Source organism: Aeromicrobium phragmitis, assembly GCF_003674095.1.
GTDB lineage: Bacteria > Actinomycetota > Actinomycetes > Propionibacteriales > Nocardioidaceae > Aeromicrobium > Aeromicrobium phragmitis.
In genome coordinates this window covers 228,372-311,205 of sequence record NZ_RDBF01000004.1, presented here as the reverse complement: position 1 = coordinate 311,205, position 82,834 = coordinate 228,372, and the positions used below count along the sequence as shown (strand labels likewise).

84 protein-coding genes and 1 tRNA gene are annotated in these 82,834 nt (G+C 70.0%); 31 read left to right on the top strand and 54 right to left on the bottom strand.

The features are described from left to right. On the top strand, nt 1-791 hold a 791-nt coding region (locus D9V41_RS07960; protein WP_133434140.1), incomplete at its 5' end, for an HNH endonuclease signature motif containing protein. A 236-nt stretch (nt 792-1,027) separates the two neighbouring features. Here the strand turns inward: D9V41_RS07960 and D9V41_RS07955 are convergent. The 5 genes from D9V41_RS07955 to D9V41_RS07935 form a co-directional block, all read right to left on the bottom strand. Continuing rightward, on the bottom strand, nt 1,028-2,521 hold the full coding sequence (locus D9V41_RS07955) for an aldehyde dehydrogenase family protein (protein ID WP_121794005.1): 1,494 nt from the start codon (nt 2,519-2,521) through the stop codon (nt 1,028-1,030). 1 nt (nt 2,522) lies between these two features. Beyond that, nucleotides 2,523-4,118: a GMC family oxidoreductase gene (locus D9V41_RS07950; protein WP_121794004.1), complete on the bottom strand. Its 1,596-nt coding sequence runs from the start codon at nt 4,116-4,118 to the stop codon at nt 2,523-2,525. A 66-nt stretch (nt 4,119-4,184) separates the two neighbouring features. After that, complete coding sequence (locus D9V41_RS07945) at nt 4,185-5,291, bottom strand: NAD(P)/FAD-dependent oxidoreductase (RefSeq protein WP_121794003.1); 1,107 nt, start codon at nt 5,289-5,291, stop codon at nt 4,185-4,187. A 15-nt stretch (nt 5,292-5,306) separates the two neighbouring features. Further along, the gene (gene menD / locus D9V41_RS07940; protein ID WP_121794002.1) at nt 5,307-6,854 is read right to left on the bottom strand and encodes a 2-succinyl-5-enolpyruvyl-6-hydroxy-3-cyclohexene-1-carboxylate synthase; all 1,548 of its coding nucleotides are present in this window, start codon (nt 6,852-6,854) and stop codon (nt 5,307-5,309) included. Beyond that, entirely contained in the window at nt 6,851-7,798 is a 948-nt protein-coding gene (locus tag D9V41_RS07935; RefSeq protein WP_121794001.1) for an o-succinylbenzoate synthase, read from the bottom strand. Before D9V41_RS07935 ends, menD begins: the two co-directional genes overlap by 4 nt. Before the next feature lie 37 nt (nt 7,799-7,835). On the opposite strand from D9V41_RS07935, the gene D9V41_RS07930 reads away from it, so the two are divergent. Further along, the gene (locus D9V41_RS07930; RefSeq protein WP_121794000.1) at nt 7,836-8,498 is read left to right on the top strand and encodes an SDR family oxidoreductase; all 663 of its coding nucleotides are present in this window, start codon (nt 7,836-7,838) and stop codon (nt 8,496-8,498) included. A gap of 7 nt (nt 8,499-8,505) precedes the next feature. Here D9V41_RS07930 and D9V41_RS07925 read toward each other — a convergent pair whose 3' ends face one another. Together D9V41_RS07925 and D9V41_RS07920 are read right to left on the bottom strand one after the other, a co-directional pair. Continuing rightward, complete coding sequence (locus D9V41_RS07925; protein WP_121793999.1) at nt 8,506-9,936, bottom strand: MDR family MFS transporter; 1,431 nt, start codon at nt 9,934-9,936, stop codon at nt 8,506-8,508. A gap of 112 nt (nt 9,937-10,048) precedes the next feature. Next, nucleotides 10,049-11,056, bottom strand: coding sequence for an AMP-binding protein (locus D9V41_RS07920; RefSeq protein WP_121794034.1), 1,008 nt, complete (start codon nt 11,054-11,056; stop codon nt 10,049-10,051). Between the two features lie 37 nt (nt 11,057-11,093). On the opposite strand from D9V41_RS07920, the gene D9V41_RS07915 reads away from it, so the two are divergent. Next, nucleotides 11,094-11,981, top strand: a complete 888-nt coding sequence (locus D9V41_RS07915; RefSeq protein ID WP_121793998.1) for a 1,4-dihydroxy-2-naphthoate polyprenyltransferase — start codon at nt 11,094-11,096, stop codon at nt 11,979-11,981. Here the strand turns inward: D9V41_RS07915 and cds1 are convergent. Together cds1 and D9V41_RS07905 are read right to left on the bottom strand one after the other, a co-directional pair. Continuing rightward, nucleotides 11,978-13,066, bottom strand: a complete 1,089-nt coding sequence (gene cds1, locus D9V41_RS07910) for an L-cysteine desulfhydrase Cds1 (protein ID WP_121793997.1) — start codon at nt 13,064-13,066, stop codon at nt 11,978-11,980. The two genes, D9V41_RS07915 and cds1, sit on opposite strands and share 4 nt — an antisense overlap. Next, on the bottom strand, nt 13,047-13,313 hold the full coding sequence (locus tag D9V41_RS07905) for a DUF4229 domain-containing protein (RefSeq protein WP_121793996.1): 267 nt from the start codon (nt 13,311-13,313) through the stop codon (nt 13,047-13,049). Before D9V41_RS07905 ends, cds1 begins: the two co-directional genes overlap by 20 nt. A gap of 37 nt (nt 13,314-13,350) precedes the next feature. Between D9V41_RS07905 and D9V41_RS07900 the strand changes: the two genes are divergently transcribed. Beyond that, nucleotides 13,351-13,611 (top strand): PLD nuclease N-terminal domain-containing protein, encoded by a 261-nt coding sequence (locus D9V41_RS07900; RefSeq protein ID WP_121793995.1) that lies wholly within the window; start codon nt 13,351-13,353, stop codon nt 13,609-13,611. Between the two features lie 16 nt (nt 13,612-13,627). Here the strand turns inward: D9V41_RS07900 and ccsB are convergent, their stop codons facing one another. The 6 genes from ccsB to hemL are packed head-to-tail and all read right to left on the bottom strand — an operon-like array spanning nt 13,628 to nt 19,450. Continuing rightward, nucleotides 13,628-14,560 (bottom strand): c-type cytochrome biogenesis protein CcsB, encoded by a 933-nt coding sequence (gene ccsB / locus D9V41_RS07895; RefSeq protein ID WP_121793994.1) that lies wholly within the window; start codon nt 14,558-14,560, stop codon nt 13,628-13,630. After that, entirely contained in the window at nt 14,557-16,143 is a 1,587-nt protein-coding gene (resB, locus tag D9V41_RS07890) for a cytochrome c biogenesis protein ResB (protein ID WP_166375955.1), read from the bottom strand. Before resB ends, ccsB begins: the two co-directional genes overlap by 4 nt. Then, complete coding sequence (locus D9V41_RS07885) at nt 16,140-16,859, bottom strand: cytochrome c biogenesis CcdA family protein (protein ID WP_121794033.1); 720 nt, start codon at nt 16,857-16,859, stop codon at nt 16,140-16,142. The genes resB and D9V41_RS07885 overlap by 4 nt, the downstream gene beginning before the upstream one ends. A 23-nt stretch (nt 16,860-16,882) precedes the next feature. After that, nucleotides 16,883-17,443: a TlpA family protein disulfide reductase gene (locus tag D9V41_RS07880; protein WP_166375954.1), complete on the bottom strand. Its 561-nt coding sequence runs from the start codon at nt 17,441-17,443 to the stop codon at nt 16,883-16,885. An 11-nt stretch (nt 17,444-17,454) separates the two neighbouring features. Next, the gene (locus D9V41_RS07875; RefSeq protein ID WP_121794032.1) at nt 17,455-18,105 is read right to left on the bottom strand and encodes a histidine phosphatase family protein; all 651 of its coding nucleotides are present in this window, start codon (nt 18,103-18,105) and stop codon (nt 17,455-17,457) included. A gap of 19 nt (nt 18,106-18,124) precedes the next feature. Next, on the bottom strand, nt 18,125-19,450 hold the full coding sequence (gene hemL / locus D9V41_RS07870) for a glutamate-1-semialdehyde 2,1-aminomutase (RefSeq protein WP_121793991.1): 1,326 nt from the start codon (nt 19,448-19,450) through the stop codon (nt 18,125-18,127). A gap of 132 nt (nt 19,451-19,582) precedes the next feature. Between hemL and D9V41_RS18315 the strand changes: the two genes are divergently transcribed. Both D9V41_RS18315 and D9V41_RS07860 read left to right on the top strand, forming a co-directional pair. Beyond that, nucleotides 19,583-20,902, top strand: a complete 1,320-nt coding sequence (locus D9V41_RS18315; RefSeq protein ID WP_133434139.1) for a lytic transglycosylase domain-containing protein — start codon at nt 19,583-19,585, stop codon at nt 20,900-20,902. Nucleotides 20,903-21,297: 395 nt separating this feature from the next. Then, nucleotides 21,298-22,452, top strand: coding sequence for an HNH endonuclease signature motif containing protein (locus D9V41_RS07860; RefSeq protein ID WP_121793989.1), 1,155 nt, complete (start codon nt 21,298-21,300; stop codon nt 22,450-22,452). A gap of 16 nt (nt 22,453-22,468) precedes the next feature. Here the strand turns inward: D9V41_RS07860 and hemB are convergent, their stop codons facing one another. The 7 genes from hemB to D9V41_RS07825 form a co-directional block, all read right to left on the bottom strand. Continuing rightward, complete coding sequence (gene hemB, locus D9V41_RS07855; RefSeq protein WP_121793988.1) at nt 22,469-23,440, bottom strand: porphobilinogen synthase; 972 nt, start codon at nt 23,438-23,440, stop codon at nt 22,469-22,471. After that, the gene (gene cobA, locus D9V41_RS07850) at nt 23,440-25,038 is read right to left on the bottom strand and encodes a uroporphyrinogen-III C-methyltransferase (protein ID WP_121794031.1); all 1,599 of its coding nucleotides are present in this window, start codon (nt 25,036-25,038) and stop codon (nt 23,440-23,442) included. The genes hemB and cobA overlap by 1 nt, the downstream gene beginning before the upstream one ends. Before the next feature lie 47 nt (nt 25,039-25,085). Further along, complete coding sequence (gene hemC, locus D9V41_RS07845; RefSeq protein ID WP_121793987.1) at nt 25,086-26,012, bottom strand: hydroxymethylbilane synthase; 927 nt, start codon at nt 26,010-26,012, stop codon at nt 25,086-25,088. After that, the gene (locus tag D9V41_RS07840; protein ID WP_121793986.1) at nt 26,009-27,307 is read right to left on the bottom strand and encodes a glutamyl-tRNA reductase; all 1,299 of its coding nucleotides are present in this window, start codon (nt 27,305-27,307) and stop codon (nt 26,009-26,011) included. The genes hemC and D9V41_RS07840 overlap by 4 nt, the downstream gene beginning before the upstream one ends. Beyond that, nucleotides 27,304-28,005 (bottom strand): redox-sensing transcriptional repressor Rex, encoded by a 702-nt coding sequence (locus D9V41_RS07835; protein ID WP_243697195.1) that lies wholly within the window; start codon nt 28,003-28,005, stop codon nt 27,304-27,306. Before D9V41_RS07835 ends, D9V41_RS07840 begins: the two co-directional genes overlap by 4 nt. Before the next feature lie 113 nt (nt 28,006-28,118). Continuing rightward, entirely contained in the window at nt 28,119-28,382 is a 264-nt protein-coding gene (locus D9V41_RS07830; protein ID WP_121793985.1) for a glutaredoxin family protein, read from the bottom strand. Further along, nucleotides 28,379-29,947: an AMP-binding protein gene (locus D9V41_RS07825; protein ID WP_243697194.1), complete on the bottom strand. Its 1,569-nt coding sequence runs from the start codon at nt 29,945-29,947 to the stop codon at nt 28,379-28,381. The genes D9V41_RS07830 and D9V41_RS07825 overlap by 4 nt, the downstream gene beginning before the upstream one ends. Nucleotides 29,948-30,005: 58 nt before the next feature. Between D9V41_RS07825 and D9V41_RS07820 the strand changes: the two genes are divergently transcribed. The 3 genes from D9V41_RS07820 to D9V41_RS07810 are packed head-to-tail and all read left to right on the top strand — an operon-like array spanning nt 30,006 to nt 32,794. Then, complete coding sequence (locus D9V41_RS07820; RefSeq protein WP_121793983.1) at nt 30,006-30,893, top strand: HAD family hydrolase; 888 nt, start codon at nt 30,006-30,008, stop codon at nt 30,891-30,893. 50 nt (nt 30,894-30,943) lie between these two features. Continuing rightward, the gene (locus D9V41_RS07815) at nt 30,944-31,639 is read left to right on the top strand and encodes a sigma-70 family RNA polymerase sigma factor (RefSeq protein WP_166375940.1); all 696 of its coding nucleotides are present in this window, start codon (nt 30,944-30,946) and stop codon (nt 31,637-31,639) included. Between the two features lie 54 nt (nt 31,640-31,693). Continuing rightward, entirely contained in the window at nt 31,694-32,794 is a 1,101-nt protein-coding gene (locus D9V41_RS07810) for a DUF5667 domain-containing protein (protein WP_121793981.1), read from the top strand. A gap of 4 nt (nt 32,795-32,798) precedes the next feature. Here the strand turns inward: D9V41_RS07810 and D9V41_RS07805 are convergent, their stop codons facing one another. The 4 genes from D9V41_RS07805 to D9V41_RS07790 all read right to left on the bottom strand — a co-directional run bounded on the left by D9V41_RS07805 (nt 32,799) and on the right by D9V41_RS07790 (nt 35,289). Beyond that, the gene (locus tag D9V41_RS07805) at nt 32,799-33,953 is read right to left on the bottom strand and encodes a lysophospholipid acyltransferase family protein (protein WP_121793980.1); all 1,155 of its coding nucleotides are present in this window, start codon (nt 33,951-33,953) and stop codon (nt 32,799-32,801) included. Continuing rightward, nucleotides 33,950-34,927, bottom strand: coding sequence for an NAD-dependent epimerase/dehydratase family protein (locus D9V41_RS07800; RefSeq protein ID WP_121793979.1), 978 nt, complete (start codon nt 34,925-34,927; stop codon nt 33,950-33,952). Before D9V41_RS07800 ends, D9V41_RS07805 begins: the two co-directional genes overlap by 4 nt. 6 nt (nt 34,928-34,933) lie before the next feature. Then, nucleotides 34,934-35,035, bottom strand: coding sequence for a 30S ribosomal protein bS22 (locus tag D9V41_RS07795; protein ID WP_019143756.1), 102 nt, complete (start codon nt 35,033-35,035; stop codon nt 34,934-34,936). A 68-nt stretch (nt 35,036-35,103) separates the two neighbouring features. After that, the gene (locus tag D9V41_RS07790) at nt 35,104-35,289 is read right to left on the bottom strand and encodes a helix-turn-helix domain-containing protein (RefSeq protein ID WP_121793978.1); all 186 of its coding nucleotides are present in this window, start codon (nt 35,287-35,289) and stop codon (nt 35,104-35,106) included. A gap of 192 nt (nt 35,290-35,481) precedes the next feature. Between D9V41_RS07790 and D9V41_RS07785 the strand changes: the two genes are divergently transcribed. Together D9V41_RS07785 and D9V41_RS07780 are read left to right on the top strand one after the other, a co-directional pair. After that, nucleotides 35,482-35,901, top strand: coding sequence for a ChaB family protein (locus D9V41_RS07785; RefSeq protein WP_121793977.1), 420 nt, complete (start codon nt 35,482-35,484; stop codon nt 35,899-35,901). A gap of 20 nt (nt 35,902-35,921) precedes the next feature. Beyond that, nucleotides 35,922-36,263 (top strand): DUF3140 domain-containing protein, encoded by a 342-nt coding sequence (locus D9V41_RS07780; RefSeq protein WP_121793976.1) that lies wholly within the window; start codon nt 35,922-35,924, stop codon nt 36,261-36,263. A gap of 4 nt (nt 36,264-36,267) precedes the next feature. On the opposite strand, the gene D9V41_RS07775 is transcribed toward D9V41_RS07780, so the two are convergent. Both D9V41_RS07775 and proC read right to left on the bottom strand, forming a co-directional pair. Then, complete coding sequence (locus D9V41_RS07775; RefSeq protein ID WP_121793975.1) at nt 36,268-37,449, bottom strand: acetoin utilization protein AcuC; 1,182 nt, start codon at nt 37,447-37,449, stop codon at nt 36,268-36,270. Continuing rightward, nucleotides 37,446-38,255 carry a pyrroline-5-carboxylate reductase gene (gene proC / locus D9V41_RS07770; RefSeq protein WP_121793974.1) on the bottom strand — a complete coding sequence of 270 codons (810 nt, stop codon included), beginning with the start codon at nt 38,253-38,255 and terminating at the stop codon, nt 37,446-37,448. Before proC ends, D9V41_RS07775 begins: the two co-directional genes overlap by 4 nt. 22 nt (nt 38,256-38,277) lie before the next feature. Here proC and D9V41_RS07765 point away from each other — a divergent pair, with 22 nt between their 5' ends. Continuing rightward, entirely contained in the window at nt 38,278-39,237 is a 960-nt protein-coding gene (locus D9V41_RS07765) for a bile acid:sodium symporter family protein (protein WP_121793973.1), read from the top strand. Here D9V41_RS07765 and D9V41_RS07760 read toward each other — a convergent pair. Together D9V41_RS07760 and D9V41_RS07755 are read right to left on the bottom strand one after the other, a co-directional pair. Continuing rightward, on the bottom strand, nt 39,213-40,016 hold the full coding sequence (locus tag D9V41_RS07760; RefSeq protein WP_121793972.1) for a sugar phosphate isomerase/epimerase family protein: 804 nt from the start codon (nt 40,014-40,016) through the stop codon (nt 39,213-39,215). The genes D9V41_RS07765 and D9V41_RS07760 overlap by 25 nt on opposite strands. Nucleotides 40,017-40,056: 40 nt before the next feature. Further along, nucleotides 40,057-40,968 (bottom strand): Ppx/GppA family phosphatase, encoded by a 912-nt coding sequence (locus tag D9V41_RS07755; RefSeq protein WP_121793971.1) that lies wholly within the window; start codon nt 40,966-40,968, stop codon nt 40,057-40,059. Nucleotides 40,969-41,009: 41 nt separating this feature from the next. On the opposite strand from D9V41_RS07755, the gene D9V41_RS07750 reads away from it, so the two are divergent. From D9V41_RS07750 to disA, 5 genes are all read left to right on the top strand, one after another. After that, entirely contained in the window at nt 41,010-41,753 is a 744-nt protein-coding gene (locus tag D9V41_RS07750) for a DUF3109 family protein (protein ID WP_121793970.1), read from the top strand. A gap of 47 nt (nt 41,754-41,800) precedes the next feature. Next, entirely contained in the window at nt 41,801-42,439 is a 639-nt protein-coding gene (locus D9V41_RS07745; RefSeq protein WP_121793969.1) for a VOC family protein, read from the top strand. Between the two features lie 627 nt (nt 42,440-43,066). Continuing rightward, the gene (locus D9V41_RS17560; RefSeq protein WP_133434138.1) at nt 43,067-43,513 is read left to right on the top strand and encodes a hypothetical protein; all 447 of its coding nucleotides are present in this window, start codon (nt 43,067-43,069) and stop codon (nt 43,511-43,513) included. A 54-nt stretch (nt 43,514-43,567) separates the two neighbouring features. Then, nucleotides 43,568-44,929, top strand: coding sequence for a DNA repair protein RadA (gene radA, locus D9V41_RS07735; protein ID WP_121793967.1), 1,362 nt, complete (start codon nt 43,568-43,570; stop codon nt 44,927-44,929). A gap of 9 nt (nt 44,930-44,938) precedes the next feature. Continuing rightward, nucleotides 44,939-46,006, top strand: a complete 1,068-nt coding sequence (disA, locus tag D9V41_RS07730; RefSeq protein WP_481725498.1) for a DNA integrity scanning diadenylate cyclase DisA — start codon at nt 44,939-44,941, stop codon at nt 46,004-46,006. On the opposite strand, the gene D9V41_RS07725 is transcribed toward disA, so the two are convergent. Together D9V41_RS07725 and D9V41_RS07720 are read right to left on the bottom strand one after the other, a co-directional pair. Next, nucleotides 45,997-46,497, bottom strand: a complete 501-nt coding sequence (locus D9V41_RS07725; protein ID WP_121793965.1) for a chloramphenicol phosphotransferase CPT family protein — start codon at nt 46,495-46,497, stop codon at nt 45,997-45,999. The genes disA and D9V41_RS07725 overlap by 10 nt on opposite strands. Continuing rightward, entirely contained in the window at nt 46,494-47,231 is a 738-nt protein-coding gene (locus tag D9V41_RS07720) for a hypothetical protein (protein ID WP_133434137.1), read from the bottom strand. Before D9V41_RS07720 ends, D9V41_RS07725 begins: the two co-directional genes overlap by 4 nt. 46 nt (nt 47,232-47,277) lie before the next feature. Between D9V41_RS07720 and D9V41_RS07715 the strand changes: the two genes are divergently transcribed. Beyond that, nucleotides 47,278-48,171, top strand: coding sequence for an HhH-GPD family protein (locus tag D9V41_RS07715; RefSeq protein WP_121793963.1), 894 nt, complete (start codon nt 47,278-47,280; stop codon nt 48,169-48,171). Between the two features lie 28 nt (nt 48,172-48,199). Here the strand turns inward: D9V41_RS07715 and D9V41_RS07710 are convergent, their stop codons facing one another. Together D9V41_RS07710 and lysS are read right to left on the bottom strand one after the other, a co-directional pair. Then, the gene (locus tag D9V41_RS07710) at nt 48,200-50,716 is read right to left on the bottom strand and encodes an ATP-dependent Clp protease ATP-binding subunit (protein WP_121793962.1); all 2,517 of its coding nucleotides are present in this window, start codon (nt 50,714-50,716) and stop codon (nt 48,200-48,202) included. Between the two features lie 133 nt (nt 50,717-50,849). Then, the gene (gene lysS, locus D9V41_RS07705) at nt 50,850-52,307 is read right to left on the bottom strand and encodes a lysine--tRNA ligase (protein ID WP_424922794.1); all 1,458 of its coding nucleotides are present in this window, start codon (nt 52,305-52,307) and stop codon (nt 50,850-50,852) included. A 144-nt stretch (nt 52,308-52,451) separates the two neighbouring features. On the opposite strand from lysS, the gene D9V41_RS07700 reads away from it, so the two are divergent. From D9V41_RS07700 to D9V41_RS07690, 3 genes are read left to right on the top strand one after another with little or no spacing between them, the layout of a single operon-like run. After that, nucleotides 52,452-53,012 (top strand): TetR/AcrR family transcriptional regulator, encoded by a 561-nt coding sequence (locus D9V41_RS07700; RefSeq protein ID WP_243697193.1) that lies wholly within the window; start codon nt 52,452-52,454, stop codon nt 53,010-53,012. After that, nucleotides 53,005-53,727: an ABC transporter ATP-binding protein gene (locus D9V41_RS07695; RefSeq protein WP_121793960.1), complete on the top strand. Its 723-nt coding sequence runs from the start codon at nt 53,005-53,007 to the stop codon at nt 53,725-53,727. Before D9V41_RS07700 ends, D9V41_RS07695 begins: the two co-directional genes overlap by 8 nt. Continuing rightward, the gene (locus tag D9V41_RS07690; protein ID WP_121793959.1) at nt 53,724-54,491 is read left to right on the top strand and encodes an ABC transporter permease; all 768 of its coding nucleotides are present in this window, start codon (nt 53,724-53,726) and stop codon (nt 54,489-54,491) included. The genes D9V41_RS07695 and D9V41_RS07690 overlap by 4 nt, the downstream gene beginning before the upstream one ends. A 3-nt stretch (nt 54,492-54,494) precedes the next feature. On the opposite strand, the gene D9V41_RS07685 is transcribed toward D9V41_RS07690, so the two are convergent. Together D9V41_RS07685 and D9V41_RS07680 are read right to left on the bottom strand one after the other, a co-directional pair. Next, entirely contained in the window at nt 54,495-55,901 is a 1,407-nt protein-coding gene (locus D9V41_RS07685; protein ID WP_243697192.1) for a pyridoxal phosphate-dependent decarboxylase family protein, read from the bottom strand. Beyond that, nucleotides 55,888-57,225, bottom strand: coding sequence for an MFS transporter (locus D9V41_RS07680; protein ID WP_121793958.1), 1,338 nt, complete (start codon nt 57,223-57,225; stop codon nt 55,888-55,890). Before D9V41_RS07680 ends, D9V41_RS07685 begins: the two co-directional genes overlap by 14 nt. Nucleotides 57,226-57,380: 155 nt before the next feature. Between D9V41_RS07680 and D9V41_RS07675 the strand changes: the two genes are divergently transcribed. Continuing rightward, the gene (locus D9V41_RS07675; RefSeq protein ID WP_121793957.1) at nt 57,381-58,154 is read left to right on the top strand and encodes a glycerophosphodiester phosphodiesterase; all 774 of its coding nucleotides are present in this window, start codon (nt 57,381-57,383) and stop codon (nt 58,152-58,154) included. 19 nt (nt 58,155-58,173) lie between these two features. Here D9V41_RS07675 and D9V41_RS07670 read toward each other — a convergent pair whose 3' ends face one another. Further along, nucleotides 58,174-58,446 carry a CBU_0592 family membrane protein gene (locus tag D9V41_RS07670; protein ID WP_133434136.1) on the bottom strand — a complete coding sequence of 91 codons (273 nt, stop codon included), beginning with the start codon at nt 58,444-58,446 and terminating at the stop codon, nt 58,174-58,176. A 122-nt stretch (nt 58,447-58,568) separates the two neighbouring features. Between D9V41_RS07670 and D9V41_RS07665 the strand changes: the two genes are divergently transcribed. From D9V41_RS07665 to D9V41_RS07635, 7 genes are all read left to right on the top strand, one after another. Beyond that, nucleotides 58,569-59,501, top strand: a complete 933-nt coding sequence (locus tag D9V41_RS07665) for a LysR family transcriptional regulator (protein WP_121793955.1) — start codon at nt 58,569-58,571, stop codon at nt 59,499-59,501. Nucleotides 59,502-59,597: 96 nt separating this feature from the next. Then, nucleotides 59,598-61,148, top strand: coding sequence for an ABC transporter substrate-binding protein (locus tag D9V41_RS07660; RefSeq protein ID WP_121793954.1), 1,551 nt, complete (start codon nt 59,598-59,600; stop codon nt 61,146-61,148). Between the two features lie 3 nt (nt 61,149-61,151). Continuing rightward, a complete protein-coding gene (locus D9V41_RS07655) occupies nt 61,152-62,153 on the top strand; it encodes an ABC transporter permease (protein ID WP_121793953.1) in 1,002 nt (333 codons plus the stop codon). After that, a complete protein-coding gene (locus D9V41_RS07650) occupies nt 62,150-62,995 on the top strand; it encodes an ABC transporter permease (RefSeq protein ID WP_121793952.1) in 846 nt (281 codons plus the stop codon). Before D9V41_RS07655 ends, D9V41_RS07650 begins: the two co-directional genes overlap by 4 nt. Continuing rightward, nucleotides 62,995-64,713, top strand: coding sequence for a dipeptide ABC transporter ATP-binding protein (locus D9V41_RS07645; RefSeq protein ID WP_121793951.1), 1,719 nt, complete (start codon nt 62,995-62,997; stop codon nt 64,711-64,713). Before D9V41_RS07650 ends, D9V41_RS07645 begins: the two co-directional genes overlap by 1 nt. Continuing rightward, on the top strand, nt 64,710-66,704 hold the full coding sequence (locus D9V41_RS07640; RefSeq protein ID WP_121793950.1) for a CocE/NonD family hydrolase: 1,995 nt from the start codon (nt 64,710-64,712) through the stop codon (nt 66,702-66,704). The genes D9V41_RS07645 and D9V41_RS07640 overlap by 4 nt, the downstream gene beginning before the upstream one ends. Beyond that, nucleotides 66,701-67,303 carry a TetR/AcrR family transcriptional regulator gene (locus D9V41_RS07635; RefSeq protein ID WP_121793949.1) on the top strand — a complete coding sequence of 201 codons (603 nt, stop codon included), beginning with the start codon at nt 66,701-66,703 and terminating at the stop codon, nt 67,301-67,303. Before D9V41_RS07640 ends, D9V41_RS07635 begins: the two co-directional genes overlap by 4 nt. Here D9V41_RS07635 and D9V41_RS07630 read toward each other — a convergent pair. The 6 genes from D9V41_RS07630 to D9V41_RS07605 all read right to left on the bottom strand — a co-directional run bounded on the left by D9V41_RS07630 (nt 67,300) and on the right by D9V41_RS07605 (nt 71,330). Then, nucleotides 67,300-67,881 (bottom strand): 1-acyl-sn-glycerol-3-phosphate acyltransferase, encoded by a 582-nt coding sequence (locus D9V41_RS07630; RefSeq protein WP_121793948.1) that lies wholly within the window; start codon nt 67,879-67,881, stop codon nt 67,300-67,302. The genes D9V41_RS07635 and D9V41_RS07630 overlap by 4 nt on opposite strands. A 59-nt stretch (nt 67,882-67,940) precedes the next feature. Then, nucleotides 67,941-68,738 (bottom strand): type III pantothenate kinase, encoded by a 798-nt coding sequence (locus tag D9V41_RS07625; RefSeq protein ID WP_121793947.1) that lies wholly within the window; start codon nt 68,736-68,738, stop codon nt 67,941-67,943. Between the two features lies 1 nt (nt 68,739). After that, nucleotides 68,740-69,171, bottom strand: a complete 432-nt coding sequence (panD, locus tag D9V41_RS07620; RefSeq protein WP_121793946.1) for an aspartate 1-decarboxylase — start codon at nt 69,169-69,171, stop codon at nt 68,740-68,742. 2 nt (nt 69,172-69,173) lie between these two features. Beyond that, nucleotides 69,174-70,010, bottom strand: coding sequence for a pantoate--beta-alanine ligase (gene panC, locus D9V41_RS07615; protein ID WP_121793945.1), 837 nt, complete (start codon nt 70,008-70,010; stop codon nt 69,174-69,176). Beyond that, the gene (locus D9V41_RS07610; protein ID WP_279432333.1) at nt 70,007-70,870 is read right to left on the bottom strand and encodes a Rossmann-like and DUF2520 domain-containing protein; all 864 of its coding nucleotides are present in this window, start codon (nt 70,868-70,870) and stop codon (nt 70,007-70,009) included. Before D9V41_RS07610 ends, panC begins: the two co-directional genes overlap by 4 nt. 85 nt (nt 70,871-70,955) lie before the next feature. Then, nucleotides 70,956-71,330, bottom strand: a complete 375-nt coding sequence (locus D9V41_RS07605; protein ID WP_121793943.1) for a MerR family transcriptional regulator — start codon at nt 71,328-71,330, stop codon at nt 70,956-70,958. 63 nt (nt 71,331-71,393) lie between these two features. Here D9V41_RS07605 and D9V41_RS07600 point away from each other — a divergent pair, with 63 nt between their 5' ends. Both D9V41_RS07600 and D9V41_RS07595 read left to right on the top strand, forming a co-directional pair. Next, on the top strand, nt 71,394-72,902 hold the full coding sequence (locus tag D9V41_RS07600) for a SulP family inorganic anion transporter (protein ID WP_208006778.1): 1,509 nt from the start codon (nt 71,394-71,396) through the stop codon (nt 72,900-72,902). A gap of 97 nt (nt 72,903-72,999) precedes the next feature. Then, nucleotides 73,000-73,075 (top strand) — tRNA-Lys (locus D9V41_RS07595). Nucleotides 73,076-73,298: 223 nt separating this feature from the next. On the opposite strand, the gene D9V41_RS07590 is transcribed toward D9V41_RS07595, so the two are convergent. Genes D9V41_RS07590 through D9V41_RS17750 form a run of 11 tightly spaced genes read right to left on the bottom strand, consistent with a single transcriptional unit; the run spans nt 73,299 to nt 82,785 of the window. Next, on the bottom strand, nt 73,299-73,667 hold the full coding sequence (locus D9V41_RS07590) for a cupredoxin domain-containing protein (RefSeq protein ID WP_121793941.1): 369 nt from the start codon (nt 73,665-73,667) through the stop codon (nt 73,299-73,301). Continuing rightward, nucleotides 73,664-74,599, bottom strand: a complete 936-nt coding sequence (locus tag D9V41_RS07585) for a cytochrome c-type biogenesis protein CcmH (protein WP_121793940.1) — start codon at nt 74,597-74,599, stop codon at nt 73,664-73,666. Before D9V41_RS07585 ends, D9V41_RS07590 begins: the two co-directional genes overlap by 4 nt. Then, nucleotides 74,596-75,090: a TlpA family protein disulfide reductase gene (locus D9V41_RS07580; RefSeq protein ID WP_121793939.1), complete on the bottom strand. Its 495-nt coding sequence runs from the start codon at nt 75,088-75,090 to the stop codon at nt 74,596-74,598. Before D9V41_RS07580 ends, D9V41_RS07585 begins: the two co-directional genes overlap by 4 nt. After that, nucleotides 75,087-77,015 carry a heme lyase CcmF/NrfE family subunit gene (locus D9V41_RS07575; RefSeq protein ID WP_121793938.1) on the bottom strand — a complete coding sequence of 643 codons (1,929 nt, stop codon included), beginning with the start codon at nt 77,013-77,015 and terminating at the stop codon, nt 75,087-75,089. The genes D9V41_RS07580 and D9V41_RS07575 overlap by 4 nt, the downstream gene beginning before the upstream one ends. Beyond that, nucleotides 77,012-77,386: a cytochrome c maturation protein CcmE gene (locus D9V41_RS07570; RefSeq protein ID WP_166375952.1), complete on the bottom strand. Its 375-nt coding sequence runs from the start codon at nt 77,384-77,386 to the stop codon at nt 77,012-77,014. Before D9V41_RS07570 ends, D9V41_RS07575 begins: the two co-directional genes overlap by 4 nt. 29 nt (nt 77,387-77,415) lie before the next feature. Next, nucleotides 77,416-78,138 (bottom strand): cytochrome c biogenesis protein CcsA, encoded by a 723-nt coding sequence (gene ccsA, locus D9V41_RS07565; protein ID WP_166375951.1) that lies wholly within the window; start codon nt 78,136-78,138, stop codon nt 77,416-77,418. After that, nucleotides 78,135-78,518 carry a c-type cytochrome gene (locus D9V41_RS07560; protein ID WP_121793935.1) on the bottom strand — a complete coding sequence of 128 codons (384 nt, stop codon included), beginning with the start codon at nt 78,516-78,518 and terminating at the stop codon, nt 78,135-78,137. Before D9V41_RS07560 ends, ccsA begins: the two co-directional genes overlap by 4 nt. Continuing rightward, nucleotides 78,515-78,931, bottom strand: coding sequence for a hypothetical protein (locus tag D9V41_RS07555; protein ID WP_121793934.1), 417 nt, complete (start codon nt 78,929-78,931; stop codon nt 78,515-78,517). Before D9V41_RS07555 ends, D9V41_RS07560 begins: the two co-directional genes overlap by 4 nt. Further along, complete coding sequence (locus tag D9V41_RS07550) at nt 78,931-81,447, bottom strand: cytochrome c oxidase subunit I (RefSeq protein WP_121793933.1); 2,517 nt, start codon at nt 81,445-81,447, stop codon at nt 78,931-78,933. Before D9V41_RS07550 ends, D9V41_RS07555 begins: the two co-directional genes overlap by 1 nt. Before the next feature lie 4 nt (nt 81,448-81,451). Continuing rightward, nucleotides 81,452-82,486, bottom strand: coding sequence for a cytochrome c oxidase subunit II (gene coxB / locus D9V41_RS07545; protein ID WP_121793932.1), 1,035 nt, complete (start codon nt 82,484-82,486; stop codon nt 81,452-81,454). After that, nucleotides 82,483-82,785, bottom strand: a complete 303-nt coding sequence (locus D9V41_RS17750; protein WP_166375950.1) for a cupredoxin domain-containing protein — start codon at nt 82,783-82,785, stop codon at nt 82,483-82,485. Before D9V41_RS17750 ends, coxB begins: the two co-directional genes overlap by 4 nt. Nucleotides 82,786-82,834 lie beyond the last annotated feature (49 nt).

Genomic DNA, 82,834 nt, shown 5'->3' with positions numbered 1-82,834 from the left:
AGCTCGACCGCCAAGTCGTCTCCTACGCTGCCACGCACACCACCGGCGAACTACGCCAGTGGATGCGGCGGTTCATCGCCCGGGTCGAACCCGACGAAGTCGAGAAGCGGTATGAGGACATCGTGGCCGAACGCTCAGTCACGATCCACCATGATGAGGACGGCACCGGAAGCCTGTATGCCGAGAATCTCCCGTCGTATGTGTTGGCGGGGATCGATCAGCGGCTCGACCACGCTGCCAAGACCGCCACCGAGGACGACCGGACGCTCGCGCAGCGTCGGGCGGACGTGTTCGTGGACGCGCTCGACCACATCGACCCGAACAACGAGCCCGCCCGGACGCCGAACCTCGCGATCGGGGTCATGGTTCCTGCGTCCACGCTCGCGGGAGTGGATGATCAGCCGGCGGTCAGCGCCGACCGGGACTGGGTGATTCCGGCGAACGTGCTGCGTGATCTCGCTCTGAGTGGGAACCCGTTCTGGTACCGGCTCCTCGTCGACGAGAAGGACGACGTCCTCTCCGTCACCTACGAAGGACGGTACCCACCCGAGCATCTACGGAACGCCATCCGCTACCGCGACGGCACCTGCCGATACCCCGGATGCAGCACCAAAGCCACCAACTGCGACCTCGACCACCGAGAACCGCTACCGGACGGCCCCACATCAGGTGAGAACCTCTGGGCGTTGTGTCGCCACCACCACAAGCTCAAGACCTTCGGCCACGCCGAACCCATCCGCCTCGGCAACCGCTGGGGATGGAGAATCCGCGCCACCCTGCTGAGGGATTAGCGCGGTGCGTCCGGCGTGGTCTCGATTCCGGGCTACTCGACCACCTACCGACCGGGTGGTCGAGTAGGGAGGCCGGCCGCGGCCGAGCGTATCGAGACCACCATGCGCGACGTGGTCTCGATGCGCCCTCCGCAGAGCTCCGGGCTACTCGACCACCTACGAACTTGCCCCTCGTTCCGGATCCTGAGTAGCCGCGAGGAACGAGCGGCGTATCGAAGGGCGGGCTGCTCGATCACCTACGAGCGGCGCGGCGGCAGCGTGCTCTTGCCGCCGTACAGGACGGTGAGAAGCTTGGCGAACATCCCCTCGGTCTTCTGGTTCCGGGTGAATGTGGTGAGCGCCAACGGCGGCTTCATCCGCTGCACCGTCACGGACTTGGGATACGTGAACTCGCGCAGGCCGTCGGGGCCGTGGATGCGCCCGAAGCCCGAGTCTCCGATCCCACCGAAGGGCAGGCCCGGCACCGCCGCGAACGAGATGACCGAGTTGACCGAGGTCATGCCCGAGCGAATGTCCCGGGCGATGCGCTCGGCGTTCTTGCGCCCGAACACCGCTCCCGCCAACCCGTACGAAGTCGCGTTGGTGCGTGCGACGGCTTCCTCCATGCTCGCGACCGGATTCACCACGAGCGTCGGACCGAACGTCTCCTCGGTCACGGCGACCGAGTCCTCCGGGACGTGGGTGAGGATGGTCGGCTGCACGTAGCGGTCGTCGACCGCACCGGCACCACCCACGACGGCTCGACCACCGCGAGCGATCGCGTCGTCGATGTGGCGACGGATGATCTCGAGCTGCGAGGGCATCGTCGCGGGCCCGTACGCGGCGCCGTCGTCGTAGCCGGGTCGCAGCTCCCGAGCGCGCTGCACCAGCTCCGCCAGGAACGGCTCGAAGACCTTCTCATGAACGTACACGCGCTCAGTGCCGATGCACGTCTGTCCGGCGTTCGACATGCCCGACCACAGTGCCGCATCCGCCGCAGCGGCGAGATCGGCGTCGACGTCCACGATCAACGCATCCTTGCCGCCCGCTTCGATCACCACGGGCGTCAGCGTCTCGGCGCACGCTGCCATGACCTTCTTACCGGTGGCGGCGGAGCCCGTGAAGGCGAGCTTGTCGACGCCGGACGTGCAGAGGGCGTGGCCGGTCTCGCCGAATCCGGTCACCAGCTGCAGCACCGGCGCACCCTCCAGGACCTCCGTGAACGTGTCGACGACCCACTGCCCCACGGTGGGCGTGAACTCACTCGGCTTGAACACCACCGCGTTGCCGGCGGCCAGCGCGTACGCGATCGACCCCATCGGCGTGAAGACCGGGTAGTTCCACGGGCCGATGACGCCCACCACCCCGAGCGGCCGGTACTCGACCGACGAGACCTGATTCGACATCAACAGTCCCGACGAGACCTTCTGCCGCCCGAGGATCTTGCTGGCGTTCTTCGCGACCCAGTCGATGTGGTCGATGGCGATCCCGATCTCCAGCAGCGCATCGCCGTGCGGTTTGCCGGTCTCCCGATGGACGAGGTCGGCGATCTGCTCGATCCGCCGGGTGATGACGCTGCGCCACCGCAGCAGGAACTCCTTGCGCCCCTCGAAGCCGATCTCGGCCCACCACGCGGATGCGTGTCGCGCCCGGGCCACCGCCTCCGCGACGTCGTCCGCCGTGTGGACCGGATGGGTCGCGACGACATCACCCGTGGCGGGATTGAGGGAGTCGAACTTCTCGGCGTTCATGTCAGGCTCCTTCAGCGATGAGATCGGCGGCCTTCTCGGCGATCATGACGGTCGGGGCGTTGGTGTTGCCGCGGACGACCCGCGGCATGACGGAAGCATCCACGACGCGCAGCCCCTGCACGCCGTAGACGCGCAGCTCCGGATCGACGACGCTGCCCTCGGTCGTGCCCATCGCGCAGGTCGACGTGGGGTGGTAGAGCGTCTGCGCCAAACGCTCGATGACGTCGACGAGTTGCTCGTCGCTCGGCTCCCGCACGGCCGGTTCGAACGGGGTGCGCAGGTACGACGCGAGCGCGCCCTGCCAGGCGATGTCGAGGACCCGGCGGAATCCGGCCACCATCGCGTCGAGATCACGTCGGTCGTCGAAGTACTGCGGATCGATGTGCGGGTGCCACCGCGGGTCGGCCGAACGAAGCCGCAGCTGACCGCGGCTGTGCACGTCCACGAGGGTGGGCGCGATGGTGACCATGCGTCGCACCGGCTCGTGGACGCCGTTGTGATAGAAGCCCGTGGGCGCGACGTGGATCTGGATGTCCGGGGCGCTCAGGTCGTCGCGCGTAGCGAAGAACGCACCGGCCTCGCCGATGTTCGACACCAGCGGTCCCGTACGCGTCGCCTGCCACCGCGCGAGGTTGCCGAGCGTCTGCGCCTCGGCGAGGTCGCTCGTGCCGTGGGTTTCGACGAGTGTCCCCGCGACGGGATGGTCCTGGAGACCCTGCCCGACACCCGGCGAGTCGACCCGCACCTCGATGCCGTGCTCGCGCAGGTGCGCTCCGGGGCCGATCCCCGACAGCATGAGCAACTGGGGGCTGTTGACCGCTCCCCCGCTGAGGACGACCTCAGCCTCGGCTCGGGCGCGCTCGGTCACTCCGCCGCGGGCGTATTCGACGCCGGTCGCGCGCGGCTCGCCGTCGCCCTCGAGCAGGATGCGAGTGACAAAGGCCTCGGTGCGCACCGTGAGATTGGGACGCGACCGGGCCGGTCGGATGTACGCGTCGGCGACCGACCAGCGACGTCCGCGGTACTGCGTGACCTGGTAGAGGCCCGCGCCCTCCTGAGTGGCCCCGTTGAAGTCGTCGTTGCGCTTGAGCCCCGCGGCAACGGCGGACTCGACGAAGGCGTGGCTGAGGTCGTGGGTGAACCGGCGGTCCTCGACGCGCAGCGGTCCGTCCGTGCCGTGGAAGGGGCCGGCAAGCCGGGTGTTGCCCTCGGAGCGGATGAAGTAGGGCAGGACGTCGTCGTAGCCCCAGCCTTCGGCCCCGTACTCGTCGCGCCAGGCGTCGTAGTCGTCTCGATGCCCGCGGATGTAGATCATCGCGTTCATCGAGGAGCATCCGCCCAGCGCCTTCATGCGCGGCCAGTCCGCGCGCCGCCCGGCGAGGTGCTTTTGCGGCACGGTCCAGTAGTTCCAGTCCCAACGTGTCTTGAACAGCGACGAGAAGCCCGCGGGAATGCGGATCATGTCGTCATCGTCCTCGGGGCCGGCCTCCAGGAGGAGCACCCGTACCTGCGGGTTCTCGGTGAGACGCGCCGCGAGCACGCCCCCGGCGCTTCCTGCTCCGATGATGATGTAGTCGAAGGTGTCGACGTCGGCCATGGTCGCTCCTCACTGTGACGACGCTGGCCCCAACCTAGACGGCTGTGATCCGTGACACAACCACTGTCACGATGCCGCAGCCTCACCGAGTCGGCTTTCAGGGCGGAGCAGCGCCGGGACGGAACCGTCGAGCACGGTGGACGCGAGATCACGTCCGAGGGCGGGCGCGTGCTTGAAGAGGTTGTGCCCGGCGATGAACGTCACGTCATCGGCCGTCCACACCGCGACCCCGTCGTCCCCCCACGGCAGCCGCGTCACCCAGCAATGCACGTAGTCGAGCGGCTCCGGATCGAGCCCGGGTAGGGCTCTGCCGACGTAGGCGACGACGCGCTGCACATGCTCGGCGAGACCCTCGGGCGCGAACATGGTGCCGTCCTCGCCCACGGGGACGTCGGCGGCCAGTCCCACGCCGTACCGGCTCCGATCCTCCGCGGCCGCGGCGTAGACGCCGGCCTCACCGAAGACGCCGCTGCTGTCCTGGAGGGTCGCGAGGCTGTTCACGTGGCCGCGCGGCCGGAACGAAACCCGCACGTGAGCACCGGACTCCACCGGTAGCGAGAGGCCGAGCCCGCGGGCGAGGGCGAGGGTACCCCGGCCGGCGCACACCACGACCGCGTCGTGATGCCGCAGGTGAGTTCCGGTGCGCACCTCGACGTCCTGCGGCCCGAGCTGGCGCACCGAGAGCACGTGGTCGTGGACGAGCGCGTCGCCCAATCCCGCGCTCAACAGGGCGATCGCCGCCTGCGTCGCGATGGAACCGCCGGTGGCGTCGAGCATGGCCGGTCCGTCGTACTCGCTGAGCACCGGCAGGCGCTCGCGGAGTTCGTCGCCGTCGACGAGGCGCGCGTCCACGCCCGGGTGTTCGTCGAGCAGCGCGTAGTGATCGGCCACCTTGGGACCGATCGCGAGGGCACCGTCCGGCGCGATGAGCTCGTGGTCGAGCAGTTCACCCCACTCGCGCCAGATGCCCCTCGCCGTCACGGCGTAGTCCACGAGCCGCGGATCCGCGTGGGCGTGCCGGAAGATGCGCGACTGCCCTGCCGATTGGCCCTGACCGGGCTGCCCGGTCTCGTAGACGGTGACCGTCGCACCCCGGCGCTGAAGTTCGAACGCGGTGGCGAGGCCGAGGATCCCGGCGCCGACGACGGCGATGTCCGAAGTGGGGGAAGCCATGCGTCGACGGTAGCGCTACACCGCGCTGCGTGCGGCCCGAGTACACGCTTCGGCCAGTGCACGCCGGTCGTGCCGCGGCACCGGCACCTCGATCACGGCGATTCCCTCGCTCGGCTCCGCGAGCGCGGCGGCGAGGTCGGCCGGCGCCACCCGGCGGTGCGGCACGCGGTAGCCGGCGCACAGGGCCGCGAGATCGGCTCCGGTCGGCGTCGCGTACACCCGCTCGAACGCGTCGGCGTACTCCGGCGCCCCTTGCTCCAGGGTCGCGAAGATGCTGCCGCCGTCGTCCGAGGCCACCACGATGGTCAGGTCTGCGCGAGGCTCATCGGGGCCGATGAGAAGCCCGTTGCTGCCGTGCAGGAAGGTCAGGTCGCCGAGGTAGGCCAGGGCCCGGCGCTCGGGACGAGCGAGCGCGGCGCCGATCGCCGACGCCGGCACGCCGTCGATCCCCGCGAGGCCGCGGTTCGCGAGAATCTGTCGCGACGCCGAGCCCGGACGGGCGACGAGGTCGAGGTCGCGCACCGGGTTCGACGAACCGACGTACAGCAGCCCGTCGTGGCCGAGCGCGTCCCACACGGCTCGGGCGACCTCGAACACCGGGGCGTCGGGGAGTGCGGCGAGCACGCGCTCGTCGGCGTCCTTCCACCGGCTCAGCCAGGCGCGATCGTCTCCCGGAGCGACCGTGACAGCGTCGGCGAACCGCACGTTGTCGCCGGCCGGCCCGGGGAACGTCCTCTGGTCCCCCACGTGCACGATCTCGACATCGGACCGGCTGAGCAGCCGGGTGACCGGCCGCGACAACGTCGCGTGACCGAACGAGACGACCCGCTCGATCCCGTCGGCCAGCTGGGGCTGCCCGAGCAGCAGCCGGTAGGCCGTGAGGGCGTGGTCTCCCCACCGCGCACCCGAGCTCGGATCGGCCAACACCGGCCAGCCGGCGCGTTCTGCCAGGCGCGTTGCCTCCGGCCCGGCGGCGTCCCCCGCAATCACGACGGTGCGCGGCCCGGCCGAGAGCTCGGTGATCGCCCGCGGCGCCACGGGCGCCTTCGTGGGGATCGGCTCGAACGTCCACACCGTCGGTTCCACGAGCGGCTCGTCGAGTTCGAGATTGACGTGGGCGGGCCCGCCCGACCAGACCCGCACGAGATCGTCGAGACCGTCGGCGTACGGCACCCGCGGAAAGATGGCGCGCTGGTCCGTCGTCTGGTTGGCGCCCGTTCCGCGTAGCCGACCCGGCCGGTCCGCCGTGACCGCCAGCACGGGCACCTGGGCATGCAGCGCCTCGAGCAGCGCCGGGTGAAGGTTGGCGACGGCGGTCCCCGACGTCGTGACCACCGGAACGGGACGCCCGGAGGCCTTGGCGAGCCCGAGGGCCAGGAAGGCGCCCTCCCGTTCGTCGACGCGAACGTGCAGCCGCAGGATGCGTCGGGTATCGGCGGCGTGGAGCGCCAGCGCGAGTGGTCCCGAGCGGGACCCGGGCGAGAGCACGACGTCGGTGACACCGCGGCCGAGGAGAAGCCCGACCAACCGCTGAGCCACATCGACGGCGCGCTGCTCGCTCATTCCGCGAGCTCTTCTCGCACTGCCTCGAGTCGCGTCTGCCACCGTTCTTCGATCTCGGGCGGGGCCGCCACCCGCGCGAAGGCTCTCTCGTCGAGCTGCGGCCGGATGACCGGGAGGTAGCCGTCGATCGGCCGCAGCGGTTCGGTCACGACATCGGCGGCCAGCAACGACGTCGTGGCGAGACCGCATGCGAACGGGAGGTCGGGGAGCGCGGCTGCGAGCGCGACACCCGCGGCCAGTCCGATCGACGTCTCGACGGCGCTCGACACCACGACCGGCATGTCGATCTGCTCGGCGATGCGGAAGCAGGCGTGGATGCCGCCCAACGGCTGCACTTTGAGCACCGCGATGTCGGCGGCGTGAAGATCGCGGACGCGGAACGGATCGCCGGACCGCCGGATGCACTCGTCGGCGGCGACCCGCACGTCGACCTTCTTGCGCACCTCGGCCAGCTCCTTGGCGCTGGCGCACGGCTGCTCCACGTACTCCAGCCCCTGGGCCACCTTGTCGAGCTTGCGAATGGCCTTGACCGCCTCGCCGATCTCCCATGCGCCGTTGGCGTCGATGCGCAACTGCCCGCCGAGCGGCAGGGCGTCGCGAACCGCTTCGACGCGAGCGATGTCGTCGGCGAGCGTCTGCCCGCGCTCGGCCACCTTGACCTTGGCGGTGCGGCAGGTGCTGCCGAGCACGATCCGCGCGGCGTGTTCTGGGTCCACGGCGGGCACGGTGACGTTCACGGGCACGCGGTCGCGCACGCGATCAGGCCACGGCCGGTTGGCCGAATCGAGCGCGGCCTGATACCAGGGAACGCACTCGGTGGCGCTGTAGTCGAGGAAGGGGCTGAACTCTGCCCAGCCCACGTCGCCGCGCACGACCATGCCCTCGCGACGGTTGACGCCGCGAAAGCGCGTCGGCATGTCGATGGCGAAGGTCCGAAACTGCACCCGACGACTGTAGCGACTTGCCGCTACCGTGAAAGACATGGCTGCCATTGCGATCGTCGGGGGACACGGCAAGGTCTCCCGTCACCTCATCCCGCTCCTCGTCGACGCCGGTCACCTGCCGGTCGCCCTCATCCGCGACCCGCAGCAGGCCGAAGACCTCACACCGCTGGGCGCGAAGACCCGCCTGCTCGATATCGAGAACTCCGATGCCGGTGATTTCGCCGCGGCATTCGAGGGTTGCACCGCCGTCGTGTTCGCCGCCGGAGGCGGTCCCGACGGCAATATCGAGCGCAAGCGCACGGTGGACCTGGAGGGCTCGCTCAAGTCGATCGCCGCCGCCGAGCAGGCCGGTATCGAGCGCTTCGTCCAGGTGTCGGCGATCGGCGTCGACCAGGACCCGCCGGGCGATGCGGGCGAGGTCTGGACCGCCTACGTGCGCGCCAAGCGCGACGCCGACGTCGCGCTGCGCGAGAGCTCGCTGCGCTGGACCATCATCCGCCCCGGCGGCCTCACCGACGATGAACCGACGGGCAAGGTGACCCTTGCACCTGAGGTCGAACGCGGTGAGATCCCCCGTGCCGATGTCGCCGCCGTGATCGCCTCGGTCATCGATGACAACCGCACGTCCGGCAAGCAGTGGGAAGTCGTGGGCGGAGAGACTCCGATCGCTCAGGCGGTGACGGCAGCGGTCACCGCCTGAGCGCGGCTCAGACCTGCTCGTGCGCCGGCCGGCGCACGAACAGGCACACCGCGATGAGGACGAACGACAGGATCCCGGCCACCATGAACGCGGCGCGGACGCCGTCGACGATCCCCTCGGGATCGGATACGCCGCCGCTCGAGCGGCGCGCGACCACGGTCATCAGCGAGACGAGGACGGCCGTGCCTGCCGCGCCCGCCACCTGCTGGAAGGTGCCGAGCGTCGCCGAGCCGTGGGAGTACAGGCGGGCGGGCACCGAGCCGAGACCGCTCGTCATGACCGGCGTGAACGTCGCGGCCAGCCCGACGCTGATGCCGATATTGGACAGCACGAGCCACCATGCGGGCGTATCGGTGTCGACCATCGCGAGCATCCAGATGCCGGCCGAGACGAGCAGCGTGCCGGGCAACGTGATCGGCCGGGGGCCGTAGGCGTCGTACAGCCGTCCGACGACGGGGCCGGCGAGACCCATGAGAATGCCGCCGGGCAGCGTCACGAGACCGGTCTCGGCCGCGCCGAATCCGAGCACCTGCTGCGCGAAGTACGGCACGAGGATGAGGGTGCCCATGAGCATGCCGAAACCGACCGCGAGCGCGATCATCGCGAGCGTGAACTGGCGCGCGCCGAAGACCCGCAGGTCGAGCAGGGCACGGTCCTCGCGCTGAAGCGCGATCTGACGGATCAGGAAGGTGACCAGGGCGAGGCCACCGGCAACGAACGGCACCCACAGCGGCACGCCGCTGCCGCCGGCCGACTTGCCGATCGAGGAGAGGCCGTAGACGACACCACCGAAGCCGACCACGGCCAGCGGCACCGAGAGCAGGTCGACGCGGTTGTTCGACCGCTCGCCCACCTCGACCACGTACTTGACGCCCAGCACGAGAGCGAGCACGGCGATGGGGGCGACGAGACCGAAGATCCAGCGCCAGCCGAAGTGGTCGAGGATCAGCCCGGAGACGGTGGGACCGAGCGCCGGAGCGACCGAGATCACGATGGTGATATTGCCCATCATCACGCCGCGCCGCTCGGGCGGAACGATGGTGAGGATCGTCGTCATGAGCAGCGGCATCATGATCGCGGTACCCGAGGCCTGGATGACCCGCGCGGTCAGCAGCACGCCGAAGCCGGGCGCGAGGAAGGCGAGGATCGTGCCCGCGGTGAACAGGCTCATCGCGAGGACGAACAGCTGACGTGTGGGGATCCGTTCGATGAGGAATCCGGTGAGCGGGATGATGACGCCCATCGTCAACAGGAAGGCCGTCGTGAGCCACTGGCCCACGCTCGGCTCGACGCCGAGGTCCTCCTGCAGCACCGGAATGGCCACGCTCATGACGGTCTCGTTGAGGATCACCACGAAGCTCGCGACGAGCAGCACCCCGATGAGGATGACGTGCTCACGCGCCAGCTTGGTCGGAGCCGTGGTGGCGGGAGCAGACATGACAGGACTCACCTCATGAGAGCGAAAACGGAGAATGGCCGCCCGAACTGGCCGGCCTGCCCACGATATCGGGTGGCACCGACAGATCCATCCGTCGAGCCTGGGAGATCGGTCACGCGGCGAGGCGCCGCAGCTCCAGTCGGTCGACCTTCCCCCCGGGTAGCAGCGGCAGCTCGTCGAGGATGAGGAGCTGACGCGGTGCCCACGCTCGCGGATGCCCCGCGGCCGCCACGGCGTCGCGCACGGACGGCAGGTCGGTCCGCCCCACCACTGCTGCGACGACCCGGGTGCCCCATTCCTCGTCGGGCACACCGACCACGGCGACGTCCTGAATGCCCGGTGCGGCGCGCACCGCCTCCTCGACGGCCGGCAACGGCACGTTCACCCCGCCGGAGACGACCACGTCGTCGGCGCGGCCGAGCACGCGGAGCCGGCCGTCGGCGCCGATCTCCCCGAGGTCGGAGGTACGGAACCACTCCCCCGTCCGCCGCTCGTGGCCGTACCCGTCGAAGAGCACCGGCCCGGCCAGCTCGACGAGGCCGCCTTCGCCGATCCGCATGCGCACCCCGTCGAGCGGCACTCCGTCGTAGACACAGCCGCCGCTGGTCTCGCTCATGCCGTACGTACGGACGACGGTGATGTCCAGCTCGCGCGCACGCTCCAGCAGAACGGCCGGGGCCGCGGCGCCGCCGAGCAGGATCGCATCGAGATCGGCGAGGGCAGGGGCGGCGTCGGAGGCCAGCAGCCGGAACAGCTGGGTGGGGACGAAGGAGGCGTACGTGCGGCCGCCGGTCATGGCCGCGACCGCGTCAGGGATCGAGGAATGGTCCTCGGCGAACACCGGCTGCTCTCCGGCGAGGATCGAGCGCACCAGCACCTGGAGACCGCCCACGGCGGTGGGCGGCAGGGCGCTGATCCACTGGCCGGGGCCGCCGAGTCGTTCGAGGGCGGCCTGCGCCGAGGCCAGGACGGCGTCGCGGGACAGCACGACGTCCTTGGGCTGACCCGTGCTTCCGGACGTGCGCACCACCAGCGGCGCGCCACCCTCCGCGACCCACTGCTCGAGCAGCGCGTGGATCTCCCGGGGGGTGCCGGTGACGGGGCGCAGGGAGGGTTGCATCGTCGGCCAGCCTAGTGACAGTGGCAGACTCGACCGGGTGAGCACCCCGAGCACGACGCGGCTGTGGATCGAGGGAGCGCGACCGCGCACCCTGCCTGCCGCCGTCGCCCCCGTCTTGGCCGGAACCGGAGCCGCGGTCTATGCCGGAGGCTTCGTGGGGTGGAAGGCGCTCCTCGCGCTCGGTCTGAGCCTGTCGCTGCAGATCGGCGTCAACTACGCGAACGACTACTCCGACGGCATCCGCGGCACCGACGCCGACCGCGTCGGCCCGCTGCGTCTCGTCGGCTCCGGCCTGGTGTCCCCCGGCAAGGTCAGAGCCGCGGCTCTGGGTTTCCTCGCCCTCGGCGCCCTGTTCGGCCTCGTGCTGGCGGCGACCACCTCCTGGTGGCTGCTGCTGGTCGGCGCGGCCGCGATCCTCGCCGCGTGGACGTACACGGGCGGACCGAATCCGTACGGTTACCGGGCGCTGGGTGAGGTCAGCGTGTTCGTGTTCTTCGGGCTCGTCGCGGTCATGGGCACCACGTTCGTGCAGACCGAGAGCATCACCCGGCCGAGCGTGGCAGCGGCCATCGGCGTCGGCGCGCTCGCCTGCGCGATCCTCGTCGCCAACAACCTCCGCGACATCCCGACCGACACCGAGTCCGGCAAGCGCACGCTCGCCGTGGTCCTCGGGGACCGCGGCTCGCGCCGCTTCTACGTGGTCCTCGTGCAGCTCGCGTTGATCGCCGCGATCGTGTGCGCCGCGCTGACGACGTGGTGGGCCCTCCTCGCGCTCGTCGCGGCGCCGCTCGCGGTGCGCGCGGTCCGCGTGATCGGCTCCGGCGCCACCGGACGCGAGCTGATCCCGGTGCTGCGCGACTCGGGACTTCTCGAGCTGGTCTACGCCGCCGGGCTCACGGCCGGGCTGGTCGTCGGCGCGCTCTAGGGGCGCGGCGGCACGAGCTCGCCGGTGTCCTCGTAGCGCTGGAGGGCGTCGGCGTACGGCGCGATGTCGATGCCTTGCGCCGCGAGCCAGGCGTCGTCGAAGTACGTGCGGGCATAACGCTCGCCGCCGTCGCAGAGCAGTGTGACGATCGAACCCTCTTGACCGTCCTGACGCATCGACCCGGCCATCTGCAGCGCTGCCCAGACGTTGGTTCCCGTCGAGCCGCCGACGAGGCGCCCCAGCTTCGCGGACACCCATCGCATCGTCGCGATGGACGCCGCGTCCGGGACGCGGAGCATGTCGTCGACGACTCCGCCGACGAAGGACGGCTCGACACGCATCCGGCCGATGCCCTCGATGCGTCCGGGGACGCGCGTGACCACGTCCGACGAGTCGGTGTCCCAGCCGTCGTAGAAGGCGGAGTTCTCCGGGTCGGCGACGAGCAGCCGGGTCGCGTGCCGGCGATACCGGATGAACCGCCCGATCGTGGCGGACGTGCCGCCCGTACCCGCACTCACCACGATCCACGTCGGGATCGGGTGCGGCTCCGCGGCCATCTGGGCGAAGATCGATTCGGCGATGTTGTTGTTGCCGCGCCAGTCCGTCGCCCGCTCGGCGTACGTGAACTGGTCCATGTAGTGGCCACCGCACTCGCGGGCGAGACGCCGCGCCTCGTCGTACACCGTGGCCGGGTCGTCCACGAGGTGGCAGCGTCCGCCTTCGAACTCGATGAGCGCGATCTTCTCCGGGCTCGTCGATGCCGGCATCACCGCGACGAACGGCACCCCGATGAGCCGGGCGAAGTGGGCCTCACTGACCGCCGTCGAGCCACTGGACGCCTCGATGACGGTCGTGCCGGGCCTCAGCCAGCCGTTGCACAGCGCGTAGAGGAACAACGAGCGGGCGAGCCGGTGCTTGAGGCTGCCCGTCGGATGGACGGACTCGTCCTTGAGGTAGAGGTCCACGCCGGGCGTCGCGATGTCGAAGGTGTGCAGGTGCGTGTCCGCGCTGCGGTTGGCGTCGGCTTCGACCCGTCCGATCGCGTCGTCGATCCAGGCGCGAAGTTCAGTCGACGTCTTCGGCACGCCGGGACTCCTCGAGGCGCTGGTTGATCGACGTCGCGCGGTCCTGGAGCTTGAGCGCGAGACGCTCACGCAGCGGAGCCAGCGCGATGACCGAGATGATCGAGGAGATCACCAGCGCGAAGAGCAACACCCACAGGTTGAGCAACACGACCCCGTCGAACAGCAGGCCGGCCACGAGCCAGGTGGCGAGATAGCAGCTGAGGAAGACGCCGAGCCGGGCGAAGGTGTAGAGCCAGAAAACCTTCATAGCCGAACTCTACGGGGCGGGCAGTAATGTCGACGGTATGGGCAAGGCGCTTCTGATCGTGGTGTGGGTCGTCCTCGTCGTCTACGCGTTGTTCGACGTCATCGCCGCCCCCAAGGAGCGCGTCCGGCACCTGCCGAAGCTCGCGTGGATCGCCCTGATCCTGGTCGTCCCGTACGGTGGCGCTCTGCTGTGGATCTTCTTCGGACAGGTCCGCCAGCGCCCTTCGGGACCGCGCAACACGTGGCGCCCCGGTCCCCGCGGCCCGGACGACGACCCGGACTACCTCCGCGGCCTGTGACCGCCGGCCGCGCCGCTCACTTGGCGTAGGAGTGGAGGCCGGCGCCGAAGAGGTTCACGCCGTAGTAGCTGAACAAGAAGGTCGCGAAACCGATGAGGCAGAAGACCGCGGCGCGACGGCCCTTCCAGCCGGCCGTGGCGCGCGCGTGGAGATAGCCCGCGTAAACGACCCAGGTGATGAACGCCCACACCTCTTTGGGGTCCCAGCCCCAGTAGCGCCCCCAGGCGTAGTGGGCCCAGATCGGCCCCGCGATGAGGGAGCCGAACGTCCACAGCGGGAACGCGGCGGCGTTGACGCGGTAGGCGATCTTGTCCATCAACGCCGAGGCCGGGAAGCGCCGCAGCACCGGCCCGACGGTGCCGCGCTCCTCGGCCCGCGAGCGGATGAGGTAGAGCACCGAGGCGGCCGCGCCCACAAGGAAGAGACCGCCGGCGAGCATGACGGCGGCGACGTGGATGACGAGCCAGTACGAATGCAGCGCGGGCACCAGCGGACCGGCCGGGACGTACGTCGAGATCGACATGCCGAGGACGACGAGACCGAAGCCGGACACGATGCCGCCGAGCCACTGCACCCCGTTCGTGCGGACGAGCACGAGGTACACGACCAGCGCGATCATGGTGCCCGCGAGGCCGAACTCGTACATGTTGCCCCACGGCACGCGCTGGGCCGCGAGCCCGCGCGTCACGACGCTGGCGACGAGGATGACGGCCGCGAGGCCGGTCAGCAGCACGCCGATCCGCGAGAGTCGCTCGGTGGCAGGCTCGGCCGGAGCGTCGGCGGCGAGGGTGACGTCCTGCCCGTCGGCTCCCACCAGGGCGCGCTCGCTCGCCTCGACCTTGCGGGCCAGCGCCCACTCGGCGACGTGCGCGAGGAACGCGAGGGCGAGGACACACGTGGCCGACACCATCGCGTAGTTCGAGAACTGGGCGTACTGCTCGAGACTCATGCTCGGCTCTCCTCCGGCGTGCTGTCGCCCAGCTCCATGCGGAGCTGGGCCAGGAAGTCGTCGATCTCCTCGGGGAGTTCGTCGCGCGGGACCCGATCGAGTGCGGCGACCTCTACCACTGTAGGCGAGCCGTCCTCGCCCGACCGGGCCCGGATCCAGGTCCGGCGGGGCCGCACCATGAGCGAGGCGATGAGGCCGAGGACGCCCAGGCTCACGCCGACCAGCGGCAGCGTCATCGCGGGCGTCTGGGCGACCTGGAGCCGGGCGAACCGCTTGAGGTCAACGAACTCGATCGATCCGCCCCCGGGAAGCTCCTGCACCTGTCCGGGGCTGAGGCTGATGTTGAACGGCTCGCCGTTCTCGTCGGTGACCGGCGTCATCTGGTCCTTCTCCAGGACGTAGACCGACTGCGGAACCCCGTCGTCCAGGCCGAGGTCGCCGGTCCACATCCGCAGGCCGACGAGCGGATTGACCGCGCCGGGGTAGATGGACGTGGACGGCGCTCCATCCCCGGTGGAGACCGCCGTGGGCAGGAAGAAGCCCTGGAAGCCGATCTGCTCGGGCTGGGCGTCCGGGACCTTGACGACGCCCTGCGACTCGTACGAGCCGTCGGTGGGCAAGAACACCACGGCGTCCTCGAAGACCACGGCGCCCGTGCTGTCGGTGACCCGCAGGACCGGCGCGTACCCCTGGCCGACCAGGAACACGCTGCCGCCGTCGAGGGACAACGGGTGGTTGACGTAGATCTCGTACTGCTCCGGGTCCTCACCGGGGCGCTCGGTGTAGGTGACATCGGCCTGGAACAGCTTGGGCGCACCGCGCTGCGGACCCTCCGGCTGGAACTCCGCGATCATCCGGTCCACGCGGAAGCTGAACGGCGGCAGGTCCTCGGCGTCGAACAGGGGGCCGGACGAAAACTCGTTGTACTGGCTCAGCGTGTTGGAGAAGCCCCCGCCCTCGGTCACGATGACGGCACCGCGATAACCCCACAACGAGCCGACCGCGACACCCACCAGCACCACGACGATGCTGACGTGGAACACGAGGTTGCCGAACTCGCGCAGATACCCCTTCTCGGCGCGCAACTCGGTGGTCCCGCTGCCGTCGTCGACGACGTCGATACGGGCCCGCCCGAGGGCGCGGCGGCCCGCCTGCATGACCTCCTCAACCGAGGCCGAGATCTCGAAGCTGCCCGACGCGGGCATGCGCGAGAAGTTGCGCGGGGCCCGCGGCGGACGCGCGCGCAGCGCCCTGGCGTAGACCGTCATGCGGGGCACGATGCAGCCGACGAGGGAGACCATCAGCAGCAGGTAGATCGCGCTGAACCACGGCGACGAGTACACCGAGAAGAAGCCGAGAGCGTCGAGGATAGGCGCCGCGGTGGGATGGTCGATGAAGAAGAGCTCGACCGCTCGCTCGTCCACCCCGCGCTGCGGGATGAACGAGCCCGGGACGGCCGCCACCGCCAGCAGAAGCAGCAGGAACAGCGCCGTGCGCATCGACGTCAGCTGCCGCCACATCCAGCGCAGGAACTCGCGCGACGAGAGCTCGGAGGCTCGTCGCTCGCGGGTCGGCGCACTCATACGGCCACCTCGAATCCGGCGGCCCATTGCTGCAGCTGCATCACCAGTTCGTTCCACACGCCACTGACCATCAGCAGACCGGTCACGATGAGCAACGCACCTCCCGCGATCGAGACGGCGCGCTGATGGCGCTTGACGAATTCCAGCGCCCCCATGAACCGCGCGAAGAACAACGCGGCGAGCACGAACGGGATGCCGAGGCCGAGACCGTAGACGAGAGTCAGCAGCGCACCTCGCGACGCGGTGCCCTCGTTGCCGGCGAGGATCAGCACGGCCGAGAGCGTCGGGCCGAGGCAGGGCGTCCACCCGACCCCGAAGACCACACCCAGCAGGGGCGCCGCGACGAGGCCCACGGCCGGCGCGCGTCTGATGCGCCACTCTCGCCGCAGCCCGGGGATCAGGCCGAGGAACGCCAGCCCGAGCACGATCAGCAGAGCCCCGGCGACGATCGTCAAGGTGTCGCCGTACGGCCGCAAGCGCTGCCCCGCGGCACCGAACAGGGCACCGCCGGCCACGAAGACCAGCGTGAAGCCGAGCACGAACAGCAGAGCACCGAGAGCGAGCCGGCCGCGCTTGCCGCTGCGCAGGTCCTGGACACCGACGCCCGAGACATACGAGAGGTAGCCGGGCAGGAGGGGCAGCACGCAGGGAGAGAAGAAGGAGACGAGTCCGGCGAAGGCCGCCACGGGGATCGCCACGGCGAGCGATCCGGACATCACCGCGCCGCCGAACCCGTCGGTCACTGGGTGCTCTTCCGGACGTACTCGATGAGCTCGGCGAGCGTGCTCGCATCGAGCTCGGGATCGAGGATGCGTGCGGCGACGCGCCCCTTCTCGTCGAGGATCCACGTGGTGGGCACGGCCTGCGAGGGCAGCGCGTCGGCGAAAGCGAGCTGGTTCTCCCCCGCGTCGTCGACGATGCTCGGGTAGGTGATGCCGATCTTGTCGTTGAAGGCCTTGGCCGCCGCCGGCGTGTCTCGCGTCAGGAGGCCGAGGAACTGCACGTTCTTGTCGGCGTACTGCTCGGAGACCTCCTTGAGCATCGGCATCTCCTTGCGGCACGGCGGACACCACGAACCCCAGAGGTTCACCACGATCGTCTGGCCGGAGAAGTCGGCGGTGGAGATCTCCTCGCCGTCGAGGTCGACGCCGGTCAGTTCCGGCACCTTCTCCCGGTCGGACGGGTCGAGCGTCGTGATGGTGCCGTCGCCGCTGATGTAGCCGTCGGTTCCACCGTCCTCGATGCCCGTGCAGGCGGCGGTGAGCACGACCAGGAGCGCCGCGACGATCGCGGCCCTCACACCACGACGCATCAGGCGCCTCCCACGAACTTTCCGCGCAGGGCATCGGGGATGAGGTGTCCGGCGGGCTCGCTGTAGCTCAGCGACACGAACCGGTCGTCCTCGAAGACCAGGGACGTCACGCTCGCAAGGGAGCACTCGCGCTTGCGCGGATCGTGCGCGAACCGGGCACGTTCGTACGCACGCCGCGCGATCCAGATCGGCAACTGGTGAGAGACGATGACGGCCTCGTGTCCACGGGCGGCGTCGCGCGCGTCGTTGATCGCGAGTTCCATCCGCGTGGCGATCTGTCGGTACGGCTCGCCCCAGGACGGTCGGAACGGGTTCCAGAGCAGCAGCCAGTTGGCCGGGCGGTGCAACGCTCCTGCGCCGACACCGAAGGTCTTGCCCTCGAACTTGTTGGACGCCTCGATGACGCGCTCATCGTCGTGGATCGCGAGCTTGAGGATGTCCGCGAGCGGCTGCGCGGTCTCCTGCGCGCGCTCCAAGGGAGAGGCGACGAGGTGCGTGATGTCGCGCTCCTTGAAGGCCTCGGCCACCGTCGCGGCCATCTCCTGCCCCAGCTCGGAGAGGTTGTATCCCGCGAGACGGCCGTAGAGGACTCCGGCGGGGTTGTGCACCTCGCCGTGGCGCATGAGGTGAACGGTCGTCCTGGTGCTCATCGGGTCCCTCGGTTCGCGGTCACGGACGGCCATCGACGGCACGAGCGGCGGCCGCCGCAGCCGTCGGCAGGGCCGCAGCCAGTGTAGACAGGGCCTCCTCGTCGTGAGCCGCCGAGACGAACCAGGTCTCGAAGGCACTCGGCGGGAGGTAGACGCCCTGGTCGAGCATCGACGTGAAGAACGCCGCGAAGGCGGCGGTGTCCTGACGCTGCGCGCCGGCGAAGTCGGTCACGGCGTCCTCGACGCCCCACATGACGCTGAACATCGTTCCGGCGGCCTGGATCTGGTGGGTGACGCCTGCCGCGGTGAGCGCGTCCGAGACCAGCCGGCGGACCTCGTGCGAGGTGGCGAGCAGGTTCTCGTACAGCTCGGGGGTGGCGAGCTCGAGTGTCGTGAGGCCGGCGGTCGTCGCGACGGGGTTCCCCGACAACGTTCCGGCCTGGTAGACCGGCCCGGCGGGAGCGAGTTGCTCCATGATCTCGCGCCGCCCGCCGAACGCCGCCGCCGGGAACCCGCCGCCCATGACCTTGCCGAAGGTCACGAGATCGGGCGCCCAGCCCTCCACCTTGCCGTCGAGTTCCCAGTGTCCGGAACGCGCGGCACGGAAGCCGGTCATGACCTCGTCACTGATCAGCAGGGCTCCGTGCTCGTGCGCGATCCGCGACAGGGCGGCGTTGAATCCGGGCAGGGGCGGGACGAGACCCATGTTGCCCGGGGCGGCTTCGGTGATGATGCAGGCGATGTCCTGGCCGTACTCGGCGAACGCGGCCTCGACGGCGGCGACGTCGTTGTACGGCAGCACGATGGTGTCCGCCGTGACATGGGCCGGCACACCCGGGGTTCCCGGGATACCGAGGGTGACGATGCCCGAGCCGGCCTCGGCGAGGAGCGCATCGACGTGACCGTGATAGCACCCGGCGAACTTCACGACGCGGTCACGACCGGTGAACCCGCGTGCGAGACGGAGAGCGGACATCGTCGCCTCGGTGCCCGAGGACACGAGGCGCACCTCCTCGGCGGATGTGCGGTCGACGATGGCCTCGGCGAGGCGCACCTCCGGTTCGGCCGGCGTGCCGAACGAGGTGCCGCGGGAGACGGCCTGCTGCACGGCGTCGATGACAGCGGGGTGCGCGTGGCCGAGCAGCATCGGGCCCCAGGAGCCGACGAAGTCGACGTAGCGGTTGCCGTCGACGTCGGTGAGCCAGGCTCCTTCGCCTTGCTCCATGAATCGGGGAGTCCCCCCGACGGCCTTGAACGCCCGGACGGGCGAGTTCACCCCACCAGGGGAAACACGTCGTGCGCGGTCGAAGAGTGCTGCGGATCGCTCGGTGGACACGCCCCCCATTGTCCCGACCGAGGAAACCGGACGCGCCGCACCCCGTAACCTCTCCGCGTCCGGATCGTTGAGTGGTACATCACAGCAACTTCCGGTTACGGTGTGAGAAGGATCGCATGCCACCGGGGAGGGAGAACCACAGTGAGCAACACTTGGCGTTCGTTACCGCGCTGGCAGCGCGTCGCTGCCGCCGTGCCGGCCACTTTGCTGATCGGCGCTACGGCGGTGGCCGTCACCGGCCCGGGCCTCGCCAGCGCGGACGGCGAGTACGGCCCCATTCCGAAGGTGCCTGACACCGCCTTCGAGGAGCCTGCCAGCGTCGAGAAGGCTCCCGCCGGCATCGACCCCAAGGCCGGCGCCGAAGGCACGCTCGCGTCACTGGACTCCGACGGCATCCCGCAGGTCGCGCACAACGCCTACCGTCGCGCCGCCGGACTCCTCGGTCAGGCCGACAAGGCCTGCAACCTGCCGTGGCACCTCGTCGCCGCCATCGGCCGTGTCGAGTCCGATCACGGTCGGGTCAACGGCAACTCCCTCGATTCGGACGGCAACGCCAAGCCCGGTATCTACGGTGTCCCGCTCAACGGCAAGAACGGGGTCGCCCTCATCCGCGACACCGATCAGGGGACCCTCGACAAGGACACCGAGTACGACCGCGCTGTCGGCCCCATGCAGTTCATCCCCACGACCTGGAAGTCCGTCGGCATCGACGCGGACCAGAACGGCGAGAAGAACCCGCAGAACATCCACGACGCCGCCACGGCAGCCGCGATCTACCTCTGCGCGGGCGACGGCGACCTCTCCGCGCGCGATGACGCCGCAGCTGCGGTCAAGCGCTACAACAACTCCGACGAGTACGTCGAGCTCGTGCTGAAGATCTCCGACGCGTACAGCAAGGGCAACTTCACCACGATGCCGACGGGCAGCTCGCGCTCCTCGATCCTCACCAGCTACGAGCGCGATCAGACCATGACCCCGGCCGAGCGCGCCAAGGCCGCCGAGCAGGCGCGTCAGCGCGCCGAGCAGCAGCAGGGCGGCGGTGGCGACGCCGGCGGACCGGCCGCTCCGACTCCCGGCCAGCAGCCCGGCAAGACCCCCGGCGGCTCCGGCGGCGGTGGCGGCGGCACGGGCGGTAGCGGCGGCGACGGCGGAACCCCCGGCGGCGGTGGCGACGGCACGCCGGGCGGTGGCGGCGGCGCGATCCCACCGACCTCCGACGGCAAGCTCCTCGGCGGCGCCACCGGACCGGTCACGGGCGGGCTCGAAGATGCTACCGGTGGAATTCCTGTCGTCGGTGATGTCGTGGGCGGAGTCGGCGACGCGGTGGACACCGTTGTCGCCGTCATCGACCACGCGCTTGCCAGGCTCCTATGCGCTCCAGCCGGCTTGGGCGGCAAGTATCACGAGTGCGTGAACTTCCTCGTCGGCAAGCCCATCGGCACCCCCGCGCCCATCCGCTAACGCGACCGGGATCGAGGCGGGTTCGTAGGTGGTCGAGTAGCGGCGAGCTCTGCGAGACGCGTATCGAGACCACGTCACGCCACGTGGTCTCGATACGGCCTCCGCAGAGCTCCGGCCTACTCGACCACCTACGACCGGTTTAGGTGGTCGAGTAGCGGCGAGGAACGAGGGCAATGGAGCCGTGGCAGTGAGGGCGTAGCCGCCACGGAGCGAGACCGCACCTTACGCAACATGGTCTCGATACGTCGGTCGCTGAGCGACCTCCTACTCGACCACCTACGACCGGTTTAGGTGGTCGAGTAGCAGCGAGCTCTGCGAGCCGCGTATCGAGACCATCTATTGAGCGTTGTGAACAAGGGCCGAAAAGTGTCGGTGGCCTTCTCTAGATTGGGAGCATGATCGGGGAAACGAGCGACCAGCGACTCACCTTCATGGGTGACCTGCAGGTCGAGCGTGCCCGTACCGAGCACCGGATCTGGTCGTCGATGCTCGACTTCCTCGATACCGAAAAGGCTCGGATCGAGCGGGACGTTGAGCCGCGGCAGCAGGACCTCGCGTTTGCGGCGGTGCGGTCGGTGGTCGCCCAGGCGAACGGCTGGTCCGAGCATCAGGTCGCGAGCCGCATCCACGAAGCCGAGACCGCTCGGGATAGCCTCCCCACCGTGTGGGCGGCGTTCGGTGACGGCGAGTTGGATGCGGCGCGGGTATCGATCATCGCAGCCGGCGCCTGGAAACTCACCGAGGAACGGTCGGTGGCCAAACTTGACCGACAAGTCGTCGCCTACGCCGCGACGCACACCACCGGCGAACTGCGCCAGTGGATGCGGCGGTTCATCGCCCGGGTCGAACCCGACGAGACCGAGAAGCGGTATGAGGAGATCGTCGCCGAACGGTCCGTGACCATTCACCATGATGAGGACGGCACCGGCAGCCTGTATGCCGAGAACCTGCCGTCGTATGTGTTGGCGGGGATCGATCAGCGGCTCGACCACGCCGCCAAAGCACTCACCGACGACGACCGCACCATGCATCAGCGCCGCGCCGATCTGTTCGTCGACGCACTCGACCGCATCGACCCGGACAACGAGCCGGCACGCACCCCGAATCTCGCGATCGGTGTCATGGTTCCCGCGTCCACGCTCGCCGGAGTCGATGATCAGCCCGCGATCAGCGCGAATCGCGACTGGTTCATCCCCGCCAGCGTGCTCCGCATGCTCGCCACCAGCGGCAACCCGTTCTGGTACCGACTTCTCGTCGACGAGAAGGACGATGTTCTCGCCGCCAGCTACCGCGGATACTCACCACCCGAGCATCTACGGAACGCCATCCGCTACCGCGACGGAACCTGCCGATACCCCGGATGCACCACCAAAGCCACCAACTGCGACCTCGACCACCGAGAACCCTGGCCGAACGGCCAAACCTGCGCCGACAACCTCTGGGCACTATGCCGAACCCACCACAAGCTCAAAACCTTCGACCACGCCGTCCCCATCGAGCACGACGACGGCTGGGCGTGGGACGTCGGCGGCACCATCCTGACCGAATAGCCCGGTCAGGACGGGCTCAGTGCAGACGCTTCGCGATCTCCGCTGCCCAGTAGGTCAGCACGATGTCCGCGCCCGCACGGCGGATCGAGAGCACCGACTCGTCGATCGCCCGTTCGCGGTCGATCCAGCCTTGCGCCGCGGCGGCCTCGACCATCGAGTACTCGCCGGAGACGTTGTACGCCGCGACGGGCACGTCGGCCTCGCGGCGCACCTCGGCGATGAGATCGAGATAGGACAACGCCGGCTTGACCATGACGATGTCGGCACCCTCGGCGAGATCGAGCAGCACCTCGCGAACGGCCTCCCGCGCGTTCGCCGGGTCCTGCTGGTACGTACGGCGATCACCCTGCAGGGACGAGTCCACCGCCTCCCGAAACGGACCGTAGAAGGCCGAGGCGTACTTGGCGGCGTACGCCAGGATCACCGTGTCCGTGTGGCCGGCGGCGTCCAGCTCGGCGCGGATGCGCCCGACCTGGCCGTCCATCATCCCGCTCGGGCCCACCACGTGCGCACCGGCTTCCGCCTGGACGACGCCCATCTGCGCGTAGATGTCGAGCGTCGCGTCGTTGTCCACGCGACCCTGGCCGTCGAGCACACCGCAATGGCCGTGATCGGTGAACTCATCGAGACACAGGTCGGCCATCACCACGGTGGCGTCCCCGACCTCGGATCGCGCGTCGGCGATCGCGAGGTTGAGGATGCCGTTCGGGTCGACGGCACCGGAACCGACGGCGTCCTTGTGCTCGGGCACCCCGAACAGCATGACGCCACCGAGCCCCAGCTCGGCCGCCTCGGCGTAGGCCCGGCGGGCGGAGTCGCGCGTGTGCTGCACGACCCCGGGCATGCTGGCGATGGGTCGCGGTTCCGCGAGACCCTCGGCGACGAACATCGGCAGCACGAGCTGCGATGGATCGAGCCGCGTCTCGCGAACCAGCGAACGCATCGCGGGGGTGGCCCGCAACCGCCGTGGACGGTCGACCGGGAACATCAGCTCTTGCGGCGCTTGGTGCGCTGCGAGGGCTTGGTCACCGGCTCACCGGCCTCGATGAGTGCATCGCGGCGGCGCGCACCGAACTCGGCGAGCGCGTCGGCGAGCACCTCGACCGACGGCTTGTCCGCGAGAACGTCGACCCGCAGGCCGTGCTCCTCGGCGGTCTTGGCCGTCGCCGGGCCGATGCAGGCGATGATCGTCGACTGGTGCGGCTTGCCGGCGATGCCCACGAGGTTGCGGACGGTCGAGCTCGACGTGAACATGACGGCGTCGAACTTGCCCGTCTTGATCGCCTCGCGGGTGGGTGCCGGCGGCGGCGCGGCCCGGACGGTGCGGTAGGCCGTCACGTCGTCGACCTCCCAACCGAGCTCGACGAGCCCGGCCACGAGGGTCTCCGTCGCGATGTCCGCCCGCGGCAGGAACACGCGGTTGATCGGGTCCAGGAGCTCGTCGTAGGGCGGCCAGTCCTCGAGCAGACCGCGAGCCGACTGCTCACCGCTCGGCACGAGGTCGGCGCGGATGCCCCACTGCGAGATGGCCTCGGCGGTCTTCTCGCCGACCGCGGCGATCTTCAGGCCGGAGAAGGCGCGAGCGTCGAGGCCGTACTCCTCGAACTTCTCCCGCACGGCCTTGACCGCGTTGACGCTCGTGAACGCGATCCACTCGTAGCGACCCTCGACGAGACCGCGAACGGCCTTGTCCATCTGCTGCGGGTTGCGCGGCGGCTCGACCGAGATCGTCGGGACTTCCTCGGACACGGCGCCGTAACCGCGCAGCCGCTGGGCGAGTCCGGCGGACTGCTCCTTGGTGCGCGGAACCAGGATGCGCCAGCCGTACAGCGGCTTGGTCTCGAACCACGAGAGCGCCTCGCGCATGGCGACCACTTCGCCGACGACGGTGATCGCCGGGGACGTCATCTTGGCCGCCTTCGCGTCGGCAGCGATGTCCTTGAGGGTCGAGACGACCGTCGTCTGCTCCGTGGTGGTGCCGACCCGGGTCATCGCGACCTGGGTGTCCTCGGAGCGGCCGGCGGCGACGAGGCCCTTCGCGACCTCGCCGATGCGGCCGACCGCGGAGAGCAGCACGAGCGTGTCGTCGCCGGCGTGGTCGTTCCAGTCGATGACGCCGTCGCCGACGCTCACCACGGTGAACTCACGGTGCTGGCGGTTGGTCAGCGGGACACCGGCGTACGCGGGCACGGCGGAGACCGACGAGACGCCCGGGATGATCTCGAAGCGGATACCCGCCTTGCTGCACGCGAGCGCCTCCTCGGGGCCGGTGGAGTAGGTGAACGGATCGCCGACCATGAGCCGGACCACGTGCTTGCCGTTCTTGGCGTGCTTGACGACGAGCTTGGACCGAGCGGCGTGGGAGAGCTCGGTGCCGTCCTCGGCGCGGCCGGCGTCGACGATCTCGGCGTCGGTGGTGACGAGCTGAGCTTGTTCGGGGGTCTCGACGATGACGACGTCGGCCGTTGCGAGCAGCTCGGTGGCCCGCACCGTCAGCAGACTGGCGTCGCCCGGGCCGGCGCCGACGAAGCTCACCTGGCCGAGGGCCGGCGTCGGAGTCGTCGCGGGCGTCACGGGCGCATCCATGGCGGTGGTGGTGGTCACGGTGTTCCTTTTCTCGTTCTGCCTGGTCTTCATCGGGCGGTCGTACTGGCGTGCACCAGCTCGTCGGCCCCTTCGGCGAGCATCTCGGCAGCGAGACGCTCCCCGATCGCCATGGCCTCGTCGGGCGAGCCGCTGGCGGACAAGCGGATGGACGGTGCTCCGGAGATCTCCCCGACGACGGCCCGGAGCCACAGCTCCTCGCCGTCGTTGACGATCTCCGCGAGCGCTCCCACAGGAGCACTGCAGCCGGCCTCGAGGGTCGCGAGGAGGCTGCGCTCGGCGGTCACGGCGGCCCGGGTGGCGGGATCGTCGAGCACGGCGAGCAGGCGAATGGTCGCGTCGTCGTCGACGCGGCACTCACAAGCCAGGGCCCCCTGCCCCGGCGCTGGAAGCATCTGGATCGGGTCGATCGCCTCGGTGACGACGTCGACCCGGCCGAGTCGGGACAGTCCGGCCCGGGCGAGCACGACCGCGTCCAGCTCGCCGGACGTGACCTTGCCGAGCCGGGTATCGACATTGCCCCGCAGCGGGACCGTCTCGACGCCGAGTCCGAGGGCGTTGAGTTGGCTCACCCGGCGCGGCGAGCCGGTGCCGATGCGAGCACCGGACGGCAGTTCCCCGAGGGTGAGACCGTCACGGGCGACGAGGGCGTCGCGCGGGTCCTCGCGCACGGGGATCGCGGCGAGCGCGAGGCGGGGATCCGGCGCGGTCGGGAGGTCCTTGAGCGAGTGCACCGCGAGATCGACCTCACCGGCCGCGAGGGCCTCACGCACGGCGGCGACGAACACACCCTGACCGCCGAACGTGGTCAGCGGTGCCGACGAACGGTCGCCGAGCGTGCTGATGGTGACCAGTTCGACCTCGACACCGGTCTCGGCGCGCAGCCGATCGGCGATGTGCGAGGACTGGGTGACGGCGAGTTCGCTGCCACGAGTCCCCAGCCGCAGCGTCGTCATGTGGTCTCACCTCCGACCGTCGTCACGGCCGAGACCGCGCCGGGATCCAGGGCGAAGAGGTCGGCCAGCGCATCGGCGTAGGTGAGCCCCTCGGGCCCGTCGACGAGCTGCTTGACCCGCACGGTCGGGGCGTGGATGAGCTTCTCGGCGACGCGCCGCAGCGCCTGCCGGATCTCCTTGCGAGCGGCGTCGTCGACCGCCGCGCCGAGGCGGGCCTCGAGCCGCTCGGCCTCCGCGCTCACCACGTCGGTGGCCATGCTGCGCAGCGCGACCACGGTGGGCGTGACCTTGGACGCCGTCTTGGCGGCCAGGAAGCTGCGGACCTCGTCCTCGACGATGTCCTGCACCTGACGGACGTCGTCGGCGAGCTCGGCGTTGGCGGCCTGGCGCTTGAGGACGTCGAGGTCGACGACCGTGACGCCGGGCAGGTCACGCACCTGCGGGGCGACGTCACGCGGGAGGGCGAGGTCGATGACGGTCAGCGAGCGGCCCTGCGTGGCACGCTCGACCCGCTCGGTATCGAACACGACGCCGGTGGCACCCGTGCAGGTGATGAGGACGTCGGCGCCGGCGAGTTCGACGTCGAGGGACTCCCAGCGCACGGCACTGACGCCGAACGCGGCCACCAGCTCGAAGGCGCGCTGGAACGTGCGGTTGGCGACCCAGATCCGCTGCGGATCCACGCCCCGCTCGATGAGCGTGCGGACGGCGAGGCTCGACATGGTGCCGGCGCCGGCGACCAGGAAACGGGTCTCGGCGTCGGCCACGATGTCGCCGGCTGCTTCGAAGCCCGCGGTGACGATCGACGGCGCGAGCCGGTCGATGCCGGTCTCCGCGTGGCCCCGCTTGCCGATGCGCAGCGCCTGCTGGAACAGGGCGTTGAGGGCCGATCCCACGGTCGACTCGGCCTGCGCCTGCTGGAGCGCATCACGCACCTGGCCGAGGATCTGGCTTTCGCCGAGGATCATCGAGTCCATCCCGGAGGCGACGCCGAACAGGTGGGCGACGGCCGCCTCGTCGTAGTGGACGTAGACGTTGCGCACGAGTTCGTCGCGACCGAGACCGGCGTGCTCGGCGAGCAGGCGCGAGACCTCGTCGACGGCGCCGTGGAAACGCTCGGCCTCGACATAGATCTCGACGCGGTTGCACGTGGAGATCACCACCGACTCACTGACGTAGTCGTTCTCCAGCACCCGATGCGACAGCTTGACACCGGCATCGGTATCGAGCGAGACCCGCTCCAGCAGGTCGACCGGGGCGGACTTGTGCGACATCCCGACGACGAGGACGCTCATCCGGACACCGCCTCCTCTCGTGGCGAGCTCTTGCGCTGCTCGTGATACGCCAGGATCTGCAGTTCGGCGGCGACGTCGACCTGGCGGACGTCGACACCGTCAGGCACCCGCAACGCGACGGGTGCGAAATTCAGGATGCTCGTGACTCCGGCGGCGACGAGCCGATCGGCGACCTCCTGAGCCGCGTGGGTGGGCGTGGCCAGGATCGCGATGGACACCGCGCGGTCGCGAATGATCGCGTCGAGCTCGTCGGCCGATTCGATCGCGAGGCCGTCGACGACCCGCTCCCCCACCCGCTCTGGATCGGCATCGACCACCGCGACGATGCGGCTGCCGCGCGACGCGAAGCCCGGATACGCGGCGAGGGCCTTCCCGAGGTGGCCGGCACCGATCAGCACCACGTTCCACTCCTGCGTCTGCCCGATGGCCTGAGCGATCTCCGCCTGCAGGTGGGCAACGTCGTATCCGACGCCGCGGGTGCCGTGGGATCCCAGATGCGACAAGTCCTTGCGCACGTTGGCTGAGGAGACTCCGGTGGCTTCGGCGAGCTGATCGGACGAACAGGTCGCCGATCCGGTCGCCCGCAGCTGCGTGAGTGCCCGCAGATAGAGCGGGAGACGAGCGACGGTGGCGTTGGGGAGGCCACGGTCGGTCGTCGAGGCACCCGTCAGCCGGGTACTACGCGGAAGTAATGTCACAGTTCTCCTGCGCCGAACGACCGGGATTTGCCCTGTCAGGACTGTCAGAAGGCGCTAGAACAGTCTACGAGCTGGTGAAGGCGTTCACAAAATCGAGAACGGCGTCCGCACCGTCAGCCACGTTCCAGCGCCGCACGGAGCCGGGCCGGATCGACCCGCCAGAAATCGTGCTGACGGCCGTCGACGAAGGTGACCGGGACCTGCTCGGAGAAGCGTTCACGCAGCTGCGGGTCGGTGTCGATGTCGACCCGGACCCAGTCGTCACCGGTGGCCGCGACGACCTCGGCGACGATGTGTTCGGCCGCCTCGCACAGGTGGCAGCCCTCACGCGTGTAGAGGACGACGCGGGCATCATCGGCATGAGCGGGAACGGTCACGAGCCACTCCTTGCGGTGTCCTCGGGGCTGAGCCCCAACTCCTCGCCACGAACGAGGGCGCGGAGCCGTCCCTTCGCCACCTTGCCCGTGGGCGAGTGCGGCAAGCCCGCCACCACGACGATCCGCGACGGCACCTTGAAGCGCGCGAGGTTCTCCCGGCAGGCGGCGTCGATCCGCTCGATGAGCTCGTCCTCGTCGGGAGCATCGTCGGTGGCGACGACGAACGCGACGACCGCCTCGCCGGTGCGTTCGTCGGGCATGCCGACCACGGCGACCTGCTCCACGCCGGGCACGTGAGCCACCACCTCCTCGACCTCGGAGGGGTAGACGTTGAATCCGGACACCAGGACCAGCTCGCGCAGCCGGTCGACGAGCGCGAGCGCCCCGTGCTCGTCGAGGATGCCGAGGTCGCCGGTGCCGAACCAGCCGTCCGCGTCCGGGCCCTCGTCGCCGTCAGGCCAGTATCCCGAGAAGAGGTTGTCACCGCGGATCCAGATCTGCGCCGGGTCACCGGGGGCTGCCGGCTTGCCCAGCGCGTCGCGCAGTTCGAGTTCGACTCCCGGAACCGGCCAGCCGACGCTGTACGGGTGGCGGGGGACGTCGGGGCGCACGAGGGTGGCGGTGACGACCGGACTCGCCTCGGTGAGGCCGTATCCCTGCTGCACACGGTGGCCGGTGGCACGCGCGAAGTCCTCGGCGAGGTCGGGATCCAGCGGGGAGGCCCCGGACAGCACGAGTCGGACGCCGGCGAGTGCCTCGCGGGCACCGTCGCGGCCGGCCCACGCGGCGATGACGGGAGGGGCGATCGGCACCACGGTGATGCCGCGGGCTTCGATGAGGGTCAGGACGGCATCGGGGTCGAAGCCCTCGATGAGCACCACCGTCGCTCTCATCCGCAATGCCTGTCCGAGGACCGCGTTGAGCCCGTACACGTGGAACAGCGGCAGGAGCCCGAGCACCAGGTCGCCGGAGCCGATGACCGCGGGTTCGACCCGGGCCACCTGCTCGATATTGGCCACGAGGGCGCGGTGGGTCAGCTGCGCGCCACGCGGCAGGCCGGTGGCTCCCGAGGTGTAGAGCACGACCGCGAGCGATTCGGGGTCGGCGGGCGCCACGGGGGTCTGCGAGGAGGCACGCTGCAGAAGGTCGGCGAACCGCAGCTCGCCGTCGTCGGGCGCCGCCCGGTGCACCACGACGAGCGCTCCCCTGGTGTCGCTGGCGCGCACCTGCGCGATCGAGTCGGCGTCGGCGACGATCAGCTTGGGCTGACAGTCCGCGACCACGCGGCTCAGCTCACGGGAGGTCGCGCGGGGATTGAGCGGGACGGCGACCATACCGCCGCGCAGGACGGCCAAGTACGCGACGGCCACGTCGATGCCGTTGGTCATCACGAGCGCCACGCGGTGGCCGGCGACGAGGCCGTGCCCCAGCAACGTCTGCGCCACGCGATCGACCCAGTGGTCGAGCTCCGCCCAGGTGAGTTCGCGGTCCGTGCGCGGCTCGATCAGCGCGACGCCATCGGGCTCGTCGCGGGCGGCATCCCGGAGGTAATCGCTCAGGTTCACGGGCACACCTCGAGTCAACCACACGGAGGGTCTCGACCGGACCGATACGCTGTGCTGCATGTCACCGGGAGGACCACGTCGCCCGCCGCGCAACCTGCAATCGCGGTCCTTCCTGGCCGGACAGGCGGCGGCTGCCTCCGCCGAGGTCGAGCTGGCCCTCCAGCCCGCGGCCGACCGAGGAACGGCCGCGTTCTTCGACGTCGACAACACGGTCATGCAGGGCGCGTCGATCTTCCATCTCGCCCGTGGTCTGCATCGGCGCGAGTTCTTCAGCGGCGGTGATCTGTGGGGACTGCTCTGGAAGCAGCTCTACTTCCAGTACCTCGGCGGGGAACGTCCCGATCACATCGCCGACGCCCGAAGCTCCGCGTTGGCGTTCGTCCGCGGTCACCGTGTCGAGGAGTTGCGAGCCATCGGTGAGGAGGTCTTCGACGAGTACATGGCGCACCGGATCTGGCCCGGCACGCGCGCGCTCACGCAGTGGCACCTCGACCGCGGCCAGCGGGTGTGGCTCATCACCGCCGCGCCGATCGAGATCGCCGAGGTCATCGCCCGCCGGCTCGGGCTCACCGGCGCGCTCGGCACCGTGGCCGAGTCGGTCGACGGCGTCTACACCGGCCGACTCGTCGGCGAGCTCCTCCACGGCGAGGGCAAGGCGATCGCGGTGCGTGAGCTCGCCGAACGCGAAGGTCTCGACCTGACGCGCTGCTACGCGTACTCCGACTCCGGCAACGACCTGCCGATGCTCTCGCTCGTCGGTCATCCGTGCGCGATCAACCCCGACGCCCGGTTGCGCGCTCACGCGAAAGCCGAAGGATGGCTGATCCGCGACTATCGGACGGGACGTCGGCTCACCATCGCCGCCTCGCGGTTGGCGCTCGCCGGACTCGCGGCCTGGGGTGCCGCGGCTTTCGCCCGGAAGATCCTGCGCGACCGCTGTTTGTGACATCGGGCACGTCACGAAGTACAGTCAGGGGCAGTTGCGGGAGGGAAAACGTGACGGTCGCGCATCTTTCAGGGTTCGCCGCATCGAACGCGGCGCCCTTCGACGTGCGCGCACTGTGGATCGCCCTCTCCGAGATCAGCACCCCGGCCGGTGGCGGCCGCCGCGCTACCGCAGACCCCGATCCCGAGGAGAGCGATCGGGTGCGGGCCCTCGTCGAGCTCGCTCGCACCGGCGACGCCGAGGCCTTCGGTCAGCTGTACGACATCTACGTCGGCGGCGTCTACCGCTTCATCTACTACCGGGTGGGGTCGCGCCAGCTGGCCGAGGACCTCACGAGCGACACGTTCATCCGCGCCCTGGGCGCGGTGGGGCGATTCACCTGGCAGGGCAAGGACTTCGGCGCGTGGCTGACCACCATCGCCCGCAACCTCATCACCGACCACCACAAGTCCGCCCGGTCGCGTCTGGAGGTCACCTCGGACACCATTCCCGACCGCGGCCTGACCACGGCCAGCTCGGAGTCCGAGGCGTTGTCGGGCCTGGACGACCGTGTGCTGTACGAAGCGATCCAGGCACTCGCTCCCGAGCAGCGCGACTGCGTCGTCATGCGGTTCATGTCGGGCATGTCCGTCGCGCAGACCGCCGCGGCGCTCGGCCGCAGCGAAGGGGCGGTCAAGCAACTTCAGCTCCGCGCGCTGCGCAACCTCGCCGCTCATCTGCCCGAGGAGATGCGCCCCGGACCGTAACCTGCCCCGCCCGTCATCGTTGTTCAGTGCAGACCGTCGAAAGGGACTCCCACCGTGTTCGCCCGCCGCCACCGCGTCGCCCAGGCCTTCGAAAACGCCTGGACGTCTCGTCGTCGTACCGACGACGCGCGCGTGCGCGAGCTGGTGGCGACCGCCGAGCTGCTGACCCGCTCCGCAACCGCCGAACCCGATCCGGCGTTCCAACAGGAACTGCGCACCCGGCTGCTCACCGCAGCGCCGAGCACGATGGTCGCGGGAGCGCCGGATCGCACGGCGCTGCTCCCGGCGACACCGCCTCGACGTCGCGGTCGGGTCGCCGCCGTGCTCGCCGCCGCAGCCCTCGCGATCGTCGGCTCGGTGGGCGCGAGCGCCAACGCCGTGCCCGGCGACATCCTCTACCCGGTCAAGCTCGGCACCGAGAACGTCGAGCGCACCCTCGCCCGCAGCGACGACGCGCGCGGCCGCGTCGTGCTCGAGCAGGCCACGACCCGCCTCGCCGAGGCTGAAGTCCTGAGCAGTCAGGACGCGAGCAATGCCCGCACCCGCATCAGCTCGGCGCTCGACTCCTTCTCCGAGGACGCCCTCGAAGGCTCCGCCCTGCTGCTCGGCAACCCGAACGGGCCCGTCGACGAACAGCACGCCCAGGAGGTCGCCGACTTCGCCGACGACTCCGCCGCCCGGCTCTCGGCTCTCCTCGAACGCCTGGCGCCCGCCGACCGGGTGAGCGCCGAGCGCGCCGTACAGGCGCTGGCGAGCCTCGGCGTCGATCTTCAGACGGCGTGCCCGCAGTGCGCCCGCGATTCGCAACGCGTGGCACAGACGGTCGATCAGCTGCTCACCGACGTGCAGCGCACGCTCGTCGAGGAGCCCGCTGCCCCGATCCCCGATCCTTCGGCCCCGCCCACTCCGAACGCCCCGGTCCCCACCCCCGGTGACCAGCCGCCCGAGGGCCAGCTCGACACCGAGGCGCCATCGGCCCCCGCTCTTCCCGCACCGGCCGAGCCCGACAAGGGCAAGCCGGTCATTGCCCTGCCCGAGCCGTCGATGCCGACGTCGCTCGGCGATGTCGTCTCCCCGGTCGTCGGCATCGTGCTCGGCGACGACCGTCAGGTCGGTCTGGTGCCGAGCCTGCTCGGCGTCCTCGGGCTGCGCTGACCGCTCACACGAACGGGTTGCCGCGCTCGACGAGGAGCGAGTACAGCGTCTGCTGGATGGTCTCGCGCACCTGGTCGGTGACGTTGAACAGCAGCATCGGGTCGTCCGCCGCTTCGGCCGGGTACGCGTCCGTGCGGATCGGTTCGCCGAACTCGATGATCCACTTGCTCGGCAGGGGCACCATGCCGAGCGGGCCCAGCCACGGGAAGAACGGCGTGATCGGCAGGTACGGCAGCCCGAGGAGCCGGGCCAGCGAGGGAACGTTGCCGATCAGCGGATAACTCTCCTCGGCACCCACGAGCGAGACCGGGATGATGGGCACTTGCGCGCGCATGGCGGCGGAGACGAAGCCGCCCCGCCCGAACCGCTGGAGCTTGTAGCGCTCGCTGTACGGCTTGCCGACTCCCTTGAAGCCCTCCGGCCATACTCCGGCGAGTTCGCCGCGCTGGAGCAGACGCTCGGCGTCCTCGGCGCACGCGAGGGTCGCTCCGAGCTTGCGGGCCATCTGGCTCACGAAGGGCAGCGCGAACACCAGGTCGGCGGCCAGCGGACGCAGCGCGCGGTGGGCGTGCCGACGCACCGCGTACCCGGTGATGAGACCGTCGAGCGGGATCGTGCCCGAGTGGTTACCGACGAGCAGGGCTCCGCCCTCGACGGGGATGTTCTCGACGCCCCGGACCTGAAGCCTGAACCACGTCTCGGCGAGCGGTTCGATGACGTGCTCGAGAAGGGCGACGACCTCGGGGTCGTACCCGAAGTCGTCGACGGCGTAGTCGCCGGACATCCGGTGCCGCAGGCCGGCGGCGATGCGCGCCAGCCGGTCCTCCCAGTCGTCACCGAGCAGGCGCCGTGCTCCGCCCAGCAGACCCTCGAGCAGATCGTCGAGGCCCGGTTCCTCCTGATCGTCGGCTCCGGTGGCGGCGCGTCGGGCGCGCGACGCCCGGGCGGCCTCTTCAGCGGCAGCAGCAGCGGCGGTGGCGTCGTCCTCGGTGACGGCGCGCAGTCGGGGCGAATCGGGAGCGGTGGCCGCCTTGCGGCGGGTCGACCGGCGAGACGTACCCGAGCCCGCGAGAGAGCGAGCAGCGGCCGACGGCGACGTGGAGCGGTTGCCGCGGCCGGGCTTGCCCGCCGAGCCGATCGTGCGTAGGTCGTCGTTCACCGCGGCACCCCCAGATGCAGTAGACCGGGCCGCAGTGCCGCCGCGAAGGACTCGAAGGTCTCACGCGTGCTGTGCCGCGGCTCGTAACCGAAGATGTGCCGCAGCGCCGAGGTGTCGACGACACGGCCGTAGGTCAGCAGGCGATGCAGATCCGGGCTGATCTCGGTGCCCATGATCCGGGCGAACCGGGCGAACGCCGCGCCCAGCGCGACCGGCGGCAGCGGCGCGACGGGACGTCCGAGGAGCCGCGCGCACTGCGAGAGGAGCATGACGCCGTCGCCGGCCACGTTGAACGTGCCGGGACGGTCATGAGCGGCGGCGAGCCGAACGACCTCCATCGCATCGGCCAGGTGCAGGAACTGCAGGCGCGGGTCGTAGCCCAGCACGCTCGGGAGAACCGGGCCGCGGAAGTACGCCGCCAGCGGGGCTGTCGAACGCGGCGACAGGATCTGGGCCATCCGCAGCGTCGTGACGAGGACGTCGGGCCGGCGGCGGGCGAAGCCGCGGACGTACCCCTCGACCTCGACGACGTCCTTGGGATAGCCGCCCCGCGTGCCGCCGCGGGCGGTGCCGGACTCGGTCCAGACGGCCGGGTCGCGCGGGGAGGTGCCGTAGACGGCGGTGGACGAACCCACGACCAGCTTGCGGAGCGTCTCACTGCGCTGGCAGGCCGCCAGCACCTGCATCGTGCCGATGACGTTGAGCTCTTTGGTCGATTTGAATCGACTCGAGGCGGGCGCGACGCCCAGATGGACCACGGTGTCGACGTCCTCGACGGCGAGGACCTTGCCGATGACCGGGGTACGGATGTCCGCCCGGATGAACTTGACCTTGCCGAGCTCGTGCGTGGGCAACGTGGTGTCGACACCGACGACCTTCTCGATGCCGACCTCGACGCCGCGGTCGGCGATCAGCCGGGCCGTCCGAGCCACCGCACCATCGGCGACACCCGTGACGAGGACGACCCTGCTCATCGCGACTTACTTACCCAGGCGGCGGCGCTGCACTCGCGTGCGCTTGAGCATCTTGCGGTGCTTCTTCTTCGACATGCGCTTGCGGCGCTTCTTGATGACAGAACCCACGGATTCACCTTCGGTCACGACGGAGACAGGACGATCGCTCCAGGATACGACGCAAGGCGATGCCTGGCTCATCCGGCCTGATAGAAGGACTTCTCCAGATAGTCGCTCAGCGCCTGCTCGCTCACCCGGAACGACCGTCCGACCCGGACGGCCTCCAGCTCACCGGAGTGCACGAGCCGGTACACGGTCATCTTGGACACGCGCATCCGCTCGGCGACCTCAGCCACGGTGAGGAAGTCGGGTTCTTTCGCCATCGGTGGTCACCAACCTTCGGGGGGACACGCGCGCTCTCCGGCTTCCCCACCGGAGAGTCCGCGCGTGCTTGCCCTTGAGCCTAGTGGGTGCTGATGCCTGAGTGAAAGGTGTGAGCCGAACTCGTCCACCCAGCGAGCGGCTCGAGAGGCGTCGTCGGGGCGGCGCGGCGATGATGGGGACAGGAGGTCGATATGCCGAAGACGACACGCGCGGGCAAGGCCCGCCGCGACGAACTCCCCTCGACCCTGCAGCGTTCCGATGCCAAGGCCCAGCGGACCTTCGCTGCGGCACACGACTCGGCGATGCAGGAGTACGGCGACGAGGAACGTGCGTACCGCGTTGCGTATGCCGCTCTGAAGCACACGCATGAGAAGGTCGGCGACCGCTGGCAGCCCAAGGAGGAGAGCGGGCCGTCGGACCGGCAGGCCGAGGGCGGCTACGACACCGACCGGGAGACCGCGGACGGCGTGAACGCGAACGCCTCGAAACAGCACCTCTACGAGCTCGCCCGGCAGTTGGACGTGCCGGGACGGTCCCGGATGACCAAGGACGAGCTCGTCGAAGCCGTCCGCAAGGCCAACGCCCGAGAAACCCGCCGCGCGCGGGAGTGACGAGAGGAAGGAGATCACCGATGGCAGAGACCGACGTGAGCGACGAACTCTGGCAGCAGTTCCACGACGTGGTGAACATGACCTCGCGCGAGCTGCGCGACTGGTTGGCGACCGACGCCGCCGGGACGGACACCGAGACGCTTCCCGATCAGGCGGGCGATGATGTGTCGCGGACCGTCCTGGAGATCCTGGGCAAACGGCGCACCGACCTCACGACGCACGATGCCGACGTCATGCAGCGCGTCGTCGACGAGGTGACCGCCGAACGCGGCGCCGAGCCCGAACCGACCGCGGGCGATGCGGCCTGGCGCCACCGGCTGATGTCGCTCGGCCACGACCCCCTCAAGGACGCGACGGCCTGAGCGGTCAGAGGGTCGGGTCGAGACCGTTGAGGGGGAAGGCCTCGGTCCGCGTGGCGTGGATCGACCGGTCCAGCCAGCTCGCCGGGTCGTAGCCTTCCTCCCACGGCCGGAACCGAGCACGCCGGCCGTCGGTCATGCGCCGCGGCGCCGGTTGACCGCGCAGACGTTCGACGTCGGCACGCCACCGGTCGGGAGTGGGCGTCTCGGGGTCGAGCGGACGGCCCGCGACGATCGAGAGCAGGTGCGCCCAGGCGCGCGGAACGACGTCGACCACGGCGTAACCGCCACCGCCGGTCGCGATCCACTTGCCGCCGGTCAGCTCCTCGGCGAGGTCGCGGACCGCGAGGTAGGACGCGCGCTGTCCGTCCACGCTCAGCATGAGGTTGGTGAGCGGGTCGTCCATGTGCGAGTCGCAGCCGTGCTGGCTGACGATGATGTCGGGCTCGAACTCGCGGATCAGCGGCGGCACCACCGCGTGGAAGGCCCGCAGCCACCCCGCGTCCGACGTGCCCGGCGGGAGCGGGACGTTGACCGCCGATCCTTCGGCGCCCTTGGCACCGACCTCCGTGGAGTAGCCCGTGCCCGGGAACAGCGTCTGGGGCGACTCGTGCAGCGAGACCGTGAGGACGCGGGGATCGTGGTAGAACATCGCCTGCACGCCGTCGCCGTGGTGGGCGTCGACGTCGATGTAGGCGATCTTCTGGGCGCCGTTGTCGAGGAGCCAGCGGATCGCCATCGCAAGATCGTTGTAGATGCAGAAGCCGCTCGCCCGGCCGGGCATGGCGTGATGCAGCCCGCCGCTGACGTTGATGGCGCGGGACCGCTCCCCCGTCCAGACGAGCCGTGCCGCTTCGACACTCGCGCCGGCGATCAGCGAACTCGCCTCGTGCATGCCGCCGAACACCGGGTTGTCGTCGCCGCCGAGCCCGATCGAGAGATCGGCGTGGGTCGGATGCTTACTGAGGTTGAGGACCCGCTCGATGTACTGAGGCGTGTGCACGAGCGCGAGGTCGTCCTCCGTGCAGGGTCGGGCACCGACGATGTCGAGCTGGTCCAGCACGCCCAGTTCCCGCGCGAGTTGCATGGTCAGCTTCACGCGGACCGGTGCCATGGGGTGCGACGGCCCGAAGTCGTAATCGGTCAGGTGCTCGTCGAAGACGACGCAGGCCCGGCCCTGGTCGCTCATCCGGCCAGCTCCCGGGCTCGGGCGGCGGCCGCGGCGACACCCGCCCTCAGCGCGGCAGCAGCGCCCTGCTCGTCGAACGTCGTCGTGGCGGCGTGTGTCGTGCCGTTGGGTGAGGTGACGCGTCGGCGCAGTTCCTCGGGAGATTCCTGGGACCCGGCCAGCAGCGCCGCCGCCCCGACGAGGGTCTGTTCGGTGAGCTCGCGAGCCGTCTGAGGGTCGAGGCCCGCGGCGACGCCACCGTCGATCATCGCTTCGGCCAGGTAGAAGAGGTACGCGGGGCCGGAGCCCGAGACCGCGGTGACCGCGTCCTGCTGTGATTCGTCGACGACCGCGACCCGGCCTGCGGTGCTCAGCAGCTCGACGACGAGATCGAGCTGCTCGGCGCTGACGCTGCTCCCGGCCGAGACGCCGAACATCCCCTGGCCGATCACCGCCGGCGTGTTGGGCATCGCCCGCACCACGGCCACGCCGTCATGCAAAGCGGTCTCGATCGACCCGGTCGTGATCCCGGCGGCGACGGAGACGACCACAGCGTCCGAGCGCACGGCATCGGCGATCTGCTGGACCGCGTCGGCGACGTGGTGCGGTTTGACGGCGAGGATGACCACGGTGGCGCCGGCCACCGCCCGTGCCGAGTCCGCGCTCTCGATGCCGTACCGCTCGGTGAGCTCGGCGGCGCGCTCGGCTTGCGGCTCGCTCACCGTCAGCTGCTCGACTCCCGCCGACCGCAGCGCGGCGATGAGCGTTTCGCCCATCACGCCACCGCCGATCACCGCGACCTGCAATCCGGAGGTGAGAGTGCTCATGCCCTGAGACTAGTCTCACCCCGTGCGCCTTCGGCTCGACCCCTTCATCGTCGCCCTGCTCACGGTCGCCCTCACCGGCGTACTGTTCCCGGCCCAGGGTCGCGCCCTCGACGCCGTCCAGACCGTGTCGTTGGCGGTCATCGCCGGGCTCTTCTTCCTCTACGGGGCTCGACTCTCGACCACGGAGGCGCTAGCAGGCGCCGCCCGATGGCGCGTCCACATCGTCATCGTGACGATCACGTTCGTCCTGTTCCCCGCGCTCGGACTCGCGGTCGAGTGGGTTGCCGCCGCCTGGTGGTCCGCTCCGCTCGCCTCGGGGCTGCTGCTGTTGTGCCTCGTGCCCTCGACGGTGCAGGGATCGGTGGCGTTCACCGGCATCGCCGGTGGGGACCGCGCGGTGGCCGTGGTCGCGGCATCGTTGTCGAACCTGCTCGGCGTCGTCATCACGCCGCTGCTGGTGGCGGTGCTGATGGGCGGCGACTCTCACGTGACGTTCGGCTCGGTCGCCCGCATCGTCGGGCTGCTACTGGTCCCGTTCCTGCTCGCCCAGATCCTGCGGCGCTGGTGGGTCGGCGGTTTCGTCGCCCGGCACCACACCCTCCTGAAGGGCTACGACCGCGGGAGCATCCTCTTCGTCGTCTACGTGGCGTTCTCCAGCGGAACCAACGCCGGCGTGTGGTCGGCCGTGAGCTGGGTGGACGGCGCGGTCCTGCTGGCGATCGTCGCGGCGCTGCTGATCCTCGGCCTGGGAGTCGCGGCACTGCTGGCCCGGCCGTACGAACGGCCGCAACGGATCGCCATCCTCTTCTGCGGTTCCAACAAGTCCCTCGCGTCCGGCCTTCCGATGGCGACCGTGCTCCTGCCACCGGATCAGGTGGCCCTGCTGATCCTGCCGCTCATGGCCTACCACCAGTTGCAGCTCATCACCTGCACGCTGCTGGCGAACCGGATCGCCCGTCAGGACGGCAACGCCACGGCGTGAAGCCGGGCGTACGCGAGCGCCTCCAGCAGGTCGTTCTCCCGGGCATCGCCGTCGGCGGCCTTCCGCGTGCTGATCTCGACCACCACCTGACCGTCGAAGCCGGCTTCCGCGAGCTCCTCGAGGAACTCGGCGCACGGCTGGGTCCCGCGCCCGGGCACGAGATGTTCGTCCTTGCCCGACCCGGTGCCGTCGGCGAGGTGGATGTGGCGCAGCCGCGGTCCGAGGTCGCGCGCCATGGCGACGGGGTCGGCGTGCGCGGTCGCGGTGTGGGAGAGATCGAGGGTGACGTGCGCGTAGTCGTACGGGGTCGGGTCCCAGTCGGGGGCGTACGCCTGGAACTCTCGCTTGCCGCTGCGCCACGGGTACATGTTCTCGACGGCGAAGTCGAGGCCCTCGTACTGCTCCTCCAGCGCGGCGATCCCCTCCACGAAGCCGCGGGCGTAGTCGCGTTGCCATCGGAACGGCGGATGGACGACGACCACCTCGGCGCCCAACTCGAGGGCCATCTCCGCGCTGCGGTGCAGCTTGCCCCACGGCTCGAGGCCCCAGATGCGTTGCGTGAGCAGGAGACAGGGCGCGTGAACGGACCCGACCCGGATGCCGTGGGTCTCCGAGAGCACTCGCACCGCGTTGATGTCGGTGCTGATCTCGTCGATGCCCACCATGACCTCCACCGCGTCATATCCCAGACGCGCCGCGGCGTCGAAGCCGGCGGCGGTGGAGTCGGGGTAGACCGACGATGTCGAGAGCGACACCGTGATCGGCGGGGTGTCCTTCACTTCACCCAGATTAGTCCGAAGCCGGTGAGCCGTCGGCCGGTCACAAGTGGTCCAGATACTCGATGAGCACGCCCTCGCGCAGCGCCCAGGGACAGATCTCCAGCTCCTCGACGCCGAACAGGTCCATCGTGGCCTCCGCGACCACCGCGCCGGCCCGCATCTGATGGGCGCGGTCGGTGGACACCCCCGGCATCGCCGCGATCTCCTCGGTCGAGCAGGTCGCCAGGTCATCGACGAGCCGGGTGAGTTGACGGCGTTCCAGCGTGCGGCGGACGTACGGTCCTTCCGTCGACGGGGCCGCTCCGCACATGCGGGCGAGGGAACGGAACGTCTTGCTCGTGGCGACGGCTCGGTCGAACGCCCCGCCCCGCAGCAGAGGGCCCGCGGCCTGACCGATCTCGCGGCGCACGGCGAGGCGGAGATCGGGGACGGAGACGCCCTGGTCGAGCCGTTCGCGGGTGAGCCGCCCGGCTCCCAGCGGCAGCGACGAGACGACCTCGGGCTGTTCGTCGGTGCCGGCTGCGAGTTCGAGCGATCCGCCGCCGATGTCGAAGACGCCCAGCCGCCCCGACGACCACCCGAACCACCGACGTACCGCGAGGAAGGTCAAGCGCGCCTCGTCCTCGCCGGGCAGCACCTGGAGGTCCAGGTGGGTCGCCTCGTTGACCGCGGCGATGACCGCGTCGGCGTTCACCGCGTCGCGGACGGCGGAGGTGGCGAAGGCGAGCACCGTGTCGCACCCCTTCTCCGCGGCCTCGTCGGTGGCCGAGACCGCGTACTTGACGAGCCGGGCGATGCCTTCGTCGCTCACCCGCTGCTCGGTATCGAGGTGCTCGGCGAGCCGCAGGGGCTCCTTGAACGAGTGAGCAGGCACCGGCGGGCCGCCCCGGAAGGCGTCGACGATGAGCAGATGCCCCGTGTTGGAGCCGATGTCGAGGACACCCATGCGCATACCCCGTAGTCTCGCACCCTTCGCGCACCTACAGTGGAGCGATGCCGGAGATCGACTTGGGCTTTCCCCGCTCGTTCGTCGAGTTCGCCAATCCCGACGACCCGTCGGAGCGGTTCCGCTGCGACCTGACCTGGCTCACGTCGCGATGGACGTGCATCTTCGGTCAGGGCTGTCCCGGCATCGATTCGGCCTCGCCCGACGCGGGCTGCTGTGCGCTCGGTGCGCACTTCAGCGACGACGAGGACGTCGCCCGTGTCGCGGCCTTCGTCGAGCGCCTCGACCCGACCGAGTGGGAACTGCACGACGAAGGACACGCCCGGGGCTGGACCGAGACCGACGACGAGGGCGAGGTGAAGACGAGGGTCGTCGACGGCGCCTGCATCTTCCACAACTCGGCCGGCTTTCGTGGCGGGTACGGGTGCGCCCTGCACGCCCATGCCCTCGCGACCGGCCTCGAACCGCTCGAGACCAAACCCGACGTGTGCTGGCAGCTGCCGTTGCGCCGCCAGTTCCGCGAGGTCGATGCGGGCGACGGCGAGGTCTACACCGAGGTCACGATCGCCGAGTACACCCGGGCGGGATGGGGCCCGGGCGGTGCGCACCTGGACTGGTACTGCTCGTCGAACACCGAGGCCCACGTCGGCCGCGATCCGGTGTACGTGTCCTACCGGGCAGAACTCGTCGCGCTCATGGGCGAGGCGGGGTACGACGCTCTGCGCGGGCACTGCGAGCGGTTCGAGGCGGCCGGTCGCCCGCAGCCTCACCTCGCCGACCCCATCGGCTGAAGCCACCCGGGTCTCCGGCGCTGGTCGCGCGCCAGTAACAATGCCGTATGCATCTGGACCACGTGATCTTCGCGGTCGGCCCGAGCGGCCTCGCCCAGACGACCGCCGAGCTGAGCGAGCGCCTCGGCGCCCCGTTCCTCGACGGCGGCGTGCACCCGAGGTTCGGGACGCGCAACATGATCTTGCCGCTCGCCAACCGTCAGTACCTCGAGGTCGTCGAGGTGCTCGAACACCCCGCCGCCGAGAAGGCCGCGTTCGGCCAGGCGGTTCGCGCGCGCTCGGAGATGGGCGGCGGCTGGCTCGGCTGGTGCATCGCCGTCGACGACATCACCCCCGTCGAGCGCCGGATCGGCCGTCACGCCGTGCCGGGCAACCGCCATCGTCCCGACGGGTTCAATCTTGAGTGGGTGCAGATCGGCACCAGCTCGATGAAGGCCGACCCGCAGCTGCCTCAGGTCCTGCAGTGGCTGATCGACTCCGACGAGCACCCCTCGCAGATGGCCCCGACCGACATCGCGCTGGTGGCGCTGGAGATCGCCGGCAGCCCCGAGCGAGTGTCCGACTGGCTCGGGGAGGGCGCGATCAAGACTCTCGAGCAGATCGAGGTCCGGTGGGTCGCCCCGAACGCACTCCCCGGCATCACCGTGGCGGAGTTCTCCACACCGCAGGGTCTCGTCCGCCTCTGAGCGAGCGACCGAGCTTGGCCGCTCGGATGACTCGTCGGAGGATCTGCTAGAGCGCCGGTCTCGTGCACCAGCCTTGACGACCCAAAAGCCTGAGAAGGCGGACACAAGATCCCCGAAGCCTGATTTCCGCATTGCGCTTGACAACCAAGAAGTGGAAAGTTCATGCTCATTTCACGTCATTTGGAGGTCACGATGCAGCGTCAATTGACAGTGATCGCTTTATCAGCGTTTGCGCTCGGCGTCAGCTCCGGAATTGCTCACGCGGGAGTTGCCAACGGTTCCTGGGGTAATTTTAGTCACGGATACGCTTATCAGGGTCGTTCCACCATCATCACGAACCCCGGCACGGCATCTTCGCAGACATTCACAGCACGAGCCTCCGGAACTGCCGCCGCTGGTTACATGGGCGGCAGCCCCCGGATGTACCGATCGTCAGGGTCACTCGTTTGCACCGCGGGCTGGCGATACAACGCCTCGGCCACGTCAATTATGGACGTACGTGGATGTAATAGGAGTGGGAGCGGCTCTTGGTACACCTACGGTCAGGTACGAGGATTTAATGGCTCCTCCTATGCAACCTACACACCTCCTCGGTCTCCCAACCAGAACTCGTGAAAGGAGCGGTCCATGAGGACACTCACGAATCCATCGCGGACCAGCACCGCTCTGCTCCTTGCAGCCGGACTTGCCCTAGGAGGGTTCTTCGCCGGCTCGAGTGTCGCCGGCGCGGGATCTGCGGGCGAAGCCGGGCCGGAGTCCAGCAGCTCGGTACCCACATTCGCCGTCAACGATCGAGGACAGACATACGGTTCGGAGTTCGGCGTGCCCTTCGAGGACCGACCAGATCTCATTCAAGCCGAGGGGACCGACGGGACCGAGGGATACGTCTCGCGAGAACTCCTCGACGAAGTGACCGGGGCTGACGTCGCCAATCCGCAGGAAGCGATCGAATATCAGGAAGCCCAACGGCGTGCTACGACGAACGAGGTCACCGTCCCCCTCCTAGCTCGCGACGGAGTCACGGTGGTCGGCGAGTTCGCGATCGACATGAACCCGGTGGTCACCGAACGTTGACGTCGACCTCGTGCGCCTCTGAGCTGTGTCGGTCCAGGCGCCTAGGCTGACGCCATGGCCAAACTGACCAAGCCCGCGTACGCCTGCGCCGAGTGCGGCTGGACCACGAGCAAGTGGGTCGGCCGCTGCGGCGAGTGCCAGGCGTGGGGCACGGTCGACGTCGCCGGAGGCAGCTCCCGCACGGCCCGCACCAGCGCTGCGCCCGTCGCGGCCCCCGCCGTGCCGATCACCGAGATCGGTGTCGAATCGGCGTCGGCCACCGGCTCGGGTATCGCCGAACTCGACCGCGTCCTCGGCGGCGGCGTCGTCCCCGGCGCGGTGATGCTGATGGCCGGCGAGCCGGGTGTCGGCAAGTCGACCCTGCTCCTGGAGGTCGCCGCGCGCTGGGCCCGCGCCGGACGTCGCACCCTGTACGTGTCCGGCGAGGAATCGGCCGCCCAGGTGCGCCTGCGCGCCGAGCGCACCGGCGCGCTGCACGACGAGCTCTTCCTCGCCGCCGAGACCGACCTCGGCGCCCTGCTCACTCACATCGACGAGGTCAAGCCCAGTCTGCTGATCGTCGATTCGGTGCAGACCATCGGCTCGGCCGATATCGAGGGCGTGCCCGGCGGGGTCACGCAGGTGCGCGAGGTCGCCACGACCGTCATCGGCCGGGCCAAGGCTGAGAGCATCGCGACGCTCCTCGTCGGCCACGTCACCAAGGACGGCTCGGTCGCCGGTCCCCGTGTGCTCGAGCACCTCGTCGACGTGGTCCTGCAGTTCGAGGGTGACCGCACTTCGCGGCTCCGGCTGCTGCGCGCGGTCAAGAACCGCTTCGGGCCGGTCGACGAGATCGGCTGCTTCGATCTGGTCGATCACGGCATCGTCGAGGTGCCCGACCCCACGGGCCTGTTCGTCACCCGCCACGAGCGGCCGGTGTCCGGCACCTGCATCACCGTGACGATGGAGGGCCGGCGCCCCCTGCTCGCCGAGGTCCAGGCGCTCACGGTCGATGCCACGACACCGTCGCCCCGGCGCACCTCCAGCGGGCTGGATTCCTCGCGCATCGCGATGGTGCTCGCCGTGCTGACCAAACACGCACGCCTGCCGCTCGGCAAGTTCGACGTCTACACCGCCTCGGTGGGCGGAGCCCGGCTGCACGAACCGGCCGTCGATCTCGCGGCCGCGCTCGCGATGTACTCCGCGATCTCCGACGCCCCGCTCCCGGCTCAACTCGTCGCCGTCGGCGAGGTCGGCCTGGCCGGCGAGGTGCGTCCGGTCAGCAACGCCGCCGCCCGGCTGCGTGAGGCGGCCCGGATCGGTTTCACCCACGCCATCGTGCCCGCGGGCACCGAGGGACTCGATGCCGTCCGCGGTCAGCTGACGATCGTCGACGTTCCGCATATCTCTGCCGCTATCGCCGCGACCCGCCGGTAGGCTGTGCCCGTGGCTCTGTCCAGCGACCTGCGCAGCGCCCTCGCCTCCGTCGCCCCGGGCACGGCACTGCGCGAGGGTCTCGAGCGCATCCTCCGCGGCCGCACCGGCGCGCTCGTCGTCGTGGGCATGGACCGCGAGGTCGAAGCCATCTCCACCGGCGGCTTCGTGCTCGATGTGCCGTTCACCGCGACCGGGCTGCGCGAACTGGCCAAGATGGACGGTGCGATCATCGTCGACGCCACCGCCTCGCGCATCCTCCGCGCCGGCGTGCACCTGATGCCTGATGCCACGATCGCGACCGAGGAGACCGGCACCCGGCACCGCACGGCCGACCGCGTCGCCCGGCAGACCGGCTTCCCGGTCATCTCGGTCTCGGCCTCGATGCACATCATCGCCTTGTACCTCGGCGAGACGCGCTACGTCTTGGAGGGCACGGCCACCGTCATCAGCCGCGCCAACCAGGCGCTGCAGACCCTCGAGCGGTACCGCACCCGGCTCGACGAGGTGTCCGATGCGCTGTCCGCGCTCGAGATCGAGGACCTGGTGACGGTGCGCGACGTCGCCGCCGTGGCGCAGCGCATGGAGATGGTCACCCGGATCGCCAACGAGATCGACGGATTCGTGCTGGAACTCGGTACCGACGGCCGGCTGCTGGCGCTGCAGCTCGATGAGCTCGTCGGCGGCGTCGAGGCCGAGCGCGCTCTGGTGATCCGCGACTACTTGCCGCAGACCCGGCGCAAGCTCACTCCCGATGACGTCCTGGCCGACCTCGCCGCCGTCACGGCGAGCGATCTCGTCGACCTCGGTACGGTCGCCACCGCGCTGCGGATCGGCGACGCCGACAGCCTCGACGCGGCGCTCTCGCCTCGTGGCTACCGCCTGCTCGCCCGCATCCCGCGGTTGCCCAATACCGTCGTCGAGCGGCTCATCGCGCATTTCGGCTCCCTGCAGCGGCTGCTCGCCGCGAGCCTCGACGACCTCCAGGCGGTCGAGGGCGTGGGCGACCTGCGCGCTCGCGGCGTCCGCGAGGGTCTGTCCCGCCTCGCGGAGTCCAGCATCCTGGAACGTTACGTCTGAGCGCCGTCGCGCCGCTGCCACGCGTCGACGAGGAGACGCGCGTTGTCCTCGGGCGGCCGGGTGCCGTCGAGATCGAGGTGATAGTCGCGGAAGCCGTGGACCGTCTCGAGGTCGCGCCGCGCGTCCCCCACGCGCCGATCGCCCCGCGCCCGTTCGCGCTGCTCCAGCACCGCGAGCGGCGCGTGCAGGCCGACCCAGAACACGTCGATGCCCTGCAGTGCCGTGGTCAGGTCGGCGAATCCCTGAGGCGTCTCGACGATGTAGTCCGAGATGACGTCCACGCCCTGTTCGCTGAACACTCGGTAGGTGCGGTGGAACGCGGCGAAGAACGCGTCACGCACCTCGTGCCAGCCGGGCGGCAGAGCATCGCGGAAGTACAGATCGGCGCTGTGGTACAGGAAGGGCGACGGAAGGACCTGCTGCGCCGCGCGGCACAGGGTGCTCTTGCCGGCGCTCGACGCGCCGTGGACCAGGATCAGCCGGCCGGTCACGGAGCGGGGGGCTGCTCGGGCTGCGGCTCACCCTCCGGCTGCGGCTCACCTTCCGGCTGCGGCTCACCTTCCGGCTGCGGCTCGCCCTCGCCCTCGGGCTCCGGCTCTGGGCGCGGTTCGGCGAGGCGGAAGGTGGCCTCACCCGGTTCGCCGCCGAGAGTCCCGAGCTGAATCGTGTATTCCCCTGCGTTGGCGAAACCTTCGCCGTCGCTGCAGGTGGCACCCGACCCACGGCCGCTCCACTCGACGGAGGCCTGGGTGGCCCATCCCTCGGGAACGGCGATCGGCTCGGAGACGAACGGTTGGCGGCATACCGTCGAGTCGTAGACGGGAGTGCCGCCGCTGGAGATGACGACGAGCAGTTGAGCGTCCTCCGGCGACAGCACACATCCGGAACCGTCGACGGTCGAGACCAGCAGCTCGACGGTCACCGCCTCCCCGGAGTGCTGGCCGTCGGCCACCGCCGGCATGATCCGGATGTTCTCGGGCGCACAGGTGCCCTCGGCGGCCGGGAGCGCCACCGGCACGAGATCCGTCGGCTCGGGTGACGGTTCGGGCGAAGGGCTCGGGGACGCCGTCGCCGCTGACGTCGGCGTCGCGGCGCCGGCTGGCTCGTCGCGATCGTTGACCCACCCCACGATCTGGAGAACGAGCCAGACAAGGCCGATCAGCAGCGCCAGGAGGAGCAGACGGCGCCGCCAGTAGATCTCTGCGGGCAAGGGTCCTCGGGGCACGGTCACACGCTACCGATTCTGCCTGGCGTGAGAGGATCGACGCGCCATGGACCCACAGCTGAGCTCTCTGCACGACGACGTCCTGGCCTGGTTCGCCGAGCACCGACGCGACCTGCCGTGGCGTGGACGCGACGGCGGACGTCCGGACCCGTGGGCCGTCATGGTCTCGGAGTTCATGCTCCAGCAGACCCCGGTCGCGCGCGTGCTTCCGGTGTTCGAGGCGTGGATGGAGGTGTGGCCCGCCGCGGCCGATTTGGCCGCGGCGACGACGGGTGACGCGGTCCGCGCCTGGGGCCGGCTCGGGTATCCACGGCGCGCGCTGCGGCTGCACGCCGCCGCCACGGCCATCGTCCACCAGCACGCTGGGCGGGTGCCGGACACCTACGAGGCGCTGCTCGAGCTTCCCGGGGTCGGCGACTACACGGCGGCCGCGATCGCCTCGTTCGCTTACGGCCGCCGCATGCTCGTGCTCGACACCAACGTCCGGCGCGTCTTCAGCCGCGTGGTCCGCGGCCAGCAGTATCCGCCGCGTTCCGTCACCTCCGAGGAGCGCCGACTCGGCCAGGAACTGATGCCGGTCGAAGGGGCCGACGTGTGGGCTGCGGCGACGATGGAACTCGGCGCCCTCGTCTGCACGGCCCGCGCACCGCGCTGTGATGCGTGCCCGATCGTCGATCGGTGCGCCTGGCGCGCCGCCGGCTACCCGCAGGGCGAGCAGCCCAAGGGGCAGACGTGGCACGGCACCGACCGTCAAGTCCGCGGCCGGCTGCTGGCGGTGTTGCGCGAATCCCCCGAGCCCGTGCTCAAGGGGGCGCTCGACGCGGTATGGGACGACGCCGGGCAACGGGACCGCTGCCTGGCCGGTCTCCTCGACGACGGCCTCGTGGAGCTCGTCGCGGACGACGTCTTCGCGTTGCCCGGACACGACGAAGGGCGGTGACCCTCAGGTCACCGCCCTTCGTTCAGGATCACTCCTCGGAGCCGCCCGTACCGGCCTCGACGGCCGGTCGCACGCCCTCGAGCTCAAGGTCGGCCTTGTCGGTGCCGGTGAAGGTGAAGCGGGCGTCGGCGCCCTCTCCCTCCACGTCGACCAGGACGATCTGACCGGCCCGCAGCTCGCCGTAGAGCAGCTTCTCGGCGAGAGCGTCCTCGATCTCGCGCTGCACGGTGCGACGCAGCGGGCGCGCACCGAGCACCGGGTCGAAGCCGCGCTCGGCCAGCTTCTCCTTGGCGGCCGTGGTGAGCTCGACGCTCATGTCCTTCTCGGACAGGCGCTCCTCCAGGGCACCGACCATCATGTCCACCATCTGCAGGATCTCGTCCTGTGTCAGCGGCGGGAACACGATGACCTCGTCGACGCGGTTGAGGAACTCCGGACGGAAGTGCTGCTTGAGCTCCGTCGCGACGCGCTCCTTCATCTTCTCGTACGTACCCGCGGTGTCGCCGGCCTGAGCGAAGCCCAGGTTGACGCCCTTGGAGATCTCCCGCGCACCGAGGTTGGTGGTCATGATGATCACGGCGTTCTTGAAGTTGATGACGCGACCCTGACCGTCGGTGAGGTGACCTTCCTCGAGGATCTGCAACAGCGAGTTGAAGATGTCGGGGTGGGCCTTCTCGATCTCGTCGAAGAGCACGACGCTGAACGGCTTGCGGCGCACCTTCTCGGTGAGCTGACCGCCCTCGTCGTAGCCGACGTAACCCGGAGGCGAGCCGAAGAGCCGCGAGACGGTGTGCTTCTCGCTGAACTCGCTCATGTCGAGCTGGATCAGCGCGTCGTCGTCGCCGAACAGGAAGTTGGCGAGCGCCTTGGACAGCCACGTCTTACCGACACCGGACGGACCGGCGAAGATGAACGAACCGCCGGGGCGCTTCGGGTCCTTCAGGCCGGCACGGGTACGACGGATCGCCCGGGACAGTGCCTTGATGGCCTCGTCCTGACCGATGACCCGCTTGTGCAGCTCCTCCTCCATGTGGAGCAGTCGCGTGGACTCCTCCTCGCTGAGCTGGCCCACGGGAATGCCGGTCGCCTTGGCGAGGACCTCGGCGATGAGGTGCTCGTCGACGATCGCGACGGAGTCGAGGTCGCCGGACTTCCAGGCACGCTCACGCTCCGCCTTGGCGTGGATGAGCTTCTTCTCCTCGTCGCGCAAGCTGGCGGCGAGCTCGAAGTCCTGGGCGTCGATCGCGCCCTCCTTGCGGCGGCGGACGTCGGCGATCTTCTCGTCGAACTCCTTGAACTCCGGCGGCGTGGCCGAGCGACGGATGCGCAGGCGCGCGCCGGCCTCGTCGATGAGGTCGATCGCCTTGTCCGGCAGGAAACGGTCCGAGACGTAACGGTCGGCCATCGTCGCCGCCGCCGACAGCGCGTCATCGGTGATCGACACGCGGTGGTGTGCCTCGTAACGGTCGCGCAGGCCCTTGAGGATCTCGACGGTGTCGGTGACCGAGGGCTCGTTGACCATGACCGGCTGGAAGCGGCGGTTGAGCGCCGCGTCCTTCTCGAAGTGCTTGCGGTACTCGTCGAGCGTCGTGGCGCCGATGGTCTGCAGCTCGCCGCGAGCCAGCATCGGCTTGAGGATGCTGGCGGCGTCGATCGCGCCCTCGGCGGCACCCGCACCCACGAGGGTGTGGATCTCGTCGATGAACAAGATGATGTCGCCGCGCGTACGGATCTCCTTGAGCACCTTCTTGAGGCGCTCCTCGAAGTCACCGCGATACCGCGACCCGGCCACGAGAGCGCCGAGGTCGAGCGTGTAGATCTGCTTGTCCTTCAGCGTCTCCGGCACGTCGCCGCGGATGATGTCCTGTGCCAGCGACTCGACGACGGCGGTCTTGCCGACGCCGGGCTCGCCCACGAGCACCGGGTTGTTCTTGGTACGGCGGCTGAGCGTCTGCATGACGCGCTCGGCCTCGTCGTCGCGACCGATGACGGGATCGAGCTTGCCTTCGCGGGCCGCCTGGGTGAGGTTGCGGCCGAACTGGTCCAGCACGGCCGACGACGCCGGAGCGGGCTCGGACGCAGTGCCGGCCGCCTCGGACTCCTTGCCCTGGAACCCGCTGACCAGCTGGATGACCTGCTGGCGCACGCGGTTGAGATCGGCGCCCAGCTTGACGAGCACCTGGGCTGCGACGCCCTCACCCTCGCGGATGAGGCCGAGCAGGATGTGCTCGGTGCCGATGTAGGTGTGGCCGAGCTGCAGGGCCTCGCGGAGGCTGAGCTCGAGCACCTTCTTGGCGCGCGGTGTGAACGGAATGTGACCGCTCGGTGCCTGCTGGCCCTGGCCGATCATGTCCTCGACCTGACCACGGACGGCATCGAGCGAGATGTCCAGGCTCTCCAGGGCCTTGGCAGCGACGCCTTCGCCCTCGTGGATGAGGCCGAGCAGGATGTGCTCGGTCCCGATGTAGTTGTGGCTGAGCATGCGCGCTTCTTCCTGCGCGAGCACCACGACACGTCGGGCCCGGTCGGTGAATCTCTCGAACATGGCGTCCCCTCTGCTGGACTGTTCGTACAAGTCTAGTCGCCGGGCGATGGACCCGGCTCGGTTGTCCAGACGCTTAACTCAACTGTCACACCCTCCCAGGTGTTCCGCTGTTCGCCCTGAGCGGAATCGGCCGCTACTCGCGCCGCGAGATCGGGAAGAGGATGGCCTCGCGGATGCCGATGCCCTGCAACAGCATGACGAGCCGGTCGACCCCGAGCCCCATGCCGCCGGCGGGCGGCATGCCGAACTCGAGCGCGCGCAGGAAGTCCTCGTCGACGTCCATCGCCTCGGGATCACCGGCGGCGGCGAGGCGCGCCTGCTCCTCGAGGCGCTCGCGCTGGATGACGGGGTCGTTCAGCTCCGAGTACGCGGGTGAGAGCTCGACCCCGTTGATGATGAGGTCCCACGCCTCCACGAGGCCCGGTACGGAGCGATGCCGCTTGGCCAGCGGGCGCACGGACTCGGGGTAGTCGCACACGAACGTGGGCTGGATGAGGGTGTGCTCGACGAGCTTCTCGAACAGCTCCAGCAGCACCTCGCCGGCGCCCCAGTGGTCCTGCAGGGCGACGTCGTGCCGCTCGGCGAGTGCGACGAGGTCCTCCTCGGTCGTCGTCGGGGTAACGTCGGCTCCCGTGGCCTCCGCGACGAGCTCGTGGATCGTGGCCCGGCGCCAGGGGGCCTCGAGGTCGATCGTTCCGCCGTCGCGCGCGGGGACGACGGTCTTACCGACAGCGCGGGCGGCGTTGACGACGAGGTCGCGGGTGAGCTCGGCCATCGTGTCGTAGCTGCCGTACGCCTCGTAGGCCTCGAGCATCATGAACTCGGGGTTGTGGGTGTTGTCGACGCCCTCGTTCCGGAAGGTCTTGCCGATCTCGTAGACCTTGTCGATGCCGCCGACGAGCGCGCGCTTGAGGTGCAGCTCGAGCGCGATGCGCAGGAGCGCGTCCTCGTCGAAGGCGTTGACGTGGGTGTCGAACGGACGCGCCGCGGCGCCGCCGTTGGTGTGCTGCAGGACCGGCGTCTCGACCTCGATGTACCCGCGATCGTCCAGCGTGGCACGGAGGGACTTGAGGACGGCGGCCTTGACCCGGACGTTCTCGCGCGCCTCCGGCCGCACGATGAGGTCGACGTACCGCATCCGCGAGCGGGCCTCGTCCGAGAGCGGCTTGTGCTCGACCGGGAGCGGGCGCACCGTCTTGGCGGCCAGGCGCCACGATGTGGCCATGACCGACAGCTCACCGCGCCGGCTGGTGATCACCTCGCCGGTGACTTGCAGGTGGTCACCGATGTCGACGAGCTGCTTGAACTCGCCGAGCCGCTCCTCGCCGACCTCCGCCAGCGAGAGCATCGCCTGGATCTCGGTGCCGTCGCCCTCGCGCAGCCGGACGAAGCACAGCTTGCCGGTGTTGCGCAGGAAGATGACGCGACCGGCGATCGCCGCGGTGACGCCGGTGTGGTGGTCGGGGCCGAGTCCCTCGGCGTCGTAGGACTCGACGATCTCGCGGATGGTGTGGGTCCGCTCGACGGTCACCGGGTAGGGGTCCTCGCCCGCGTCGAGGATGCGCTGCCGCTTCTCACGACGGACCCGCATCTGCTCGGGAAGGTCGTCCTCGGTCTCGGGGCTCTGCGGCACGTCGGTCACGAGGCCCCATCCTACGGAAGGAACGGGTGCTGCTCGCCGGGTGCGGCCACCCCCGACATCCGCAACCGAATGTTAGTGACTAACATTGGACGCGTGACCCCGATACGCAAGGCCGAGCGGACTCGCGAGCGTCTGGCCGAGCACGCCCTCGACCTCTTCGAGACGCAGGGGTACGAGGCCACCACCGTGGCCCAGATCGCCGCCGCAGCAGGCGTGACGGAGATGACGTTCTTCCGCCATTTCCGCACCAAGGAGGCGGTCGTCCTGACCGATCCCTACGACCCGGTGATCGCCGCCGGCATCCGGCGCCGCCCGCTCGACGAACCGCCCTTGCACCGCGCGGTGCGCGGCCTGCGCGAGACGTTCGCGCAGCTTCCCGAACCCGACGTGGACATGGTGCGGCGGCGGGTCCGGTTGATCGCCCGCACTCCCGTCCTGCGCGCGGCCGTCACGCGGCACAACGACGTCACCGAGAGCGCGATCGCCGATGCGCTCGCCGGGCCCGAGGAGGACGCCCTCGCCGCTCGCGTGAGCGCCGCGGTGGTACTCGCCGCCCTGACGGTGGGTCTGTACGCCTGGGCGGAGCACGCCGAGGGCAGCCTCGGGGAGTTCATCGAGCGCGCTCTCGCCGTGCTGGAGCCGGACCATGCCTGACCGGTTGAGCGTCGACGACGCGCGGTACGACTTCGGCGCGGGGGCGGGCCTTTTCGGCGCGAGTCTCACCGTCGCACCCGGGGAGATCCATGCGGTGGTCGGCTTGAACGGTTCGGGCAAGACGACGCTCATGAGGGCGGTCGTCGAGATGATCCGGCTGACCTCGGGCCGCGTGCGGGTCGACGGCGTCGACGTGACGTCACTTCGCGCGCGGGATTGGGCACGCGTCGGTCACGTCATCGAACAGCCCTTCGCCTATCCCGAACACACCGTGCGCGCGAACCTCGAGATGGCGGCCCTCCTGCACGGCGTCGGCGACGAGCTCACCGCGACGGTCGACCGGGCCTTGGGCGAACTGGGCATCGAGAAGTTCGCCGGGGTCCTCGCGCGCCGCCTCTCCCTCGGGAACCGGCAGCGTCTCGGCATCGCAGCCGCGCTTCAGCACCGACCCACGCTGATCATGCTCGACGAACCCACCAACGCCCTCGATCCGGCAGGCGTGATCCTCGTGCGGGAGGCCTTGCTGCGGCACGCCGCGCGAGGCGCCGGGATCCTCGTGTCCAGCCACCATCTCGACGAAGTCGCCCGCGTCGCGCACCGGATCTCGGTGTTCAACCGCGGCCGGGTCGTCGGTGCTCTCGACCCGAGCGGCCGCGACCTCGAACGCACCTTCTTTCGGATCGTGCACGCGGACGACGAGAGCAGGACGTCATGAGCGGCATCGGTTCGGCCCTGCGGGTGGAGTTCCGCAAGAGCCTGGCGTCCCCGGTGCTACGCGCCATCACAGTGTTCGTGGTCGTCGGCATCGCCCTGCTCAGCGGTGCGCTGGTGTCTGCCGCGCTCGCAGGGAACGCCCAGGTCACGGCGCAACTCGGGCACCTCGCGGGCACGACAGGATGGCCCTTGCTGACCGGCCTGGTCGCGCAAGTCACCGCCGCCGGCGGCCTGCTCGCGTTCGGCGTCGCACTGAGCTGGATGTTCGGCCGCGAATTCGCCGAGGGGACGATCGCCGGCCTGTTCGGCCTGCCGGTCACGCGGGCCTCGATCGCTGCGGCCAAGCTCCTCGTCTACGCGGGCTGGGTGGTCGGCGTGTCCGCGGGGCTCGTCATCCTCGTCGCCGGCGCGGGGATGGCGCTCGGCCTCGGCACCGTCGACGCCGGGGTGATCGAGAGCCTCGCTCGCCAGTTCATCCTCACCGTGCTCAGCGGCCTTCTGGCCGTTCCCGCCGCGTGGGCCGCGACACTCGGTCGCGGTTATCTTCCGGGCGTCGCGGGCACCATCGGCCTCCTCGCGCTCGCACAGATCGCGGTCGTCGCCGATACGAGAGTCGCGGCCTGGTTGCCGATCGCGGCACCAGCACTCTGGGCGCTCTTCCCCGACCAGGTCGATCACTGGCAACTCCTCGCCGCGCTCGCCGTGCCCCTGGCCTTCGGGGTCCTCACGATTCGTTCGTGGAGGCGGCTTCGGTTCGATCGCTGACCGTCACCGGGTGAGACGGTCGAGGAACGCCACGAGCAGCGCTTCGCGCAGGCGGGGCGGCGCGACGTCGAGGAGGGCGTTCACCGGGGCCATCCGTTCGGGAAGCGCGACGGCGCCACCCCCGCCGAGGCCGGCCAACTCGAGCAGCCCGTCGAAGGCGGCGTCGTCGAGTTCGGCCGGGTCGGTCGCCTGCGCGGCCGCGACGAGCTCGGGCGCGACGACGACCGGACCGGCAGCGACCGCAGAGTTCACGGCGGCGGCGAGGTCATCGAGGAACTGCGGCACCGACGACGCCGTGGCGGCGCTGACCGTCAGATGCACCGTCGCCGGCAGCTCACCGAAGCGCATCTGGGGCTGGACGAACCAGCCGCGCGCCAGCATCTCGTCGCTGAGGGTGAAGACGTCGAGCGTCTCGTCCACGCCGAAGGAGAGCAGCGTCGATTCCGGGTCGGCGGCGAGAGCGAGGTGCTCCATAGCCGCGATCCCCTCTGCCAACCTGTTCGTGGCCCCCAGCGCGGCGCGCGCCAGCGTCGCGTAGCCCTCGCGCCCGATGTGCTGCACCACCGCCCAGGCCGCCGCGAGCGGCCCGCCCGACTTCGTGGACTGCGTGGTGGCGTTGAGCATGGTGTACCCGGGCCAGTCCGCGTAGGCGAAGAACTGCGGGCGGCGCAGCTCGGGCGTGCGATGCAGGAGGAGCGAGGCGCCCTTCGGCGTGTAGGCGTACTTGTGCAGGTCGACCGACAGGCTCGTGACGCCCTCGACCCGCAGATCCCACGGCGGCGCCGTCGGACTGAACGGCAACACCCACCCGCCGATGCACGCATCGACGTGGAATCGCAGCCCGCGCTCCGCAGCGAGCGCGCCGAACGCCTCGATCGGGTCGATGACCCCGTGCGCGTAGGAGGGGGCGGAGGCGGCGAGGAGCACGACCCGGTCGCCGAATTCCTCGAGCGCCGCCCTGGTCGCGTCGACATCGGCCTTCTTCGTGGCCCGGTCGACATCGACGACGACGGCCTCGACGCCGAAGTAGTGCGCCGCCTTGTGGAACGCCGCGTGGATCGTGCTGGGGAGCACCATCACCGGCCGGTCGACCTTCCGCGCGTCCCGCGCGGCCTGGACGGCGAGCAGGATCGACTCCGTGCCGCCCGAGGTCACCGATCCGACGGCGCCGGGCACGCCCACCAGTTCCCGGGCGAACCCCACGAGTTCGTTCTCCATCGTCAGCAAGCTGGGGAACGCGGTCGGATCGAGACCGTTCGCCGAGGAGTACATGGCCAGGGCGTGCCGGCCGATCTCATCGGCCTCAGCCAGCCCGGAGTCGTAGACGTAGGCCAGTGTTCGCCCGCCGTGCGTGGGCAAATCGGCTGACCGCAACATCTCCAGCCTGGCGACCAACTCATCGGTGCTCACGGGCGACCTCCTCGCGTTCGCTGTCGTGCCGGTAGTGCCGCAGGAAGAACAGGCTCACGGCAACCAGGAGCGCCGGCAGCACGGAGAAGCCGAGGGCGATGGCCAGGCGCGTCCCGTCGTCCTGGACGACGACCTCGCCCTCCGTGGAGGACAGGTATCCGCCGATCGCGAGGACGAGGGCGAAGATCGCCGGCCCGAGCGCCATCCCCAGGGTCTCCCCCGCGGTCCACAGTCCGGCGAAGACGCCGATCCGGTTCTCTTCGCTGCGCTCGGCATCGCGCCCGGCGACGTCGGGCAGCATCGCCAGCGGAAACACCTGCGCGCCCGCGTATCCGATGCCCGCGACGCCTGCGGCGAGGCAGGTCAGGACCAGCGATCCGGTGTGCGCGACGAGCAGCGCGAGCATCCCGACGATCATCGTCACCGAGGCGAGCACATATCCGTGACGCTTGTCGCGCCGGGCGGCGACGCGCTCCCAGAAGGGCGTCACGACCAGGGCGGGGCCGACGAAGGCCACGAACAGGAGCGTGGCCGCGAGTGAGGAATCGAGCAGATCCTTGGCGCCATAGGCGACCGCGGCGAGAAGCGCGCCGATTCCCAGCGCCTGGACCACGAACGTCAGCAGCAGGCTGCGGAAGTCGGCGACCTGGACGATGATCCTCAGTTGCTCGGCGATCGAGCCGGCCGCCGCGGGACGCCGCCGCTCGGGCGCACGAGCGGTGCCGAGGTAGGCGCCCAGCGCTCCGGCGACGATCAGCAGACCGACGAAGACACCCATCACGCGGTAGCCGTCGGCCGTCGGCTCGCCCCCGAACGCGTTGACCAGCATCGGCGCGACACCTCCGGACACGAGGATGGCGAGCGCGAGGACGACGACCCGCCACGTCATGAGGCGGGTGCGTTCGTCGTAGTCGTCGGTCATCTCGGCCGGCATCGCCATGAACGGCACCTGGAAGAACGTGAAGGCGGTGGCGCAGGCGACGAACAGCACCACCACGTAGACGCCGCTGAGCGCAGGCACGCCGGTGGGCCCGGCGAACAGGAGCGCGAACGCGATCGCCAGCAGCAGCCCGCCCCAGAGCAGGAAGGGCCGCCGGCCGCGGCGATCGGCGGCACGGTCGCTGATGCGGCCGACGAAGGGATCGATCACCACGTCCCATGCCTTGGGAAGGAAGACGATGAGTCCGGCGATCGCCGCACCGATACCGACGACGTCGGTCAGGTAGGGCAGGAGGAGCAGTCCGGGAACCGTGCCGAAGGCACCCGTCGCCACGCTTCCCGCGGCGTAGCCGCGCCGCACCGACGGCGGGAGGGGGCCGGTCATGGGCTCATGATGGCAGGCCGTCGGCAGGTCCGGGAGGGGTTTCTCGTCCAATCCTCAGCCGTTCGTCACCGGCTGTTCACGCCGCGTCGGGTTGAGCTTCACACCCGCCTCGCACCCTGGATCGTGACAGGGATTTCGCCCACGAGGGGGACCAGATGTCCGAGCCCATCGTCACGCCGTCTCAGCTCACCACCACCCCGCTGCGCACGACGCGCGTGAACGGGCACCGGGGACAGAGCTTCACCGCCCCGGAGAACACGCTCCCCGCCTTCCTCGACGCCGCCGCGCTCGGTGCCGACGGGATCGAGTTCGACGTCCACCTCACCGCGGACGGACACGTCGTGGCCCACCACGACCAGACGCTACGGCGCACGACGGACGTCGCCCGGGTCTTCCCCGGACGCGCGGGCGACCCGATCTCCTCCTTCACCGCGGCCGAACTCGCGCGTCTCGACGCCGGCTCCTGGAAGGGCGACCTGTGGGCGGGCACACCGCTGCCGTTCGTCGCCGACATCGTCAAGGCGTTCCGCGACCGGCCGCACCGCATGTCGATCGAACTCAAGGCCACATCGGCCAATCCGCTGGTGTTCGCGATGGCCCTGCGGGCGGCCGTCGGTGCGCGGGAGAACGTGACGTTCATGAGCTTTCGCCGCCCGCTCCTCGATGCCGTGCGTCAGGCGATTCCCGGTGCGCAGGTCGGTCTGGTGAGCGTGCGGCGCCCGCGGACGGTCGACCTCGAGAGCTACGACGAGTTTCACCTCGACGCCACGTTCCTCACCCAGCGCGTCGTGGATCAGATCCACGATCGGGGCAAGACGGTGACCGCGTGGACCGTGGACTCGCCCGCGCAGGCCGCCCGTCTCGCCGCGATCGGCGTCGACGCGATCACCACGAATCGCGTCGACGTCGTCCGCCGCGCCCTGGTCTGACCCGGGCTTCGGGTGCCGGTCAGAGCACCGGCGACTGACGGCGCGCCGCCCGGGCGCGCAACGTCATGACGAGGGTGTGAGCGCCGATGGCCGCCCAGACCGTGTTCGAGGCGACCACGGGCCATGCTCCGTAGAGTGCCCCGGCCGTGCCGGCGAGCACTCCGCCCACCGTGTTCATCGCCGCGTAGGTGATCGATGTCGACGCCACGCGTCCGCGCCACAGCAAGAGGTACGCGGCGAAAGTGCCAGCCGTACCCATCCAACCCAGGATTCCAGCGACAAGGCCGTCCATCGTTCCTCCTCCCACACATGGCGAAGCGCGATCCCGAACGAATCGCGCACAGCCATTCTGAGGAGTTCACAAGGTTCAACTCAAATGCAGTTTTGCCAAGCCTGGGTTTAGGATATGTGAATGTGCGCATCCAACCGTCCCGACTCCCGTTTTTCCTTGCGATTGCACGCAATGGCGGCGTTCTCGCGGCCGCCGACGCGTTGCACGTCACACCGTCAGCGGTCTCGCAGCAACTGACCCGCCTCGAGTCCGAGGTGGGCCAGCCGCTCGTGGAGCGCACCCCCCGTGGCGTCACGCTCACGCCGGCCGGTCGCGAACTCGTCGAGCTCGCCGAGAACGTCGAGCGCGAGATCAACGAGACCGAGCTCCGACTGGCGTCCGCGGGCGACGATCCGACCGGTGTCGTCCGACTCGGAGGCTTCCAGACGTTCTTCTCTTCGGTGCTCGCACCGGCGCTCCCCCGCTGGCGCGAGGAGCTGTATGGCGTCGAGCTGCAGATCCACGAGGGACAGCGTGGCGAGCTGCTTCGCGCCCTGCGCGCCGCCGACCTCGAGATCGTCATCGTCGAGTACGACACCGCCGAAACCGCCCCGGCGCTCGGGCCGGCGATCCGGGAGATCCCGCTGCTCGACGATCCGTGGAAGCTCGTCGCGCCCGCGGGCACCCTCGCGGCCACCGAACTCGTCGAACTCGAACGCCTTCGCACGCCATGGCTCGGCGTCGAGGCGTCGGCGGCCACCGCGCACGCCGTCCGCCGCGTCCGCACGCCGCTCGGGCAGTCGACCTCGGCCCACACCTATGCGGAGTACCCGACCGCGCTCGCGCTCGTCGCTGCGGGCGAGGGCATGACGCTCCTGCCGACGCTGGCGCTCCAGGGCCCCCTGCCCGACGGTGTCGAGGTGGCCGACGTCCCCGGCCTCGGGGCACGGCGCCTGGCGCTGCGCCACCGGACCGGCCGCCGCGGCCCGTCGCCGGCGGTGACCGCCGCGATCGATTTCCTTCGCGACATTTCCGCGTCGTTCCAGGCTGATCCGACGACCGACGTGACGGCCTGAAAGGCTCCGCCCTCGGTAACGATTGCGTGACGCAGCTTTCATTCGAGGCCGTCGTGCGCTTATCGTGCAGATGAACGATAAGCACAGGAGGCTTCCGTGACCCCCTCGATCGACCGCCGCACGCTGCTCGGCGGCGCCCTCGGCGGCGCCGCCGCGTTCGGCTTGGCAGCCTGCGGCGCTCCCACCCTGAGCGTGCCCGAGCAGGCTGCGACCGGCACTGCCCGTCGCGGTGCGACACTGCGCATCGCCCGCCCCGCCGCCAGCGCCGCCGAGATGCTCGACCCCGCCAGTTCGCTGTCCGCCTACGAGTACCTCGGCGCGCTCTACAACCGTCTCGTCCGCCTGAACCGCGAAGGCGAGACCGTTCCCGACCTCGCGACCGACTGGTCGTCGAACGCCGATGCGACGGTCTGGGACTTCCGCCTGCGCTCAGGCGTGCGGTTCCACGACGGAAAACGCCTCACGGCTCGCGACGTGCGGTACACCTTCGAGCACATCCTCGACCCGGACACGGCATCGCCGCAGGCCGGAGCACTGTCGATCGTCGCCGGCATCGACGCCGTCGACGAGACGTCCGTGCGCTTCCGTCTCACGACGCCGAACGCCGAGTTCCCCTCGCTGCTCACCGCGTACCAGTGCTATGTCATTCCCGAGGACTCGGCGGACACGATCGGCCACACGGGCATCGGCACCGGACCGTTCATCCTCGAGAGTTACACCCCTGCGGGTGCCGGCGCCGTGCGGGCGAACGACGACTACTTCGACGGACGGGCGACCCTCGACCGCATCGAGTTCTACTCGATTCAGGACACCTCGGCCCGGGTGAACGCGCTGCTCTCGCGGCAGGTGGACCTGCTCTCGCAGACCAACCTGGACAACCCCACCGCTCGCGTCGTCGCCAACTCTGCCGGCACCACGGTCGCCCGCGTGACGAACGCCCAGTGGTACACGATCCCGATGCTGGCCACGAGCGAGGAGTTCGCCGACCCGCGCATGCGCCAGGCGATGAAGCTCGCGTACGACCCGCCGGCGATCGTGTCCACAGCCCTGCAAGGCACGGGGACCGCCGGTTGGGACAACCCGGTGCCGCCCGAACTCGCCGCGCACCTGGACGTGCAGCGCGAGTACGACCCCGAGAAGGCCCGGTCGATCCTCAAGCAGATCGGGCGCGAGGGCTTCTCCACCCGGATCTACACCTCGGCCTACGAGCCCAACTTCACCGCGATCGCGGTCGCCTTCGCCGACCAGGTCAAGCAGGCCGGCATCGACTTGCGCATCACGAACGTCGCCGCCGACTCGTACTACACGCAGGTCTGGATGAGCGAGCCGCTCATGGTGAGCTACTGGTTCACGGGCCAGCCGGTCGATCAGCTGCTGAACCAGATCTTCCGCACGGGTTCGAGCTACAACGAGTCCGCGTGGTCCAACCCCCAGTTCGACCAGCTTCTCGACGCCGCCCGGGCCGACACCAACGACATCACCCGTCGCCAGAAGTACCAGGACGCCCAGCAGCTGGTGATCGACGACGGCGCCGACCTCACGCCGGTGTTCGGCGACCGGCTCGTGGGGCTGTCCGAGGACGTCGTCAACTACGACGAGTACGGCTTCGAGTTCGACTACCTGGCCCTCGGCCTGAAGGAGGACTGAGCCATGCTGCGGATGATCTCCACCCGCGTCGCGACCTCCGTCGTGACCCTGTTCCTCGCGGCGTTCTTCGTCTTCTTCGCGGTTCAAGCCCTGCCCGGTGACGTCGCGGAGCAACTGCTCGGCCAGAACGCCACCGAGGAGGCCGTCGCCACGCTGCGCGAGCAACTCGGTCTGGACACCAACGTCTGGGTCCGCTTCCTCGAGTGGTTGGGGAACGCGGTCACCGGGGACTTCGGCACCTCGCTGGTGTCCGGCGCCTCGGTGTCCTCGACGCTCTGGACGGCGTTCTCGCACTCACTGCTCATCGCCGTGCCGGCGATCGTCGTGGGCATCACGGTGTCGCTCCTGTTGGGCATCCTCGCCGGCGCACGGCGCGGGACGGGCACCGACTCGGGCGTCTCGGTGCTCTCGCTCATCGCGATGAGCATCCCCGAGTTCGTCGTGGCGACCTTGCTGGTGCTCGCACTGGCGATCGCGATTCCGGTCTTCCCGTCGGTCGTGCTGGAGGGTCCGGACGCCACGTTCGGCGACCTCCTGCCGGCGATCGTCCTGCCCTGCATCACCCTCGTCGTCGCGATGGGGGCGTACATCATCCGCGCGATGCGCTCGTCGACGATCGATGGACTGGCCACCGAGTACGCGACGACGGCGACGCTCAAGGGCGTCCCCCGCCGTCGCGTGCTCTGGCGGCACGTGGCGCCGAGCGCGGTCCTGCCGGTGCTCCCGGTGGTGTCCATCAACGTCGCCTGGCTGCTCGGTGGCGTCGTCGTCGTGGAGTCGGTGTTCAACTACCCCGGGCTCGGCAAACTCATGATCGACTCGGTCTCGACCCGGGACCTGCCGGTGCTCCAGGCGATCGCCGTCCTCAGCGCCGTCGTCTACGTGACGGTCAACCTGCTCGCCGACCTGCTCGCGCTCGCCGCCGACCCGCGTCAGCGGACCCTGCACCAGCCACGGCGCCGACGCAGCACCCCGACGCCCGTCCCCCAGGAGGACCTTCGATGATCACCCGTCTCCGCGGCCTCGGGCAGGTCACGACCGGCACGAAGATCGGGCTGATCTTCGTCGGGTTCACGGTGCTCGTCGCCCTCCTGGCCCCTTGGCTCGCGCCCTACGACCCCGTCGCGACCGACGCCGATAACGCGCTCGCCGGTGCCAGCTGGAGCCACTGGCTCGGCACCGACCAGTACGGGCGCGACATCCTCTCGCGCACGATCGAGGGCGGCCGCTTCGCGCTCCTGGTCTCTCTGCTCGCCACGACCACCGCGGTCGTCGTCGGGACCCTCATCGGCGCCGTCGCGGCCTACTACGGCCGCTGGGTGGACGGCGCGATCACCCGCGTGCTCGACGCGGTGCTCGCCGTACCCTCGGTCCTCGCGCTGCTGCTCATCGTCTCCGTGTTCGGCAACAGTGTGCCCGTGCTGGTCATCGCGATCGCCGTGGTCTACGTCCCGGCCGTGGCGCGCGTCGTGCGCGGCGCGGCACGCCCGGTACTCGCTTCGGGGTACGTCACCGCGGCGAAGGCCCGCGGCGAGCGTTCCCTGCCGATCATCGGGCGCGAGGTGCTGCCGAACATCCTCGACACGGTGCTCGTGGAGTTCGCGATGCGCGCTTCCTGGGTGGTCCTGCTGGTCTCGACTCTGTCGTTCCTCGGCTTCGGCGTGAATCCGCCCACTCCGGACTGGGGTCTGATGATCCAGGAGAACCGCACCGCGTTGACGGTCGCGCCCGCGGGCACGATCGCCCCGATCGTCGCCCTGTCCCTGCTGGTCGTCGGCCTCAACCTCGCCGCCGACGGCCTTGGTAAGCACTTCGGCGTGGACCGCGCCCGACGAGGAGTCCTCTGATGAGCGAAACGACCACCGCCCGCGTCGAGGGCCTCACCGTCTCCTACCGCGCCGGCGAGCAGCGCGTCGTCGTCGCCGAGGACGTCTCCTTCCAGCTGCACCGCGGCCGGACTCTCGGGCTCGTGGGCGAGTCCGGCAGCGGTAAGTCCACCGTCGCCCGGACACTGCTGGGGCACCTGCGGGAGGGCTCGACCGTCGACCGGGGCACCGTGACCGTCTTCGATGACGACGTCTTCTCGCTTCCGGCCGAGCGCCTGCGGAAGCTGCGCGGCGGCACCGTGGCCCTCGTCTCGCAGAACGCCGGACACGCCCTCACCCCGTCGATGCGGGTCGGCGCCCAGATTCGTGAAGCCCTCGCCGTCCACGGGCTGCCCTGCGGCGACGACCGGATCGTCGAGCTGCTCCGGCTCGTGCGTCTGCCCTCCCCCGAGACGCTCGGCCGGCGCTATCCGCACGAGTTGTCCGGCGGCCAGCAGCAGCGCGTCGCCATCGCGATGGCCGTCGCCACCGACCCCCAGATCCTCGTCCTCGACGAACCGACGACGGCGCTCGACGTCGTCACCCAGGCTGCGGTCCTCGCGCTCGTCAGCGACCTGCGCGAGCAACTCGGCATGGCCGTGCTCATCGTCAGCCACGACCTCGGGGTGGTCTCCGCAGTCGCCGACGAGGTGCTCGTCCTGCGCAGCGGCCGCGAGGTGGAGCACGGTTCGACCCAGCAGGTCCTGTCCGCCCCGCGCGAGGAATACACGCGTGAGCTGATCGCCGCCGCGCCGCGGATCCACGGAGTCCCGGTGCCGGACGGACGCGACCTCGAGACGGACCTCATCCTGCGCTGCACCGACGTGGACATCCGCTACACCCGAGCACCGCAGCTCGCGGTCAGCGGGTTCGATCTGGAGGTACGCCGCGGCGAGACCGTGGCCATCGTCGGCGAGTCCGGTAGCGGCAAGTCGACGATCGCCGCGGCGCTCGCCGGCCTCGCCGACGTCGAGCGTGGTGACGCCTCGCTCTGGTCCGCCGACGGGACGCGGCACGACCTCCTCGGACCGGCCGGCCGACGCCCCGTGGACGTCCGCCGCTCGGTGCAACTGGTCTTCCAGAACGCCGATCTGGCCCTCAACCCGCGCCGCACCGTGGGCGACGCGATCGCCCGGCCGCTCAAGGTCTTCGGACGCGCCAAGGGCCGGCAGGAGCCGCGGGCGAGCGTCGAGCGCCTGCTGACCGAGGTCGGGCTCGGCCCCGAGTTCGCCGACCGACTCCCCGCCCAGCTGTCCGGCGGCCAGCGTCAGCGGGTCGGGATCGCGCGGGCCCTCGCGGCCGAGCCGACGCTGCTCATCGCCGACGAGATCACGACGGCCCTCGACGTCTCGGTGCAGGCCGACGTGCTCGCGTTGTTGGACGACCTGCGCACGAGGCGCGCGCTGTCCTGTCTGTTCATCAGCCACGACCTCGCCGTCGTGCGCAGCGTGGCCGACCGCATCGTCGTGATGAAGGACGGGCGGGTCGTCGAGTCCGCGCCCACGACGTCCCTGTTCGAGAACCCGCGCCACCCCTACACCCGGACCCTGCTGGACGCCGTCGTCGAACCGGGGCACACCGAACTGCCCAGCAGCGACGTGGACGCCCGGGTGATCACCCTCGACTCGAACGCCGCTCTGCTCGACCTGGGCGGCGGCCACCGGGTCCGCGCCGACGAAGGAGTCCTCACGTCCTCATGAAGATCGTCGACATCCCCGCCGACGCCGTCGAGGTGCGCGATCTGTGGATCCGGATGCCCGACGGGGTGCGGCTCCACGCCCGCGTCTGGCTCCCTCGCGACGCCGAGCAGCAGCCGGTGCCTGCGCTGCTGGAGTATCTGCCGTACCGCCTGGACGACTGGACCTCGGTGCGCGACAGCGAACGCCACCCCTACTACGCCGCGCACGGCTACGCCTCCGTCCGGGTCGACGTCCGCGGCAGCGGCAGCTCCGAGGGGCTGTTCGAGGACGAGTACTCCCCCGCCGAGCTCGATGACGGCGTGGCCGTCGTCGAGTGGCTCGCCGCTCAGCCCTGGTGCTCGGGCGAGGTGGGCATGTTCGGCATCTCCTGGGGAGGGTTCAACGCGCTCCAGATCGCCGAGCGGGCGCCCGAGCCGCTCAAGGCGATCGTCACCGTGTGCTCGACCGACGACCGGTACGACAACGACGTGCACTACATCGGCGGTGCCGTGCTCGGCGTCGACATGGCGGCCTGGGCGGGAACCATGCTCGCGTTCGCCTCCCGGCCACCGCGGCCGGAGGTCGTCGGCGACCGTTGGGTGGAGCAGTGGCGCGACCGGCTCGAACAGCAGCAACCGCTCGCGCCGGTCTGGCTCGGCCACCAGGAGCGGGACGACTACTGGCGGCACGGAAGCGTGTGCGAGAACTACGGCGGCATTCGCGCGGCGGTCCTCGCCGTCGGCGGCTGGTCCGACCCGTACCGCGACACCGTGCTGCGCCTGCTCCGTCACCTCGAGGCCCCCGCCAAGGGCATCATCGGGCCCTGGTCGCATCAGTACCCCGATCGGGGCCTGGCCCCGGGGCCGGGGATCGGCTTCCTGCAGGAGACGCTGCGTTGGTGGGACCGGTGGCTCAAGGGCATCGACACCGGCGTCGAGAACGATCCCGCGCTGCGCGCCTGGGTGAACGACCCGGAGCCGCCGGCCCCGTTCGTGGAGGAGCGCAGCGGCGCCTGGGTCGGTGTGCCGTGGCACGACGAGCCGGAGCACCGCGAGTGGGCCCTCGGCGACGGGCGCGCCCTGGTGCGCTCGCCGTGGGCCACGGGCCAGGACGCCGGCCGGTTCTTCCCCTTCGGCAACCGGGGCGACCTGCCGCCGGACCAGCGCGCCGAGGACGGACGTTCGATCTGTCTCGACCTCGAGATCGGTGAGACGCCCATCGACCTGCTGGGGAACGGGACGGTTCGCCTGCGGGTCCGCTCCACCCACGACCGCGGGCACGTCATCGTCCGGCTCTGCGACGTCGCTCCCGACGGGTCCTCCACGCTCGTGACCCGGGGTGTGCTCAACCTGCTGAAGCGCGACGGTATGGACCGGGTCAGCCCGCTCGAGCCGGGTGAGGACGTCGACGTCGAGGTTCCGCTGATCTCCGCGGGCTACCGCTTCGCCACCGGTCACCGGCTGCGGGTCGCGCTGAGCAATCATTACTGGCCGTGGGTCTGGCCGCACGCCGTGGACGACACCCTCGAGGTCGATCTCTCGGCGAGCTCGCTGCGGCTGCCGCTCGTGGACAGCGCCGCCGTCCCAGTCGGGTTCGAACCGCCCGAGCATGCCCGGCCCCTCGCCATCAGCGTTCCGGACGGCGCGGAGGACTCCCGGCCCGAACGGCTCGTCCGCTACGACGTGGCGCGCGGCGAGACGGTCCTGGAGGTCGACCCGGGGTACGGAGGAACGCGCCAGTACCCGGACGGGCTGAGCTTCCTGGAGTCCGCCGAGGAGGTGTACACCGTCCGCGAGGGCGATCCCTCGTCGCCGCGCGCGGAGTCGCACTGGCGGCTGAGGCTGGCCAACGACGGATGGGCGGCGGACGTCGAGACATGGTCGACGATCACCTGCGACGCCGAGAGCTTCATCGTCGAGAACCGCGTGCTCGCCCATGCCGAACGCGGTGCTCAGCGCGAGCTCGTCGCGGACCGCGTGTTCCGTGACGTCGTGCCGAGGACGTCAACGTGACGCGGCAGCGCCTCTCCCCCGCCGAGCGCCGCGAACAGGTGGTGCAGGCGGCCCGGTCCGTCATCGTGCAGCGCGGCCTGGCGGGCACGTCCTTGCGCGACATCGCGGCGGCGGCCCAGGTGTCGATGGGCACGGTCACGTACCACTTCTCCGGGGTGGACGAGATCCTCAGCGCGGTCGTGATCGCCGAGTCCGAGCGCTTCTACGGCTCGGTCGTCGCGGCCGCGGACGCGGAGCCGGATGCCTGGCGAGCGCTCCAGCTCCTGGTGGATCCGCTGTTCGACGACGCCCCCGACGTCGAGGCGCACTGGCGGATCTGGTCGGACTTCTGGGCGGCTGTGACCCGGCGCCCCGATATGGCCGACGCCTACGCGCAGCGCATCCGGCACTGGGAGGCGTGCTGCGCGCGCACGATCGAGCGCGGCGTCGCGGCCGGCACCTTCCGCGCCGTCGATCCTGAGGACGCCGCGCTCAAGCTCGCCGCCTACGCCGATGGCCTCGGCACGCAGCGTGGCCAGGGAGTGCCGGGCCTGACCGCAGAGCGTGCACGGGCGTGGATGTCGGAGTTCGTCGAACTGCTGCTCAGCCCGGACCGTTAGGACCCGTCCGTCGACTCTCCCGAGAGGCGCGGTACGGAGGTGTGAGCGGGCCGCACGCCGACCTTGCCCGCGTAGAACGCGCGGATACGGTCCATATCGGCGCCCATGTCCCCGGTGAGGTGGAAGGTCGGTCCCAGGCCGGTGCTCATCGTGGAGCGGTCGACGTAGCCCAGCGTGACGGGCAGGTCGGTGGCACGCGCCAGCCGGTAGAAGCCCGATTTCCACGTGTCGGCCTTCCCGCGGGTGCCTTCGGGAGTCACCACCAGATGGAAGCGCTCCCCCGACGCGAGCCGAGCCGTGAGGTCCTCGATGAGACCGGCCGGATTCGCCCGGTCCACCTCGATGCCCCCGAGAGCGCGCATGAACGGTCCCATGGGGCCCCGGAACAGCTCCTTCTTGCCGAGGAACTTCAACTGGAGCCCTTCGCGCCAGGCGATCGCGAGCATGAGGACGAAGTCCCAGTTCGACGTGTGGGGCACGCCGAGGAGGATGCCCGCGCCCTCCCTGGGCACGGACTCGGACCGGTAACGCCAGCGGCTGACGGCCCAGTACGCGCGGGCCAGCGTGCGGCGGATCATCGCTTCACCATGAACGCAGAGCCTAGCGACTCCTCGTCACCGCGACGAGCCGCGAACGCTCAGTCGCGGTTCTTCTCGTGGACGAGGCGCAGACCGATCAGCGTGAGGTTGTCCTCGCGGACGGTGACCGTCTGGCAGTGCTGGATCACGGCGTCGGCGTAGGTGCCCGTGGCGACGACGGTGATCTCGTCAGGGTCCGCGTCGACGGCGTCGATCAGCTGGTCGACGAGACCGTCGACCAGGCCCGCGAACCCGTACACGGCGCCGGATTGGATGGCCTCGACGGTGTTCTTGCCGATGACGCCGCGCGGCTCGGCCACCTCGACCGCGCGCAGCTGCGCACCACGCTGGGCAAGCGCTTCGAGCGAGACCTCCACGCCCGGCGCGATCGCACCGCCCAAGTACCGGCCGCGCTCGTCGACGACGTCGACGATCGTGGCGGTGCCGTTGAGATCGACGATGATCGCCGGTCCGCCGTAGAGGTGGTGAGCGGCGAGCGCGTTGACGATGCGGTCGGTGCCGACCTCACGCGGGTTGTCGGTGTGGATCGCGATGCCGGTGCGCACGCCCGGGCCGACCACCCACACGGGGACGTGGTCGAAGTAGCGCTCGAGCATCGCCCGCATCTCGACGCCGATCGACGGCACGGTGCAGCACATGCTGACCGCGCTCACTTCGTCGTCGGCCAATCCGGCGGCGCGGACGAACCCGTGGGCGAGCAGATACCACTCGTCCGCGGTGCGGGTGGCGTCCGACGACACCGTCCAGCGCCCGGTCAGCACCGGTTCGTCACCGCGGATGTCCCAGACCCCGATGACCGACAGGCGATTGCCGACGTCGAGGCAGAGCAGGCTCATGTCAGTGCGCGACGAGCGGGTTGTCGATGACGTCGCCGCGCGTCAGTCCGCTGCCGGGCAGCGCCTCGGCCGGATCCGAGCCGGTGCCGATGATGCGGTTCTCGGCGTCGACGAACACCACGCTCGGCTCGAACTCGCGGGCCTCGGCGTCCTCCATCTGCCCGTAGGCGATGAGGATCACGAGGTCGCCGGGGTGCACCAGCCGCGCCGCCGCGCCGTTGATGCCGATGACGCCCGAACCCCGCTCGCCGGCGATGGTGTAGGTCTCGAGGCGCGCGCCGTTGTCGATGTCGACGATGTGCACGAGCTCCCCGGGCAGCAGGTTGGCCGCGTCGAGCAGATCGGCGTCGACCGTCACCGAGCCGACGTAGTGCAGGTCGGCCTGCGTCACCGTGGCGCGATGGATCTTGGACTTCATCATGGTGCGGAGCATGGTCAGAGACCTCCCAGGGTCACGGGGATGTTGTCGAGGAGCCGCGGGGAACCGACGCGGGCGGCCACCAGCAGGCGGGCCTCCTGGCCGGGCACCGGGTCCCCGAGGTCGGGATCGGTGAGGACGAGGTAGTCGGGGACGATGCCGTGCTCGTCGAGCACGGCGCGGGCGGCGGCGAGCACGGCGTCAGCGCCTTCGGGCCCGGCAGCGGCACCGGCGCGGAGGGCGGCGGAGATCGCTCCGGCCAGCTGTCGCTCGTCGTCGTCGAGATAGCGGTTGCGCGAGCTCATCGCGAGACCGTCGGCCTCGCGGACGGTGGGGCAGCCGACGATCTCGACGCCGAGGCACAGCTCCCGCGCCATCAGCCGGATGAGGGTCAGCTGCTGGTAGTCCTTCTCCCCGAAGACCGCGAGGTCGGGGCGCACGAGTCCGAAGAGCTTCGCGACGACCGTCAGGACACCGCGGAAGTGGGTGGGGCGGGCGGCGCCCTCGAGGATCTGACCGAGCGGACCGGGGTCGACGCTCACCCCTGCGTCCAGCCCGTCGGGATACATGACGTCCACGGTCGGCGCGAAGATGACGTCGACGCCGGCCTCGGCGCACCGCTCGACGTCCTCCTCGAACGTGCGGGGGTAGGAGTCGAGGTCCTCGCCGGGGGCGAACTGCGTGGGGTTGACGAAGACCGAGGCGACGAGAGTCTCGGCGAGCGGCCGGGCGTGCTTCATGAGCTGGACGTGACCGTCGTGCAAGGCGCCCATGGTGGGGACGAGCGCGATCGAACCGTCGCCGACCGCCGCGCGAAGGTCGGCGCGGGTGCGGACGACGCGTGGACCGGTCATGACGTGGTCACCTCATCGAGGATCGTCTGTGCGCCGACGCGCTCGGCGGTCGCTGCGGCGAGCGCCCGGTAGGCGTGAGCGGTGTCGTCGTCCAACGCGGCGAGATGAGCGCGGACCGTGGCGACATCGCCGCGCGCGACCGGTCCGGTGAGGGCGGCGTCGCCGTACGCGAGCGTGTTGTCGAGCGCGGCGTGCAGCAGGGGACGGAGCACAGCGGCGGGATCCTCGGCACCGACGCCCCGCAACAGATCCATCGCCTGCGCCACGATGGTGGTGAGGTGATTGGCGCCGTGCGCGAGGGCGGCGTGGTAGGTGATCCGATCGGCCTCGGCGATCCACACCGGGGTCCCCGCGATGTCCGCGGCGAGCGCCTCGGCGACCTCTCGCTCACCGTCCCCGGCGGTCAGGCCCACGACGCAGCTCCGGTCGAGGTCGATCTCGGTGCCGGTGAACGTCATGGCCGGGTGGAAGGCGATCGCGCGGGCTCCGACCGCCGCCAACGAGGCGAGCGCCGCGAGTCCGTGCCGCCCGCTGGTGTGCAGCACGACCTGTCCCGGGTCGATGTGCGGAGCGAGATCGTCGGCGACGTCCGCGAGCACGTCATCGGGGACCGCCAGCACGAGCACGTCGGCGCGGGCGGCCACCACGGCGGGATCGAGCACGGGAACGTCGCCGAGCAGTGTGGCGACGCGCAGACGCGAGGCGTCGGAGCGGGCGCTGACCCCGACGATCTCGTGGCCGGCAGCGCGCAGCCGGGTGGCGAGGACGACGCCGACGCGCCCAGCACCGACGACGCCCACACGGGAGCGTTGCATAACGTTTGACCTTCCGTTCCAGTCCCCGTTCGGGGTACCAGACAAAGTGACGTGGTCAGTCTACTCCCCGCACCGCTCACCTCCATAGCGTCATACGTTTCGGGGGCCCTGACCCGCAGAACGTATGACGTTAGGAGGCGTGCCGCTGCAGGATGGCGAGGAACTCGTCGGCCATGGCGAGCTTGCGGGCGAGATCGGCACGGCGCTCGCGGGCCGAGGTGACGAAAGCCTCGAGCCGAGCGCGGGTCGAGGGACTCGCGTGGCCGGCTTCGATGGCCTCGACCAGCTCGAGCACCTCGCCCATCTCCTCGAGCGTGAAGCCAAGCGGCTTCATCCGGCGGATCACCAACAGCCGCTCGACGTCTTCGTCGGTGTAGAGCCGAAAGCCGCCCTCGGACCGACCGGACGGCCGCAGTAACCCGACCTCGTCGTAATGCCGGAGCGTGCGCAGGGAGACACCGGTGCGCTCGGCGACCACGCCGATCTGCATCATGGAGGGCTGCATGTGTCCAGTGTCTCGTACGCGGGGTGCTGACCCTACTCTCACGTGAGGGTAGAGTTGGGACACGTGCCTGATCACGCCACCTCCCCTGCCGTTCCCGAGGCCGACGCCTCGTTCTCCGTCGCCGCAGCATTGCGGTCACCTCGTCGTCTGCGCACCGAGGTCTTCGCCGGACTCGTCGTCGCCCTCGCCCTGATTCCCGAGGCGATCGCGTTCTCGATCATCGCGGGTGTCGACCCGCGACTCGGGCTCTTCGCCTCGTTCACGATGGCGGTCACCATCGCCATCGTCGGCGGGCGCCCGGCGATGATCTCGGCGGCCACCGGAGCGGTGGCGCTCGTCATCGCGCCCGTCGCGCGCGAACACGGGATCGACTACTTCATCGCGACGGTCATCCTGGCCGGCGTCATCCAGGTCGCGCTGGGCCTGCTCGGCGTCGCCAAGCTCATGCGCTTCATCCCGCGCTCGGTCATGGTCGGGTTCGTCAACGCGCTCGCGATCCTCATCTTCACGTCGCAGCTGCCGCACCTGATCGACGTGCCGTGGCTGGTGTACCCGATCGTCGCGGTCGGGCTCCTCGTCATGGTGCTGCTCCCCCGGCTCACCACGGTGGTGCCGGCTCCGTTGGTGGCGATCGTGCTGCTCACGGGGGCGACGATCATCGCGGCCGTCAAGGTCCCGACGGTCGGTGACGAGGGTGAACTGCCCGAAAGCCTGCCGTCGCTGCTGTTCCCCGACGTTCCGCTGACCTTCGAGACGCTGCAGATCATCGCACCGTTCGCGCTCGCCATGGCGCTCGTGGGCCTCCTCGAGTCGCTGCTGACCGCGAAGCTCGTCGACGACGTCACCGACACCCACTCGAACAAGACCCGCGAGGCGTGGGGCCAGGGCGTCGCCAACGTCGTCACCGGGTTCTTCGGCGGCATGGGTGGTTGCGCGATGATCGGTCAGACGATGATCAACGTGAAGGTCTCGGGTGCCCGCACGCGCATCTCGACCTTCCTCGCTGGCGTCTTCCTGCTCATCCTGGTCGTCGGCCTGGGCGATGTCGTGGCGATCATCCCGATGGGAGCGCTCGTGGCCGTGATGATCATGGTCTCGGTCGGCACGTTCGACTGGCACTCGGTGAAGCCGGCGACGCTCCGGGCGATGCCGAAGTCGGAGACCGCCGTGATGCTGTCGACCGTCGTGGTCACCGTCGCCACGCACAATCTCGCGTACGGCGTGATCGTCGGCGTCCTCGTCGCGATGGTGCTCTTCGCCCGCCGTGTGGCGCACCTGACCACCGTGACCCGCCTCGATTCCTCCGACGAGGACGGCGAGCGCGTGTACGCGGTGGAGGGCGAGCTGTTCTTCGCCTCCTCGAACGACCTCGTCTACCAGTTCGATTATGCGGGTGATCCCGACCGCGTCGTCATCGATCTGTCGCGGGCGCATGTGTGGGACGCGTCGACCGTGGCGGCGATGGACGCGATCGCGACGAAGTACGCGGCCCGCGGCAAGACCGCCGTCTTCGTCGGGATGAACCCCGACAGCGAGGCCCGCCACCGCCGCCTCGCCGGTTCGCTGTCCTGACGTCATACCTTCGGTGGGTCAGGGCCCTCGAAATGTATGACGTCCTGACGACCTGGCAGACTGGAGCGAGCGTCTCGGCCGTTTCCGGGCCGGTCGCGGGCCTCTAGCTCAATTGGCAGAGCAGCGGACTTTTAATCCGCGGGTTGTGGGTTCGAGTCCCACGGGGCCTACCAGCTGTCTCGCCCTTCGGGTGTTTCACCCCCGCCCCGACGGGGCACACCACTGTCACCTTGATCCCCCGCCGATTACGCATCGGCGGGGGATTCAGTCGTGTGAGAGGAAGCGGCGCCCCTACGAGGTCCCTGCGGAAAAGATCAGAGGGCGGGGCGCCGCCCGCGCAGCATCGTGACACGACATGCCGGCGCTGTCAGCAGAATCGCCAAGTCCGTGCCGCGATCACGAGGCGGCGACGTCCAGCGTCGTCCACATGCCCTGGCCTCGATGGCCCCGGCGCGTGCACTCCAGGTGCAACTGCTCACCGGCCACGGCCTCGACGACCAGCTCGAACTGTTCCCCGGGCGCCAGTTTCGGTGTCGACCAGCGACCTCGCTCTCCGGTGACGACGAGGTCGTGCGTCGTCCCGCCGGCATTGGTGACGCGCATCCGCACCTCGCCCTCCTTCGCGGTCGAGGTACTGGTGGCGACCGACCATTCGGTCAAGCCCACCGCGATGTCGCTCAGCGGTTCGGTCGACGGAGGCGCGGGAGCGCTGGAACCGCATCCAGCCACGACGGCCAGGATCAGCAACGCGGCGAGGACCTTCATCGGGTCGTCTCCGCCTCGATGCCGGGCAGTTCCGGAACGGTTCGGTCGCCGCTGAGCAGACCCCGGACGTCCTCGGCCGCCGGGTCCTCCGGCTGCAGCTCGAGGAAACGCTCGAGCAAGGGCCGAGCGGAATCGTCACCGGCCCGCCACCGAAGGACGCCCTGAAGCAAGAGCGACGGCGCGTGGTCCGGAGTCGAGCGCAGCCCCTCGTCGAGGGTCGCCATCGCGGCGTCCACATCACCGTCGCGCACCAGCGTGCTGGCCCACAGATAACGCGCGTCGGCATCGAACGGCTCGAGCCGGGTGACCGCCTCGAACTGCTCGGCCGCCTCGCGATATTGGCCGTCCTGTTCGAGGGCCAGCCCGTAGGCCAGCCGCAGTTGCGCATCCCCCGGCGACTGCGCCACGGCGGTGCTGAGCACGTCTCCACCGGCCCGATCGGCGCTCGAGACGAGTTCGGGTTCGTACCTCGACGAGGTGACCCACCACGCCGCGATCAGCGTTGCCGCGGTCGCGCCGACGGCGGCCAGGAGGATCCGCCGTCCGCGAGCATCGCGGCGGCGCAACAGCACGAGAAGTGCGAGCACCACGACGCCGATCGGGATCCACCACAGGAGCCCGGCCGAGCCCCGCGCCGGTGGCGCGAGCACGATCCCCGCGCCGTAGCGGTCCGCGAACCAGGCCCGCACCTCGTCCGGGCTCCTGCCCTCGGTCAGTTGTTGTTCGATCTCGAGACGCATCGCCCCCGCGACCGGTGCCGTCGAGTCGGCGATCGACTCTCCCGCACACGTGGGACAGCGGATCGTCAACGCCACCTCACGTGTCTGTTGCTCGAGGGTGCGCGAAGGCTGCGACGATACCGCGATCGCCAGACCGACCACGGCGACGATCGCCGAGGCGAGGAGCACCCATCGGCGCATCGCGCCGCTCATTGGCGTAGCTCCTCGACCACCCGCGACGCGATCCACTCCTCGGTGATCGTGCCGCTGACGCGGTCGACGACCACGCCTTCGCGGTTCACCAGGAAGGACTGCGGGATTCCCACCACTCCCCAGTCGATGCTCTTCGCGCCGTTGAGATCGACGATGCTCGGGTACGTGATGCCCGCTTCCGCGGCGAACGTCCGCGCCGCATCGGCGTTGTCCCGGAAGTTGATCCCCAGTACCCGCAGACCTTCCGGCCCGAATCGCTCGCTCGCGTCGGTGAGCACGGGAACTTCATCACGGCACGGGGCACACCAGGACGCCCACACGGTCACGATCACCACCTCGCCGGCATAGTCGGCGATGTCGTGGTGCGACCCGTTCAGGTCTTCTCCGGACAGCTTCGCCGTGGTGCCCTCGACCGCGGGCGCACCGGAGCAGGCGCTCGCGAGGATGATCGCGAGTACCGCCACGACGGCGAGCAATGGGCGCCTACTCATACCGGCGAGCTCCTCGGTTGCTGATCGCGTTCAGCACTCCGCGTGATGACCGGCCGGCGCGAGAAGGCGCTCACCGCCGCGCCGGCCACGACCAGCCCGGCGGACAACCAGAGCCAGGACGCCAGCGGGGTGACGGCGAGTCGGATCGTGGCACCGCCTTCGGCGGCGTCCACGTCCAGCAGGGTGACGTAGACGTCGCGCCACGGTTCGGTGCGGATGCCCGGCCCGGCGAGGACCGTCGCGTGGCGCTCGTACCACCGCAGTTGCGGGGTTTCCTCCCCGATCACGGTGTCACCGTCGGCCAGCAGGATGCGGGCCTCGGCGATGCTGCGGTTCCCCTCCTGTCGTCGATCGAGTCCCACCAGCGTCGCCGACGTCTCGCCGGCGCTGACCGTTCCGCCGATCGGGATCGTCCGCTCCGACACGTCCGCGTGTCCTCCGGCGACGACGGCGACCGCGCCCACGGCGATGCCGGCATGCGCCAGGTACGCGCCGAGCCGCTGGCGCTCGCGCCGCGCCCTGCCGGCCAGATCCCCGATCGGCGAGGCGAGCACGAGTACGGCCAGCCCGACCACGATCGCGAGCCAGACGTCGGCGACCACGACGCCGACGACCCCGACCGCGACGGCGGCGAGCAGGAGCGCCGGGGTGATCCGTCGCACGAGGTCGCGCGGCTCGCCACCGGACCAGGACAACCACGGGGCGACGGCCATCGCGCCGAGGAGCATGCCGGCGACCGGCCCCAGCGTGCGGGCGTACCACGGCGGACCCACCGAGATCCGGTCTCCGTTGATCGCCATGAGCAGCGTGGGGAGCAAGGAGCCCACCAGCACGATGACCGTGATCGCGGTGAGCAGCACCCGATTGATCTGCAGGGCGGTCTGTCGCGAGACCACCGGCGCGGGCTCATCGCCGCGCGGAAGCGCTCCGGGCCGCAGCAGAAGTGCCAGCCACCCCAGCAGAGCGACCGCCATGATGCCGAGGAGGAGAGGTCCGAGTGGCGAAACGCTGAACGCGTGGATGCTCTCCACGACGCCCGACCGAGTGAGGAAGGTCGCGAGGAGCACGAACACGAAGCCCAGCCCCGCCAGCACGACCGCCCAACGCCGCCAGCCGGCGCCCCGTGCCCGCGGCCCGCTCGCATGCAGCAGGGCAGTCGCGATCAGCCAGGGCATGAGCGAGGCGTTCTCGACCGGATCCCAGGCCCAGTAGCCGCCCCAGCCGAGGACCGCATAGGACCACCAGGCGCCCAGGACGATGCCGGCGGTCAACGGGATCCAGGCCGCGATCGTCCATCGGTGCAACGATCGCGCCCAGGGGCCCGACACGGCCCGTTGGTGCAACGCTGCGCACGACAGCGCGAACGGCACCGCGAGCCCCGCGAAGCCGGCGTAGAGCAGCGGCGGGTGGACTCCCATCGCCGGGTGGTCCTGCAACAATGGACTCGGCGGCGGGCCCATCTCACCGCCTCCCGCGACGAACGGGTCAGCGACGATCACCACCAGCGCGAACGCGGCGACGAACAGCGCGAGAATGCCCGCTGCTCCGCCGTGACCAGGGTCCGCACGCCGTGCCGTCGTCACCACGAAAGCGGCCGAGACGGTCGCCACCGCGAGCAACCACAGCAGCAACGATCCCTCCATCGCCGACCAGAGCGCGCTCACGCGGTAGTAGAGCGGCATCGCGGGCTCGGCCACCATGACGACGTAGTCGAAGTCGTCGTCGTAGGAGACGAGCGCGACGATCATCACCAGGACCGCAACGGCGACCAACCCGCTCGTGAGCAGCGATGCCAGCACCGCCGCACGACGCACTTTCGGCCGGAACGGGCCGCTGCCATGAGCACTCCACCACCACGCGACGGCCGCGAAGACCGCCAGGAGCGCGGCGCCGACCACGGCACCGGTGCCCAGGGTCGCGCTCACGCCTCGCCTTCCTCGGGCGGCCGGTACTCGTTCGAGTGCCGAAGCAGCACCTCACGGCCGTGCAGCACTCCTTCGGGCGTCCACCGCCCTTCGACCACGGCCCCCTCGCCCTCCTGAACGACGTCGGGGAACCGACCCGGGTAGTGGACCGTGACCTCCCGGACGCCGTCGGTGAGCACGAGGGTGGAGGCGGTCGACGACTCCTCCATCGAGCCTTCCACGACGAGCCCGCCGACGCGGATGACCGTGTCAGCGGAAGCTTGCTGCATCACCTCGCTCGGCGTGCGGTAGTAGACCATGCCATCGCCGGCGGCGAAGGCCCCGACAGCCACGAGGCCGGCAGCCGCGGCAGCGAGGATCGCCGCGCTCACCCGCCGACGCGACCATCGCGGACGCGGCGTCATGAGCCCGCACCCGCTCCCGGAGTCGTGTGCACCGCCGTGGTCGAAGCGTCGAGCTGCCCCCTTGCGGCCGGTAGCAGCGCGTGGACGCGCAGACGTAGCAGAGTCAGTGTCACCAGGGTCATCGCCAGGAACGACACCGCGAGCGCCAGCGCCATGCGGCCTTCGATCGGAAGGGTCAGATCGGGCGAGAGGATGGTCGCCGGCTGATGCAAGGTGCGCCACCAGACGACGGAGAAATGCACCACCGGCACGATGGCGAACCCGACCACGCCGATCAGAGCGGTCAACATCTGACCACGCGCTCCCGTCGCGATGCCGCGGGCCGAGAGGTAGATCAGGTAGACGAGTCCCATCGCCACGGTGGCGGTGACGCGGGCGTCCCACACCCACCAGGTTCCCCACGTCAGGGCGCCCCAGAGGCTGCCGCTGAACAGCGTCAGCGCCGTGAGCACCACCCCCACTTCGCCCGCCGCCTGCCCCACGGCCGCCGACAGCGGCCCCCTGCGCCGCAAGAACGCCAGACTCGCGATCAGCACCACGGTGAAGCACAGGTAGGCCGACCAGGCGACGGGAACGTGCACGTACATGAGTCGCTGAGCGTGGCCCTGGATGGCGTCCGGCGGTGCGACGACCGTGCCGAGCACGAGCGCGCACGCGACGACGGCCACGGTGCCGGTCATCCACCGCAGTCCCACCGGAGCAAGCAATCGGCGCGTCATTGCGTGTAGAGGAACGCCGCCAGATCCCGGGCGTCCTGCTCGGTCACTCCCAGGTCGGGCATCAGGGTCCCCGGCGCGATGTCCTTGGGGTTCCGTAGCCATGTGATCAGCTCCTCCGGTCGGTTGGGCACGTGGCCGGCGATGACATCCCGGTCAGCGAAGTCGGTGAGGTCCGGGGCGACACGCTCGTCGTCGACGCCGTCGACGTCGGGCACCACATGGCACGAGGCACACCCGTAGGCGATGACGGCCGCGCGGCCGCGCTCCGCGTCACCGCCCTCGACGGTGCGAATACGTTCGGTCTCGGCTCCGGTGTCCGGACCGCAGGCGGCAAGAGCGAGCGCGAGGACGACCGCTGCCGGCAGGCGAGACGAGATCATGCGCAGACCTCCAAGAGCAGTGGGTGAATGCCGATCAGCACGATGCTGAAGGCGTACAGGATCGCGAACGCCAGGACCGTCCAGCCGAAGAACGCGTACATGGCGTCGGTGTCCGAGCTGCGTGCCTTGCGCAGCAGCCACCATCCCGCAATGCCCGCCAGCAGCGTCACCGCCATCAGCACCACGTTGGACCCGATGAGGATCGCGCGCAACGCCGCGGTGGAGGGCGGGGCGTCGGCGCTCGCTGCCGCCGTGCAGGCGAAATCCTCCACGACGTACGACCCGCTGAGCGACAGCAGCCAGGTGACCGAGGGCAGGAGGAACGCCACGGTGCCGAGGAGTCCCAGCCGACGCGACAGCCGCGTCCCGCTCAGCACCGGGATGTCGCTCTCGTTGCGCAGCGAGGGTCGCATCAGATCACCAGCCTCGGCAGGAGATCGCTGGTCATCCACACCATCGCCCAGCTCACCGCGGCGGCGGCCCACAGCAGCGCCGCGGCATGGAGCAGCAGGCCGGTCCGGGCATCGCGGCGGTGTCGCATCCGGGCGTGCAGGGCCGCGATCGTCATCGCCAATGCGGCGAGGATCGCCAACACCTGCGCGCCGAGCAGGGTCCAGACCGAGGACTCGTACGCGTGGGCGGCCGGATCGAGGTCCCCCAGCCACAGCGGCACGAGGAGCACGAGCGCGATCACCGCCGCGCACATGGCCACGGCGACGGCGATGAACTGAGCGCGCCGAACCTCAGGACGCGAGAGGTCCCACAGCTCGTGGCGGCCCTGCCGTGCCGCCCTCCAGGTAACGCCGAGTCCGGCCAGCAAGGCCGCGGCGACCGCCGTGAACCGCACGGGCTCCCCGACGGTGTCCTCCAGCGGCCAGACCGAGGCGTTGACTTGGAGGTACAGCGCCGAGAACGTGAGAGTCGCGACGGCGACCACGATGACGATCGAGGCCGAAGCCGCCGCCCACCAGCCGATCGAACGCGTGCCGTGCGCCTCGAACTGGAACCGCCCGGCCAGAGGCCGCACGTGCTCCACGCGGTACTCGCTCTCGTTGCGCCAGGCCCAGCCGGCGAGACCGACGATGCCGACGACGACACCGACCGCGGAGAGCGGATACCACTGGGTGAGCAGCGCGACGGCCAGGATCGCGAGCCCGACCGGGGTCACCAACGGCCAGTACGTGGAGCGCGGAAGCAACACCGCGCCGTCGGGCTCGGCCGACAGCACCGTGGTCAACGGTGTGGCTCGGAACTCCACGGGGCGCGCGTCGAACGCCTCGTCCAGCGCCGCACGGGTGTCCGCGTCCACCGGCTCGTCGCGATCCCAGCCGGGGTTGCGACTCGTGACCATCGGGATCCGTCGCCAGTTCTCCGACGGCGGGGGCGAACTCGTCGTCCACTCCAGGCTGTCACCGGTCTCGACGCCGACCGGGGCTCCGCGGCGGTGGGAGATCACCAGGTTGACGGTGAGGAGCACCACCCCGGCCGCGATCACGAAGGCGCCGACCGTCGAGATCAGGTTGACCAGGCCGACCCCGAGCTCCTGCTCGTACGTGTAGACGCGGCGGGGCATCCCCCACAAGCCGCTCAGATGCATCGGGAAGAAGGTGACGTGAAAGCCGACGAAGACCAGCCAGAACGCGATCACCGCGGGCCGGCGCGCGTAGTGCCGCCCGGTGACTTTGCCCCACCAGTGGTGCAGCGCGGCGAAGACCGGGAAGAGCATGCCGCCGATGAGCACGTAGTGGAAGTGCGCCACCACGAAGTACGTGTCGTGGACCTGGGTGTCGAGGGCCACTGAGGCGACCATCACGCCGGTGATCCCGCCGAGCACGAAGGTCACGACGAAACCGAGCGAGTACAGCATCGGCACGGTGAAGCGCGGCTTTCCGAGCCACAACGTGGCGATCCACGCGAAGACCTGCAACCCGCTCGCGAGCGTGATCGACATACTCGCCGCGGTGAAGAACGACATCGTCAGGGACGGCAGGCCGGTCGTGTACATATGGTGCACCCACAAGCCGAGGCTCATGACCGCCGTCGACGCCAGTGCCACCACGACGAGCGGATACGCCACCAGCGGTCGACCGGAATGGGCGGGGATGACGTGGCTGATGATCGCTGCGCCCGGCAGGAACATCACGTAGACCTCCGGATGCCCGAAGATCCAGAACAAGTGCTGCCACAGCAACGGACTGCCGCCCGCGTTGATGTCGAAGAACGCCGTACCGACCGCGCGGTCGAGTTCGAGGAGTACTGAGGCGACGATCAGCGGCACGAACGCGACGATGATGAGGAACGCGACGGCGAGCATCGTCCAGGCGAAGATCGGCATGCGATTGAGCGTCATGCCCGGAGCGCGGGTGCGCAGGATCGCCACGCTGATCTCGATCGCCGCCCCCACCGCCGCGATCTCGGCCAGCGTCAGTCCGAACAGCCAGAAGTCCATCGACCGATCCGCGAAATCGGGACCGCTCAGCGGCACGTACGAGAACCAGCCCGCGTCCGGCACGAGAGCGAAGAGGAAGCTCGAGTACAGGATCAGCCCGCCGAGCAGGTAGCACCAGTAATTGAAGACGTTATAGCGCGGGAAGGGCAGGTCGCGGCTGCCGATCATCAGCGGGAGCAGGTAGCTCGCGAGCCCCTCGAGGAACGGGATGGCGAAGAGGAACATCATCGTCGTCCCGTGCATGGTGAACAGCTCGTTGTACGTCTCGGGCCCGAGAAAGTCGTTCTCCGGCTGGGCGAGCTGCACCCGCAGGAACATCGCCTGCACACCGCCGATGAGGAACAGCACGAAGGCGGTGACCATGTACCGCATGCCGACGTCCTTGTGCTGGACGACGCTGAAGAAGCCACGGAAGCCCCGCGGGTTGCTCCACGTACCGTCGAAACGATCGTCGAGGTCGGTCACGCTGTCGGCGGTCATCGGCTCACTCCAGGCTCTCGAGGTAGGTGAGCAGCGACTGGAGGTCCTCGCCCTCCAGGTCCGTCCCCGGCATGAGGTTCCCGGGCTTGATGGCCTGGGGGTCGAGGACCCAGGCCGCGAGGTTGCCGCGATTGTTCTCGAGGATGCCTGCGCCGAGGTTCTCCCTGCTGGCCAGATGTGTCAGGTCCGGTCCGAGTTCGCCCGCCGCTGCGGTTCCCTGCACCGTATGGCAGTAGACGCAGGACGAGGAGAGGAAGACCTCACGCCCCCGGGCGACCTCGATGCTCTCCTCCTCGGAGGGCCTGCTGGGCGCCGGTTCGCTCTGGGTGGCCAACCATCCTTCGTACTCGTCGGCGTCGTGGGCCACGACGACGACCCTCATCAGCGCGTGCTGGGTTCCGCAGTACTCGGCGCACTGTCCCCAGTAGGTTCCCGGTTCCTCGGCCTCCAACCAGATGGAGTTCGACTTACCGGGGATCATGTCGATCTTGCCTCCGAGTTCGGGCACCCAGAAGCTGTGGATGACGTCGTCAGAGGAGACCTCGATCGCCACGCGCTCTCCTGCGGGGATGTGGATCTCGTTGGCCGTCACGATCCCCTGGTCCGGGTAGTTGACCTCCCACCAGTACTGATGACCGACGATCTCGATCGTCGGATCGTCCGGCACGTCGGCGTCGTCGAGCGAACGCAGCACGCTCGCGGACACGACCACCAGGACGGCGATGATGAGGGCGGTGACGACCTCACCGGCCAGGAGGACGGTGAGCACCGAGCGGCCGTCGCCGGCTTCGCGAACCTGCGCCGCTTCGGCACTGTCGTCATCGACCCGGCGCCCCTTTCTCACCAGCGCGAGGCCGAGCGCGACGACAACCACGATCCAGACGACCGTGCCGAGCGCCAGCATGAGCTCCCAGACACCGAAGATCGACTCCGCGCGCTCACCGGCAGGATCGAGGATCGACTGCTGACCGCCGCTGCAGCCGGTCACGACGAACAACGTCGCCATCGCGAATGCCGCCGACCGGCGCCCGCCGCTCACGGACGCTCCACGACGATCGTGCCGATCATCTGCTGGTCACGATGATCCGGGCTCCAGTACACGTAGGTGCCTTCCTCCTCGAATACCCGCGCGTACGTCTCGCCCGGTTTCAGATCACCCGAATGCCACGGCTCGGCGCCGTCGGGAATGAACTGTTGGCCGGTCTCGCTTCCCCGCTCGGTGGCCACCGCGTAGCTGCGGGCGCCCACATTGCGCCAGCGCACCTCGGTGCCCGGCGCGATCACCAGCGAGGCCGGCTCGAAGACTCCGGTAGTGGTGCCGTTGTCGTCGACCTTCACGAGTGCGGTCTCGCGCGCACCGGCGCCGGCGCAACCGGCCGCGAGAACG

Bases quoted from the DNA above. Each gene is read 5' to 3' on its own strand.
- D9V41_RS07955 (WP_121794005.1), bottom strand. From the start codon at position 2,521: ATGAACGCCGAGAAGTTCGACTCCCTCAATCCCGCCACGGGTGATGTC.
- D9V41_RS07950 (WP_121794004.1), bottom strand. From the start codon at position 4,118: ATGGCCGACGTCGACACCTTCGACTACATCATCATCGGAGCAGGAAGC.
- D9V41_RS07945 (WP_121794003.1), bottom strand. From the start codon at position 5,291: ATGGCTTCCCCCACTTCGGACATCGCCGTCGTCGGCGCCGGGATCCTC.
- menD (WP_121794002.1), bottom strand. From the start codon at position 6,854: ATGAGCGAGCAGCGCGCCGTCGATGTGGCTCAGCGGTTGGTCGGGCTT.
- D9V41_RS07930 (WP_121794000.1), top strand. From the start codon at position 7,836: ATGGCTGCCATTGCGATCGTCGGGGGACACGGCAAGGTCTCCCGTCAC.
- D9V41_RS07925 (WP_121793999.1), bottom strand. From the start codon at position 9,936: ATGTCTGCTCCCGCCACCACGGCTCCGACCAAGCTGGCGCGTGAGCAC.
- D9V41_RS07920 (WP_121794034.1), bottom strand. From the start codon at position 11,056: ATGCAACCCTCCCTGCGCCCCGTCACCGGCACCCCCCGGGAGATCCAC.
- D9V41_RS07905 (WP_121793996.1), bottom strand. From the start codon at position 13,313: ATGAAGGTTTTCTGGCTCTACACCTTCGCCCGGCTCGGCGTCTTCCTC.
- D9V41_RS07900 (WP_121793995.1), top strand. From the start codon at position 13,351: ATGGGCAAGGCGCTTCTGATCGTGGTGTGGGTCGTCCTCGTCGTCTAC.
- ccsB (WP_121793994.1), bottom strand. From the start codon at position 14,560: ATGAGTCTCGAGCAGTACGCCCAGTTCTCGAACTACGCGATGGTGTCG.
- resB (WP_166375955.1), bottom strand. From the start codon at position 16,143: ATGAGTGCGCCGACCCGCGAGCGACGAGCCTCCGAGCTCTCGTCGCGC.
- D9V41_RS07885 (WP_121794033.1), bottom strand. From the start codon at position 16,859: ATGTCCGGATCGCTCGCCGTGGCGATCCCCGTGGCGGCCTTCGCCGGA.
- D9V41_RS07875 (WP_121794032.1), bottom strand. From the start codon at position 18,105: ATGAGCACCAGGACGACCGTTCACCTCATGCGCCACGGCGAGGTGCAC.
- hemL (WP_121793991.1), bottom strand. From the start codon at position 19,450: ATGGGGGGCGTGTCCACCGAGCGATCCGCAGCACTCTTCGACCGCGCA.
- D9V41_RS07860 (WP_121793989.1), top strand. From the start codon at position 21,298: ATGATCGGGGAAACGAGCGACCAGCGACTCACCTTCATGGGTGACCTG.
- hemB (WP_121793988.1), bottom strand. From the start codon at position 23,440: ATGTTCCCGGTCGACCGTCCACGGCGGTTGCGGGCCACCCCCGCGATG.
- cobA (WP_121794031.1), bottom strand. From the start codon at position 25,038: ATGGATGCGCCCGTGACGCCCGCGACGACTCCGACGCCGGCCCTCGGC.
- hemC (WP_121793987.1), bottom strand. From the start codon at position 26,012: ATGACGACGCTGCGGCTGGGGACTCGTGGCAGCGAACTCGCCGTCACC.
- D9V41_RS07840 (WP_121793986.1), bottom strand. From the start codon at position 27,307: ATGAGCGTCCTCGTCGTCGGGATGTCGCACAAGTCCGCCCCGGTCGAC.
- D9V41_RS07820 (WP_121793983.1), top strand. From the start codon at position 30,006: ATGTCACCGGGAGGACCACGTCGCCCGCCGCGCAACCTGCAATCGCGG.
- D9V41_RS07800 (WP_121793979.1), bottom strand. From the start codon at position 34,927: ATGAGCAGGGTCGTCCTCGTCACGGGTGTCGCCGATGGTGCGGTGGCT.
- D9V41_RS07790 (WP_121793978.1), bottom strand. From the start codon at position 35,289: ATGGCGAAAGAACCCGACTTCCTCACCGTGGCTGAGGTCGCCGAGCGG.
- D9V41_RS07785 (WP_121793977.1), top strand. From the start codon at position 35,482: ATGCCGAAGACGACACGCGCGGGCAAGGCCCGCCGCGACGAACTCCCC.
- D9V41_RS07780 (WP_121793976.1), top strand. From the start codon at position 35,922: ATGGCAGAGACCGACGTGAGCGACGAACTCTGGCAGCAGTTCCACGAC.
- D9V41_RS07775 (WP_121793975.1), bottom strand. From the start codon at position 37,449: ATGAGCGACCAGGGCCGGGCCTGCGTCGTCTTCGACGAGCACCTGACC.
- proC (WP_121793974.1), bottom strand. From the start codon at position 38,255: ATGAGCACTCTCACCTCCGGATTGCAGGTCGCGGTGATCGGCGGTGGC.
- D9V41_RS07755 (WP_121793971.1), bottom strand. From the start codon at position 40,968: ATGCGCATGGGTGTCCTCGACATCGGCTCCAACACGGGGCATCTGCTC.
- D9V41_RS07750 (WP_121793970.1), top strand. From the start codon at position 41,010: ATGCCGGAGATCGACTTGGGCTTTCCCCGCTCGTTCGTCGAGTTCGCC.
- D9V41_RS07745 (WP_121793969.1), top strand. From the start codon at position 41,801: ATGCATCTGGACCACGTGATCTTCGCGGTCGGCCCGAGCGGCCTCGCC.
- D9V41_RS17560 (WP_133434138.1), top strand. From the start codon at position 43,067: ATGAGGACACTCACGAATCCATCGCGGACCAGCACCGCTCTGCTCCTT.
- radA (WP_121793967.1), top strand. From the start codon at position 43,568: ATGGCCAAACTGACCAAGCCCGCGTACGCCTGCGCCGAGTGCGGCTGG.
- D9V41_RS07715 (WP_121793963.1), top strand. From the start codon at position 47,278: ATGGACCCACAGCTGAGCTCTCTGCACGACGACGTCCTGGCCTGGTTC.
- D9V41_RS07710 (WP_121793962.1), bottom strand. From the start codon at position 50,716: ATGTTCGAGAGATTCACCGACCGGGCCCGACGTGTCGTGGTGCTCGCG.
- lysS (WP_424922794.1), bottom strand. From the start codon at position 52,307: ATGCGGGTCCGTCGTGAGAAGCGGCAGCGCATCCTCGACGCGGGCGAG.
- D9V41_RS07695 (WP_121793960.1), top strand. From the start codon at position 53,005: ATGCCTGACCGGTTGAGCGTCGACGACGCGCGGTACGACTTCGGCGCG.
- D9V41_RS07690 (WP_121793959.1), top strand. From the start codon at position 53,724: ATGAGCGGCATCGGTTCGGCCCTGCGGGTGGAGTTCCGCAAGAGCCTG.
- D9V41_RS07680 (WP_121793958.1), bottom strand. From the start codon at position 57,225: ATGACCGGCCCCCTCCCGCCGTCGGTGCGGCGCGGCTACGCCGCGGGA.
- D9V41_RS07675 (WP_121793957.1), top strand. From the start codon at position 57,381: ATGTCCGAGCCCATCGTCACGCCGTCTCAGCTCACCACCACCCCGCTG.
- D9V41_RS07670 (WP_133434136.1), bottom strand. From the start codon at position 58,446: ATGGACGGCCTTGTCGCTGGAATCCTGGGTTGGATGGGTACGGCTGGC.
- D9V41_RS07655 (WP_121793953.1), top strand. From the start codon at position 61,152: ATGCTGCGGATGATCTCCACCCGCGTCGCGACCTCCGTCGTGACCCTG.
- D9V41_RS07650 (WP_121793952.1), top strand. From the start codon at position 62,150: ATGATCACCCGTCTCCGCGGCCTCGGGCAGGTCACGACCGGCACGAAG.
- D9V41_RS07645 (WP_121793951.1), top strand. From the start codon at position 62,995: ATGAGCGAAACGACCACCGCCCGCGTCGAGGGCCTCACCGTCTCCTAC.
- D9V41_RS07640 (WP_121793950.1), top strand. From the start codon at position 64,710: ATGAAGATCGTCGACATCCCCGCCGACGCCGTCGAGGTGCGCGATCTG.
- D9V41_RS07630 (WP_121793948.1), bottom strand. From the start codon at position 67,881: ATGATCCGCCGCACGCTGGCCCGCGCGTACTGGGCCGTCAGCCGCTGG.
- D9V41_RS07625 (WP_121793947.1), bottom strand. From the start codon at position 68,738: ATGAGCCTGCTCTGCCTCGACGTCGGCAATCGCCTGTCGGTCATCGGG.
- panD (WP_121793946.1), bottom strand. From the start codon at position 69,171: ATGCTCCGCACCATGATGAAGTCCAAGATCCATCGCGCCACGGTGACG.
- panC (WP_121793945.1), bottom strand. From the start codon at position 70,010: ATGACCGGTCCACGCGTCGTCCGCACCCGCGCCGACCTTCGCGCGGCG.
- D9V41_RS07605 (WP_121793943.1), bottom strand. From the start codon at position 71,330: ATGCAGCCCTCCATGATGCAGATCGGCGTGGTCGCCGAGCGCACCGGT.
- D9V41_RS07590 (WP_121793941.1), bottom strand. From the start codon at position 73,667: ATGAAGGTCCTCGCCGCGTTGCTGATCCTGGCCGTCGTGGCTGGATGC.
- D9V41_RS07585 (WP_121793940.1), bottom strand. From the start codon at position 74,599: ATGAGCGGCGCGATGCGCCGATGGGTGCTCCTCGCCTCGGCGATCGTC.
- D9V41_RS07580 (WP_121793939.1), bottom strand. From the start codon at position 75,090: ATGAGTAGGCGCCCATTGCTCGCCGTCGTGGCGGTACTCGCGATCATC.
- ccsA (WP_166375951.1), bottom strand. From the start codon at position 78,138: ATGACGCGCCGATTGCTTGCTCCGGTGGGACTGCGGTGGATGACCGGC.
- D9V41_RS07560 (WP_121793935.1), bottom strand. From the start codon at position 78,518: ATGATCTCGTCTCGCCTGCCGGCAGCGGTCGTCCTCGCGCTCGCTCTT.
- D9V41_RS07555 (WP_121793934.1), bottom strand. From the start codon at position 78,931: ATGCGACCCTCGCTGCGCAACGAGAGCGACATCCCGGTGCTGAGCGGG.
- D9V41_RS07550 (WP_121793933.1), bottom strand. From the start codon at position 81,447: ATGACCGCCGACAGCGTGACCGACCTCGACGATCGTTTCGACGGTACG.